This is a genomic window from Paenibacillus taihuensis (genome assembly GCF_003386535.1).
In the GTDB taxonomy this organism is placed as follows: Bacteria; Bacillota; Bacilli; order Paenibacillales; family Paenibacillaceae; genus Paenibacillus_Z; species Paenibacillus_Z taihuensis.
The window spans coordinates 173,015-277,594 of sequence record NZ_QTTN01000002.1; the positions used below are offsets into that span (position 1 = coordinate 173,015).

A 104,580-nucleotide genomic window follows, 5' to 3' on the forward strand; every position below is an offset into this window, starting at 1 on the left:
TTCGGATGGCCTTTGTACATGCTGCCTTCGATGTTCCATGTCTTGCCGGATACGCTGCGAATGTTCGACCCGAACAAGTAACGGATCATATCGATGTGATGAACCGCCATTTCAAGCAGCATGAAATTGTCCATCACCTGCTGATAGTCTTTGCCGAAGTGGTCATAGAAGAACTGCGCCTGCACGAAGAGCGGCTGCCCAACTTCGCCGATTGCGTTCTTGAGCGAGAGCACGTGATTCTGGTACCGGTAGTTCTGGCTGACCATCAGGATCAGCCCTTTCTGCTTTGCTAGCTCGACAAGCTCGCATGCTTCGCTGATCTCGAGCACGAACGGCTTCTCCACTAGGACATGCAAACCTTGCTCAAGAGCCGCTTTGCAGATTGGGTAGTGATAAGGGGATGCGGCTGTAACGAAGACAGCGTCCGCCTCAAGCGCTGCGAAGGCTTCCTTGTAATCGGTGTAGCAGAACTCTTCGGCTACGCCAAGCTCAGCGGCACATTCCTTCAAACGCGCCGGATTAATCTCAACAATCCCTGCGTAACTGAAATCCGGCGAGTGCTTAACGAACGCTTGCGCAACGCCGAAACCGTGCATCCCAAGACCAACTTGAATAAGTTTAAGTGTCATTTTACGTCGTCAACTCCTTTGAATAAGTATCCGACCCGTCCGCCTTCAGGCATAATCCCGTAAATATAAACGGCAACCATTTCTTCTGTTACGACGAGGGAATGCTCATCGCCGCGTTTTGTCAGCACCATATCGCCTGGACCGATTTCATACGTATCTCCTTCCGTGGTGCAGGTGCCTCTACCGCTTATAATAATCCAATATTCATTGGCGTCATGATAGTGTAGTTGAACGATATCGCCGACTTTCAAATGATTGATGCCGTAATGGCTAAGCTCGCTCCATTCGGGATACACCTGCGTGTTATTATAAACATTAACTGGCATTTGCTGCTCCTCCTACAATCGATGTGCCCGCGCACGGAAATTGAAACCCAATGTCTATTTTGCCACAGATGTAAGCGCTTGTATATGTATAAAAAAAAGATGCTCCCTTATGCGGGATACGCATCAGGAAGCATCTATGTGCTTATTGCTTAAGCTAGATAATCGCCATTCCGCCGGTCTGCTCGATCAGGTGAATCGCCCGTTCAACGAGCTCATCGCCAACGGTAGCCGTGAACGAAGCGCCGTCTTCGCCGCCGTCAACCTGCTGTACGCGAAGGTACTGCAGCTTCGCCTGCGCTTCCCGAGCACCGCTTGCGTCCTGAAACGTCGCATGAATCATCGCAGTCATACGTCACGTGAGCCTCCTTAGTGATTCTGGGCTCTCGCGTCCGCTTCGGCCGCACGCTGCTGGGCGACACGGTCTGCTTCGTCAGCCAGCTCCTCGGAGAACTCGACATCCTCGTTCTTTCCGATCGGCAGGTCGGCGAAATTCACTTTCTCTGGGTCTTGATTTTGGTTTTGATTATTCATGGGTTGCGCCTCCATGCTCAGTAAAAGTTAAACACGAAGGTTAGCATAAACCATTGGATTCGTTCTTATGCTTTGGCGATCCGACTAGTCGCCGCGGAATGCTTTCTTCATCTTCTCGAAGATCGACTCGTGGTGCTCATGCTGCACTTCGCCCGCCGGCGCGCCTACGCCTGCGAATTGGCGAAGCAGCTCCTTCTGCTCGTCGCTCATATTCGTTGGCGTTACAACCGTCACCTTTACATGCTGGTCGCCTTGGCCGTAGCCGCGCAGACGCGGTACCCCTTTGCCCTTCAGGCGGAAGTACGTGCCCGTTTGCGTACCTGCAGGGATCTTCAGCTTCACTTTCTCCGTGAGCGTCGGAATTTCGATCTCGTCGCCAAGCGCCGCTTGCGCAAACGTCAGCGGAACCTCGCAATAGATATCGTCGTTATCGCGCTCGAAGAAGTCATGCGGCTTCACGCGGATGACGATATACAGGTCGCCGGATGGACCTCCGCGGGTACCGCCCTCGCCTTCGCCGCTGAGGCGGATTTGTGCGCCTTCGTCAACGCCGGCCGGAATCTTGACGTTGATTTTACGCTGCTTCTTCACTTTGCCCGCGCCATGGCATGTCGTGCATTTTTCTTTGATGATTTTGCCTGTTCCGCTGCATGTCGAACAAGCGCGGCGGTTCACCATACGGCCAAACGGCGTATTCTGAACAACCTCTTGCTGCCCAGTACCGCGGCAAGTCGAACATGTCTCAGGCTTCGTGCCCGGCTTCGCGCCTGAGCCCGAACAAGTGTCGCAGTTCTCGGTACGAGGAATTGTAATTTCCGTCTCTTTGCCGAATACGGCTTCCTTGAATTCAATGGTCATCGTATATTGCAGATCGTTACCGCGTTGTGGCGCGTTCGGATCGCGACGACCGCCGCCGCCGCCGAAGAACATATCGAAGATATCGCCGAATCCGCCGCCGAAGTCAGCACCGCCGCCTCCAAAGCCTTGGTTCGGATCAATATGGCCATATTGATCGTATTGCGAACGTTTCCCCGCGTCACTTAAGACGTCGTACGCTTCTTTTACTTCTTTAAACTTGGTCTCCGCATCCGCCGCTTTGTTGACGTCCGGATGGTATTGGCGCGCCAGCTTTCGGTACGCTTTCTTGATATCATCATCCGAAGCGCCTTTTGCAACTTCCAGCACCTCGTAATAATCACGCTTGTCTGCCAAAACCGTCACCCCTTCTGTATCCGTATAATCGCTGATTTCTCTCTCCCAAAGCTAAACAACTATGTGTAAAACTAATACATTCTGCACGATCAAGCAAGTGCTAATTAATTCTAGACATAGCAAGAAACGGCTGCGCCGTCCAAAATTTTCGGACGGCGCACCGTTTGCACGAAACTGCCTAACTTATTTCTTGTCGTCGACAACTTCGTAATCCGCGTCAACTACATTGTCTCTGCCTTTTGCTTCGCCTGCTTCAGGACCCGCGCCTTCAGCGCCGCCTGCTGCGCCAGCTTGCTCATACAGCTTCATCGAAAGCTGCTGCATAATTTCGGTCAATGCACCTGCCGCAGCATTGATTTGCTCTACATCGTCCGTTGCCAGCGCTGCAGTTACTTTCTCTTTCGCTTCGTTCGCTTTTGCGATTTCGCCTGCGTCTACTTTGTCGCCAAGATCTTTAATCGTCTTGTCAACTGTGTACACGAGCTGGTCAGCGCTGTTCTTCGCTTCTACAAGATCGCGGCGTTTGCGGTCTTCTTCAGCATTCAGCTCAGCGTCTTTCATCATGCGATCGATCTCTTCTTCGGACAGACCGCCGGAGGAAGTGATTGTGATCTTCTGGCTCTTGCCTGTGCCTTTATCAAGGGCCGATACGTTAACGATACCGTTCGCATCGATATCGAAAGTAACTTCGATTTGCGGCACGCCGCGCGGCGCCAGTGGAATGTCACCAAGCGTGAAGCGGCCGAGCGTTTTGTTGCCAGCAGCCATTTGGCGCTCGCCTTGAAGCACGTGAATCTCTACGCTAGGCTGGTTGTCGGCGTATGTGGAGTACACTTGCGATTTGCTTGTTGGGATCGTCGTATTGCGATCGATCATCTTCGTGAACACGCCGCCTGCAGTTTCGATACCGAGGGACAATGGAGTTACGTCGAGCAATACAACGTCCTTCACATCGCCAGTCAGTACGCCTGCTTGAACCGCTGCACCAAGTGCTACAACCTCATCCGGGTTAACGCCTTTGTGCGGGTCTTTGCCGATCAGCTTCTTAACTGCATCTTGAACGGCCGGGATACGAGTCGATCCGCCGACAAGAACAACTTTGTCGATGTCGCTTGGGGACATGCCAGCATCGCTCAATGCTTGGCGAGTTGGTCCAAGTGTGCGCTCAACAAGCGCTGCGGACAGCTCTTCGAACTTCGCGCGAGTCAGGTTCATCTCCAAGTGCTGCGGTACGCCGTCAACCATGGTGATGAACGGCAGGGAGATTGTCGAAGTCACCATACCGGACAGTTCCTTCTTCGCTTTCTCTGCAGCGTCCTTCAGACGTTGTACAGCTGCTTTATCTTTCGAAAGGTCTACGCCTTGTTCTTTCTTGAACTCACTTACGAGGTAGTCGATGATGACTTGGTCGAAGTCGTCGCCGCCCAGACGGTTGTCGCCGCTAGTTGCTTTAACTTCGAAGAAGCCGTCGCCCAGCTCAAGGATCGATACGTCGAACGTACCGCCGCCAAGGTCATATACGAGAATCGTATGATCTTCTGTTTTCTCAAGGCCGTATGCAAGCGCTGCTGCAGTCGGCTCGTTGACGATACGAAGCACTTCAAGGCCTGCGATTTTGCCGGCATCCTTCGTCGCTTGACGTTGGCTGTCGTTGAAGTAAGCCGGAACTGTAATAACCGCTTGCGTTACCGTTTGACCCAGGTATGCTTCAGCGTCCGCTTTCAGCTTTTGCAGGATGATTGCGGAAATTTCTTGTGCCGAGTAGTCTTTGCCATCAATTACTTCTTTATGGTTTGTGCCCATGTGACGCTTGATGGAGCTGATCGTACGGTCTGGATTCGTGATTGCTTGGCGCTTAGCCGCTTCGCCGACGATACGCTCGCCGTCTTTCTTGAAGCCGACAACCGATGGCGTTGTACGGTTACCTTCCGGATTTGGAATTACGACCGCTTCGCCGCCTTCCATTACCGCTACGCAGGAGTTTGTTGTTCCAAGGTCAATACCGATTACTTTACTCATAATTAGAATTCCTCCTTAAGGCTCTTTATTCATTAAATTTAAGTATATATAGGCAGCTGAACGTTATCCGCTCACTTTCACCATAGCGGGACGCAGCACTTTATCTTTCAGCACATAGCCCTTCTGCACTTCTTCCACAACGATGCCTTCTTCGTGCTCATCGGACTCAACCTGCATAATAGCTTGGTGGAAATCCGGGTTGAACGGCTGGCCTACAGATTCCATAGCTCTCAGGCCCTCTGCTTCAAGCACTTGCTCGAATTGGCGGAAAATCATATCTACACCTTTGGAGAAGGATTCAACATCGCCGCCGCTCTTCGCAGCTTCCAGCGCGCGACCGAAGTTGTCGACAACCGGCAGCAGCTGAGTGATCAGCTTCATCGAAGCGTATTGGGCGAGATCTTCTTTCTCCTTCATCGTACGGCGGCGGAAGTTATCGAAGTCCGCTTGCGCGCGCAAGTAACGCTGCTGATTCTCATCCGCAAGCTTCGTCAGCTCGGCAATACGGGAATCCTCTGCGCTGACTTCTGCGCCTTCTTGCGCTGTTTCCTCTGCTGCCACTTCCTGTTCGTCAGCGGTAGCATTGTTCACTTCATTGATATGTTCCTCTTCTGTATGCTGTTCATTCACAGACACGAGCGCTTGCACCTCCTGAAAATAATCCCTGTGTTACACTTCAATGCTCATTTGTACCATCGGCTGAGCAGTACTGCCATATCCTTCGATAAGAGATCGAGCAGGCTAATGACTTTCGCGTAATCCATCCTTGTCGGACCGAGAATGCCTATCGTGCCAAGCTGGTGTCCATGTGCCGAATACGTTGCTGTAATCAAGCTGCAATTGTTAATTGCCTCATGGGTATTCTCCGTCCCAATCCGAACCGCGATACCGCTCGGAAGCGAACTGAACATTTGCATAATGGTTGGCGTCTCATCGAGCAGGTCGAGCACGGTTTTAACCTTGTCGACATCCTTGAACTCCGGCTGCGTCAGCATGTTCGTCGCACCGCTCAAGAACACGCGATGGTCGTCTTCACTCTTCAGCGCTTCATCCAATACCCCGAGCAGCTTCTCGCATTGTTCCGCATAGCGTCCAAGCTCTTGGCCGACTTCGGTGTACAGCTTCGATTTCAGCCTTGCCAGCGGCACGCCGATCAATTTCGTATTCAAAATATTAACAGCCTGCTGCATTTCATCCATGCTCATATCAGCCGGAATGGAAATGGTGCGGTTCTCGACGTGGCCGGTGTTCGTCACAATGATCGCCACCGCCGCGTCTTCGCTGATCGGCACCAATTGGAAATGCTTCAGCGAATTCGTGAACGTCTCAGGTCCCAGCACGATGCTCGTATAGTTCGTCAAGTTGGACAAGATACTTGCCGCATGCTGAATGATCTGCTCCATCTGGTTCATCTTCTCCGTGAAGAAGGAACGAACCTTCTGAACGTCCTGATCGTTAACCTCGCTTAAACGTACGAGGTGATCGACGTAATAACGATAACCTTTAATGGATGGGATTCGTCCAGCTGACGTATGGGGCTGCTCCAGAAACCCAAGCTCCTCCAGATCAGCCATCTCGTTCCGGATTGTCGCCGGGGAGAAGCTGACATCGCTTCGTTTCGAAATACTGCGAGAACCTATTGGCTCCGCCGAGCGGATATAATCATCAATGATGACGTTCAAAATCATTCGCTGCCTTTCAGTTAACATCGCAGTCCCTCCAATTCGTTATCGTTCTTCCGTCGTTAGCACTCGTTATCGATGAGTGCTAATCATTAATACAAAAATACCAAACCGACTTATCGATTGTCAAGTCAGTTCGGCATTTTCGGGACATCTATAAAACGTACAATTTGTGTACGCTAATTGAGCATCTTCAGTACCGCGATCTCATCGCAGCGGTCCTGCTTCGGACAATGAACGCAATCAGTCCATACTTTCTCCGGGAAAATCTCTTTGTTCACGACCGTAAAGCCGTTCTTCTCGAAGAAGCGGACTTCATAGGTCAGCGCCATGATCTTCGGAATGTTCTGCTCTCTCGCTTCAATGATCAGCTGATCGACAAGCTTACTGCCGATACCAAGCCCCTTGTAGCCTTCGGATATACCGAGCGAGCGAATCTCTACAAGATCAGCGCCAAGCTGGGTGAGCGAACCGCAGCCGACGACTTCCCTGCCAACCTCGGCAACGACGAAAGTCTGGATCTGGCGCTTCAGCACTTCGCGTGATCGCGGCAGCATAATCCCTTTCTCGGCGTAACCCGCTATTAAATCCACTAATACATCTACATCGTCTTCGGTCGCCTTTCTGCATACCGCTTGCAACGCTTGCACTCGCACTCGCCTCCAACCTTACTCCGAAATAATATTTCCAGCATTAATATGAATAAATATACATCAATGCACCTGGGTTCACAAGTACTAATTCACGTAACGAAGAACACATTATTCGCCGATGAAAGCGCCGAAAACTTCGTTCCCCAGCGGAATGCCCTTCTCAGACAATCGGTAGCCTCCGCCCCGCTCCTCCGTATGCTCCAGCAGCCCTTGTGCGAGAACCGCTTCGAGCTGCTCGCCGAACTCGCTCTCGATCGTCAGACCGGGGAACTGCCGCGCGAAATCGTCATTGTTGACGCCTTCCAGCATCCGCAGGCCGACCATCATGAAGTCTTCCATCGCTTCGCGCTCAGGCACCGGATTCGTCTCCAGACGAGGCAGCCTATTTAATGAAGCATCGATGAATGGCTGGATGCCCTTAATGTTAATATGGCGCTCGCCTTTGGCGTAGCCGTGCGCACCCGCACCGAGTCCGTAGTACGGCTCGTTGCGCCAGTACGTGATGTTATGCTTGCTCTCGAAGCCGGGCTTGGCAAAATTGCTGATCTCATAATGCTGGAAGCCTGCTCCCTTGAGCGTAGCAATCAGATGCATATACATCGCAAGCTCATCATCTTCTGATGGAAGAGGCAGCTCGTTACGCTCATAGAGCTTATGGAACAATGTGTTCTCTTCGACCTTCAAGCCGTAAAGCGAGTAATGCGGCAATTTCAGCGCAAGCGCGCGAGCAACGCTGTCCGACAGCTGCTCAACCGTTTGGCCTGGAAGACCGAACATGAGGTCGATCGACAGGTTGTTGAAGCCAGCCATTCTCGCATTCTCGATGCTGCGATACACGTCATCCACATTGTGAATGCGTCCGATTCGCTCCAGCAGTCCATTATCGAAGGATTGCACGCCCATGCTGATCCGGTTCACACCGCCAGCTTTCATGGCATGCAGCTTATCGATATCGACCGTGCCCGGGTTCGCTTCCATCGAAAACTCCGCATCAGGATGAATCGGGAAGTACTTCTTCACCGACGCGAGGAACCGCTCCATCTGAGGCGGTGTCAATACAGTCGGTGTCCCTCCGCCGACAAACACCGTACGAATCTCTTCAGGAGGCAGCAGTTGGGCCGTCATTGCCATCTCCCGCTCCAAAGCATCCAGATACTCATCGACCGGCTGCCCCTTCAGCACGTACGAAGTGAAATCACAATAATGGCACTTGTTCGTACAAAAAGGGATATGAATATAAAGCGCCCGAGGCGCATGCGTAAGCATAGTTCTTGTCTTCCCTCCAATGCAGAGCTCCCTTGAAATAAAAACAAGGGAGCTCTTATGCTCCCTTTAAAATGCTTGTGAAGAGTTGGCCGGAGGCCAGTGATGGAATGGAGCAACGATAGTGGTCGCCTAGGCGAAATGATTTGCGTGGTCTTACCACGCTAAATCATTTGCGCCTTTGTAATCTGATTCCAACATATAAATGTCTTATATGATCCAAAAGGAATCAGAATTACAACAGCGAGCGGAATCCATCACTGGCAGCAGGCCTTCCCCTTCACAACTCAACTAGTCTTCGTCAATCTTCAACACAGCCATAAATGCTTCCTGCGGAACCTCTACGCTGCCCACCTGTTTCATGCGTTTCTTGCCTTCCTTCTGCTTATCAAGCAGCTTCCGTTTACGGCTGATGTCACCGCCGTAACACTTGGCAAGAACGTTCTTCCGCATCGCCTTAACCGTCTCACGCGCGATGACTTTGTTGCCGATTGACGCTTGTACAGGCACCTCGAACATTTGACGTGGGATAAGCTCCTTGAGCTTCTCGCAAATGATCCGGCCGCGGTTGTACGCACGATCGCGGTGAACGATAACGGACAGCGCATCGACCATCTCGTTGTTGAGCATGATGTCCATCTTCACGAGCTTCGATTGGCGGTAGCCGGATAGCTCGTAGTCGAACGATGCGTAGCCCTTCGTGCTCGATTTCAGTTGATCGAAGAAGTCGTAGACGATCTCGGACAACGGGATATCGTACGTCAGCGTTACGCGGTTCGTGTCCAGATACTCCATGTTTACGAATTCGCCGCGTTTGCCTTGGCAAAGCTCCATAATCGCGCCGACGAAATCGTTCGGAACGATAACCGCCGCTTTCACATATGGCTCTTCCACGTATTCGATCTTGCCGACTTCCGGATAGTTCGACGGGTTGTCGATCTCCAGCACTTCGCCATTGGTTAACGTAACGCGATAGACTACGCTTGGCGCCGTGGTGATAAGCGGAATGTTGAATTCACGCTCGATCCGTTCTTGAATAATTTCCATATGCAGGAGGCCAAGGAATCCGCAGCGGTAGCCGAAGCCAAGCGCTGTCGAGGATTCAGCCTCGTAACGAAGCGATGCATCATTAAGCTCAAGCTTCTCGAGCGCATCGCGAAGGTCGTTGTAATCTTGCGTTTCAATCGGATACAGACCGCAGAATACCATCGGGTTAATCTTACGGTAGCCCGGCAGCGCTTCAACTGCAGGCTTCTTCGCATCGGTAATCGTATCACCGACACGCGTATCCTTCACGTTCTTGATGCCCGCAACGACGAAACCTACGTCGCCGACAGCCAGTTCGCCTACAATCCCCATGCGCGGCATGAACGCGCCGACTTCGATAACCTCGAACTCTGCGCCTGTCGCCATGAAGCGGATTTTCTTGCCTGCTTTGATGCTGCCGTCCATGACACGCACGTACACGATAACGCCCTTGTACGGGTCGTAGTGCGAGTCGAAGATAAGTGCTTTCAGAGGCTCGTCCGGATCGCCGGTAGGCGCCGGCACTCTCGTAACGACCTGCTCCAAAATCTCTTTAATACCGATGCCGGCCTTCGCCGACGCCAGTACCGCGTCACTTGCATCCAGACCGATAACATCCTCGATTTCCTGCTTCACACGTTCAGGCTCTGCGCTCGGCAGATCGATTTTGTTAAGCACCGGGATAATCTCCAGGTTGTTGTCTAGTGCGAGATACACGTTCGCGAGGGTCTGTGCTTCAATCCCTTGCGCTGCGTCAACAACGAGAAGCGCGCCCTCGCATGCCGCAAGGCTTCGCGAAACTTCGTATGTGAAGTCGACGTGTCCCGGCGTATCGATCAAATTAAGGATATATTCTTCGCCGTCATCGGCTTTATAACCCAGTCGTACAGCTTGCAGCTTTATCGTAATGCCGCGTTCGCGCTCGAGATCCATTTGGTCGAGCACCTGCTCCTGCATTTCACGCGAGGAGAGCGCGCCGGTAAATTCAAGAATCCGGTCTGCCAGTGTTGATTTCCCATGATCAATATGGGCGATAATTGAAAAGTTTCTAATTCTCTTTTGCCGTTCACGTACGTCCGACATGCTTAACCCCCAGAGGAACCTTATTGCTAATCATTCTTGTTATTATATCAGTTTGCCTGAATACCATCAATCCGTTACCGATTCGAAAAATGAAACGACCATCCGGATCCCTTTCGACGAGATCGTTTGCAGCGCTCCAGCCGTGCCGTCTGCTACTTTATTGACCGTGGATTCGCTCTTCAGATCAGGAACTCCAGGCAGCCGCTTGTTCAGCTCCTCTTGCAGCTTAAGCTCGTACGCACGGCGTATCTCTTCATCCGTCCGTCCATGCTGAGCATCTGCAACCGTGCGGCGCTCAGGCACGATATAGATTTGATTTTCAGGCAGCTGCTCCTTCTGCGTCACGGTGCCGGATGAATCTGCAGGCAGCATCGTCGAAGTCATGCCCGCTTGCGGATTGACCGCTTCCGCGCCGCCCGCGCCATTAACCGGTCCATAAATACGCTCGATTCCGCTAGAAGCGAGATCGATACCGAACAGAATTACAAGCGCTGCTGCTCCTCCGACGATTGCCATTTTCAACGAATTCCGGCGCATAATCATTCTCACCTTTCCTAGTAGGGTATTAATTTATTTCGAAGTGGATACTTTCTCAGCATCCCAATAAATGTCCGAGATCACTTTGGCCAAAACGTCAATCGTGCGGTACGACTCCTTCAGCGTGTTGTCCACACCGCCGACTTCGATCAGCACGCTATGCGGGGACAGCGACTGATTATATTCGCCGTTGCCGCTTGCCTTCGTCTTGCCAAGCACGCCGCGCGAGAGGCCTGGATATTTCTTCTCGAGCTCTTCATGAATCTTGTTCGCGAGCGCTTCGTTCTGTTCCCAGTGCGGATTCGCAAGACCGATGACGAGGAACACTTGCGCATACGTAACGCCGTCAATGGTGACTGTCGTATTTTTCCGGCCGAGCGAGTCGCGGTGGATATCGAAGAAGTAGCTAAGGTTCTTGTCTTTCGCCATCGCGCTCACGACCGTTTGTTTCGAATATTTATAGGATAGGAGCCAATTGTAATTTTTAACCGTCGTCGAGTAATCTGTGGAGGATTGCAATGTTCCGATGCCGCCAGCCTTGAGCTGTGATGCGAGCCGTTTGCCTAAGAGTGTCACGTTCTTAGTCGGCGATTCCGCAAGCTTCTTGCTTGTAACTTCCGGGAACCATGATTCCCTATTGTGCGAGGAATAGATAAAGATGACGTTGCGTCCGCCTGTAGTCGGCTTGGCTGGCTCATCTGTCGTTGGCGTCTTGCCAGTGTCTGTCTCCGTCGTGCCTTTGTCAGGTACAGCAGGCGTATCATCTGTACTCGAATTATCTGCCGGTTCATCAGATGGCTTGTCAGCCGAATCATTAGACGAATCATCAGCCGTATCATCTGCCTTCCCGTTCGAACCGCCATCCTCTGTCAAATCTCCCGCCGGGTGATCCGGCCGATCCGAATCGCCGATTAAGCTGCCCGGATCCTCATCGCCTTCCGGCGGAACGATGTCGTGATCCTCTGACGTCGCACCGTTTCCTGTACCTGATCCAGATCGCAGGATGACGCTGCTCTCTCCGCCAAGCCCCGGATACTCGCTTGCCAGCAAACTAAGCGGGTCAGCAGGATTAATGTCTGTGAGCATTCTGAGGAGGAAGGTACTTACCTGCCTACCTGTGATGGACCACTTCTTGTTCTCTTCTCCATTGCCCGGCATCTCCATCGCCAGCATGTCCGAGAACAATCCGCTTGAAACCGAAGAGGTGAAGCCTCTCATCGAGGAGATCGGCGAGCTCGCCGTCTTCTCATGTATAATGACGCCAATTCCAACTACAAGAACAAGGATCATCGATCCGAGTGACAACAGGGCAAAGGTACGGGCCGTTACGAGCAGCTGACGCAAGCGAAGACTGCTCTTTCCAAGGTTAAACGTCATAATCAATCGCTTCATTTTGCTTCCTTACCTCCTAAATCCGTTATGGCGGGGATTCCCTTGAGCACGAGGCTAGTATCACTTTATGTAGGCGAATGATTTAATAGAACCGAAAGTTTAATAGAGTTCGAATGCAATTTACTAGAATTGCGAGTTTAATAGAGTCGCCTCTTCCCCTCGCAGCAAAAAAGCCCCACCCGCCATCTTGGCAGGTGGAGCTTCCATACAGCAGTTAAGCTGTGTCAGTGCGTATAAGCCGCTACGTTGTCCTTGTCGACGGCTTCGTGCAGTGCAGCGTTCAGGCCGCTCGCGACAATATTGGCGATATCCTCGATGAACTGGTCGATCTCCTTCGGGGTCACGAGCAAATCATGCCCGAGCGGGCCAAGCGCTTCGCGTACCAGCTGCAGCCGCTCGTTCTCGTCGATGGAATCGAGCAGTCCGAGGAATTTGCTGTCCGCATTATTGGCATGTTTCTTCAGATGCTCGCGCATCAGATCGATGCTGTTGCTCACAATCGTGGAAGCATAGAGCACCGTCGGAACACCGATCGCAATGACAGGCACGCCTAGTATCTCCTTCGTTAGCCCGCGCCGCTTGTTGCCGATACCCGAACCTGGGTGGATGCCGGTATCCGCTATTTGGATCGTCGTATTGACCCGCTCCAGCGCTTTGGAAGCAAGCGCGTCAATTGCAATTATCAGATCAGGCTTGGACCGGTCCACGATCCCTTGCACGATCTCGCTCGACTCGATGCCCGTAATGCCGAGGACGCCAGGCGCTACAGCACTCACGTTGCGGTAGCCTGGCGCAACCTCGTTCGGCATCAGCTCGAAGAAGTGCCGCGTCACAAGCGCGTTCTCCACGACGATTGGCCCGAGCGCATCGGGCGTCACGTTCCAGTTGCCGAGACCCACGATCAGCACTTTCGCCGTCTTGCTGACTCCGATCCGCTCCAAGAAAGTGGCAAACTCCTGCGCCAGCTTCGTTGCGACGCGATCTTGAAGGCCGGTGTCCTGCTTGCGCAGTTCGGGCACCTCGAAGGTAACGTAATGCCCGATCATTTTGCCCATAATCCGGGAGCCTTCCTCCGTTGTCACTTCCAAACGCGTTATCGTAATGCCGTCATCCTCCGAGACGTCCGACAAGACGCCTGGGACCGGTCCTTTTCCTCCGGATTCGGCTAATTCTTTCGCTTCCAGCGCCAAGTCAATGCCAGGGTTAAATTGCTGCAGATCAAGCTCGCTCATGTAATAAGGGCGCTCCTTCCATCGGTTTGTTATTATTGTGCGATGGGGCAGGATGAATTATTCGGCAATACCGCTTACAAACCGCGTTGGTACACATGGATTCATCGGTAAAGCGCTATTGCTTTTTGTCCTTGCCCATGATACACTATGTCAAGTTGTGTTGTTACAAAGGGTTTGCCCTTTTTACAGGAGGTGAATGCAATGCCAAACATTAAATCCGCTGTCAAACGCGTTAAGACTATCGAGAAGCGCCGCGCTTTGAACGCTTCGCAAAAATCAGCTCTTCGCACGGCCGTTAAAGCTGCTGACCTAGCTGTGGTTGCAACTGATGTAGATGCTGCTAAAGCAGCTCTGATCAATGCTACTAAGAAGCTGGACAAAGCTGTAACTAAAGGCCTGATTCATAAAAATGCAGCTGCTCGCAAGAAGTCGCGCCTGGCTAAAAAGCTGAACGCACTTAGCGCACAAGCATAATCGATCCATGAACAATTGAAAGTCCTGCTCCTCTCACGAGAAGCAGGACTTTTTTATTTGCTCGCCTTTATGCGGCGAGCGATAACAAGAACAGTTCCAAGCCCAGCGTCTTGTCGACGCGGCCGGTCTTCATGCTGTAATCAAGCTCGGCAAGCCGGCTCAGATGCTTGCCGAGCGTCTGCGCATTGAAGCGCTTCGCCTTCTCTGCAGCCAGCTTCACGGCATAGGGATGCAAGCCGAGCTGCCCCGCCATCTGCTGAGGCGAGTAATTGTGCTGCTCCAGCTCCTTCACTTGGAGCATGATGCGGAATTGCCTTGCAATGAGCGCAGCGATCTTGATCGGCTCCTCACGGCGCAGGAGCAGCTCTCCGTACAGCTTCAGCGCCCGCTCAACCTGCAGCGAAGCCATCGCGTCAATGAGCGCGAATACGTCTTCTTCGACCGTTGAAGCGATAAGCTGCTCTACATCCTCGCTGCTGATGCTGCCCCCGCTGCCCGCATGCAAACAGAGCTTGTCCACTTCATGCGCGAGCTGCTGCATGCTGGTGCCCGTTCTGGCGAGCAGAAGCTGCGCTGCGTCGCGGCTCATCGAGCGTCCCTGCTCCTCCGCCCGCTTCACGGTCCATTGCAGCAGCTCGTTCTCCTGCAGCTCCTGGAACGGTATGAGGGCGTCCAGCTCTTTCAGCTGCTTGACGACTTTACGGCGCTCGTCAAGCTTCTCGGCCATCACTTGAAAGACGATGACGCTCGTCTCGCAGGGCTGCTTCAAATAAGCGATGAGCGAATCAGTACTATGCTCAATCTTCGCTTCCTTCCCTTGCGCAGCAGCCAGCACAGAGCTGTCCCGAACAAGGACAAGCTTCCGCGATGCGAAGAACGGCATTGTATCTGCTTCTGCTACGACTTCCTCGACCGGAGTCTCCGATGTATCATATTTCACGATGCCAAGCTCCTGCTCGTCCGGCGGCAGCAGCCTTTCGGTTAATGCAGAAACGAACTGCCTCATCCGGTAACGGTCTTTCCCATATAGCACATAGACGGGGCGAAACTGCCCAGCTTTCCATTCCTTCTGCGCGTCCTTAAGCTCCATCTTGAACTCACTCCCCTTTGAACCAACACACTTACGATAGCGCCAATCGGCCAAAAACGCAACAAAGGGATGAAGACTGTTTCCAGCTTCATCCCTTTGTCCCCGAGCATCTATATAAACACCCGATCACAAACGGCCCATGGTACCGGTGTCGGATGGTCATACGATCGTCTTGGGGAGCGTATTTGACTGACTGCTTCCCTGCTTCTACAACATACGCAAACATCACGTCATGTGTGCATACGCCGGATTAATTTTTACTAGATTGTTCCTGTTCGGATGCGGACTTCACTTCGACGGCGAACATTCTCTTCGTGCCATCCGAGTCCTTCGTTTCATAAGTCAGCTCCTTGCTGTCCTTTGACCATTTCAAGTTCGCAATACCCGCGTGCTTCGTACCTTGGAAGACAAGTACACTATCCTGCACCGTATAGATCTCAATCCGATCCTGCACAATAAATGCTTGATATTGCTGATTCGGTGAGATTGGCGATGCAATGACGGTATTCGCCATATAATTGTTATCTAATTTCTTATCGTCGCTCGAGTTAGCCCCGCCAGCTTGGTTGTTAGATGCTTTACCGGCACCTGTGCTGTTTGTATTGCTGTCATTCGAAGCAATTGAGCTTGAATCGCTTGAACTCGCATTTGATCCCGCCGATGTACCACCATCGGATTTGCTATCCGAATTTGCGGCTGCTGTATCGCCGGATCCGCCGCTCTCTTCAACATTAGGCGCTGCTGCATTCGCAGTCGGCGCGATGTTAGTCGTATCGCTGAGCGCGAGCGGTGGCATCGTCTCCCCGTCCGGATCCACATTGCGCGATTCTTGATGGCTGTTCAGTTTTAACGCTTTTGACGTATTTGTCGTGCTATTCGACGTCGAATCGGTTGCTGCGCTTGTGTCTGCCGAATCGGCAGCACTTTCCGTCGTAACCGTATTCTGATTCGCCGCGCTATCATCTGCTGCTGATGAGTCGCTTGAATCCATACTGGAATTCGTTGATGACGTCGAATCCGCAACCGCTGCATCATCGGAAGCGACGAAGCTCTGATGGTTCGAGTTATTGTTGAACAGGAAGAACACAATAACAACAGCAGCGACCGCAGCAATGGCGCTGACCGAGTACCGGTTGGTCCACTTCCGTTTGTTAGCGCCTCTCTGAACGCCTTCGTCGATACGGTATACTTTTGCCGGTTCAGCCATAGTTGCATCTTCTTCTGCAGCTTCATCATGAAGATCAAGCTCTGCAAGACGAGGCAGTATCGCATCGACCAAGCTGTAGCTTGGCGTTACTTGCGGCAAATTCTCAAGTCCATCGTGAAGCAATTGAAGCCGATCCATCATCGCTGCACACTCTGGGCAATGCCTTGTATGAGTCATCAAGATTTCGGTCTCTTCGCCATTCAAGTCATCATCAAGTTGACGCTGCATATATTCTGTCACCTCTTGACAATTCATCCTCGGACACCCCCTCTCTGATAGTCATGCAAGTACGTTTGCAGCTGTTGTCTTGCCCGGAATAAATATGATTTCACCGTATTAAGCGGCAGATCCAGCGAATCTGCTATCTCGTTGTAGGAAAAATCCTGCAAGTACCGCAATACGACGACCGCCTTATGATGCTCGGGCAGCTTGTCAATCGCCTTGCGAATATCTTGCGCTGCGTAGGTAGAGAGCACCTCTCCCTCGACCGAAGTGTTATCCTGGAACACCATCTCATGCTCATCAATCGAGACAGTCGGCTTGTTCCGCCTGAATTTATCGATACATATATTCGTAACGATACGCTGCACCCAGGTTTTGAACTGTGCCTTCTCTTCATAGGTTCCAATCTTCGTATAAATTCGTATAAGTGCTTCTTGCGCCGCATCCATTGCGTCCTGCTCATTGCCAACAATATAGTAGGCTGTCCGATAGACGTGATTCTCAATCTCACGCAATAGAGTAATCAGAGCGTCGCCATCGCCGGCTTGCGCGGCTTTTATTAGGCCTGGCTCTACCACGGAGGATCCCCCCTCATGCACATTTATAGACGGAAAGGTTCGTTATAAAGTTGCAGTAATCTTTTATAAATTCTTTATAGAAATTTAAGTATACAGAATTTCTCAGAATTTTCTCAGAAATTCTCAGTAAAACTGCGGTTTTGCACCTATTGGCACACTACCTCAAAAGCATAGCAGAAAACAGAACAGCCGTACACCCTGCCAGGAATCTCCCAGTCGATGTACGGCATGCTGCGTTACTGTCTTAAATTCGAATTAATACTGAGCTTCCAAGTCGACGATGTTGCGGGCAGGCGCTCCTTGCTTACTATAATGTGCCAAATTATCCAAAATGATATCAAGAGCCCGATCCATATAAAGCGCTGTATCGCCAGCAATATGCGGCGTCACGATGACCTGCTCCAGCTTCCACAGCGGATGGTCCTGAGGCAGCGGCTCCTGCTCGAATACGTCAAGTCCCGCTCCGGCAATAACGCCGTTATGCAATGCATCGACAAGTGCAGCTGTATCCGTCGTTGCGCCTCTTCCAATATTAATGTAGCAAGCAGTGCGCTTCATCGCAGCGAACTCCGACTTACCGATCAGATGGCGCGTGTCGCTAGTGAGCGGCAAGCAGTTGATGACATAATCGCTTTGAGCCAGAACCTCGTGCAGCTTATCCATCGTATACATATGATCTACGAATTCAGCTGGCTCGCCGGATTTGCGTATCCCTAGCACATTCATGCTGAAGGCTTTGGCAATCTTCGCGGTCTCTAGACCGATCGCCCCAACACCGAGAATCGCAATTGTCTTGTGATGCGCTTCGCCCATTCCAGGCTCGCCCTGCCAAACGCCGGCTTGCTGGTTTCGTACATAAGCATGCACTTGGCGAGTCAAAGATAGGAGCATGGCAAATATCGATTCCGAGATTTGATACGGATGAACGCCAGAAGCGTTCGTTAACGTAACGCCCCGCTCCTTGATTCTATCGAGCGGAATGTGATCGACGCCTGCGCCGAGATTTTGTATCCATTTGAGTGACGAGCCTTCGGAATAGACGATTTTGAGCACATCTCTGTTGAAGCCCAAAATAATTTCGGCCTGCGCGAGCCGCTCTCTTGCCCCAGCCTGTTCCATGCTGCTAACATCTATGTAAGTCAATTCTGGAGCAGCCGCTTCTATTGCTCTAACCTGCGCTTCCTTGAATGGATGTACTGAAACAATCGTAGCCATCTTGTATACCTCCCTCCTTCATCGTGCACAAAGATTACCATTCACTGCCAGACAGTGTCAAACACCTTTTTTGATGTGAAAACATAAAAAACAATTGGACAACCTATTAAACCCGAGTATAATACTAGGTATATCGCCATCGAAAGGGGTTAGGCCATCATGAATCAGAACAGTCAGCAATGGAACCAGCGATGGGTTGACGATCATTTGGATATGTACAATTACGCTGTGCAAATCGGCGATATCGAATGGCAGCAGCAGCTGCTCATCGATATGCGAAACAAGGAACAGCTCCTTCGTGAGGAAGCTCTGAATGTAGCCAAGGAAGAGCTGTGGGAGCAGTTCAACACGGTTAATCATAAAATGATGGAGCTTATCGCCAGGCGCAAAGTTTGCGCAAGCTCTGATGAAGATATTACGATCAAGGAGCTCATCGAGGATCTGAAGCAGCAGCGGATCGAGCTGGCGAAACAGATCAAGAAGATTTGCTCATAGGTTACATAAGATTAAAATGCAGTCCCCGTTCACTAGTGCATGGGGATTTTTTGATGTGCGGATCTGCCTGTTTGCTGAAGATAGCGGTAAAGCTCCATCGTTATAGTTTACGTCTCTCAGACAGGTTGCCGTCAGAGCCGACACGGAATTGGATTTCGCCATCTAAGTCGGTGCGGTTGATATGAATGCCCGCCGCTTCAAGGCGATTAACTACTTGGTCGGCCGGATGGCCGTATATATTGTTGCGGCCGACTGAGATGACAGCTGTATGAGGCTGCCAGAATGCTAGCCATTGATCGGAGGTGGAAGTCTTACTGCCGTGATGCGAGATTTTCATGACGTCGATTGGCGTTGATATGGTGGTGTTAGTAGTGTTGGCAAAGGCTGAGTTCAGCCGCTTAAGCTCTGATAAAATCTGCTGTTCTTCCGCTACGTCTGCATCCCCTGTGAATAGGAACTGGCGGTCGTACAGTCGGAGAAGCAGTCCGACGCTGTGTCCATTCTGCTCGTCTACTTCGGGAATGCTGCTTGTAAGAGCTTCATCAGTGGGCAACGGTGTGTTAAGGATGGAGACGTTCGAATGCGAGTCGAGTCTCCAGCTAAGTCCCGCTTTTGCTTGATAAAGCGGGATGTTCTTATGAAGTGCTGCACGAAGCAGCGTGAGTGCATCAGTGGAGCTTTTGTACGATCCGTTCCAAAGTATCGCTTTTACCGGGATGTTTGTGAGGACAGCCAGCAGCCCTTTGATATGATCGCTGTCCAGATGCGATAGGACGAGCAAATCGATATGATGAACGCCTCTCTGCTGGAGAAGCGGAACGAGCAGCTTCTGCCCGACCTCGTAAGGATCTCTGCGCTGCCGCCATGCCTCGCGATTGCCGAACTGAACAGTCCCTCCGCCATCGATGAGTATGTGCTTGCCGCTAGCGGAACGAATTAGAATAGAGTCGCCTTGCCCGACATCTAGAAACTGAACATAACCGCGACGGTCGAAAAAATCCGGGTTGTATGCCCATAAGAGCAGAGCGGCTAATGATATTGAACCGAACAGGAGCTGCAGCTGGTTTATCCGCCTTCTGAAGCGAGAGCCTGCAGGTTCGAGTTGGATGAATGACGTAGAATGGCTCCCCGCTTCCTCGGTTGAAACGGTTATCTCTCGGTGATGAATTCGGTTCAGTGTCGAGAAAACGAGCAGCAAAGACCCGTAGCAAGATACTACCCACCAAAGCGGGGGCGTCGCCCAGATGAGCCGGAAGCTGCTCCAGCTGCTCAGCTTTGCAACGAATGCAAAGGTGAGCTCATTTCCAATTGCCGCTGTATGTGCCACGAGCATGCCTGCGGGATGCCACATGCTGTCCAGCAGCATGGATGCACCGCCGAGCGGCATGACAATGAAGCTGATAAACGGTACCAGGACGAGGTTCGCTGGCGTGGATAATAGATGCAGCGAATTGAAGTAGTACAAAGTGAGCGGCAGAGATACCGCCTGCGCCACGATCGTGACGGCTAGCAGATCCAGCAGCGCTGCCTGCCATTTGTGTTTGCCGCGAGGTAAGCAGCGGCGGATCGGCGTAACGCCGAAGATGAGACCCGCAGTGACGAGAAACGACAGCTGAAAGCCGACGTTTCCCAGCATATGCGGGTCCCACGCGAGCATCGCGAGCGCGGCGGCTGCAAGGAGATGCAGCCCGTCTTTTAGCTTGTGCATGCGCGCCGCAGCCAGGCCGAGCATCGCCATAATGCCGGAGCGGACCACCGACGGCGAGGCGCCAGCGAGGAGCACGTAGAGCGGCACGGCCGCAATGAGCAGCAGGAGCATGCGCTCTCTTGTCATGCGAAGCATGCGCAGCAGGCCGCCGAGCACATAGAGGAAGACAGCGACGTGCAAGCCCGAGATGGCCAGTATATGCGTAAGCCCCAGCTGCGCGAACTGGCGGTATAAGGCGGGATCGAGATCATCGGTTATGCCGATGACGAGGCCTTTCATGTACCCGGCCTGGATGCCCGGGTACAGGGCGTCCATACGCCTGCCGAGCGCATCGCGCACGGCATCCATGCCCTTCAGCAGCGCCGCGGCGTTATAGCGCGGCCCGGCGCTGGCGGTTAGCGCAGAGGCTCTGTCTGCGCTGAACAGCCAGTGGATGCGCTGGCTGTTCAAGTATCGGCGGTAGTCGAAGCCGCCGAAGTTGGTGGCAGCGGCAGGCGAAGCCAGCTCGCCAGCCGCGGTAACGCGCTGTCCGCGACGCCACTTGGCCGCGATCGCGAGCTCGCTCTCTTCCGCAAGCCGCACCTGCAGCTGCATGCGTTCACCGCCTAGCTCTCGCCGCTGCGCCTCGCTCGCAAGCTTAACCATGTCGACCTTCACCACCAGCTGTACAAGGTCTCCATCCACTTCCGGCGGTGCAGCGATAACGCCTGCTATCTGCGCCGGATAAGTGACAGAGCCCGTCGGGACAGCCTCCACCGCGGAGGCAAGCGCTGCCGGAAGTCCCGTCACATTGCGGGCATCTGCCCACATCCGCTGCCCTGCCGCACAAGCAAAGGCTGCCATGCAAGCGGCAGCCAACTGCCAAGATGCTTGGCGCATCAGCATCAGCGCCAGCAGTGCAGCCCAAACAGCCGCCCCCGCCAAGTAAGTGCCGGGGTTCGTTAAGCCCGCAGCGGCGCTGCTGCCGAGCACCCAGCACACCGTAAACCAAATAAGCGGCCTTCTCGCCATGCTCAGCCCCTCCTCTCTTCTACAAAACCCGACCAATTCACCTCATGTGTGGTAAACCGGTACCACTCTTCACCGGAATTCCGTCTTTTCCACCTCATGTGTGGTATCCAGTACCACTCTTTCCCGGAATTCCGTCTTTTCCACCTCATGTGTGGTATCCAGTACCACTCTTCACCGGAATTCCGTCTTTTCCACCTCATGTGTGGTATCCAGTACCACTCTTAACCGGAATTCCGTCTTTTCCACCTCATGTGCGGTATCCAATCCTAGTCTAACGGATGTCACGGCGCCTAATTGGCTCCTTAAGCCCATCTAAATTTTCTAACGGTTGTCAGCGAGCTTTATTTGGTGATTTCCCGCTGAGAATCGAGTATTTCGCACTAAATAGCCGCAGTCACAACCGTTACCATTTCAAAAGACGCGTTTTTCACGAAATAGCCGCTCAAACAACCGTTAGCGAATATGATGAATACCCCTAGAGGGTATGAGCCATGTTGAAAAATCTGCATCTCTGCCATTCCTGCTTATGCATCTGCTGAGATGTGGATTTCCAACAAAAAAACCTCCAACCTCACCTAACCCTCCCTCACTCGCGGGAAAGTCCAGATGCAGCCAGAGGTTCTTCCTCATTAAAGCTGTTATTGCCTAGGAAATAATGTTCATGCCCGCTTGAGCCGGGGGCTCGTAGGAGGCGAGATTGCGGAATGTAATTCCTTTTAATTGCATAAGTGCATTAACCTTATCACTGTCCTTCGAATACGCGCGGTGATAGACGATCTCGACGACGCCGCTGTTTGCCAGCATGTTCGCGCATGTCCAGCATGGCTGGTCTGTCACGTACACGGTCGAGCCTTCACGGTCGATCCGGTCGGTGAATAGCAGCAAATTCTGCTCCGCATGAATGGTCCGGATGCAGCGCTGCTTTTTGATCATTTTCTCTTTATCGCCATCAACCTGCATTTCGTATTCTTCCACGATCATGCAGCCGTCTTCGGAGCAATCCGAGACTCCCATCGGGGCGCCGTTATACGCGGTACCGAGCAGCTTCTTTCCTTGTACAAGGACAGTCCCGACATGCCTGCGCGGGCATCTGGATCGAGTCGATACCATATAAGCGATGTCCATAAAATAAGTATCCCAGTCTTTTCGCATGTTGTCTTGCATGTTCATAGCCATTTCTACTCGTCTTCCTCCCTGAGAGTTCTGCGCCAGCTTTTGCACATGTACGGGCTCCAAAACGTATGATCATTAGTAAGCTAATTCTTTCTATTGTCGCACAATCATGGCTGCAGAACAATGAAAGACTTCAGCTTCTCAAGCAGCTTCGGGCCAATTCCTTTGACGCGGAGCAAATCATCGGCACTATGATACAATCCGTTTTGTTCCCGATCTGCCATAATCGCCTTCGCTTTCGACGCGCCGATGCCCGGCAGAGCATCCAATTGCTCTACCGTTGCATGATTAATATCGACCTTACCATCAGATGAAACCGTCTCACCACCATCATCTTTCGCACTTGCACCAGTTGCACCAGCACTCACCCTCGCACTTGCACTCGCATTCGCACTCACCTTCGACCTCGTCTGCTGCCTCTTCTTTTCATCATTTTTAGCAGCATCTGCGCTACTATCCGCAACCTTCTCAATCGGCCCAATTGTTTGCTTCACCTGCTCATTCACTGCTGCCCAGCCAGGCTGTCCATCACGCTCCGGCCGATACAAAGCGGTGCACACCAGCGCGACAGCTGCAATGAGCAAACCAATAATCAACAGCTTCTGCGGATCTAGCTTCATCCTTGCTTGAGTTCTCATCGAACTACCTCCCCGGAGCGAACAAAATCTTTTATGCTCAATTCGGTCATGTTGGCCTTGCCGCCATGCATACCGTAGTAAGAGCGATAGATTGATCTACGTATGTTTTGTCTTGGAAACAAACTGTGCTGAATGCCGCGCCAAACGTATCCTACGGATACTACAGCGCCACAGGAGGGATTGCGATGAATGTCGGGTTTATCGGGATTGGGAGCATGGGCAGCTTGCTCATCGATACGTTTATCGGTTCGGGAGCGCTGAAGCCATCGCAAATTACCGCCAGCAACCGCACTTACTCAAAAGCAATGGCACTAGCCGACCGCCATCCCGGCCTGCAGGCTGTCCCTTCGAATCGTGATGCGGTCATCGATCAAGACGTTGTTTTTCTATGCATTAAGCCGATGGAATTTAAGAACGTACTGGACCAGATCCGGGATGTGGTCCTTCCTCACCAGCTAGTGATCTCGATTACAAGCCCCGTGCTGCTCGAGCAGCTTGAAGATGAATTGAATTGCAAAATCGCCAAAGTCATTCCGAGCATCACCAATAACATGTGCAGCGGCGTCACCTTGTGCATGTACGGCAATCGGATGACCGATGCCGACATCATCCGCCTTAATGGCCTGCTCTCCTATATCAGCGAGCCGCTTCAGATTGAAGAACAGCATCAGCGAGTCGTCTCTGACTTATCGAGCTGCGGTCCTGCCATTATGGCGTTCCTGCTGCAGCGATTCATCGATGCAGCCGTTGAGGAAACCGGCATCTCCCGCGATCAGGCAAGAGTCGTCGCCTCCGAGATGCTTCATGGTACCGGTCAGCTGCTCACGACAGGCGGCATGACGCCGGAGGAGCTGCAAGCCCGCGTATGTGTGCCGGGCGGTATCACGGCACAAGCGATTGCCTTGCTAAATCGAGAGCTCGATTGCGTGTTTAATCGACTGATCCGCGTCACCCACGCCAAATACGAAGAGGATCTGGAACGCGTATCCGTCTCACTATACGGCAAAGAGGTGAACGGCCCTTAGCGCATGCTTTGCGCCAAGAGGTCGTTCACCTCTTTTTTCATTCCATTATCTTAGAGCTCGTTAGTTGGCTGGCTCACTAGCCGACAACGATGTTTACGAGCTTGCCTTTTACAACGATGAGTTTGCGAACGGTTTTGCCGGCAATCGCTTCCGCGACTTTCTCCGACTCCTTCGCGATTCGCTCCATCTCAGCTTCGTCTGTATCGGCTGCGATCGAGATGCGATCGATGATCTTACCATTCACTTGCACGACGATTTCAACCTCTTGGTCAACCGTGAACTTCTCTTCATACGTTGGCCAAGCTGCATAAGTGAGCGAGTCGTTATGACCCAGCTTCGACCACAGCTCTTCCGCGATGTGCGGTGCAAGAGGTGCCAGCATCTGTACGAAGCTCTCCATCGCTTCACGCGGCAGCGATTCCGCTTTGTACGCGTCGTTGACGAAGATCATCAATTGGCTGATCGCCGTGTTGAAGCGCAGATTCTCGTAATCGTCCGTCACTTTCTTCACGGTGCGGTGCCATGTGCGCTTGAACGCCTCGGATCCGGCTGCATCTGCTCCGATCTTCTCGACCAACTCGCCATTGTCACCAATAAACAAGCGCCATACGCGGCCGAGGAAGCGGTACATGCCTTCTACGCCGTTCGTATTCCAAGGCTTCGTCGCTTCCAATGGTCCCATGAACATCTCGTACATCCGCAGCGTATCTGCGCCGTAAACGTTCACGATATCATCCGGATTGATGACATTGCCGCGAGACTTACTCATTTTCTCATTGTTCGTGCCAAGGATCATACCTTGGTTCACGAGCTTATAGAACGGCTCTTTCGTATCAACTACGCCGATATCATAGAGCACTTTGTGCCAGAAGCGCGCATACAGCAAGTGAAGAACCGCATGCTCGGCGCCGCCGATGTACAGGTCAACCGGCAGCCATTCCTTCTGCTTCTCTTTGGAGCACAGCTCCTGATCGTTATGCGGATCGATAAAGCGCAGATAGTACCAGCAGCTGCCCGCCCATTGCGGCATCGTGTTCGTCTCGCGGCGAGCTTTCATGCCCGTCTCAGGATCTACTGTTTCTACCCACTCTGTCACGTTCGCAAGTGGCGATTCGCCTGTGCCGGATGGTTTGATTTGATCCACGTCAGGCAAGAGCAGCGGCAATTGATCTACCGGAACCGGCTTCATTGTGCCGTCCTCCAAATGGAGAATCGGGATAGGCTCGCCCCAGTAACGTTGACGGCTGAACAGCCAGTCGCGCAGACGGTACGTCACTTTGCCTTGACCTTTGCCTTCTGCTTCCAGCCATTCGATCATACGTGCGATCGCTTCTTCGTTGCTCAATCCGTTCAAGAAGTCGGAGTTCACGTGTGCGCCGTCGCCGCTGTACGCTGCTTCGTTCACATCGCCGCCCGAAACGACTTCGATAATCGGCAGGTTGAACTGTTTTGCAAATTCCCAGTCGCGCTCGTCATGACCTGGAACCGCCATAATTGCACCAGTTCCATAGCCTGCAAGTACATAATCCGCGATCCAGATCGGCACAAGTGCGCCGTTAACCGGATTCACTGCATAAGCACCTGTGAATACGCCAGTCTTATCTTTGTTCAAGTCTGTACGCTCAAGATCGCTCTTCCGTGCAGCCGTCTCTTGGTAATCCTTAATCGCAGCGCGCTGCGAGTCTGTCGTAATCGCATCAACAAGCTCATGCTCAGGAGCAAGTACGCAGTAGGAAGCACCGAACAGCGTATCCGGACGTGTTGTGAACACAACGAGCGATGCGTCGTGGCCGTCGATTGCGAACGTCACTTCTGCACCCTTCGATTTGCCGATCCAGTTGCGCTGCATGTCTTTGATGCTCTCTGTCCAGTCCAGCTCTTCCAAGTCTTCGAGCAGACGCTCTGCATATTCCGTAATGCGAAGCACCCACTGGCGCATCGGCTTGCGGATAACCGGATGGTTGCCGCGCTCGCTGAGGCCGTTAATAACTTCCTCGTTCGCAAGAACAGTGCCAAGAGCCGGACACCAGTTCACCGGTACCTCAGCTACATAAGCAAGACCCTTATTGAACAGTTGGATAAAAATCCACTGCGTCCACTTGTAGTAATCCGGATCCGTCGTGCTGAACTCGCGGTCCCAATCGTACGAGAAGCCGAGCGACTTGATCTGACGGCGGAAGTTGTTGATGTTCTTGACCGTAATTTCACGCGGGTGCTCGCCTGTGTCCAGAGCGTGCTGCTCTGCCGGGAGGCCGAATGCGTCCCAGCCCATTGGGTGAAGGACGTTGTAGCCGCGCATTCTCTTATAACGCGATACGATATCTGTTGCTGTGTAGCCTTCCGGATGGCCTACGTGCAAGCCTGCGCCGGACGGATACGGGAACATGTCTAGTGCATAAAACTTCGGCTTCCCTGCATCCTCTGTCGTTTTGAACGTTTTGAACTCATCCCAATAACGCTGCCATTTCGGCTCAATAACGAGCGGGTTATAACCCTGCTGCTCTTGGCGCTCCTGTGTCATAACGATTGCCTCCCATTTCTCTATACAGACTTCTTTCTTGCGAGAAAATAAAAAAACTCCCGCCCCCAGCGTAATCGCTAGGGACGAGAGGTTTATGCTCCCGTGGTACCACCCTAGTTAGCAAGCGGTATTCTTTACCGTTGCTCACTCTATGCCCTTAACGCAGGCGAGACGGCACGCTTGATCGTCATGATGACGGTTCACGTGCGGCTCCAAGGCGAGTTCGCTTCACGCTGGTCCGGCTTGCACCTACCGCCGGCTCTCTGATCCAGTCGCTGCCGAAGCTACTGCTCCTCTTCAACACCATTTAGAAATAGATAGCTCGATTATAAATAAGCAGCTTATGCCATGTCAAGGAAAAGCGCCCCGAAACGACAGGTTCATCCTTTTATCGCTGCAAAAAACAGCCTTTCCGACTCATCCGCTGCCGGTTCCAGCTGGAAATCAGCAAAAAGTTCAACCTTGGAGAAGCCTGCACCTAGGAGCAATTCCTTCAGCCAAGCTGCATCGTAAGCACGCTGCACATGCGTTTCCTCGATGCGGGCGAAGCTTCCGCCTCGTCCTTCCTCGCGAGCAAAGATCGTCAATTGATGCTCGATTTCGACTCGTTCCTCATCAAGCTCGCACGTCCATATGTACGCCACGTCCGGCTCATCAAGGACGAATGGCTGCTCGCTCGCGTAACGCTCGATTGTCCTCGGTGAATGAACATCGAAGAGAAACACTCCTCCCGGCTTCAGCGCTTGATAAGTCGCTGAAATTGCCGAGGCAACATCTTCTTCTTCCGTTAAGTAATTCACGCAATCACAGAAGGAAATGACCGAGTCGACTTGCTCGCCAAGTCCCCACTCCGTCATGTCCTGCTGCAGCCACGTAATCGTTCCCTTCGGCTGCCCGCTGCTTCGCAGCGCATCGTCCCATTTGCTCTGGCCGATAGTCAGCATGTCCGATGACAAGTCTATCGCATAAACTTGATAGCCCTGTCTAGCAAGCGGGATTGCGATACTTCCGGTTCCGCAGCCGAGATCAACGACCGTACGCGGTGTCCCGTACCGCTCCCAGCAGCTTTGCGCAAATTGCAGCCACTGCGGATACGGCATATCCGCCATCAGCCGATCATAGACGGTGGCAAACTGCCGATAGGCTTCCATGTTAGTCCTCCTGCTCCTGCTTCTCAGCCGCAGCAGCCTGTTCGGTCAACTTCGTCCAGTTGCCATCCTGCGATATAACTCCATCGCGCATCAGCTTGCCCAGCGCGCGTTTGAAGGCGCTTTTGCTAATGCCGAATTTCTGCTTTATGATATCTGCAGAAGTGGCATCAGAGTAAGGCATCGAGCCGTTCGGACGCTCCTTCAGGAACGCGAGAATCCGGTCGGAATCTTCCACGCGGCCTACTTCCTTGCGCTGCTGCATCGATAGATTGACTCGTCCGTCTTCGCGAACGAAAGTCACTCTCGCTTTCACCCGCTCGCCGAGCCGCAGCAGTCTTGTCCGATCATCTGCGGGAATCAGGCCATATGCACCGAAACCGAGAACGCCCCCGTCGATCATGACGAACGAGCCGATCTTCAGCGTCTTCGTTACCCAGCCTTCCACCCATGTATTCTGCCAAGAGGTCGGAGCGTGAAAAGCAAGCTCAGCCAGCTCTTCCTCGAACGCTACCTTCGCTACGAGGCGGCCGATCTTGTCATGCGCGAGAATGACATGCACCTCGTCGCCGACCTTAGGACGCAGTTCCTTCAGCTCAGGCTGCTCGGACAATGGCAGCAGCAGCTGCCGTCCAAGCCCCATCTCAAGAAACGCTCCAATCTTAGGATGAATATCTGCAACCGCAAGTCTAGCCACTTCTCCTAGTTGGATAAGCGGCTTCTTCATCGTCGCGGCGATGCGGTCTTCCGAATCAAAAAACAGAAATACATCGTAGAATTGCCCGATCTGCGGGCGATGGCCGACGAGCTCGGTATAGTGCATAAGCACCTCTGTCTCGCCGTCTGTCATGAAGTAGCCGTAAGGCGATACTTCACGAGCCAGCTTCAGCTTCTGTGTCGTGCCTGCCACGAGACTCATGCTAATTCCACAACCTTCGCATCGGACCACAGACGTTCGATGTTGTAATATTCACGCTCATCGCGGTGGAATACGTGTACGACAACGTCGCCGATGTCGACAAGCACCCATCTGCATGTATCTGCGCCTTCGATGCCGCGCACGCGCGTGCCGCGTGCTTCCGCCTGCTTGCGAATTTCGGTCGTAATCGCCTGAACCTGCGTATCCGAATTACCATGGCAGATGACAAAATAATCCGCGACCAGCGAGATCCCTTTCAGGTCGAGCGCAACCACATTGTGCGCCTTCTTATCTTCCGCCGCTGCTACAACGGCTTGCAAAAGCTCCTCTGAATTTACTGTCATTACTCAGCCTCCCGTGTTTGTTGTATGAGATCATTCCGTGCTGCAACCGTCAGCGGATAGATCCGCTTTCCCTGCTGAAGCAAATATGAAATTGTGGAATCAAACCCTGCAATTAGTGCCTTCTCCACACTATACTCAGCTATTTCCCTTATTTTATGCACACCTGGAAAATCGCGGCCCGGCTCCATATAATCGGCGAGACAGACGATTTTGTCCATCAGCGTCATGCCTTCGCGGCCCGAGGTGTGATATCGGATTGCGTCCAGCACTTCAATATCATCGACGCCGTAATCGCGTGCTGCGACGAAAGCGCCTACTGGCGCGTGCCACAGCTCCTTGTCGTACTCGAGCAAGTCGCTCGGCAGCCCTTCCTCCCGGATAATCGTCTCCATCCGCGAGGTTGCCCAATACTTCGCCACATCGTGAAGAATCGCCGCCAGCTCTGCGCGAACCGGATCGCAGCCGAACCGCTCCGCAAGCAGCACCGACGTCTCCATAACGCCAAGCGTATGCGTCCATCTGCGCTCAGGCATTTCCGCCTTGACCGATGCCATCAGCTGCTCACGATTAAATTTCATACAGTTCATTCCTTCGAATAAACGAATAGACTTTCTCCGGTACGAGGAATCGAATGGAACGACCCTCTGCGATACGCTCCTTGATCACTGTCGAGGACAGCTCGAAGAGCGGCATTTTCACCACTGTCAGCTTGTCTTTGATGTACTCCGGAAGCTGGTCGACTTCCATGTCTTCACCGCCGCGTGTCACGCCGATGAAGCGCACCAACTTCGCAAGCTCCTCGATGTTGTGCCATTTCGGCAGATCGTTCACACGGTCCGAGCCGATGATGATGCTGAACTCTCGTCCTGGATACTGCTCGTTCAGCTCTTTGATTGTATCGATCGTGAAGCTGGTGCCTTCACGATCCAACTCGACATCCATGGCGCGAAAATGCGGCTGAAAGTCGATCGCCCGGTACACCATCTCAAGACGCGTAGGCCCGTCAGCAAGAGGTCCGTTTTCCTTAAGCGGCGGATGGCCGGCTGGAACAAACCAAACTTCGTCAAGACCGCAAGCTTCACGCGCCGATTCGGCGGCGAGCAGATGGCCATAATGGATCGGGTCGAACGTGCCGCCCATAAAACCGACTTTAATCAACGTAAATTCTCCTCTCGCTGCGAAAACAAATTACATTACAAAAAGCGTGTTTTCTGTGAAAAGTAGTGCTGCTTCGCTCCGTGATGTGCCTTGCGGCACGTAAACTCTCCAGGCACAATCACTGCGCTTGCGCGCTTTTTTTCCGAAAACGAGCATTAATGCTCAACACCAGAAACCTTTACGGCAGTTCAATCGTTTTATGGTCTTTGCTTTCTTTGTAAAGAACAATGGTCTTACCAATGACTTGAACCAGCTCGGAGCCCGATTCCTCAGCAACCCATTCGCCGACTTCTTTCGGGTCCTCGATGCTGTTGTTAAGCACGGAAATCTTGATCAGCTCGCGCACTTCGATGGCTTCCTCGATGTGACGGATCAGATTCTCGTTCTTGCCTTCCTTGCCCACTTGGAAAATCGGGTTCAGATGGTGCGCCAGCGCGCGCAGATGTCTTTTTTGTTTGCCTGTTAGCATGTGAAATTCCTTCTCTCGTCAAATTAGCTTTTGGACTGCTGCAGCGCTTCAAGCACGGTCTCCCGCATCGCTTCAACCGGTGCAGGCTGTCCCGTCCAATATTCAAAGGCGTATGCGCCTTGATAAATAAACATGCCAAGTCCGCCGTGAATCCGGCAGCCTCTGTCCCGTGCTTCCGCGAGGAAACGCGTCGTAAGCGGATTATAGATAAGATCGCTTGCGACCGAATCCGGCTTCAACCACGAGCTGTCGATCGGCGTATCTTCCACGTTCGGGAACATTCCGAGCGACGTTGTATTGATAATAATATCACTATTCCCGCATGCCGCTTGCAGTTCATCCTGACCGATCGCCCGGATGACCGGTACGAGGCCGCGGAATGCTTCTGCCAGCTCCTCAGCGCGGGCAACAGTGCGGTTCGAGATCGTAATGGAAGCGACGCCTTCGCGAGCGAGTGCATAGAAAATGCCTCTTGTTGCTCCGCCGGCGCCGATGATGAGCACATGAGAGCCTGCAAGATCAGACTTCGCTTCTTCCTTTAGCGACCGGACATAGCCGATGCCGTCTGTATTGTAGCCTTTCAAATGACCGTCTGTGTTCACAATCGTGTTGACCGCGCCAATCACTTGCGCGCTTTCGTCGATTTCATCGAGCAAAGGCATAATGTCAAGCTTATGCGGAATGGTCACGTTCACGCCGCGGATTCCCATCGCCCGAACGCCGGCTACGAAATCACTAAGCCGATCGGCTGTTATATGAAAAGCGGTATAGATGCCGTTAATCCCGCGTTCCCGGAACGCTCGATTCATCATTATCGGCGATTTGGAATGTCGGATCGGATCGCCGATAACGCTGTATAGCACCGTATGGCTGTCTACCTTGTTGCCCATCCTTTACGTTCACTCTCCCTTAAACATATGGATGACGTCAAACCAACTCTATCGTCTAGATCAGCGCATCACGCATGAGGACGCGAACGCCCTTCGGCACGTGAATATCAACCAGTGCGCCGCTTGCGCCATTCACGTGAATCCAGCCGAGACCGGAGATGAACAGGTCCGTCTCCGAATTGCGGCGTACGGTCAGGCGATGACGTGTCCATTCCGGCATCTCTTCCAACTGCTCCTTGGTCGGAGGCGCCAGCAGCTCGCCTTTATGATCGGCGTACAGCTCATCAGCCCGTTCCAGCTTCGTCCGGTGAATCTGCAGCGCATTGGAAACATAAAGGGTGAACGATTGACGGTCCCCTTCGATAAAATCAAACCGTGCAAGCGCGCCGACAAACAGCGTTTGTCCGCTGTTCAGCTGATACACGAGCGGTTTGATCCCTTTCTCCGGCAGCAATGCGCCAAGCACATCGCGCGGCACAATCTCCGTCATCCGATGCGAGTAGACGATTCCCGGCGTATCGATGATTTCTTTGCCGTCGTCAAGCGGAATATGAACCGCATCGAGCGTCGTTCCTGGGTAACGCGACGTCGTCAGCTCGCGCTCCAAGTCACTGTAGTCGCGAATAAGGCGGTTGATCAGCGTCGACTTGCCGACGTTAGTCGCGCCGACAACGTACACGTTGCGATTGCCGCGATGCTCGCCGATCGCTTCGATAACACGCTCGAAGCCAATGTTCCGCTTCGCCGAGCAGAGCACGATATCGACGACGCGCAAGCCTTGCGCCTTCGTCTGCTTCTGCACCCAGTTCAGCAGTCTGTTCGGATTGATGCCTTTCGGCAGCAGGTCGATCTTGTTCACAACGAGCAGCACCGGATTGTTACCGACAAAACGCTGCAAGCCGGAGATCAGGCTGCCTTCGAAATCGAACAGGTCGACAATATGGACGACCAAGCTATTCGTCGCCGCAATGCCGCCGAGCAGCTTCAAGAAGTCGTCCTGATCGATCGCGACCGAAGCCGCTTCGTTATAGTTTTTAATACGGAAGCAACGCTGGCATATTGCCGGCTCCTTCGCGAGCGCCGCTTGCGGGATGAAACCCGGCTTGTCCACCGTTTCAGTCTGCAGCTTAACGCCGCAGCCGGCACACGAGGTTCCTTGTTCTAGCTGGTTGGTCATGATTTTCGTTGTTCCTCCTCGGGCCAGAGCCCTTTTTTCCGGAGACTTCTCAGGGCGATTTTCTCCATAATACGGTTAACCTTCGTCATAATGCCTTCTTCCCTCGGTGCAACAGGCGCGACAAGAATGGTGAACAGCCCCATTCGATTGCCTCCCAGCACGTCGGTCATCATCTGATCGCCAATAACGGCGGTCTGCTCTGCTGGCAGTCCAAGCACTTCAAGCGCTCGATGAAAGGCACGGTTCGCGGGTTTACGAGCCGCATGAATAAACTTGATGTTCAGCGGGTCAGCGAATTTGGACACACGTGTCCGGTTATTATTCGATACAATAACGACCTTGAAGCCCATGTCTCGCACATCGTCCAGCCATTTCACGAGCTCTGGCGTGGCAAGCGGCACTCGCGCGCCTACGAGCGTATTATCAAGATCCGTAATAATGCCGCGCATCCCTTGCGCCTTCAACTTCTGCAGATCGATATCATAAATGGTATTGACGCGCATTTGCGGCAACAGCCGTTCAAACATAGTTTCGACTCCCCTGTTATCACTATCACGCAAACTATACCATAATAAGTGAATTTGTTGCAAAAAAAGCCGGCATAGATGCTTGACACACCTATGCCGGCTCTCATCGCCGCGCATTAACCTAAATGTTCACGGATTTTCTTCATCGTCAGCGTCACTTGATCAAGCTCTGCCTGCGACACTTGACTGCTGCTGTACATCGCTTTCTCGAACGCATACTGCACTTCGCGGAATTGCGGCTGCAACGAGGACAGCCGAGCCGACCAGCGTCCCATCGTCTCGCGAACCGTATCCGTCTCGTTGTAATCCAGCCCCTTCTTCCGGCAGAAACGGATGAGGCGGTTCGTCTCTCTTACAATGCGTTCATTGACCGTACCAGACCGGCCATCGAGCCATTGTCTGATACCTTGCACGACGCGGAACCTTAGAATAATGAATAGAAGAATGAGAGCTGCCGCAACGCTGGCTGCAGTCCAGATGATCCAAGGCTGAAGCTGAGAGCCTGCAGGCGCTGCCGTTTCGGTAATCGTGTCCGGCTCAATGACTGGAGCAGGTACTGGCTCCGGCGCTGTTTTGTCCTTCGGCATGGCGTACGGATAAGAAAATCCTGACGTCGCTTCAAAAGGCAGCCAGCCGTAACCGTTAAAATAAATTTCCACCCACGAGTGCGCATCCGCATTTCGTACGGTGTACGTCCCGGAACCGCTCGGGTTCACTTCGATGCTCGTATAGCCTTGCTGCCGCTGTATCTCCGGATCAACTGGCAGCGAGCCAGGCGAGTACCCCTTCACCCAACGGGAAGGAATCCCGATTTCACGGGCCATGACGGCAAGCGCCGTGGAGAAATAATCGCAGTATCCTTCGCGAACCTCGAACAAGAAAGAATCAACGAAATCCTCGCTCACCCGCTTGGAAACATCCGGCGTGTTCGTATACGTGTACGTCTTCTGCAAATAAGCGACGAGCAGCTGCATTTTATCGTAAGGCGTAGCACCTGTCTTCGTAATCTCTTGAGCAAGCGTCTTTACCCGCTCCGGTATGGTCGGAGGCAGCTCCATATACATCGGATCAATATCTGTACTCTTCTGTGAAGCCACCTCGCCGCGCAGCTTCTCCTCATCAAGAACAGGCACGTTGGACTTAATCGTATATTTCTTCGGATAGGTCGCAGAGCCAAACTTCATCAGACGAAGTTCCCATGCTTGCGAGAACCAGCTGAGGCCCGGCAAGTTCGCCTTGCCGTCTACCGATACGACGGAAGCGATCGGCCCTGCGCCGAACAGCACCGGATACTTCGTCTTGCTGACCATTTGCACCGTCTGTTCGACGAGCTCGGTCTCCGTCGTTGCTTCCGTGTACAGCGCTTTGAACTGCTGGCCGCTGGCAACAGGTCCATTGCCTTTCTCCAGCTTCTCGGGCACTGCCTCTAACCAGCCGGAACCGTTATAATACGATCTCGTCTCCCCGCGCCAATAGGCCTTCTGCGAAGTCGTTACCGTCATGACCGGCGAATAGTCGAATTCGAATCCGCCGCCAAGCGAAGCATCACTTCGGCTGTAGCCGGACTGGCTGCCTGCGCTGGTCTTCGACGCTGGTATCGTAATCGCCTTGTCGCCGATAAAGGAAGGCACCGTCTCGTTCCGCGCTTCCTTCCACGCTGTGTATGGGTCGGTTATCACCGGATGGATCGCCGGAACGAACAAGCCTGCGCCCATCACAAGCGTAATAATGATCAGCATCGGCAGGAACAGGCTGAGCGGATATTCCAGCAGCTGCGACCAATTCTCGGGATGCCGCTTCTGAAAGCTCGCGAAGTGGCTCGCAACGAGCCAGCCAAGCCCGATGAATACGCTCCAGGCGATTTCTTGCCACAGATGGATCGGCGTGAACAACGAATCCGCTGTCGCGAGCGTTAGAATGGCTGCGAGTACGACCGCCATAATCAATAGCCGCTTGTGGCGCATCAGCACAATAACATGAAAGGCTGCCCATATGCCAAGGCTGATCCAAATATACGGCTGGAGCTGATCGAGCTGCATCCCCAGCCAATCCATCCAGTCCAAAAGCTTGCGCTTCTCGCCGGCAAAAGGAATCCATTCATATCCCGAATACACGGCGTTTAACAACACGAGAATAAGGAGCTGAATCGTGCCCGACCAGATTTTGGACGGTATGAGCAAGCTGGTCACAACGACTGCGAACAGCACGCCGTTCACGATTGTAAAGGTTTCTTCCCACCAGTAATCTCCGAGGCAGCGTATCCATTCATAGATAAGAAGGGCGGATAACACAGCCGACAGCTTGCGATACACATCTGCGGACAACCATTTGAACGCTGCGCGACTAATTGCTGTCATCCTCGACCACTCTCCAATACGTCAGGCAGCTCTTGCAGCGTGCTGATGGTATGGACCATAATGCCGCTTCTTCGGAGCAGCCGCATCCATTCACCATTGCGAATATCGCTAACTTTGTTCCGCTCCTCGCCGCCTGGCTTCAAATGTATAAGCACAGGCACGACGCCGGTCCGGTTCAGCCATTCCATCGCGCGAACCGTATCTTCGCCTGTCTGCGGGCTGACGACCACGACGAACGAGCCTGCCTGCGTAATCGCGCCGGATTGGCGCAGCGCCCGGTACAACGGCTGGTCACCGTCGGCTTGGACGCGAACCATGTGCTTCATCATCAGCTCGCGCTGATCCGGCGACGACTTCGGCGCGAAGCCGTCCGTTCGCGAGCCGATCGAGACGAGGCCGACCGCCGTCGCCCGGCGGAAGCCGAACTCCAGCATCGACGCCGCTGCCGAGACGGCAAGCTCGAATTGCTCCGAATTCTCGTAAGCGCCGGCGTACCGGTCTAGCACGACAACCGTTCGAGGCAGCGACTCCCGCTCGAACTCCTTGGACTTCCACTGACCGGTCTTGGCGGTCGCATTCCAGTGGATGCGCGACAGCCGATCGCCGTAAATATATTCGCGGACGCCATTGATCTGCGTCGTTTCTTTCGCTGCAAGACGTGAAGCGGACGTCGAGTACGGACCTTTCGCGCCGCGCTTCAGCTGTTTCCACTGCCGAATCGCAATCGTGCGCGGATAGACGCTGAACGGCACGGACGACTCGAAGCTTCCTTTATGCTCGAACAGGCCGAAGATGTCGCGTGTAGAGCATTCCGTCGCTTCAAACCGGTACACCCCGCGCTCAAGCGGCGGCGTCGTGTATGCGATGGCGCCAGACCTGCGGTAGCTTGGCACGAACGATGCTTCGAAAGGCACCATTTTGCCATTCTGCGCAATGAGACGGTCGCGAACGAGCACATACGGGATTGGCCAGACGCCAGGAATTTGGACGGTAATTTGCACATCAAGCCGCGAGCCTGCCGACAGCGACTGCTCAGTTATTGAGCCTACCCCGCTGCTCAGCTTGCGGACGCCGCTCACGCCTGCGATTCCGCTCCATCGGCCGAACACCAAATAGATGAGCAGTACGTTAAAGATACAAAACAGCATGAATGAGGTTTTCCCGCCTTGGAAGAGCAGAAACAGAAGTGAAGAGATATAGATAAGACCGATCAGCCGCCAACGAAATAACGTCGCTTTAGCCGTAAGCATCGCATTTAACGCTCCATTCGAACTGGCACTTGCGTTTCACGGACAACGGCGCGGACAACATCTTCTGTCGTCAATCCGTTCATGCGAGATTCAGTATGCAGAATAATCCGGTGCGCGAGAACAGTAGCTGCCAGCTGCTTCACATCGTCAGGAATAACATAATCACGCTCTTGCAGGAACGCATTCGCTTTCGCCGCTGCCGTCAATGAGATCGCCGCGCGCGGACTTGCGCCGAGCTGTACGCCGCTATGCGCCCGTGTGCCGCGGATAATTCGGATAATATAATCCGCTACCGCCTCATCCAGGTGAACGTGTTTCACGGCCTCCATCATTTGCGCAACCTGCTCAATGGAGATCGCCGGCTCAAGCTTATCTGCCGGCGACGAGGCATTCGGCGAGATAATCATTTGCCGCTCTGTTGCCGCATCCGGATAGCCTAGCGATATTTTCATCATGAACCGGTCTAGCTGAGCTTCAGGCAAAGTATACGTGCCATCGAACTCAATCGGGTTCTGAGTCGCAATTAAGGTAAAAGGAATCGGAAGCTCGTAGGAATCGCCGTCCACGGTGACGTGGCGCTCCTCCATCGCTTCAAGCAGTGCAGATTGGGTCTTCGTCGTTGCTCGGTTAATCTCATCGACAAGAAGCAAATTCGCCATGACCGGACCTGGCCGGAACATGAACGCTTCATTCTTCGGATGATAGATGGCAACGCCTGTAATATCGGTAGGCAGGAGGTCGGGGTTACATTGGATACGGCGGAATTGGCCGCCAATCGTTCGAGCGAGCGCTTTAACCAGCTGCGTCTTGCCAGTGCCAGGGACATCCTCGATCAGGACATGCCCGCCTGCGAACAATGCAGTTAACAGCAATTCGATTTCGGCTTCTTTACCCAGGATGCAGCTGACGAGGTTGCGGCGAATTTCTGTAGATAAGCGATAGTTGGCTGTTCGGTTGTCCATGACATTTCCTCCCGGATGATAGTGGTAGGATCAAGTTTTATATTCTATTATTTTACAAAATATACAACTGCTCGTATAGCCTCATATCCGCCAAAAAAAATTGGAGAATCCCACAGGGACGCTCCAATTTGCGCCTACAGCGGCTTGATATGAAAGGTTGACATGACCGCGGCATGATCTGACGGCCACTCATTCTGTTCATGGCTGCCGAAGCCTAACGGCTTACCAGAAATAACGACCTCGGAAGCTGTTACAACCGCCCCGCTGCCGTGGTAATAAATAAAGTCAATTCGATCTTGAGGCTCATATGGATTGTCGCCCCATGGATGCTCAGGCGTATGCACCGTCGACCATGTGTTGCCTGGCATCGCTGCAGGATCAGGATGGATAACGCGGTATGAATCGTGGAATCCTGCTTCTTCTACCATCCCGCTAACCGGCCATTCAATGCTATAATCGTTATGCGACGCACGAGTTGCTTCGATCCAATCCAGGTGAGACGGGGCGTTGAAATCGCCCATGAGGAAGAGCGGTGTATTGGCGGACACTAGCGGCTCAAGCGCCTGGAGCACAGCTTCTATTTCCTTGCCGCGGACATCTCGTTCCATCGCGATAATTTCTTCAGCCGATTTCCCATCGAACAGTGCCCAATACGGCCCGTACGGATCGTAATATAGATGAGTGCTGACGGCAACGATCCGCTGTCCCGATGGCAGCTCAATGTGCGCACCAACAGTGCTTACTTCATCCAGATAGAACGACTCTGCAATCGGATATTTGCTAATGATGCTGCAATTTCCGCGGCCTTCGTTATTTTGACAGAAATGCCATCCCAGCTGCTTCGCGACCGCCTCCGCAGGGTCCGGCGTCTCCTGGAAGCCGACGATATCGGCGCCGGAGAACGTTACAGCTTGCGCAAGCTTCGATACACCGTCCTGAACAGCCTCGCCGCCAAGCCAAGTGTTAAGCGTCATGATTTTTACCTGATCCATCATCGTCATCCTCGTGCTCCCATCATACGAATGTGCTTGCCCCTAGTATAAGGACAAAGGAATTGATCCGTAAAGGAGATTGAACATGAACGTTGGTACTGGAAAAAAGGCAGCGTCAGAGTGGGTAAGCAATCATGCCAGCAAAGCACCGGGTTTCAAAGGCGCATACTTCAGCGGCTCCACGGTCGGAATGCCGGATGACGCCTTGCTGCCTGTAGGCTCCGACATCGATCTTATCGTAGTCATTGAAGATGCAGAGCCTCCGCTCAAGCTTGGCAAATTCGTCTACCAAGGTGCGCTGCTTGAAGTTACATACCTCTCTTGGCGCCAGCTCGCCTCATATGAGGAAGTTTTGACGAACTATCATCTCGCAGGCAGCTTCCGGATGAACACGATTATCGCCGACCCAACCGGGTACCTGAGCGAGCTTCACAAACAAGTGTCCTCCCGATTCGCGGAGGAATTCTGGGTGCTGCGTCGATGCGAGGATGTGGTGCACAAGATCACGAATGGGCTGCAGCAGCAGCTTCCCCCGTCCGCGCCTTTTCACGATCGCGTGAATGCCTGGTTATTCCCAACCGGAATAATGACGCATCTTCTGCTTGTGGCAGCGATGTGCAATCCGACGGTGCGGCGGAGGTATGCTGCCGTTCGAGAAGTGTTGGCGGCAAATGACCGTTTAAGTGTCCATGAGGAGCTGCTCGCTTTGCTCGGGTGCGAGCAAATGACTGCCGAGCGTGCGAGACAGCATGTTAACGCGCTCGGTGAAGTATTCGATATCGCGGCCTCCGTCGCGAAGACGCCTTTCTTCTTCAGCAGCGACATTACGGCGGACGCTCGCCAAATCGCGATCGACGGCTCCCTTGAGCTGATCGATTCCGGTTTACACCGGGAAGCTGTATTCTGGATCGCGGCTACTTTTGCCCGCTGCCACAATATTCTCTCTGCCGATGCACCGGAGGAAGTGCTGCAGCGATGCTTGCCTGCTTTTGACATGCTGCTCGCTGATCTTGGCGCTCGGACAGATGCAGATCGCCGGGAACGCGCAGATGCGGCAATTCGGTATTTGCCCAAGCTGCAGCAGACGGCGGAGCATATTTTAGCGGCGCAAATGAAAAAGACACTGGGACCGCAGCAATAAGCTCGCTGTAGTTCCAGTGTCTTCTGATTAGCCCTTCGGTCGGATAACAAGCGCCGCCAAGAAGGAGAAAATAATCGCAGCGGATATACCCGCGCTCGTAATGCTGAAGATCCCTGTAATGATCCCGATCCAGCCGTCCTTCTGCAGCTCCGTCAGCGCTCCGTGAAATAACGCATTGCCGAAGCTCGTAATCGGCACGGTAGCTCCTGCTCCGGCAATTTTGATCAGCGGATCATAGACGCCGATGCCGTCCAGAACCGCCCCGGCCACCACTAGCGCTGCCATCGTATGCGCAGGCGTTAGCTTGAACACGTCGAACATAAGCTGTCCAATGACGCAAATTCCACCGCCGACGATAAATGCCCACAAATAAATCATCGCTCTTATGCTCCCTTCCTTCGCTTATCCATGCAATGGGCTTTCCAGTGCGACTGCGTGCGCGATACATGGAATCGACTCGCCTTGCTGGAAAGACAGCGGAGAGAGCAGCGCTCCGGTCGCGCAGACGAGAATCCGCTTCAGCTCCCCTTGCTTCAATCGCTTGAGCAGATGGCCGTATGTAACGACAGCCGAGCAGCCGCAGCCGCTTCCTCCTGCCTGAACCTTCTGGTTCTGTACGTCGTAGATCATTAAGCCGCAATCGCCGAACACCGTATCTTCCATCGGCACGCCGTCCCGGTGCAGCAGATCCTTCGCGATCGCGTGTCCCACTGTCGCCAAGTCCCCGGTCACGATCAGATCGTAATCGCCAGGCGTCCTGCCCGTATCGTTAAAATGCATCGTCAGCGTATCGACCGCCGCCGGCGCCATCGCTGCGCCCATATTGAACGGATCGGTGATGCCGAGGTCGACGATTTTGCCGATTGTCGCGCATTCGACGATCGGCCCGTCGCCATCCTGGGCAACGACAGCCGCGCCGGCTCCGGTAACGGTATATTGCGCCGTCGGCGGCTTCTGCGAGCCATATTCCGTCGGATAGCGGAACTGCTTCTCCGCCGTGCAGTTATGGCTGCATGTGCCTGCAAGCACATAATCGGCGGACTTGGAGTTGACGATCAGCGAAGCGATCGCGAGCGACTCCATCGACGTCGAGCACGCGCCGAATACGCCGAGATAAGGAGCGCCGATCGTGCGGGCCGCGAAGCTGTTGCTGATGATTTGGTTCATCAGATCGCCGCCGACATAGAACTGCAGCTGCTGCTTGTTCACTTTGGCATATTGCAGCGCCATATCCGACGCCTGCTCGAGCAGAAGCCGCTCCGCCTTCTCCCAGCTCTTCTGCTGCATATCCAGCTCAGGATGGACAAGGTCGAAGTCCGCCGCGAGCGGACCTTCCCCTTCGTCAGGACCTACGACTGTCGCAGCGCCGATAATGACCGGACGCTGATCGAACCACCACGTTTGTTTGCCGCGCAGCATATCAGTGTCCTCCCTCGATACCGAGCACGAGATAAACGAGTGCGATTAGGAAAGCGGAGACGACGCCAAACACGATAACCGAGCCCGCGAGCTTGAACATGTTTGCGCCGACGCCAAGCACGAGCCCTTCCGCGCGGTGCTCGAGAGCTGCGGAGCACATCGAGTTGGCGAAGCCGGTTACAGGAACGGCGGTGCCTGCGCCTGCCCACTGCGCGATTTTGTCATAGACGCCGAAGCTCGTCAGAATGACGGAAATCAGGATAAGGACGGCAACCGTCGGATTGCTCGCATCCTGCTTCGACATGTTCAATCCGTACATGAACACTTCCTGTATGGCTTGCCCAAGCACGCAAATCAGCCCGCCAACAAGGAACGCTTTGGCGCAGTTGCCCGGTATGGAACGAGCCGGCTCGCGTGATTTGGCGAAGTTTTGGTATTCTTTAGGTGACATCGTCATCTTCTTGTATTTTGTCTGACCTGCGCTCTTAGTTGCGATGATGTACGCCTCCTCATAAATTCTCTTCAAGGAGTATGCGTCAATCGAGACACAATTATGCCAGTACTGGTCGGGGGCAGGAAGCGGTATCAAATATGCCTTTGGCAAGGGGAGGCGATTGAACTTTTTCCCATGTAGTCCACCAAACCAGCTACTTTCTCCATTTCCGCCGGATTTCCACCGATGTAGTCCACCAAACCAGCTACTTTCACAAGTTTCATCGCTTTTCCGCCAATGTAGATACCTGGAGGCTCTTCTTTGCTAGGATTCATCGCTATAACTATCATTTTGGGCTGTTTTCACGTGAAACGAGTTGGAAAACTGCCAAATAAACTCGCTGGCAACCGGCTTGAAAATAAAAAGGTCATTTCGAGCCAATTAGCCGTGCCACAACCGCCGTTAAATATTCTGAGTGCGTAGGAGCAATGAAAAACAGCCATCCCTGAGGATGGCCGCATTCATAACAGCAACGCAACAATGAGCAGAACGACGAGCAGGATGAAAAGAACGAGCGCCAGCAGCATGAAAATACTGCGGGCCGATTGCGCACTTCGCATAGGATGAAGCTCCTTTCAGCCAAGGATAGGCTCTTGTGCTATCCTATGCGGGCTTGTGCGGAATTGAGATTGTCCGATCGCAGAAGCCCTCCGTCTAACCGGATTCCCGGACGACCAGCTGCGCGCGGAGAATGATTTTCTCAGGGAGGGCTGACGGATGCTTCAGCTTCCGGGCGAACGCCTCAACCGCTCGAATGCCGAGCCATTCCTTCGCGAGGTCGACCGTTGTGAGCGGCACAACCGCGGACAAGCTCGGGGCTGTGTTGTCGATGCCGACGACGCGAACCTGTGACTGCAGCCCATGTTGACTCAGTAACAGCAATAGATGCAGCGCAATATCATCGTTGGCACAAATAAACCCCTCCGGCAGCTCTTGCTGCGAGACTGCTGCGTCCAGCCGCCGTTCCAGGGCGGGCTCCCAGCCTCGCGACATCGGAGCTTCACTGCCGCCGTAAGGGACTGTCCACTTCTTGAGCTGGAAGCTCTCGCTCCGGGCAGCCGCTTTCCCTTCATCCATCGCCAGCCGGCAGCCCCACCACCGTTCCTTGAAGCTGACGGCGAAGCTGTCGCGTCCGATGAACACGAGCGAGCGGCAGCCTTGCGACAGCAGATGATGGCACGCCATCCGACCTGCTTCGGTGTTCGCATGAAGCACCGCATCCGCGCCGATCATCGGCTCTTCATGGTCGACGAGCACGATCGGCAGACCGAAGCGATTGATCGTGAGCAATGTGCCGAGCGGACATTTGCCGGCAATAATAAACCCGGCTGCTCGGGTTGAGAGCCGATCCGGGGCGTCTGCAACCGCAACCGCAGTCGCACCTGTCCATATGGTCAGCTCGTCTTGTCCGAAGGTGAAAAACTCCGGCTGGAAGCCATGCATCCGGCAGCCAGCCTCCACCCCCTCCTTCACGCGCAGCCAGAAGTACGGCTCTTTCTCGTGGCGGATGTCGAGTCCGATGTAGATCACAGGAGGCTGCGACTCATGCACGTCTTCAGTTGCGGATTCACTTTCGACCACAGCTTCCGCTACCGCCTCATCATAGCTTAATGTCTTGCTCGAGTTAGTCCGAACCGTGTAGCCAAGCGCAGCGGCCAGAGCCAATACCTCTCTCCGTGTTGCCTCACTGACGCCCGGCTTCCCCGCAAGTGCCTGGGAGACCGTATATTTGGAGACGCCGAGCCGGTCGGCGAGCTGCTGCATTGATATTTTGCGACCCATAGAACAGTCCGTTCCCCCTTCGTCCTCATGCTGCTGAAATGCTTGACTTTCTTCTATTTTATCTCTAAAGTGTGCCTCGAATAAAGTATCATTGCACCTAACAAACCTAACAAAATGAAAATAACTTTCCTATCGAGAGGCTGTGGCATACTTAATGAGCAATTGGATTCTATTTTATGATGAAAGCTTCCCCTACGCTGGCGTTCGTCCCGACGCTGGCACACTTGCGACTTTGAGCGAAAGCTTCCTTATTGTCGGTGCAGACGAACTAGCTTCGCAGCTGCAAGATGCGGCTGTATATGTGCATTTGCACGGCTCGTTCTTCCCGAAAGACGCATGGCCTGCGATTATGGGTCATGTTAGTGCCGGCAAGGGCTTGATCACAGCTGGCGGCGCTCCATTCAAAACGCCTGTATACAACGATAATAACAACTGGATCGCCGAGCCGAACCAAACGGCATACCACCAGCAGCTGCATATTAATGAAGCGCTTGTCGTTTCCAGTGACGGCGTCAGCAGCTTGCAGCATCTGCGCGACATTCCGCTCTTCGCGGGTTACGAGTCGCTGTTTACGGTTGAACCGACATTCGGTCTCGCGCTGCATGTCACGCGTGCCGACGATCATCCGGGCGAAGGAGGTTCGGCTGGCCCGATCGACGCCCATATTTATCCGCTTCTGCGCGGCATCAGCGGCGACGGACTCGCGCGCGAATTGTCTGCGCCTGCAGTGCTGCTCGAGCATACGAAAGGCCCATTCAGCGGCGGCCGCTGGATGCTGATTAACCAGCCGCTTCGCAGCGCATTTTGGACCGGAGCAGGCGCAAAGGCGCTCGCGAAATGGGCTGCATTCGCAGAGCAAGGCGTAACCGAGCTGTGGCTGAAGCCGAATTACGGCTCCTATGAACTAGGCGAGCGCCCGGTATTTATGCTGCAAGGCCAGCAATTGCTTGCATCTCGCAACGGCGAGAAGAGCGCTTGGACATTCAAGCTGCGTGTCCTTAAATCGATCAAAAGCACGGTTAGCGAGCCTGCACCTAACTTTATCTATAAGGATACCGACTTCACAGAAGTATGGCGTTCCGATGTCGAACTGAACATCAGCCGCGAGCTGACGATTCAACGCTTAACTGCACCGCAGCCGGCTGAAGCTGGCTTCTACATTGTGGAATGTGAAGCAACCGCCGCTTCCGGCGATTACCGCCTGCTCCGCCAAGGCTTCTGGGGCATGGATCAAGAGCTGCTCACTTCGGGCGAGATGATTACGTGCGACCGGGATTATTTCTGGAAGAACGGCCGTCCGCTCCCGATCGTCGGCATGACGTACATGACAAGCGATGTGGCACGTAAATATCTGTTCCTGCCTAACGCAGCAGTATGGGATCGCGACATGGCGCAGATGAAACGCGCTGGCATTAACTCGATCCGTACCGGTATTTGGACCGCATATCGCAATGTTATGTTCGTTGACGGGCATCCGTACGAGGAAGTGCTTCGCGCCATCGACGCGTTCTTCCTCACTGCGAAGCGCCACGATCTCGAAGTGACGTTCAACTTCTTCGCTTTCACGCCGGAAGCTTGGGAAGGCGTCAATCCGTACCTCGATCCGCGCAGCGTAGAAGCACAGAAGCGGTTCATCGCTGCCATCGTCTCCAGACATGCCGCTTCGACGCATGTGCATTGGGACTTGATCAACGAGCCGTCGATGTTCGATCCGAAGCGGATCTTCAGCGGTCCGCGCTCCGCGCAGGACAAGTTCGAGAAAGCGCATTTTGTAAAATGGCTGCAGCAGCGCCATGGCTCGATCCGCGAGCTGCAAGAACGCTGGAATATGACATCCGCTGAGCTGCCGTCCTTCGATGCGGCGAAGCTGCCGGAAGCAGACGAAATCGGCTTCGGCACGACGAACATTGCTGTAAAACGCAGTGCGCCATGGCTCGATTACACGCTGTTCACAATGGACATGCACAACCTTTGGGCTTCGCAGCTCGTCGAAACCATCCGTTCGATCCAGCCGAAGCAGCTCGTTACGGTCGGTCAAGACGAAGGACTTGGCGCACAACGTCCATCGCCGTTCTTCTATGCCGAAGAGGTCGACTATACAACCGTTCACTCGTGGTGGCTGATGGACGATCTTGTATGGGATGGTATCTTCGCCAAAGCACCGAACAAACCGAACCTCATCCAGGAAACAGGCATTATGTACGTTGAAACGCCTGACGGCCGCGCGAAGCGGAGCGAGGAAGAGCTGCGCAACATCCTTGAGCGCAAGTACGCGTATGCCTTCTCGACCGGCGGCGCAGGTGCGGTGCAATGGATTTGGAACATCAACTTCTATATGAACAATATCAATGAATCGCATATCGGCGCACTTCGCGCAGACGGCACCGAGAAGCCGGAAGCGAACGTATCGTATGATTTCGGCTCCTTCATGGGTCAAATCCGCGACCTGTTCGTGGGCCGCAAGCTGGAGGAGGTCGCAGTCATCTTCCCGTACTCCAATGATTTCTCGAACCGCAAGCTCGCTAATGCGGCAACGACTCGCGCGATTCGGACGCTCTCTTACACGATGAACGTTCATGCGTTCGGCCTTGGCGAGTATCAGCTTGAGTCTCTTGCAGAGACCAAGCCGAAGCTCATCATCGTGCCAAGCGCGCATAACTTCAGCAGCGAAGCGCTGGAGAAGCTCACTTCGCATGTGAAGACACATGGCGGAACGCTGCTGTTCACCGGCCCGCTCTGCCTCGACGAGTACTGGCGTCCGGTTAGCGGACGCGTCGCTGAAGTCGGCGAGCACAGCATCAGCAACCTGCTGCGCGAGGAGCTCCTAGAGCTGGACGGCAAGCTGCTGCCGGTATCGTTCGGCGGCTCTCGCATCGCCGACAGCAACAAAGGCGTTCACGCTGCCTCGGGAAGCGACGCTGCGAAGCTTACTGAAGCTGCGCTTGGCGCAGGTCGCTTGCTCTGGTGCCCGCTGCCGCTTGAGCTGAACGAACGACTCGAGCCGCTGCAAGCGATATACGATTCGGCCCTGCAGCGAGCTGGCGTTGCCGCTGAGCTGGAATGGCTGCACGGCGGCGAGCTGCCTGGCGTATACGGGCGCAAGCTTGCATTTGAATCCGGCTCGCTGTACATCTTCGTCTCCGAATTCGGCTGCGATACGGCAATCGAGATTCGCGACCCGGAGACAGGCAAGCAATACGCATTCACGCTGCCGCAGGAGCGTACGGTCATGTTCGCAGCTGATGCACAAGGCGAGCTGCTCGCTGTATACCGTCCGCAGGAAGTCGCAATTGAAGTGAAATAATAAATAAAGAGGCAAGCAATTGGATGCATTACAGCAGCCCATTTGCTTGCCTCTCTTTTTCCTTGCCTTTTCCCTCTCTTTTTCCTTGCCTTTGTCCTTCTCTTTTCCTTACCTTCTTCTCTATTTCCCCTTGTTATGCGTCAATCCAAGTTGTTTTGCTCGCCGCATCCGACCGCTTGCCTTGTGGAAGGGTCATATCCGGTACGCCAAGGTAGATAAAGCCGAGCATTTTGTCCTGCGGACGAAGGCCGAAGCTTTCGTTCATAAGCGAATGGTAGCACGGCTCGCCTGTACGCCATACGGCTCCGAGGCCGAGTGCGTGAGTCGTGAGCAGCATATTTTGAACCGCGGCATGCACGGCTCCGAACTCTTCGATCTCAATAACGTCGTGGCGATCCGATGGAACGGCTGCGACAGCAATAACGACCGGCGAGCGGAACGCTTTCTTCCGCGCAGCTTCCGCTTTCTCGGCGTGCTCCGGCGCATTCGCGTCTTCCACGCCAGCAAGCGCAATACGCGCGAGGGCATCGCCAAGCTTGCCTCGGCCGTCGCCGCCAAGCACGAAGAACCGCCAAGGCTCGGTCAGCCTGTGATTCGGCGCCCATACCGCTGATTCAATAATTTGCTCAATCGTTTCTTTCGCAATCGGCTCCTGAGTCACTTTGCCAATACTTCTTCTCGTTCGAATTGCTTCTTGTATATTCATGATCTGCCTCCACAATGAGAAATATTATCATAGAATTATAGTATCATAATTTGGCCAAAAAAATGATCCGCTAGTGGCCTGTTGGACAACCGTCTATCAGCAGACGCAGCAAAAAACCGCCAATGAAGCTCTCAATAAGCTTCAATGACGGTTCTCTCTTAAACCCCTCGCACTACCCGGAATCCCTGGTCAGGGCCAAAACCATTCGCCTCGAACTTCCCCCGGAAGGCAGGCTCATCATTCGTAATATCCCCGATCCAGCCGCCGCCTTTTACAACCCGATACGATCCGCTTGCATTATCCATGCTGCCATCTCCGTACCAGTTCCAGCACCATTCCCTTACATTGCCTGACATATCATAAAGACCTAGCTCATTCGGTTTCTTGAGCCCGATCAATTTCGTTTGATTGTGATTGTTCTCGATACTCGGCCAGTTCCATGTGCCTGAGAGCCATTTATCGCCAGCGTTCCGCCAATACCAGGCGACATCGTCCGCATTATTGCTTCCGCTATACGTGTAATTACGGCTCTGCTGACCGCCGCCAGCAGCATACTCCCATTCGGCTTCGGTCGGCAAACGGTAACCGTTCGCTCCCGTGCTCGCCGTCACGATCCATTTTACAGTATCATGCTCGCTCTTATTGTTCGGATCTATCGTATTCTTATCGATTTTGTAATAAGGCGTTAGCCCTTCTTTCTCGCTCCGTGCATTGCAGTACTCAATCGCGTCATACCAGCTGACCATCTCGACCGGCTGCTTGTTGCTCTTGAATTCGGAAGGATTGCCCCCCATAAGCTCGATCCACTCTTGCTGCGTAACCTCGTATTTGCCCATATAAAAGTCAGGTATCTTGACGCTCTTTCCATAGTAATTCGAATTCGTATTGAGAAAAGTACCGCCTTTAATAAGCACAAAGCTATCAGTCTCTACACGGCTATCATTCTTCTCCGGCATATCTTGCCCGCATGCGCTGACGACGCCCGTTATCGCTAATAGAAGGCCAATTAATATTAGCTTCCTCATTGATAGCCCTCCTTTGCACGACTTGCTTCTTAAGCTGGAAGGCCGACCGGCAGCATTACCGACCAGCCCCCCCTTGCTTGCGTTGATAGACTCGAAAGTCTTATATGACTTAAGCGATTACCATACCGTTACGTTCGAGCTGCCGCTCGATTGATAGCCTTCTGTTGCGAGAATCTGATAAGCCCAGCTGCTGCCTAGATTCATCCCTTTGCTCTTCCATGCATTGACGTGGTTGCTGAACGTAATCGCGACATTGCTTCCTGTAGGACGCTTGGACTGTCTTACGCTCCAGAACTGGGTGAAGGTTTGCGTGCCGTCGATGGAAGGCGCATTCGTTCTTGTCGTTGTATAAATATCATATGTACCGCCGTCGCTCGACACCGTGCCTTTGAACGTTCCTGTCGGTCTATATGTGCCCCATGTATCGACGACGTAATATTCGATGAGTGAGTTGCGAGTCCAGCCGTAAAGCGACAAGTAACCATTGCCGGATGGCGACCATACGCCTGCGTTGTAGTTGATTGTGCGCGATGCCGAGCCTGTATTCCAGCCTTTACCAACCACGAAGTTGCCGCTGTTCGTCCAGTTTACGCTGTAATTGCCGCCAGATCCGTTCGTGGCGTTGACGGTGCCGCCGCCGTCCGTCCAATTCTGCCAATAGTCAGTTGCTGCTGCATCGGATGTTGCTGCAAACATGCCCAAGCTCATTGAAGCTGCAAGAATCGTTAAACCGATCTTTTTATTCAACTTCATCATTGAATACCTCCAGGAAAGTGGAATTTGGCATTGCTTTTCGGAATCGCATTTCACTTCATACATTTTGTTAATAAATAACATTTTTAATGTGGTTAATCCTGATAACGCGGATAATACGCCCAGATATTCTCGTAATCACCTCCCGATGAAGTGATTGCTGCATGCAAGTCATTGGTTATCTCGCATAAGAAAATTATAGAAAGTAAGCGCATTCATCACAACGGAACAAACTATAGAGGAACCCTAACAATTTTAAGAAAGCGCATTCATTTGAGTCGAAAATAAAAATATCCCGCAGAACCGATTCACATTCGGTCCCACGAGATTGCTGCCAATTATGCCAGCCCTGCGGCTGTATATACTTTGTCGTAGCCTGCTTTGGAACGTGCGAGAAGCTCCTCCGGCGAGCCGGTCGGCGGCTCTGCTGTCAGAATTTCCTGCGTTACCGAGCCTTTGTAGCCGATACGGTTCAGCGCTGCCAAGAAGCCAGCGAGGTCGATCACTCCCTCGCCCGGATACAATCTGCCGTTGTCGCGAGCCTCTTCAGCTGGCACATCCGGCGCGTCATTAATGTGGACATGCACGATTTGCTCCGGCTTTAGCGCTTCAATATCTGCAATCGTATGACCGTTCGTGTACCAGTGGTACGCGTCGAATAGCAGACCTACATTCGGCTCTCCAATGGCCGCGATCCAGTCGAGCGTCTCTTCCATCGTCCAGAGGAACGGATTCGCCCATACAGTGCGGAGGTGATGCGGGCCTACGAATTCAAGCCCGAGGCTAATGCCATATGCACCGAGAATTTGCGCGCAAGTGCGCAGTCTGCGCGTTGCAATTACGGCAAAATGCGCCGCTTTATAGTCCGTCGCCGGCAGCACGTATGTGCAGCAGCTCGTGCAGCCGAGCGCTGCTGCTGCTTTCGCGTCGTCAGCGAGCTTCGCCAGCCCTTCGCGGAATACCTCTTCCGAGCCGCGCCATTCCACCGATAACCCGATCGAGCCGATGCTAACCCCGCCGTTTTTCAGCAGCTCGCGTGCGCCTTCCACCCCATTGCGCTCGATCAATCCGCGCGCATCGATATCTACCGTTTGAAATCCGTATTGAGCTGCGGCCGAGATCAACGCTTCGTCGCTGCCGATACTGCCAAGTCCTGCACGGCTTAATCCTCTTAACATCTATTTGGTCGCCTCCAGAGCAAATATTTTGTTTTCGATTTCGGTTTCGTTTGATTTTATAGATTCCAATCCAGCTTCACTTCATGGCCAGTCCGCGAAGATTCATAGATCGCATCGAGCACGAGATTGTTCGTATAGCCGGTCAGCGCCGACGTAATCGGCTGCTTCCCTTCCTTAATACAGCTGAGGAAATGGCGGCTCAGACGCAGCCGTTCATGCTCGTCGTTCTCAGGCTTCGCAAGCGGAATTTCCATCGGCTTGTTGAACTTCTCCGTCAGCAACTTGCCGTTCGCCCCGCGGTAGCTCGCGCCGCCCTCTGTGCCCATCAGATGCACAAACGGCGTATTGTCCGTGTCCATATGAACCGCCCAGCTCACTTCGAGCGTCAGCGTGCTGCCGTCTTCCATCTTGATGAGCGCCGTTGCGAGATCCTCGACATCGTAGATGCCATCCCAATTCGGCTTGCCCCATGTGCCGATTCCTCTGCGCTTCGGTCCAAACTCGGCATAGGTCGCCCCGAACACGGACACCGGCTTCGGATTGCCCATCAAGTAGAGCGCCAGATCAAGCATATGGACGCCGATATCGATAAGCGGACCGCCGCCGGATTGATCCGAACGGGTAAACCAGGTTCCCCAGCCCGGGATTCCTTTTCGACGGTACCAGCCTGTCTTTGCCGTATAAATTCGGCCTAGCTCGCCGCGGTCGATCTGTTCCTTGATTTGCATCGGAACGGACTCCCAGCGCATCTGATGGCCGATCATGACGACTCGGTCGGATGCGTTCGCCGCCTTCAAAATCTGCTTCGCCGCTGCCGCGTTAATGCCCATCGGCTTCTCCAGCAGCACATGCTTGCCCGCCTCAATCGCCTGCACCGCAAGCTCCGCATGATACTGATTCGGCACGCCGATGATGACGGCGTCCACGTTCTCGCTTCTAATAAGCGCTTCCGGGGACGGCAGCACTTCCTTGATCCCATATTCCGCAGCACGCTGCTCAGCTAGCGGCAAATAAACATCCGTAATCGCTGTCAGTTCGCACAGCTCACCAAGCTGCGAGAACTGCGCCGCGTGAACGCTTCCAATATTACCTGCGCCGATAATTCCGATACGAACAGACATCTCGAAATACGCCTCCCAATCGATCAACTATTGCTCACAGTTCTATGATAAAGTAGTACATAGAAAAATGCCCTTCTCAAATTTCGAGAAACGTCTCATTTCTTCGGAGGCAATGGAACGAACATGACCTATTTTCCGGATTACTTGAAAACGTACCCAAACATGGACTCTGCATTCCCGCTTCATATCGGCATTCATCGACTTGAACACGGCTTCCGGGCGCACCGGCATGATTTTCTCGAGTTCTCGTTCGTCATCGAAGGCGAGGGCTGGGAAATCATCAACAATGTGAAGCATGAAATGCGGCCTGGCACATTCACATTCGTGCAGCCGTACCAGGTGCATGAGCTGTTCACCGAGCCTGGCAGCAAGCTTGTGCTGTACAACTGCATGTTCGGCATGGAGCTGCTTATGGAGCATGGCTCAGGAGATAGTCTTGCAGAGCTGATCGAGCCGAGTCAGCTGGATGCTTTTATGCATTACGACGGAGCTGCTAGGGAGCAAGTCGAGATTCTAATGCGAGATATGCTGCAGGAGTACGAGGGGAACGAACAGTGGCGGCGAACGATGCTCGCTGCAAGGCTCAAAGAGCTGCTCGTGCGCTTTGACCGCGAGCGGCGCAAGTATACTCCGGCGAGACCCGAGGAGGATAGTGCGGTTGTGGCGGTGGCTGCAGCAGCGCCGGTCCAGTCCGCGCGCGGTTCATCCGTCTGGCCGATTATCTACTATATTCACCGAAACTATCAGGACAACCTTACTTTGTCCGATCTGTCACAGCGTTTCGGCATGAGCGTTTCGCGCATAAGCGAAGTCATCAAAGAAACGACCGGGCAGACATTCGTGCATTTCGTCCACGATCTGCGGCTCCGGCATGCGAGCAGCCTGCTCGTGTCCACCGATTACAGCGTCGTCGATGTCGCGCTCGAGGTCGGGTTCGGCTCGTACAAAACGTTTGCGCGAATCTTCCGCGAACGCAAAGGAATGGTGCCGCTGGCGTATCGCAAGGCGAAGCGGACGCAAACGCGTACGGTAAAATAGGCGACCGCGCGATGCGGTCGCCTTTGTTTGCCTTTCTTAGTCTTTCTTGTGTCAGCGCTAAGGACACCAGTGTCGCTATCGGGCGGCCGGTATTGAGCATCTTCGCGACCCGACGGACACCAGCGACGTGTTTGCGGTAGAATTAGCCTCATTTTGTCGGGGAATTTCCAGTCCGTTACATTTTCATAGAATGCGAAAATTGACTCGATAGGGTCAATACGGTCCGTTAGCGCGGAAGCTCGGTGGTGGCTCCCTCAAGCTCCACTTATGTTGGAAAAATCCACTCATTTTTGCGGAAAAGGCCTCTTTTGACGGGCTATTTTGGAAAAATCCACTCATTTAAGCTTAGTTTGGGCGTATTAGCTCATTACTCCGAAAAATGAGTGGATAAATCCAATATAGCCGGCCAACTCGCCTGATATCTGGATATTAGAATGGAAATATCCATTATAGGCCGAGCATGTGAGTCGGGAGGGAGGCCGAGCCGGCTTCCTGGGGCTTCCGTGCTCCCGTGCTTCCGTGCTTCCGTGCTTCCCAGTTTCCGGGCTTCCGACACTACTACTCCCTAACCTACCTCTCCCCAATCCGATCCCGATACTCCTGCGGCGTCAGATCCGAGTACGCCTTGAACAGCTTGATGAAATGCGGCACGCCTTGGTAGCCCACCGCCTGCGCGATTTCGTAGATTCTCTTCTCGCCGCTGCGAAGCATGTAAGCCGCCAGCTCCATCCGGTACCGCTGGATATAATCGCTCAAGTTATTCCCCGTCTCCGCCCGATACACCCGCGACAAGTAAGCCGGATGCAGGCTCACATGCGCCGCAATCGTCTGCAGCGACAGGTTGTCGTTCAGATTCTGCTCGATGAAGGCATGAATCTTATCGACCAGCCCCACCTTCTGCTTCTCCGAGCCCTCCTCCGACTGCTCGCGCAGCGAGCGGAACATGCCGAATGCCCACTTCTCCAGCTGCCGAAGCGACGGCGCAGCCGGCATTAACCCTAGTGTTGCGCCGCCAAGCTCGCTCAGCAGCTTTCCCCTCTTGTGCGCCATGTACTGATACGCATTGGCGATCGAGAAATACGCTTCGTTCGCATGCTCCGGCGGATAATGCGCCTGCTTAAGCTCATCGAATATTTCGACCAGCTTCTTCTCAGCGCCAGCCCAATTGCCGGTATCAAGCAGATGGATCAGCAGCGGCGGCCGGTACAACGACGTCAGCGTTTCAATCCGGTTCTGATCCCGACTTTTATCCTCAATGCGTAATAACGCGCCTCGCTTCCCATCCTCAGCTTGCCTCATCCCTTTGATCGTCGACCTGTACAAGCCAGGCATACCTTCGGGGAAGCTCGCTCCGTTCATAGCAATGGCAACAGATAGATTATCATGCAGAAGCGCCTCCGCCTTCTTCTTGAACACTGCCGCAAGGTTCTCCAGCGCATACAGATCAAGCCCCGCCCCGCTCTCGCCTGCACTCCCTGCAAGAAACACGAGATACTCGTTCGAATCGCGGCACAGCCACAAGTGAAATGCGTCGTTAAACACTTCCTCCGCCATATTCGCAACCGCATATTCAATCAGCTCACGGTCCTTGTTCTCGTACTCTTGCAGCCTACCTTCCAAACGCACGATGAACAGCCCAACCTCCTGCTGCAACCCAAACGGTAAGCCGAGCAAAGTCAGCTTTCGTGCAAGCTCTGCAACCGGAATGCCATTATCCCGCAACAACCGAACCAACAGCTCGCTTCGAAGCGCGGGCAAGTTCTCCCTGAACGCATAAACGTCACGCTGCTGCTGCCGCTGCTGCTTCGTCTCGGAGGCGATTTCCTCTGTCAGCTGGCCTATCTTCTCCCGCAGTTGGTCCGGGTTGACCGGCTTCATCAGATAGCCTGACGTATTGTATGGCACGACGCTCTGCGCGTATTCGAAATCCGCATAGCCGGACAGCACAATGATTTTGACAGTACGATCCATCTCGCGAATATGCTTAATGAGCTCAATCCCGTTCATCTCCGGCATGCGGATATCTGTAATGACAATGTTGATGTTATGCTCACGAAACAGTTCAAGCGCTTCTTCGCCCGAAAATGCTTTGTGGATTGCCGTGATACCAAGCTCCTCCTTCGGCACGGTCGCAGCGATGCTGTCGACTTGCGAAGGAATATCGTCAACAATGAGCAGCTCAAGCATCTCTAGTCGCCTCCTTCCTTAATGACCAGCGTCACCTTCAGACCGCCCATGAAAGAGCGCTCAATAGACAGCCCCGATGCCTCGCCGAAAAAATGCTTCAACCGTTGGTGCACATTCCGCAGTCCCAAACTGCGATTCTCGCTAACCAGCTCATTCAGTCTGATCCTGAGCTGAGCCATTTGTTCGTCCGTCATGCCGATGCCGTTGTCATCAACCGCAATTTCATAGCCATCGTCAGTCTGATAGCCGGAGATAAGAACGTGGAACTCTCCTTTCTTGCTCTCCATGCCATGCACGACGGCGTTCTCGACAAGCGGCTGCAGCAGCAAACGTGGCATAAGAAGCTTCATCAGAGGCTCCTCCATATACTCTTCGTATTGCAGCCGCTCGGACTGCATCCGGTGAATTTCCAAGTAGTTACGAATCAGTTCCATCTCGTCCGCAAGAGAAGTAAGCTGCTGCTCCGTCCGCGTCGTATAGCGATAATATTGGCTCAGATGCTGCGTGAACGCCACGATCGCCTTCGTTCGATCCAGCTGTGCCATACTTTGAATGTAGGCAAAATTGTTATACAGAAAGTGAGGATTAATCTGCGCCTGGAGATGCTTCAGCGACGACTCCTTCGCACGGAGCTGCTCCGTGTACACTTTATCGATCAATGTCTGAATGTCGTTCGACATCAAGTTAAACTGCTCGATTAAATACGAGAATTCATTGTTCGGCCAGCGTTTGATCCGATGACCATACTCGCCTCTGCGAAGCATTCTAACAGCCCCGATCAAATCATAGATCGGCTTCTGCACATTGCGATACAATAGCGCCGCCATTGCAACACCAAGCGCAAGCAAGAGCAGCCCCGCTTCATAAAACTTGCGTTTGCTATGAGCAATAGGCTCGAGCACCTTTTTCATCGGCTGAAAATCAACCATGTACCACCCGAGCGTGGAAGAGAGCACATAATTGACGAGGTAAGGCTCGTTCCGATACGTCAGCTTAACCGAACCGTCCGCAGGCTCGGAATCGCTCGCTTGAATCCGGTTGAACTGCCCCGCCATCGCCTCAACTAACTTGGGATCAGCGCCATGCGGCATTATGGGCTCTGTTCCCGGACGGTACAGAAACGGCTGCCCGACGCTTCCCTGCATGAAACGGTCCAGCATATTGACGAGATTTTCCGATGAGAAGGTCACTTCGACGAACATATTCGGTTCGGTCGTCCGATTCGGCGACTCGAACGGTGTGATCAAATGCCGTACGAAAGCTCGTTCCACACCGCGTTCCGTGAATACGCGACGGTAATCCCAGCGTTCCTGGGACAGATGATCCGTGAAGTAAGTAAGATCGTACTGCTGCTTCGAATTCGTCGAGACTGCAAGATTGGAAAGCGGAGAATAGACGGTAAAATCATTGTCCCATTCGAAGGTCGTAGACTGCATATCGAGCTTCTGCAGCAGAAGCCGCTTCGATTCCAGGATGGAATAAGTAGGCTCGGCGGAAGAGCGGAACTGCAGCTGCACCGCATCCGGGTCCGTAGCAATGACGAAAGCGGCCCGCCATAAGCGGTCCGCCTCAACATTCATTTGCTCGACAAAAAAACGGATACGATTCATGTTCACCTGCAGCAGCTCCTGCTCCACGACGTCGGTGCTCGTCTTGTTGGACGAGTTGTACATCATGAAGATCGGAACGAGCATCAGAACGATGAGGATCATGCTCTTCGAAAATATATTCAGTTTAGCGCCTCTTCGAAATGGAATCACTCGAATCATCCCGTCTTTCTGTCGCACATTCTACTTAGGACTTCACGGAACCTAGCACGATCCCTTTAACGAAATATTTTTGCAGGAACGGATAGACAAGCAGAATCGGCAGCGCGCCGATGAAGATTTGAGCGGTCTTAATCGTTCGGCTGGAGAAATTCGCTATACTATCCGATGTTACACCGATCCGGGATAAATTGTCACTTACAATCATGGAGTGCAAATAACTGGACAATGGATAGCCATCAGGGTTCGACATATAGATAACGCCGTCAAACCACGAGTTCCAATGGAAAACCATCGTGAACAACGACAACGTTGCAATCGACGCCATCGATACGGGCAGATAGACGCTCCACAGCACTCTCAAGTGCCCCGCCCCGTCAATGTAAGCCGCTTCTTCCAGATCGACCGGAATGGTGCGGAAGAAGTTGAGCATCAGAATCATATTCCAGACGCTGACGGCTGTTGGCAATACGAGCGACCAGATCGAGTCGATCAGGTGAAGCTTCGTGATCAGAATGTAGGAAGGGATCAGACCTCCTGAGAAAAGCATCGTGAAGACGAATAACCACATATAAATTTGGCGCCCCGGAAACTTGAGGCTCGTCTTGGACAAGCTGTACGAGGCCATCGTGACAACAGCCATCGATACAATCGTCCCCAGCACGGTCCGCTCCGCGCCGATCCATAAGGAGCGGAGGAATTTCTCATTTCCCAGCGTCTTCACATAAGCATCCGTCGTGAAGCCTACCGGCCAGAAGTTGACGATATTCGCCGTTGCCGCAGCCCGCGAGCTGATGGAGACGGCAAAGATATGAATGAGCGGCAGAATGCAAAGCAAGCCGAGCAGACTCAGAAAGATCGTATTGGCAATCGTGAATACCTGATAGCTTCGAGTGCGGTAAAGCATGGCCTAAGCCTCCTTTAGAAAATCCGGTAATTGGCCCATTTGTAAGCCAATCTGTAGCTGATAATGATCAGAACCAGGCCAACGACGGACTTGAACACGCCAACCGCCGTTCCGAAGCTGAATTGCGCGTTGTTTAAGCCTTCCCGGTAAGCGAACGTATCGATAATATCCCCGTGCGAGTAGACGAGCGGGTTATAGATGTTCAATATTTGGTCGAAGCCTGCATCCAATATCCGGCCTAGCGACAGCGTGGCGACTACGATTACGATCGGCATCATGAGCGGAACCGTGATCGACATCACTTGCTGCCAGCGCGTTGCGCCATCTATTTCAGCAGCTTCATAGAGTGAAGGATCGATGCCGACGAGCGTTGCCAGGAAAATAATCGCGGAGAAGCCGAACTCCTTCCACACGTCGCTCACAATAACTGTAAATCGGAACCACTGACCGTTCCCAAGGAAGAAGATATCGTGAACTCCGAATGACTCCAGCACGCGGTTAACGATACCGCCCTCCGTGGAGAGAATGTCAATCAAGATGCCCCCTAGAATAACCCAGGACAAGAAGTGAGGCAGATAGACGAGCGTTTGGACGACTCTCTTGAAAACAACCTTCCGAACCTCATTTAGCAGCAGCGCGAAAACAATCGGGATGACCAAGTTGAATAGGAGCTTGAAAAAAGCGATGAGCAGCGTGTTCCAAATAATCTGTTTGCCATCTGGATAGGTGAACAGATAATGGAATTGGTCAAAGCCAACCCAAGGCGAATTCTTCATTCCGACCCAAGGCTGATAGTCTTCGAACGCGATAATAATGCCGGTCATTGGAATGTAAGAAAAGATGATGCACAGCACGATTGCCGGCAGCAGAAGCAGATGGAACGGCCACGTTTTTCTCCAGTACGATATCACTTCGCACCCTTCCTTTCATCGGAAAAACAAAAGGAGCAGCTGCAGCTGAAGGCTACCGCCGCCCCTGATGTCTATCATTCATGCGGTCATGCCAGGATAATTACTGGTTCTTCGCATACCAATCGTTAACTTCGTCCGTAATTTTCTGACCGCCGTTCGCGAGCCATTCCTTCACGAACTCGTCGAAATACTCAATCGGCTTCTCGCCGTAGATAATCTTCAGATAGGCTTCTGTCGCTAGCTTCTGGAGCAGCTGACCTTTGGACTTCATCGTCGGCGTTACCGGACCAGTGAAGTAGTTCTTGCCTTCGGTAATGCCTTGGTTAATCCGTACGCCTGCAGCTTCGATCTGCTTGCGCTTCATCGCCTTGACGTCAACTTCTCTCGATGTCAGTGCCTCTGCGTTCGGATCTGCGAGGAACTTCTTAACCGGTTCATCATTGGAGAACGGAACTGTCGTTACGCCGCCAGCAAGAATGTTCGTCGTCATAAAGCGCATATCCATCTTGCTGCCGTCTTTAAGCGGCCATTTGTCTTCCGGTACACCATTTTCCTTGAAATCGGCCTTAACGACCTTGCCGTCAACCGTTACATAGTCATAGCCTTCGAGGAAGCCGTTCTGCCAGCGCGTATCATAGTACGGATCGCCTTCCTGCTCCAAGCCCTTCGCGAACATTTTGTTGAAGTAGGCGAACCATGCTTCGATGTTCTTGAAGTCTTTGTTGAATACGGTGAAGCCTGCCGTAATCGGTTTTTCCGCACGGCCGAATTTGCCGTCTGGACCTGCAGGAAGCGGGAATGGCTCGAAGTCTGCCTTCGGATCCACCTTCGATGCATCGCTAAGCGGCCAGTCTCCCATCCAGAATGGTCCGAAGATGACGCCTGCCTTGCCGCTCGCGACAAGCTCGGATGTTTTCATCGGATCCTTGATGCCGGCTTCTTTATCGATATAACCTTTGCTCATCCAGTCTTTCATCGTCTCCAGATACTTCTTCGCATCCGGGTGGATCGCGCCGTAGCTCAGCTTGCCGTCCGCGCCTTTGTTCCAGAAGCTGCGAACGTCATACGTATTTATCATTTGGTCTGTAAGGGCGCCGACAATTGCGTCTGTCTGGCCCATCCACGTCCAAGGACCTTCTTTGAGCGGTACTGCGAGACCGACCGTGTCGTTCTTGCCGTTCTTGTCCGGATCGTTCTCCGTGAACTGCTTGATCACTTCCTGGAACTCAGCCAGCGTAGTCGGCGCCTTCAAGCCAAGGTTATCGAGCCAGTCCTTGCGCACCCACATGACCGTTCCTTCGTCACCCATGAAGAACGCTGGAATACCGTAGATATGGCCGTCCTTCTTAACCTCGCCCATCGCGTACGAGAACTTCTCCAGCATCTTCTTATATTCCGGATGCGCGTATTTCTCAATCGCATCATCGAGCGGCATCAGCTTATTCGCCGCCAGCATGCTTTGCAGAATATCGCCGGACGTTCCGAATACGTCAGGCAATTTGCCGCCGCTGGAAAGCAGGAGGCGCATCTTCGTATCGTAATCTTCCGACTTTGTAACGATAAAATCATACTTCACGTCAATGCCCATATTGTCTTTCATCCACTTCAGCATGGCGTTGTTTTCCATCGATTCGCCAGGCTTGAACGCATTGCCGCGGGAAGCGCCATCATCCACGACAGCCGATGTAATCGTAATCGGAGGATCGAATTTTTGTTTCCACATCTCAGTTGGCTTCGCACTGTTATTGGCGGCCGGAGCGTTTGAAACCGCAGCTTGGTTGTTGTTGGCTGTTGCCCCATTGTTACTGCTGTTGCTGTTACTGTTGCCGTTGTCTGAACAAGCGGCTAAAGTAGGCAGCATGCTTATAACGAGTGAAAGCGTTGCCAACTTTGTGTACTTTGCGTAACGTTTCATGTTATACCCCTCTTCTATTTGATTGTGGTACAAAACCGATTATAAGGAGCAAAATGGACAGTTGGAATAGTTCGTTTTTTACATTATAGCGTAAATTGTACATTTTGGTTTACGTTTTATTTTACAAACCATATACGAATCGATAAAATGCGCAAAATGTCATCCGTTTTGTCAAAACTACAGTTCGTCTGCCAGCATCCATTTCCACGTTTGTGCACAAAAAAAAGCGCCGCGTAGAACGCGGCACTCGGCTGTCGGATAATTGTACGCTTGAAGGGTATGAGGTGAAGCATAACTGCAAAAACCAATCTCTTCGCGGCTATTTTTGCCGCAATCCCTCCAGGAGGGCTAGATCACAGCCAGGCCGTTCTCTGATTCTAACGGTTATTGGGTGGTAAAGCGGCGAATCCGTGCAAAGAAGAGCCTCCAGGTATCTACATTGGCGGAAATGCGGCGAATCCGACCAAAGAAGAGCCCCCAGGTATCTACATTGGCGAAAATGCGGCGAATCCGTACAAAGAAGAGCATCCAGGTATCTACATTGGCGGAAATGCGGTGGAAATGGCGAAAGTAGCTGGTTTGAGGGACTACATTGACGGAAAAGCGGTGGAAATGGAGAAAGTAGCTGGTTTGATGGACTACATCGGTGGAAATCTGGCGGATATGGTAAAAGTAGCTGGTTTGATGGAGTACATCGGTGGTAAAGCGGCCCATTTTGAGCAGAAAATCACCAAATAGGCGCGCTGACAACCGTTATAGAAAATGGTGATGGCGGTTTGGAGCACTTTAGCCGCTGTCACAACCGTTAGCATCCCAAAAGCCGCACTTTTCACGAAATAGCCGCTCATACAACCGTTAGAGCAAACCGTTGATGCCCGGTAAGGCTAAGTTACGTAAACTTTGGCGCAAGGCGGCTGCTATACCCTGTGCAAGCTCTTGCCCTTCTCTTCTTTCACCTCGCGCCACATGCGTCGCCATTCTGCGCTTTCCGTCAGCACACTGTCCGGCTGCAATCGGCTCCGCACAACGAACGAAGGATGCACATCGCGGCCCGAAGGCGCGCCTGTCTTGTGGTAGCGCAGGTCGACCGACCATCTGACGATGTCCGACCGGTTGGATATGCCGCGGTGCGGCGTATACTTGTTCATGATCACGAGACCGCCCTTCGGGCACTCAGCCAAGATCGGCGCAACCTGCGGGAGCTTCTCTGGCACGATCGTCGTTCCGCCTTCGGCGTGGTGATTGATATACCCCCGTTTGAACACATGGGGCATCACTTCCATGCAGCCTGTCTCCGCAGTCGCATCGACAAGCGGCAGCCAGAACGTAATGATTTCCGACGCTTCGGAGTCAGGTGTAGTAACGGCGCAATCCTGATGCCACGGGACATTTTGAAAATAATCCGGTTCATCGGAGTATACCCGTTTCGCTGGCAGCTTCGTCCGGATATGCTGAATCGGATTGCAGCTCAGCTCGCTGCCAAGGAGACATTCGGCAACATCGAGCAAATTCGGATTGCCTAGAAACCGGAATATCGCTTCGCCGAGATAACCGTTAATGTCGAAGCCCCGGCCGATCTCCCGGCACTGGGCATGCAGCAGCATGTACCGCCGCTCGAACGGTTCGTCCTCGTGGAGATCAGGCAGCTTCCCCCCTGCATGGAGCGCTCGCGCACGCGCGTCAATTTCCGCTGACAATTCATCGATGACTGGCTGTAAATCCTCGTTCGTGAATACATTCGGTACGATTAGATAGCCTTCTGTCTGATAGCTGATGATTTGCTCGATGGATAAACGCATACCGCTAGCTCCCACCTTTTCTCCAGCAAAATATTAGATTTTCGCTACTTGCACGCGTCCAGAGAAGAACGTCGCCCCTCTGCCCATATCCGCCACACGGTCCGGCGTCAGCGCATTGACGAGCGCTTTGCCATCCTTGCCGTCTGCCCATAGTCCTTGCATAACCACAACGCCGGAGAGAACATCGTCGCCGACCGCTGCAGTCAGTTCGCAGTCTCCGCGGTCATTCCACACTTTTATCGCATCGCCGTCCCCAATGCTGAGGCTCGCTGCGTCTTCACGATTCATATGCAGCTTCGGCGTCTTCTCGAGCTTCACATGCTTCTCGTTGTTCGAGAATGTGGAGTTGAGGAAGTTATGATTCGCCGTCGGGATGAACAGGAACGGATACGGACCGTCATCGACAAGCGGCGAATACGTCGGCATCGGTGGATAGCCTTTGCGCTCCATTTGCGCCGAATACAGCTCGATCAGGCCGCTCGGCGTGCGCAGCTTGCCTGACAGCAGCGGCTTCACATTCGCCTTGATGAAGCCGTGCTCCTTCAACCCTTCAAGCGTAATCGCTTCGATATTGCGATTGTTCGGATTGTTCAGCGCCTGCTCGATCATCGCTTCATCCGAATCACGAAGCGCTTCTTCCTCATAACCCATCGCTGCCGCAAGCAGACGGAACACATCGTTGTTCGACTTGCTCTCGCCATATGGCGCAGCAACCGGCTCCTGGAGGTGCACATAATGATGCCAATACGACAGGTACAAGTCCGTATTCTCCAAATTCGACGTCGCCGGCAGCACGATATCCGCATACGTTGCCGTTTCAGTCAGGAACAGATCATGCACGACGGTAAACAAGTCTTCGCGCGCAAGCCCTTCTCTTACTTTCGTTGCGTTCGGAGCGACAACCGCCGGGTTCGCGTTGAACACATAGAGCGACTTGAGGGGCTTGCCTTCAGGTTCCATTAGCGCGCTGCCAAGCAGATTCATATTGATCTCCTGCGCGCCGCTATTCGTGCGCAGATTCGGACGTTCAAGCGCCGGCTTGTTGATCATCAAGTAGCCGCCGTTGCCTTTGATCGCGCCCCCTCCGCGTTTCAGCCACTGGCCAGTCAGCGCTGGCAAGCAGGCGATCGCGCGCGTCGTCATGCCGCCGTTATCGTGATGCTGCGGTCCGTTGCCGATGCGGATAAACGCCGATTCCGCTCTGCCGTACATGCGCGCAAGCTTATAAATATCGTCCACCGGCACACCTGTAATCGACGAGACAAGCTCAGGCGTGTACGATTTCACATGCTCTCGCAGCTGCTCATGACCGACTGTGTATTCCGCCATGAATGCTTCATCCGCGAAGCCTTCCGCGAACAAAACATGCATCACGCCAAGCGCCAGCGCTGCATCCGTACCTGGCAGGATTGGAATGAACCAGTCTGCCCACCGAGCCGTCCGGTTGCGGTGCACGTCAATGACGACGACTTGCGCGCCTTGCTTGCGCGCCTTCTCGGAAATCGTCACTTGGTGCATATTGGTACTCACTGCGTTAATGCCCCACATGATGTGAAGCTTCGCATGAACCGTTTCCTCCGGATCGGTCCCGAAGCTGCCGCCCATGGTGTAGCCGTAGCCTTCCGTACCCGCCGCTTCGCAGATGGAATAGATCAGCTTGCTCGTGCCCATCCGGTTGAACAACCGGCGGCCCATTCCTTCCGTGCCGATCCGGCCCATATTACCATAGAAGCTGTACGGAAGAATGGCTTCCGGTCCTTCTTCCGCAATGATCTGCTTCCAATTAGCAGCGATTGTGCAAATCGCTTCATCCCAGCTGATGCGCTCAAACTGTGCGCTGCCTTTCGGACCTACCCGCTTCAGCGGATATTGCAGCCGCTTCTCGTCATATATACGTTCCGTCATATTGCGGACCTTATTGCAAATTGCCCCTTGCGTTACCGGGTGATCCGGATCGCCTTCAATGCGCACGATGCGGCCGTTCTCCTTGTGAACGAGCAGTCCGCATTGGTCGGGACAATCGAGTGAACATACCGATGGAAAAATGCCATTAAACTCTGTTGTATAAGCCATGAATGAGTACGCTCCTTCCAAAAACAACGCCATACTCACTTATTATACAGGGGCTTACACAATTACGCGATGTCTGCTACGGCGGGCGGCCACTATCGGACTGAGCTGCCTCCATCGACAACGAGCGTCTGTCCGGTAATCTGGCTGCTCATATTCGATGCCATAAAAAGCACCGCGTCCGCGATATCCTCGCCCGTCTGAAGCCGTCCAAGACCGAAACGGCTCATCGTTGCAGCAATATTCGCTTCATCCATGCCCACCGACTTCCAGCGTGCAACTTCGCCTTCCGAAGCGATCCAGCCAGGCTGCACGCAATTGACCCGAATGCGATGCTGGGCCAATGATTTAGCGAGATTGCGGGTCAATGTAACGAGGCCGCCTTTGGAGACGGCATAGGCAAGCGTCGCTGCTTCCCCCGCATTCGCATGGTTAGAACCGATATTAATAATCGCGCCGCTGCTGCGATCGATCATGCCGGGCACAACCGTCTGGCACATCATGAACGTGCCTTTGAGATTGACGTCCAGCACATGATCCCAGAACGCCTCATCCATCTGCAGCATGTCGCTTCTTGGGAAGATGCCGGCATTGTTGACTAGGATGTCGACTGGACCAAAGAGGCGCACCGTCTCCGCAACAAGCGCCTCGACATCGCTTCTTAAGGAAATATCGCACCTGACAAAATAAATCTGCGCCGCGTAGCCTTCCTCGCCCAGCTCCCGCGCTGTCGCAGCGCCGATCTCTTCCACATCAGCGATGACCACCCGTGCGCCGCATTGCAGAAATTTGAGGGCAATTGCTCTGCCGATGCCTCTCGCCCCGCCGGTCACGATGACGGTCTTCTGCTGTATATCGGTGAGCGGCGCGGTCATGACCGGAGCGACTCCTTCCGGGCTGCCGCCTCATACGCGAATGCCGGAATTTGGGTCGCGAACTTGCCGCCGCTGATGTCGATCATCGTGCCCGTGATGTAGCCCGCGAGATCCGATGCCAGGAAGCAGATCAAATTGGCGATATCTTCCTTGTTGCCCCAGCGGCGAAGTGTCAGCGTATCGAGCAACCGGTTCTGGCGCTCCTCGGTTTGTTCAGCGAAGTGGTTCATATCCGTAGGAATCATACCGGGCGAGTAGCAGTTGACGGTGACGTTATAAGGACCGAGCTCCCCGGCGAGTACGCGCGTGAACTGCTTAACCGCCGCCTTCGAGGAGGCGTATGCCGCACTGCCGTAAGCCGGAACAATCGCTGCAAAAGAAGCCGCGTTCAAGATCCGTCCTGAACGCTGCTCCCTCATAATCGGCGCAACAGCTTGACACATGAGAAACGTGCCCTTCAAGTTAATGTCCATGTTGGCATCCCATATCTCTTCCTTCAGCTCCTCGACGATGCCGCCGCTCGCCACGCCTGCGTTGTTGACGAGAATATCGATGCTTCCAAACCGGCTGCGCACCTCTTCCACGACCTCCGCGATCCGCTTCGCATCGCGGACATCGCATACAAACTGCGCGCCGGGAAGCTGCTCCGCGGCGAACGCTTGCCCGAGGTCTTCAAGCTGCTCCGCGCGAATATCCGTGCCGATCGTGATGACGCCTTCCTTCGCCAGGGTCATTGCGATATGCCGCCCGATGCCTCGGCCAGCACCTGTGACGATGGCTACTTTGCCCTTCAAATCGATAATCATGAAACCGCCTCCGATGGATTCGATTGGTTCGATGGAATCGATAGGTTCGTCTGGTTGGCGGTGGACATCAGCTGGTGGACATATGCAATGCTGCTCATGAGCTGAGCTTGTTCATAGGCGATGACAGCGTCGACGGATTCCCCGCGTTCATGCGGCGTTTGCCACTGTGCGCCGGCCGGCTTCGCTTGCTGCTGGACGAATCGCATAACCTGCGCAAGCTGCTGTGCGCTGCGCGGCGGATATTCCGGCCAATAATCGTCTGCGAGCACACGGACATGCCGCGCTTCGAGTGCGCCGATTTCGATGGACATGGTGAGCTGCCCCGATGCAGGGGCGCTCGTGCGGAATACATCCATAAGCGCCGGGAAGTCGACTGCGCCTTGTCCGATCGGGCAGCGGACGAGCCTGTACCCTTCATCGGTCGGGTGGATCCAATAATCCTTGAGATGAACATTCTTCAGATACGGGGCAATTCGCCTAGCAAAATCAACCGGTTCCTCCGCAGTCGCGAGCGGGTTGCCGGTATCAAGCGTAAGGCCGATATGGTGCGAACTGATCGACTCGCACAGCCAGATCAGCTCCTCGGAAGCGAGGTCCTGATGATTCTCGATAGCGATGGTTACTCCTGCCTGCTCTGCAATCGCCGTCGCTTCCGCAAGTCCCTCTCGCACCTTGGCGAGAAATGGCTGCCAGCCGCCAGCCATATGACGGCGGTCGCCGCCGAGCATCGCCCCGCCCGCTACCGTCCGGACGACGCTTGCTCCAACGCTTTTCGCAAGTGCAATCGCTTCGCCAAGACGTTCTGGATCGAAGCCGCCTTCTGCGACAACAAGATAGAGCTCATGCTCTCTCGCAAATCTAATAATCGCCTGCTGATCCGCCTTCGCGAGCAGTCCCGCCGGCAGCTCCGCTCCTTGCAAGCCTGACTGAACGGCTTGGTACAGGACAGCTTCCGCCGTCATCGGCGCAGCTGTCGAGCGCGGATGCAGCCCCATTGCGTAGGTCGTGCCGAACATCGATAAGCCAAAACGCATCGTGCTCTCCCCTTTCGCATCCATGGACTTTCTTGCCTATTTTGCCGTCCAGCCGCCGTCTACGGTTAATGTCGATCCGGTCATAAAGCTCGATGCGTCGGAGGCGAGGAACAGCGTCGGTCCCGCAATCTCCTCCGGGTTCCCCCATCTTCCAAGCGCGATGGAGTCGACGAAGAGCCGGTTCGCCTCCGGATTGTTGATGACGACCGTATTCAGCTCCGTCGCAATCGGGCCTGGACATAGCGCATTGACCGTGATGTTGAAGGGAGCCAGTTCCAGTGCGAGCACGCGGGTCAGCTGAATGACGCCGCCTTTGCTTGCACAGTAGGCGCTTCGCTCCGGCAACCCTACCAACCCTAGCATCGACGCGACGTTGATGATACGCCCCGAACGCTGTTCCTTCATTATTGGCGTCACAGCACGCGCGCATAGGAATGGAGCTTTCAGATTCGTCCCCATCACTTGATCCCAGCTCGACTCGTCGTAGCTCTCGATTGGTTTGCGGATATTGATGCCTGCATTGTTGATGAGAATATCGATTCGTCCATAACGGTCCTTCACCGTTTGAACAACCTGCTCGACCTGAGCCGCATCGGTCAGCTCTGCCTCGAGGCCAATTAGTTCCCGCCCTGTTGCTGCAGAGAGCTGTGCAGCCGTTTCGGCTGCTCGCGCCTCCGAGCGGCTCGTAATGACGACCGCTGCCCCCGCTTCCGCCAGCGTCTGCGCCATCACAATGCCGAGTCCGCCGGTGCCGCCTGTTATAATTGCGACTTTTCCGCTTAATTGAAATAGCTCGTTTGCTGCCATTGTTCGATCAACCGCTCCTCTCCTTATTGTGAGGGAATGCGCTTTCATGTTACCATTCGGGTAACCGGTATGGATTTACATAAAGGAGATTGTTTTTTGGACTTTTCCGAAAAATATTCATAGAGGCGGTGTTCAGACGTTGACCACTTCATTCTCTCCTGCCGTTCGAAAGACGACACTTCGCGAGTTATCCCCTGTCATCCACTGGGCTCAGCAGCATAATCGGACGCCAGCGTTCAAATGGAACCGCCGCATCTATGATTTCCAACTGCTCTACGTGAAGCATGGCGAGCTTCGTGCCACGATCGAAGGAGAACCGGCGATGAAGGTGCGAGCCGGAAGCCTTCTCATTCTGCCGCCATGGCGCCATCACCGAATTGAGATTATGACGGAGCCGTATGCGGAGCTGCTCGGCGTTCATTTTGACTTTTTCGAAATGCCGGAGGTGACGCATTCGATCCTCATTGACGAGCAGGCGCCGAACGTGGCGTTGTTAAGCCATATCCCCTACTTGCAAGACAAACCGATCTTCACCGAGCTTGTATACAACACGGTCTCGCCCAAAATCATCTCTTTGTTCGAGAACATCGTCCAGGAGTGGAGCGAAAGGCAGCAGGGCTACGAGGTGATATGCAAGGGGCTGCTGGTCCACCTGATAACGCTGCTCGTGCGGCATCAGAACGAAGGCCGCAGTCTGGCGCATCCGAAATACGAGGTGCAGCTGCTTCAGCTCGCAGAGGAAATTCGCACGGACTTCAGCCGCCGCTGGACGAGCACCGAGATGGCCAAATATCTGCTCGTACACGAGGATTATATGAGCAGGCAGTTCAAGGCGATGATGGGCATCGGACCAAACAAGTTCGTGCAATCGGTGCGCCATCAGGAGGCGAAGCGGCTGCTGCGGGAGACGGACCAGACGATCGAGTCCATCTCGGCGGCGGTCGGCTATGAGGACTTTCATTATTTCAGTCGCATTTTTAAGCGGTGGGAGGGTATCTCGGCGATGCAGTTTCGGAAGCTCTCGCGATTGATATAAGGTTGGTTGGCTGCTACCGCTGCGCAATCAAATGTTCTTCCGATCGCTGTTGTACTTGGATTTCTTGATCAACATTTATAATGTTGAAATCCAAGTACAAAGGCGACCGCTACCGCACAAACCGTCAACGCGAGGTATTATCGCGTGCGGTTTGGTGCATGACTTCTCCAGAATCATTTGACCGCTCCGCTCTACGCCAACCAAACATACATACAATAATAGAGCTTCCTCCACAAACAAAAATACCGCCCCTCAATAATCAAGGGGCGGTTACCGTTAATGCTTCGGCTCCGCGGCGGGGTAGCCGATTAGTTCTTTGCGCAGCAGCCGCTGTGCTTTGGCGGATAGCTGGTCGTACGTTTCCTGCGGGATTTGGATCGAGCCTGTGCGCGGGCCGTTCGCGGAATAGATGAGGGCGATATTCGGACGATGTTTGTCCGAATGGTTCGGCGTGCCGCGATGCCATACTCTATCATCCCGAATGAGGATTGAGCCTGCCGGCATTAACATTTTGATATGGTGCATATGCTCCGCCAGCTTCGGCTTGCTGAACGCGTTCGGCGCGTACCAGCTGTCCGGATGCAGATGCGTCCCGCCCGGCCACACTTCCATTGGCCCGTTGTTCTCCGTTACATCGACGAGCGGATAGTTGACGACAAGGTTCGCGATCGGCAAGTTCGCATCATAACGATTGCCGTAACGCGAGGACGTGTCCGCATGAACAGGCTGCTTGTTCTTGCCGCCCGGCATCGACGTATTCGTCGCAAAATACGTCATTAAGCAGTCTTCACCAAGAATCTGATCGATGATCTCCGTCACGATCGGGTTCGCAATGACCGCTTCTTGGCAGAACGGCTTGATGAACGGCAGATAGAGCCGCACGTGGTTCGTGCCATCGTTGAAGCCATTGCCCGGATTCAATATCTCTTCGCGATGCTCCTCGAAATACGGATCCAATATGTCCACGTAGCTGTTGAACAGTTCCTCCACCTTTGCCCTCGGCAGCACTTCCTCAAACAGCACGTATCCGTTCACTTTGATCAGCTGTACAGCCAGCTCCAGCGTTTCCGGCGATAAACGCCCGCTTGCCAGCTCTTCGGCGCTAAGTCTCATCGTAAGCTCATCCTCCCTATCCTGTTTCGATTATGGAATAATCTCTTCAAATCGGAACAGCTTCTTCGCTCTCTCACTGAGCGACTCATACGACTCAATCGGCATCCGCACCTTGGATTCGGTATTGAACCAGGAACGGAAATAGACGAGCGCCATGTTCGGGCGCGCGGCATCCGAGCGGTTAGGCGTTCCCCGGTGCCACATCCGGATATCCCGAAGCAGCAGCGAGCCCGCTGGCATAAGCACAGGCTCCGAATGCATCACAGGCGCAAGCGCTTGCAAGTTATCGACCCGATTGGCATTCTCCGGCATCAAGTGCGTGCCCCCTGGCCAAATCTCAAGCGGACCGTTGTCCTCCCGGAAATCGACGAGCGGGATATTCAGCACGATGCCCGTCGCAGGCAATATAACCGACGACTCCGGGTACATCGCTTGGAGATCGGAGTGAACGAGCTGATAATCCGACCCTGGCAGCGGCGTATCGGATGCAAAATATCGGCATGTGCAGTTCGCGCCAAGCAGCGCTTCAACAACAGGCAGCACGAACGGATTCTCAATAATGTCGGCATCATTGAACGGCTGGGCGAAGGGCAAATTCATCTGTGTCCGATTCTTGCCCCGGTTCAGCGGATTGTTCGCAATATGGATCGCGAATACTTCCATAAATCTCTTATGCAGCTCTTGTACCTTTGCATGCCCAAGCACATCTTCGAACACGACATAACCGTTCACTTTAATCTGCTCTACCGCGAACTCTATCGTCTCCGGCTTCAGCGACCGGCTTTCCAATTCTTCGGCACTCAGCTTCAACGCCGCTTCATCTCCCTCACTTAAACGTTTAGGACGTTGTCCATAAGCAAGTGGATTCTAGCTGCCTTTATTTTAAACTTTTCGTACTCTCCCGAATGATCAGCTCATTGTCCAGCACGACATTATGATTGATTTCCTTGCCTTCGAGCATCTCGATAAGCAGCTTCGCCGCCGCCCATCCCATATCGTATTTGTTCTGGTGAATGGTCGTCAGCTTCGGCACGCAGTACGATGACAGAATAATGTCGTCATAGCCGATAACGGATACGGAATCGGGCACCTTTCTGCCCCGCTTCTCCAGCGCTCGCATCGCGCCAAGCGCCATCAAATCACTGGAGCAGAACACCGCCGTTACGCCCGGATGTTCCTCCAATATCCGCAGCATCGCCCGCTCGCCGCCGTCCTCGGAGAACTCCCCGTCCCATATTTTCGACTCATCATATGCAATTCCGTTCTCCGCAAGCGCTTTCTTGAAACCTTTCAATCGCTGCTCGCTCACATGCGCTGCCGGGTATCCGTTAATCATCGCAATATGGGTATGGCCCCAGTCGATCAAATGCTGAACGGCTTTGCGAACCCCCTCGACATTGTCTGTCGTCACGTTGCCCAAATGCTCGTTCGAGAACGGAATATCAATAAGCACGCAAGGGAATTTCGACTTCTCGATAACCTCCTCGAGGTACGGGTCATCCACGCGAAGCCCGAAGATGATCGCTCCATCGACGTTGCGCTCCTGGCACAAATTATAATACGACTTGATCCGCTGCTTGGACGGACTCGTGCTGAAGAGCAGAATGTCATAATTCATTTCATTCGCTCGCTCATTGATCCCAATCAGGATGTCGAATGCAAGGGTATCCTTCCCGCCCGTATATTTCAGCTCTGAGAAAATAACGCCGATCGTGTTCGTCTTGCTGGACACCAGGCTTCGCGCGACCGCATTCGGCCAATAGTCAAGCTCGTCTGCGATCGTCTTGATTTTCTCCTTCGTTTCCTTGCTCACATCGTCATAGCCGTTCAGCGCCCTGGACACCGTTGTCGTCGATACTCCGGCAATCTTCGCAATATCTTTAATCGTCGCCAATACGATCCACCTGCCAAAGTATGTAGTGTTCTTCTAAGGACGAAAGAGCTTAATCAACCTTTGACCCCGCCGCTGACTACGCTTTGCTGCACCTGCTCTTGCGCCACCATATACAAAATGATACTTGGCAGTGTGACAAGCGTCAATGCTGCAAACAGCTGCGTGTAGTTGTAGGAAAACTGCTCCGTGAAGAACTGCAGCGCAACCGGAAGTGTCCGGTTCTGCGCCGAGGACGTCAGCATGAAGCCGTAGAAGAATTCATTCCAGTTGCCAAGGAACATCAGAATGCCCGCTGTCGACAATCCTGCTTTTGCAAGCGGCAGATTGATATAGAAGAACACTTGCCAGAAGTTCGCCGACTCCATATAGGCGGCTTCGTCAAGCTCCCTCGGAATGGATAGGAACGTTGCGCGCAGAATGAACAGCGATACCGCAAGACCAGCAGAGATATACACAACGATGAGCGCAAGTCTCGTATCGTACAGCCCCGTCTCGTTAATGAGCGAGAAGATCGGCTGCGCCGTCGCGTGGCCCGGGATCAGAAGCGTCACCGAGAACAGTACAAACAGAATGTGTTTGCCCTTGAAATCGAACTTCGCGAACGAATAAGCTGCAAGCGCATAGAACAGAAGTGCTACGAGAGTCGAGCTTACGGAGATGACAACCGAGTTCACCGTATTGCTTAAGAAATTGTTCATTTTGAACACCGAGTAGTAGGCATGGAAGTCAATGCCGGTCGGGAGAGCAAACGGCTTGTTCAATATCGCCTTGTTCGACTTAAAGGACGAGATGACAATCCAGAGAAGAGGCACAATCGATATGCAAACGGTAAAGAGAAGCACCAAATAGCTGAACAGTCCGATAATGCCGCGTTTCAAAAAATCTGCCTTTGCCTTCATCAGCAGGATCACCACCTATCAGTTGTATACGCTTTTGTTCATCCGGAACACCTTCGTCGTAATGGCAAGAACGCCGATGCCGAGAATAATCATGATCGTCGCGACCGCATTGGCATAACCGAATTGATAGTTAACAATGCCGTCGTAGAGCATGACCGAGATATTGTACGTCGAGTTGCCCGGTCCGCCCTTCGTCGTCAGGAAGATCGCCTCGAACATCGTAATCCGCGCAATGATGGACAGAATGACGGAAGTTCCTAGAGAGCCGCGGATGAGCGGAAGGTTGATGCGCCAGTGGATCTGGCCTTCTGTCGCGCCGTCGATCTTAGCCGCCTCGTGCAATTCCTTCGGAATCGCCATCAGGTCGGACAAGACGAGCAGCGTCACGATTACCGCATAGAACACCCAAGTTAAGCTGATCGCGGAGAACGCGTATTTCATATCGAAGAACCAGTTCGTATGGAAGTTCGTGAAGCCGAGCTTCCGGATGAAGTTATTCAACAGACCCATCTGATCGTTGAAAATAAACCGGTAAATTATCGCCCATGCCGATACGGCAATAACGTTCGGAATCATAAATACGCCGCGCACGAACCGCCAGCCGAACGGGCGCCTGTAAATAATGAACGCCACGAGCGCGCCGAACGGCACATGGATGAAAGTGGCGATCATCGACCATTTGAACAGGTTGATCAAGGATACCGTCAGCGAGTTATCGTCTGTAAAGATCATCTTATAGTTGTCGAACCCGGTAAACTTCGGCGCATTAAAGCCATTCCACTCGGTAAAGCCGGTCGTAAACACCGTTATGATCGGCACGAGGTAGAACGTAAGAAATACGAGCAAGGTCGGCAATATAAACAGGTACACCCACAATTTGTTGTATTTGAACATGACGGACGAAAGGCCCCCTTTCCGTAAAGAGCGTCAGTTAACTAGCCTGCTCGGTGAAAATAAGAACAAGAAGCGCAGGTAGCGTCAGCTATGCGCTTCTTGCAGTTACTTGCTGTTCATGCGGCTTACTTCTTGAACTTCTCCGCCGTGTCGGTCATTGCTTTACAGAACTGTTCCGGCGTCATGTCATTCGTAGCCAGAAGCGGCAGGTTCTTCGCGAACAGGTCGGCTACGGATTGCGGCACGATGTCGTAGATCAAACGGTTGAGCGTCTTCATTTTCGCGCCGACTTCATCATTCAACTGTCTCATGATCGGGTTCAGCTTCGCCTTGGAATCATCCGGCATTGGCATCTTAGGCGCGAAGCCGCCTTCCGCGACAAGGAATGCATTCAGCTCTTCAGGCGAGTAAATGAATTTGAAGTATTCGATCAAACCATCGATTTGCTCTTGCGGCGTACCTGTCGGAATGGAGTACCAGTAGCCGTCAGCCGAGCCGAGTGCAACGCCGTTCGGGTAGATCGTTGCGCCGACTTTGTCTGCAAAGCCTTCTGCTGCTTTATCCGTGTTGCTGAAATCGCCGACCATCCATGGGCCGTTCGCGATTGCAGCCGTATTCTCACTGAAGAATTCGTTCGCTGCGATCGAGTATGTCGCGCCTAGAGCGGACTTCGTCGTGTAATCCTGAAGCAGCTTCTGAACCTTCGTGAAGGTGTTCACCCAAAGCGGCGAGTTGAAGTTCGTTACGATATCGCCCTTCGTAAGAATTTGCTGGCCTTCCGGATCAGAAGCGATCATGGCGGAAGCAAGCAGCATCGTCGTCCAGCCGTTCTCGCCTGTCATTAAGGAAAGAGGCGTAACGCCGGCAGCCTTCAATTTGTCCAGGTCGCTGAAGAAGCCGTCCCATGTATCGGAGAAACCAGTCAGGCCTGCTTTTTGCATCAGCTCTTTGTTGTAGTACATACCGATTGGACGTTCGAATGCGAGCGGCAGAGAAACGATTTTGCCGTTCTTGTCCGTGTTATATTTCACAGAATCATCGATGAGGACGTTTTTGATTTCTGGACTGTTGTCGATGTAAGGCTTGAGGTCAACAAAGTCGCCGTTGTTGATCATAATGTCGGCAAGCTCTTTGTCGACTTCAATGAGTGGAGGAAGCTTCTTTTGCTGGTAGAGCAGCTTGATCTTCTTCGAGTATTCGTCTTGGACGATTTCTTCGATTTCGATCTTGTACTTGCCAGCGTACTTCTTGTTGAAGCGTTCAATCTGAGGAAGGAAGAAGATTGCACCTACGTTATTGCCTGTTTTATAGCTTGGGAATTTAATAACCACTTCTTTGCCGCTGCCTGCATTGTTCGAACCGCTGTTCGCTGCGTTCGAGCTGCTGTCATCCGTTGCCGTGCCGCTATCGCCGCTGTTACCACTATTGCTGCTATTGCCGTTGCTGCTGGAGTTGCCGCTGCTGTTGTTTCCATTGTTACTGCCGCATGCAGCGAGCGAGAGAACGAGCATCAAAGCGACCAATATGAAACTAATTTTTTTCACAGATAAACCTCCCCCAATGTTTAGCATAGCTCTCCTAGTCTGAACTAAGGTGCGATTGCAATTGTGGTACCGGTTACATACTGATGAACAAAAAAAGTGGAACTTTCGATTCCCCTCCCCTTATGCGTAAATGGTACTGCCCCTTTTCTATCCGAAACGTTTAAGTACGGCTTGCGACTTCATTATAAATCGCCTTGGAAGCGATTACAAGGATTATTTTATTCAACGTTTGAGCAGAGCCTTAAGACCTATTCGATCTGCAAAATGACGTCTTCGTATAAGTTATGATTGTCGTCTTGCCTTATCTTAATAAACTCACTTTTTTCTAATAAAGTGCCGTTGGCCTGTGCACAGGTAGATAGGCTTTCTTCGCGATATCTCCAATACCAATCATTCCAATTTCTCATAAGATCTCCTCTCGCTGCATCATGCATTTGCTCTTCCTGCTCGGCTTTATTAACCAACTCGCAGTTGTCATGGCAAATCCACACCTGGATTTACGTGTTCCCTACTCGTAACCAAATCGGACGGACGGAATAAAATGCGCATATAGGTTCTGGGGAATGAAACGGGCGGCAGAGACCTCCGCGACTAGATCCTGATTGTCCCGTAAAAGGAGCGTATGTCCATGTCCATCTTACTGACCGGAGGAGCAGGCTTTATCGGCAGTCACACCTGTGTGGAACTGCTCGATGAAGGCTACGATATAATCGTAGTCGACAATCTTTCCAACAGCAGCGCGAAATCATTGGAACACGTGCATCAAATTGCTGGCAAACCGCTCAAATTTTATCATGTCGATCTGTTGGACCGTGAAAGGCTTGAGAATGTGTTCGCCGAGAATAAGATTGATGCCGTCATTCATTTTGCAGGCTTTAAGTCGGTGAGCGAATCGGTCAAACATCCTCTCAGCTACTACCATAACAATATAACGGGAACGCTGGTCCTTACTGAGATCATGCAGAACCATCAAGTGAAAAAAATGGTATTCAGTTCATCGGCAACGGTGTACGGTTACTCAGAGCGCATGCCGATCAAGGAGGATGAGCCTCTCAAGGCTACCAATCCCTATGGGCGAACCAAGCTGATGATTGAAGAACTTCTGCGTGACCTTGCAGCTTCAGATCCATCATGGAGCATCACCTTGCTTCGTTACTTCAACCCAACGGGAGCGCATCCAAGCGGGCTCATTGGAGAGGATCCGAAGGGCATACCGACTAATATCATGCCGTACATCACCCAAGTTGCGGTTGGCAAGCTGCAGAAGCTGAGTATCTTTGGCAGCGATTATCCGACGGTAGACGGAACCGGCATCCGCGATTATATTCACGTGGTCGATCTGGCCAAAGGCCATGTGAAGGCCTTGAAAAATGTGCTCGCTTCGCCAGGCATTACAGCCTACAATCTGGGAACGGGAAAAGGATACAGCGTGCTTGAGCTCGTTCGCGCGTTTGAGAAGGCATCCGGCAAGAAGGTGCCCTATCAACTGGTCGGACGGCGGCATGGGGATGTAGCCGTCAGTTATGCTGACCCGCAGAGGGCCATGCAAGAGCTGGACTGGAAGGCAGAGAAAAGCTTAGATGACATTTGCGCGGATGCATGGCGCTGGCAGTCATGCAATCCGAGAGGCTATTCAAATTAATCGTATGTAATTTCAGGCAGCCTCATGGCTGCCTCTTTCCTTTGGGCCCACAGCTATAACGTCTCATTTCTCCGAGACCAAGAAATCGTGTTTGCAAGTCCTTCCTCCAATGAGATTGATGGAGAGTAGCCCAATATGGCACCCGAGCGCGTTAAATCCGGGATCCTGGCCGGCATGTCTTCATACCCTTTCCCGTATGCTTGTTCATAGGACACGAAATGAATAGGGGATTGCGAGTTCGTCATGCTTATGATCATGCGTGCCAATTCGAGCACTGTAGTCGGTCGATTGGATCCGATATTGAATGCGAGTCCGTCCGCTTCCCTGCCAAGAGCGCTAATCGTCCCTTTTACCGTATCCTCTACATAGGTAAAGCAGCGGGATTGAGACCCGTCTCCATGTACTTGGAGAGGTTCTCCCCTAAGCGCGGCACGAATAAAGCGGGGGATTACCATTCCGTACTGCGAATTCGACTGTCTGGGGCCATAAGCGTTAAAGTAACGAAGCACAGTGACCGGCAACCCTCTGTCGGCATAAGCAAAGCATAAATGCTCGTCAACGGATTTAGCCGTTGCATAGCACCACCGATGGATGGAAGGCGCTCCGTACACTCGGTCCGATGTTTCCGAGAACGGGAGAATTGTATTTTTACCATATATTTCGGATGTAGAAGCGAAGATAACCTTGACCCCTCTCCGAAAGGCCAACTCTAAGACATGCCTCGTTCCGTCAATATTTCCTTCGATGACTTTTATGGGATCTTCTACCGTGTTTTTCACGCCAAGGACGGCCGATAAATGGAACACGGCTTCCGCTTGATCCATGCATTGCTTCAGCACGCGGCGGTTTAATACGGATCCGTGTACGAAGGTATGGTTTTCATGGGCGAGCACTTCCTGCAAAAACTCTCTCCGACCGGCTGACAAATCATCTAAGGTGATGACTTTGTGCCCCTGCAGCAGCAGCGCCGACACCAGATGGGATCCGATGAACCCGGCACCTCCGGTTACTAGAATATTCATAGATGCAAATCACCTCCAAGCTCACTCTTCATAGTAAGACAATATTCGATTTGTCCTTCACACAATCAGTCGCATTTCGTAAATCCACAATCAGCTTGGCATGCTGAGCGAGCTCTTCATAATTAATTGTGGAATGGTCCGTAAGAATCAGCAGACAGTCTTTCTCGTTTACGTTTTCAGCGGTAAGAGCACTTCTTTCCAACTTCGTTCCCGCAATAGAAAGTTCGGTTATATAAGGATCGAAGAAACTTACTTGAGCCCCCTGCTGCATCAACCGTTCAATAACTTTCAATGCCATGGACTCACGCACATCGTTGACATCCTTTTTATACGTTACGCCAACCGCCATAATACTGCATTGATCCAGTGAAAGCGGGAACATGCTCTTGGCAGTCCGTGCCACAATATATTCGGGCATTCCTTCGTTCACTTGATGACTAAGCTCTATGAAAGGCATCTTGATGCCGTATTGGTTCGCCTTCCAAAGCAAATACATGGGGTCAACCGGGATGCAGTGTCCGCCTACGCCGGGCCCGGGGTAATAGGCCATGAAGCCGTATGGTTTCGTGCCGGCTGCATTAATGACCTCCCATAGATTAATCTCCATGGTGTCACAGAACTTCACTAAATCGTTCATGAACGAGATATTTATGAAACGCTGACAGTTTTCAACCAGCTTCGTTAACTCCGCCGTTCTTGGATTAGAGACAGGGACCACTTGATCGAATACCGAGGCATAAATGCGCTTTGCTTGTTGTGTGCATTCAGTGGTGACGCCTCCGAGCACCTTAGGAATTGATTTTAGATCGGATGCTTTTTGACCGGGGTTAATTCGTTCAGGAGAATAAGCCAGGTATACATCTTTTCCTACTCGTAAACCACGCTGTTCGATGATAGGCTTCAGTTCTTCCTCCGTCGTTCCCGGATAGGTGGAGCTCTCCAAAACAATCAATTGTCCCTCCCGCAAATAGGGAACCGCCTGTCTCATCGCCTGGAAAACAAAAGTTAAGTCGGGCATAAATTCCTCAGTGGTCGGTGTCGGCACGCATAGAATTACGCAGTCTGCCTCAGGAATAGATTCGTATGAAACGCCAACATGAAATTTACCGCCAGCAAACATTTCTTTCAGGTCCATGCTCGTCATGTCAGATAGGTATGGCTGCATTCTTTGAAGCTTCTGAATTTTACTTTCGCTGGAATCGACACCAAAAACAGTGTGGCCTTTTTCCAGAAAAAGTCGGGCCAGCGGCAGCCCAACATATCCGAGCCCGATGATGGCGATTTTAAAGCTTTCCTTAGGCCGCATCAATTTCCCCTCCTAATCGATCACTCCTAGCAATATCGTACGCATTGATAGATCTGAAAGTCCTAGATAGGTGCCTCTCTTCATTAAAATGGGAGATCGCCCCTGTCCCAATCCGATATTTTTGAATACGGGTAAATGTCCATTTCGGGATACCATGTCGAGACATAAACATGTAAAGACTTGAGACTGAAAGGAGGTTTGTCATGCGCATCCTCATTGCCACCTATTGGGGACTTCCATCATTAGGAGGATTGGATCAATACGTACGGCAGTTAAAGCGAGGATTGGAAGCACGGGGTCATGAAGTAGATATTTTCTGCAAAGCGCCTGATGATTCCGGTTATCAAATGCTCAACAAAGGCTTGTTTTTAAGTAAAAGCAGCGTTCAGCCCATGATCTCCGCCAAAGCGGATACTTGCTTCGCCAAGCACCTCCCTGGACTTGATCAACGAATCAAAGATATGGAGATCGACAAATATTGCTATGAGGCTGCCGCCGCTTATCTCTGCCCGCAGCCTTATGACATTATTCATACGCAGGATGTGGTTTCAGCCCGGGCATTCACCCGTATCGGCCATTCACAGTCAGCACGTGTTTCCACTATACACGGATGCCTCGCAACCGAAAGCCTTGCAAGATTTCGTATGGATGGATGGCTGAACGACAATTATCGCAGCACCCCGCTCTGGCACTACTATGGTCTCATCGAGCATTTCGGTATTATACAGAATCATGAAACCATCATGCCAACGGGATGGCTTAAAGGTATATACAGCCAGGAATATCAAGTCCCGGCGGATCGAATGACGATCGTCCCTTACGGAATGGATATTGAGGAATTCCTGAATGAAATGAACCAACCTTCCGTGACTCCACACGCCGGTGAGAAGAAGATTATTTTATGCTCAGCCCGTTTCGACCCTGTCAAAGGACATGTTCATTTACTTGGCGCGCTATCACAATTAAAGAATGTCAGAGACGATTGGGTTTGCTGGCTTGCGGGGGAAGGAGCGCTGGAAGAAAGACTGCGGGAGCAGGTTGCAGCTTTCGGACTTCAAAACGATGTCGTCTTTCTCGGGAAACGCGGTGACATTCCGGCACTGCTTAAAAAGTCGGATGTTGTCGTACTTCCGAGCCTGCAGGATAACCACCCGTTCGCCATTATGGAAGCCCAGGTCGCCGGCAAACCGCTAATCGCTTCCAATGCGGGAGGCATTCCGGAAATGGTCACCCAAGAGTCGACAGGACTGATCTTCCCTGCCGGGAACGATCATGATCTATTCCGTAATCTGTTAAACCTTCTCAACAATGAATGGCTTCGCAGCTGGCTTAGCGAACAATCCCAGGCTTGGAGCCAGCGTTATTGGTCGCTTCCCGTGATGATCGATAGAATTGCAGCTGTATATGAGCTAGCGCTACAAAAAAGTCGGAGATAAGATCATGGCCTGAAACGCGTGCGGCTTGCTTGGTCGGCTGACCTATGAATGGGACAGCGATAACGAAGCAAGCCGCGCTTTCTTGCCATAGGCGAGGCTTGTCCGTATCATGGTTCGCTCCCAAGCCCTCCTATAGAATTAGGAGGGCTTGGTACTGGATCAACGCCGATCTGCGGCTCTTCGGAGTGATTTGACTATGCGAGCAGCAGTCCTCCTCTTCCCTCTTTTTCGCCGCCCTCTCCTTTTTTTTCGGAAAGGAAACGATGACGGGTGGTCATGATGAATTTCCAACCCCGAAGGATATAAAAAGAGTCTTTGTTCCGAGACGACATGAACAGCAGACCAGCGGAATCCGCATAACTGGAATGCTTTCGGAGAAACGATAGGTCGCTTCGTCCCCCGCTGGATAAAATACACGAGAGGAGTTTTATTCCCCCTATACAGCCGGTTAGGCCTCAAGGGCCTAACATGAGCGGCATTTCTTTGTAATCTGGCCATCGTCGCCAGAGGCCCGAGTTCGCGGAAGAAAGAGGCCAATCTATCCCGGTAGGATTCTATGCCGAATACCTGTCGAACACGTTCGACGTCTACGCCTGCCGTCTCCTGAAGACCCTCCCCTACCTTACTGCACAAACCGCTGATATCTCCCTTTTCTACCAGCATGTTCTCCTGACCTGCCGCCGATAAAACCTCTTGCAATCCCCCCGAACGATAGGCCACGGTCACTTTCCCGAATAACAAGGCTTCGAGCGCGATCATGCCGAACCCTTCATCGACTAAGCTCGGAACCACAACCATATCCACAAGAGAGTACACGGACTCTATGTTTTTTTGAAATCGGACAAACCGGAAGCGGTCACGGAACTCAGACTGCTGGACCAGTGACATGCAGTAACTTTCATAGTCGACATTACCCAAAGGGCTAGCGATGCAAAGGAAACAGAGATCCTGACGTTGAGCACAGAGACTTAAGGACATCAAGAGAAAATGGTCAAGGCCTTTTTCCCACTGCATGCCTGCCGAAATATAACCGATCAGATACCGGTGTGCAGGAAGCCCCCTTGACAGGTCCTCGTTCGCTGGATAATGCTGCTCCCAGCCCCGTTCGCTAACAGGAGCGGTCGGCGGAAGCAGCATCTGTTTCCCGTCGAGCGCGATCCCTCTAAACAAGGCAAGCGAATGGTGGGATATCCCAACAATAAGATCGGAATAGCGATTGATAAAATGAGCGGATTGCAGAGCAGTTTCATGCGGATAAATGATCTCCTGAATGATCCAAACGACCGGTATTCCGAGCTCCTTGGCTGCCATCGCGGGCAGCGCGTTCACACAGCTGTTCACGATGACGATATCGGGTCTGCGCAGCTGGAGCAATTGAATAAGCCCGGCATGCCTAGATTCGGCCAAGATATTGGCTTCCGTGCTTGCAAGCTCGCCATCAGGACGGTAGAGATTCCAAAGTACAGGGAACGGTTCGATTAGAGTCAAAATGCCGTTCGCCTCGGCCTCGCCTTTTAAGAGCCCCTCCTGGGGAACGACCAACGTACAATCCGCATGAAACGAAAGCTCCCTCACCAGCAATGACAAGTATTTTTCCGCTCCTGTAATGAAACCATCTCCGCAGAGATGCGAAAACAGCATAACCTTCAAGCGTGATTCGCCGGTGCCCATCAGTTGAACGTTCATATGATCCTCTCCTGGTCAGACTTGAATGATTCTGCCCGTACCAGCGCTTGCGCTATGCCGCCGGTCTCCTCCGCATATAAATGCCATGCTGCTAGAATATGCACTCTATTCTGATGGCTAGTGGACATATACCTTTCCGCTGCTAAAAATGGCGGATGCCTGCACCAAGAAAGCCGTTACACGCTTCCATTCTGCGATCTTTGTTCCGGGTAGCGTCGGTAATAATATAATACCTCGGGCAGGTTATCCACCGAGTACCCCTGCAGCACGTAACGTCTAATGAAATAGTAATCCTCCGCTACTGTCATCTTCCCGCGGGGGTATCTTTCCAGGCCTCCAAGAAGGTCGAATAGCGTGCCCCGCATCATCAGCGTTCCATGACATACGCAATGCCCGCCCGACATATACTCGCCCGCTATGGTTTGATAGCCGAACTTGATGAATTCAGCATGATAGGGGCTGTCGAAGCTTCCATCATTGAACCACGCCAGCGCGGTGCCGCACAGACAAAAATTCAAATTGTTTTGCAGAAAAGCAACCTGTTTCTCGATACGCTGCGGATGAGAAACGTCATCTGCAGCATGCGTAGCAATAAACTCGCCTCTAGCCAGAAAGTAGCCTGTCGTATAGGCGCCGGAATACCCGATATTATGGGGAAGAACATGATAGACAAATCGGTTGTCCTTGATAACGGGATGGTTTCTGCGTTTTTCCATCCATTTCTTCACGACAATATCCGTCGCATCCGTAGAACCGTCGTTCACAACAATTATTTCAATATGAGGATAGGTTTGATGAATTAGGCTCTCCAAGGCTTCTTCAATATGCCGTGCAGAATTATAGGCGCCTATGACAACGCTGGCGAGTTGGGGGACTCTATGAAATGTCACAAATCATCAGCTCCCTTATCATTCTGGTTGTATTTAACGAGTTGTTCGATTACATACTGCTGTTGTTCATCGGTAATGAAAGGATGCACTGGCAGCGCCAGCGCCCTCCTCGCGACACGCTCGGAGACGGGAAGGTCTCCCTCCTTATAGCCAAGCGAATTCATGGCCTGCTGCAGATGGAGCGGACATGGATAATAACGCGCTGCCGAGATTCCTTTCTGCTCCAAATGGAGCATTAGCCGGGCGGGATCCGCATTCTGTACCACGTACAAATGATAAACGTGTCCGATATCCGCATCGCAATAGGGGAGCGTCAAGTTCCCGAGATGCGACAGCTGGTTCGTATACTGTTCAGCCAGCTGCTGACGCCGGCCGTTCCAAGCTGCCAGCTTCTGCATTTTGATTCGCAGCATTACGGCTTGAATTTCATCAAGCCGACTGTTAAAGCCGACGGCCTCATGATAATATTTGCGTTTCCCCATGCCATGAAAGGCAAGAACCCTAATCCGCTCAGCAATCGCTTCATCGTTAGTCGTAACCATCCCCCCGTCACCGTAGCCGCCGAGATTTTTGGTCGGATAGAAGGAGATGCAAGCCGCATGGCCCAAGCTTCCGACCGGCTTGCCTTTATAAGTCGCCCCTATAGCCTGACAGGCATCCTCGATGATGTAGAGCGAATAGCGAGCGGCTAGCTCTGAGAAAGCATCCATATCAGCCGGCTGCCCAAAAATGTGCACTGGAATGATCGCTTTGGTCCGATTCGTCACTTTTGCCTCCACTTTGGACGGAGACAAATTATACGTTCGTTCATCGATATCTGCAAAGACAGGGGTTGCCCCGACGCGGACGATGGCTTCGGCGGTCGCGAAAAAAGTGAACGGCGACGTTATGACCTCATCCCCCGTTCCCACACCGCACGCCATTAAGGCGAGAATGAGCGAATCCGTTCCATTGGCTGTGGAAACCGCATATCGGGTCTGCACAAGCCGGGCTATCTCATTTTCAAAATTACGAACTTCGGTCCCCCCCACATAAACCCCTTTATCCAGAACATCGGCGATCGATTCTCGGATTCGCTCCGTTAAAGCTCGATACTCTGCCTGCGGGTCGAACAAGGGAATACGATTCATATCGATCGTGCTCCTTCCACGATTACTTTGCCGGCACCCCTTTTACAGTGGCCCCGTCCGGCACATCTTTCGTCACGACGGTTCCTGCACCCACGATCGCCCCCGCGCCGATCACGACACCCGGCAGCAACGTCGCGTTATTGCCGATTCTCGCTCCGGTCTTAATATGAGGACCTTTCAATGCGATCAGCGTCGGCTCCATATATTTGTCGTTCGAGGTAGATACCTCAGGGCCGATAAACACTTGGTCTTCTATGACCATATCCGCCGTTATATAAGCGCCAGTCTGAATAACGCACCTGTTCCCGATTGTTGTCCTACATTCGATCGTGGCACTTCGGCCTATGACGGTTGAATGACCGACCATCGTTCGCTCCCTAATACTGGCCAGATCGCCAACCATTACGTCCTCTCCCAGCCGGCTGCCGGCATAGACGACGGCGTCGTTGCCGATTCTGGATCCGGACCCGATTTCCAAATGTGCCTGTTCCGATACCGAATGAATGACTCGCGAGTTCGTGAATGGCTGACAACCGAGAATTGTACCGCACCCAACGGTGACGCCATCGGCGATTACCGTACCTTTCAATATGACGCTGTTATGGCCGATCCGAACTCCGCTGCCAATCTTAACGCCAGACTCGATTACCACGTGATATCCAAGGACGACCCCCTCACCAAGGACGACATCCTCCGCTATCGCGACCCTAACCCCGTATTCACGATCCATTATCAGTTTCCTTTCGTTCTCAATATGACATCTGTAATCTGACCGGTAACTTCCATTGCAAGAAGACCGTCTTCACCAGTGACGCGAGGAACGGTATTACTAGCGATGCTATCCAGAAAATCAATCAACTGCATCCTGAGCGGCTCCTGAATCGGCAAGACGAATTTTTCGATCATATTTTGCTGCATATAATTCGAATTGGCAATTGGCTGAGAAAAATGGGTCGAACGAGTGACAATTATTTTTTTATCCAGCAGGTCCGCTTGAATGAACGCGCTTCTGGTGACGATCCGGACCATTCGCACCTTCTCTTCGGTAATATAGCTAGCCGTGACTTGGGCCATAAGTCCATTCTCCATACGCAGCAGCGCTGCGGCATGGCGGATGGTATTCTGTTCGAGATATCCCATTGCTTGAACGGCTGATGTTCTAGACCGCAGCAAATAATGGAGGATATAAATATCGTGGATCATCAAATCCTCCACGACATTGACATGTTTCCATCTCAGCTCGTACGGACTCATGCGATGGATGTCGAGCGCAATGACCTCCTCCCCTTCCAGTATTTTGCAAAGCGCTTTTATAGTGGAATTGTACAGCTCGATATGTCCGACCTGTAGTTTGATCCCGGCTTCTGACGATCGCCGTATAAGCTCACGGCCTTCTGCCAAAGACGATGCAAGCGGCTTTTCCATCAGCATATGGACACCTTTTGCCAGACAAGCCAGGCCGATTTCGTAATGAACCGGTGTCGGAACCGCAATCGACACCGCGTCAACCACATCGAGCAGTTCGTATAAACTGCCGTAAGCTGTCGTCTGGTATTTGCCGGCGATGCTTTGAGCCCGCTTCATATCGGCATCATAGATACCGGACAACGTGCAGTACCCAGGTATTGAAGCGTACACCCGTACATGATTCTCCCCCATGGCGCCTGCCCCGATCACGCCTACCCTCACGAATGATGCCCCTCTCTCTCGAAGTCGCGGCAGAAATACATAAATTCAAACCACTTCTTTGAAATCGCCTCGGGTGTAAATCGTTTGCTTGCTTTGAGCGCCAATTTAGAAAGCGTCTGCCTATAGGCTTCGTTAGTCAGCAGTTCCTGCAAGGCAACGGCGTATTTGTCTAATGCGTCCGGAAGCCACCAGTAAGGAGGCGAGCCCCAGTTTACGTCATAGAGAAGCCGCTGGCTGGAAGCAATTTCATAAATGCCGCCTACGGCAGACGCGATAACCGGCACGCCGCAAGTCATCGCTTCGAGGATTTGATTCGGGCAATTCTCGTCCTTGCTGCCGCAAACCATGATATGCCATTTACTTATAATCTCCGCCATATGCGGATGAGGGACGCCTGTCTTGATCGTCAGATTGGGAGGGTGATCGTTCAACCATCCATGCTGATTGCTCGACGCATTTGAGAGTACCATCTCAAACCGAATAGCAGGAAACTTCCGTGCCAGGAATGGCATGACCTCTGGCCCCTTCAGCAAACCATTTAAATCATGTCCGATCCATCCGACCACGATTTCGTTTGCTTTGGTCCGAGGGTAGAAGAGTTCGCTGTCGACCATACCGGGAATCACGTGAATCAGATGTGCTGGATAGCCGTGCTGCTTGATAACGATCTGCCGATGGTATTCCGAGCAAACAACCATCGGCACGTAACCTCTTAACGGCAGATTCTGGTCGAAGTTAGGTCCCGTGCTCCATCTCGTTCCTTGGCTAAGCTGGAAATCCGGCGTATAGTTCTGGACAAAGTGATTCCACCAGCCGGGAGCCTGCTTCTCGACAATCTGCACGGTGCTTGGATAGATCGGCACTTGTCCAGGATTAGGAGCAAACGCCACCATCAAATCAGAGGGACAAAACCGCGGCAGCCACTTGGCTCGCATATTGGCATCCGTACTCGGGCCTGACATCGAAGGTACGAAATTATCTATGAGAATTTTAAAGCGAAACATATAGAACCCCCTTATCAATTTTGCGCTCGACAAGATCATTACCGAATACGGAATGCCCTTCTTCAAGAAACCAACTTTGCTAGGGCAATCCTGCGTATCCAAGGCAGATAATGGCGATTGAGTCTTTCTCATCTTATGGCTGATAGTATTAAAGAGTTCTAGTCTGCTGCCTGAAGTCTCAAGAAATCGTATAGATTCATAGCGAAACTGAAAAAACGATTGCAAACGGGCTTTTGTCCCTTTCGGAATGCCAAGATGACACATACACTTGTAAGGACATGAGACTAGAAAGGCAGGTTACCTATGCGCATTCTGCTTGCCACCTATTGGGGGCTTCCTTCTGTTGGTGGATTGGAGAAATATGTGCTGCAGCTGAAGAGGGGATTGGAAGCACGGGGACATGAAGTGGATATTTTCTGCAGAATGCCTGATGAGTCCGGTTTTCAACTTCTGAACAAGGGCTGGGTATTGGCTAAAAGCTTCATTCAGCCCCTGATATCGGCCAAAGCGGATACTTACTTCGCCAATCATCTCCCCGGGCTTGATCATGAAGTCAAATCCATGGAAATCGATAAATATTGCTATGAGGCTGCCGCAGCTTATTTCATGCCGGCAAACTATGACGTTATCCATACGCAGGACGTAATTTCCGCCAGGGCATTTGCTCGGATCCGCAGCGCTCATACGGCACTCGTATCTACGATCCACGGATGCCTCTCGACCGAAAGTCTTGCCAGGCATCAAGCGGATGGTATCACTCACGACGCTTTTAGTAAAACTCCGCTCTGGTACTACTACGGTCTAATCGAGCACATCGGTGTTATGCAGAACCATGAAACCATTACGCCGACAGAGTGGCTTAAAGCGATCATGAGCCGGGATTTTCGCGTCCCGGACGATCGGATGACAACAGTCCCGAACGGAATGGATATCGGGGATTTCTTGCTTAAAATGAACGAACCGATCCTTACGCCCGACGCCGGCGGAAAGAAGGTCATTCTATGCTCGGCCCGTTTCGATCCGGTCAAGGGGCATTTCCACTTACTTCGGGCTCTAGTCCGCTTAAAGCAGGCCCGAAACGATTGGGTGTGCTGGCTGGCGGGAAATGGACAATTGGAAGGAAGGATGAGGGAGCAGGCTGCAGCTTACGGGCTTCAGAACGAAGTCGTGTTCTTGGGAAACCGCCAGGACATTCCGGCTCTACTAAACAAGTCGGATATATTCGTGCTTCCGAGCTTACAGGATAATCACCCTTACGCCATTATGGAAGCTCAAGTTGCCGGGAAAGCATTGGTTGTGTCGGGCGCTGGCGGCATCCCGGAAATGGTGGAACATGAGAAGACCGGCTTGATCTTCCCTGCAGGGAACGAACAGGATCTATACGGTCATCTGCTTTCCGTTCTCAGCGAGGACGACCTTAGACGGCGGCTTGGGGAACAGTCTAAAGCGTTTGGCTTTCAGCGGTGGTCTCTTCCCGCGATGACCGAGAGAATCTTAGCGATTTACGAAAGAGCACTTCAAAAGAGATGGAGGTAACCTTCATGGCCGCGCGAAAAAAAAGTAAACCCGGAAAATCGAAGAGAAGGATATCCCGGGGGCGACGACGCAAGAGCAAGAGCACGAACAGAAAAACAAGGCGTCCCCTGCGTCTCGGAAGGAAGAGGCTGAGGAGGAGGCTGAGGAGGAATCGCCGCTTCGCTTCCTACGTCTCCGCTAACAGATATAACCGCTTCTTTCTTTCGCCCCAACGAACGATTCGTTTAAATGTGGAGCGCCGGATATGGGACCGCATCGCTGCCGGACTCCCCCCGTCCTACCTGGCGCCTGATATTGATTTCGTGCAGCATATGAAACTGTTTTCTCCCAATCTTTAATTCTCCCTGACCGGTTTCGGATACGATCTTCTCAAGCCATTCGGAGCCGGTCAACCAATATTCCGCAGACTTGTCCATCCTTCATCATCATCCGCCTTGGCGCCCCCTAGCAAATAGGAGGGTGCAAGATTAGACGGATTTTTTCAGCAGCCTTTTGCGCGTTTTATATCTTTGTGCCGGTTTTCCTTTGTAAACCTGTTTTCCTTTGCGATTCTTTCTACCCTTTCTCTTCCCGTTCCCCTTCCTTATTACTCGGCCCAAAGGAGGATAGGATAGATGGTCGTTCCGGATTGCCGACCCGACAGGGTATGCGAAGAGCCTTGGCTCCGACACAACAACTACATCGGACAAACTGAAGCCGCAGAGCCTGAAGGCTTCAGGCGAAGCGAATGGCCGTTTCGTACCCAGTTCCAGAAGATACGCGGACGGAGTTAGATGCCCCCTATATAACCGGCCTGGCTTTAAAGGCCTAATACGGTCGGCAGTTTTGTGCATAACGGCCTTTGCCGCCAAAAGACGGAGCATGCTCATAAAAGAGCCTAATCTGACCCGATAGGCTTCCGTTCCGAAGCTCTGCTTTACCCGATCGACATCCACGGCTGCGGACTCCGAATGAAGCCCTTCTATTACTTTGCTGGCTAACCCGCCGATATCGCCCTTATCCACCAGCATGCTCTCCTGGCCTACCGCCGTTAAAACTTCTGCCAATCCTCCCGAACGATAGGCAACCGTTTTTTTCCCGAATAACAAAGCCTCAAGAGCGATCATGCCGAACCCCTCATCGATTAAACTCGGAACCACAAGTACATCTATGAGGGGGTAAATGCTCTCGATGTCGGGCTGAAAGCCCAGCATCCGGAAGCGGTCTCGGTATTCCGACTGTTCGACCAGTTTCCGGCAGTATTGTTCATAATCGGCATCACCGGCAGGACTTGCGATACAAAGAAAACAAAGATCCCGCTGCTCCGCGCAAAGCTTGAAGGCCATGAGCAGAAAATGTTCCAAGCCCTTCTCCTTCTGCATGCCGGCTGAGATATAGCCGATCAAATGCTTGTGATCGGGGAATCCGAATCTCTTCTTTAACTCCTCATTCGTTCGGACCCACGGCAGCGAGTTTTCCTCGCAAACCGGATTGGACGGAGGATGAAGCAGGAGCTTCTCATCCGGCACGATTCCTCGGAACATGAAGAGTGAATGATTGGAGACGCCTACGATAAAGTCGGCATACCGATTGATAAAATGAACGGATTGCGGGGCTGCCGCATGATCTTGTATGATCTCGTTGATCAACCAAACAACCGGAATCCCTAGCGCTTTAGCCGCCATGGCGGGCAGCGCGTTCACGCAGGTATTCACAATGACGATGTCGGGTCTGTATTGCTGAAGCAATTGAATAAGCATGGCATGCTTTCCTTCGGCTAAGATGGAAGCTTCCGTCCGCTCCAGCTCACCATCAGGATGATAGATGGACCATAGTAAAGAGAACGGTTCGATCACGGTTCGAATGCCGTCTGCCATGGCTTCCCTCTTCAACATACCGTCCTCGGGCACAACCAAGGTGCATTCCGCCTGGGGAGAGATCTCCTTCGCCAGCATTGACAAATATTTTTCCGCACCGGTAATGAACCGCCCGCCGCAGATGTGCGAGAACAGCATCACCTTTAAGCGGGTTTCACCGGCTTCTTTTCCTGGGGAATCAAGGACGGAGAAACGTTTCTTGTCTGATAATTTCTTTCTACGCTTACGCCTTCCGATTCTTTTCGCAGGAGCCGTTTTACTCATGAGTTCCACTCCTTATGCCGCATCCAGCGACCGTTTCGGGTATGCCTCCTGCATCGGACACCATGACTGCTTTTTGTCTCCCTTTCCGGTACGGATTCTATAATCTCATCTGTTGGCAAAGATGCTTAAGGTCAGGTATCGAAACGCAGATGTTGTCAAGACCCGCCCAATACCACGGAAGCCCTTCATAACGGGGAGGCCGGGAGCCGATTCCTGTGTAGGCAACATGCTGCAGCCCTCCGTAATCGCATATACGCTTAATATCATGGACAATGAAATTGGGAGAGAAAAATTCAAGCACCTTGGTCTGTGGGCTGCAGAAGGTCAGATTCGTCAACGCGCTTCCGGTAGGCGAAATCACATAGGCGGCTTCCGAGAACAGCTTGATTTGTTCTTTGACCGGCAAGCGCTCCGGATAGATGATCTCAAACCCAAACGATTGCAGGACCCCGATGACCTCCTCTTCATTCGTTAAGGTTCTTCCGACCGAGTGCCCGCGGCTTATATACAATCTTCTTGAAGGTCTTGGCTCCTGAGAAAGAAACTGGCTTCTTAAGAAATGATAGATCCATTCCTGCCCGAATCCGATTGATGGCGCGATTAGCCGTTCAGCCTCGATATGAGTTTGCTTGTTGCTGTAAATCAAACGATCAGCTGTGATGCCAAGCATCTCCAGCGTCTCATACTGAAAGGGCTGCAACTGTTCACTCAAGATGTATTTATCTACAGGTATCCCGGTGCACGAAAGCAGATAGATACGTGGAAGGACGTCATACATCCAATGATAGTAGTTGGATGAGCCGATTTTCGTCAGGACGGCAATATTTCCAGGCACATACTCGACTGGCGGTAACGTTTGAGTGAGAAAAATCGGATGTTTGTGAGGATCATTGCTCCAATCATACGAGACTTCCCAAATCAACACATTGTTAGGAGAAATCACGGTTCCGCTATCACCGTACACCCTGCCCCGGGGAATCGTAGCTACAAAGGTTGGACACTTGGCATTCACGGCAACCTCGCAGTATACATCCGATAATGCGTAACCCGAGCTGACGGCCCAATCTTTCATCCAATAATAATAATCCGTTGGCCTGTTAATCAGACGGAATCCCACCTCTCAGATTTAGACTTGGATGTTGGTAGGTTCCATACTGTTCCGTCGTGATTAACCGTTCGATGCATTCCGCTAAATCAAGCGTACTCATAGGGGAGTCGACTTGATCGCTGGCCAACTTGATCGTCTCCTGATTCTCGGCGAGCGAGCGTACAATGAAATGCCGGGGACAAACCGCCTTCACGAACTGCTCCCCCAGCAGCTTCGATTGGCCGTAGATATTGAGCTTGGTTCGATCCAATTCGCTATAATCTGTACTGAAATGAACCAGCTTTGCACCGGCTGACTCCGCGGCAATTGCCAAATGGCTGACTCCGAGCGCATTGATCCGGTAAGCTTCCTCAGCAGCCTCCTCGGCGAAACCTACCTTGGAATAGGCCTCCGCATTAATAACAACGTCTGGCTTCATAGCGCCAATACGCTTCTGCACAGCTCGCAAGTCACAAATATCGAGCTCCTGCCGGGTATAAACCGTGCATGCATACGATGGTCCGAGAACACGGAGCAAGTCTCGTCCGAGCTGTCCATCGGCACCTGTGATTATGATATTCATGCGTTTCCTTCCTCCTAATCTCGGAAGCTCCCTGACAGCCGAAGTCCGGCATCGAGCAGCAACTGCTGCGTTCCAGCGTCTGTCCACCATCCCGATAGAATTCGATATCCCAGCCTCACGAACGGTTCCGCAAGCTTCCTGTGCCGCCGGCTAAGATGATTCCTCTCAACTGCGCAACTCCTTCTCTCTCGAGATATAAATCTGAGATAATACCATGCTGCTATGATATGCATCCCTGTCGGATGACTAATGGACGATTACCTCCACCGTTCAAAATTGGCTCTTGCCCAACCCAAAAGCGCAAGGATTCGAATGAAAGAAGCGGCTGCCCGTAGGCAGCCGCTTCTTAGGACAGGGATCTTGATCCCGAAAGATATTAGATTAGGGATGTATTACCATAGAGTGCAATCAGAGCTTGGCCCATTCTCTAGTAAATAGGCATGAAACGATAACATCTGATAGATTCGCTACATAGAATATATAGATTCTACAAGAAAAGAGGTTGAGATAATATGTCAGATTCAAGAGGCAGCAATGGTTCGCGCGGCTCCAACGGTTCCCGCGGTTCGAATGGTTCCCGGGGCTCCAACGGTTCCCGCGGCTCCAACGGTTCCCAGGGCTCCAACGGTTCCCGCGGCTCCAACGGTTCCCGCGGCTCCAACGGTTCCCACGGCTCCAATGGTTCCCGCGGTTCCAACGGTTCCCACGGCTCCAATGGTTCCCGCGGTTCCAACGGCTCGCGTGGTTCCAATGGTTCCCGCGGCTCCAATGGCTCCCGCGGAAACTAACGATTGCAGTTACCTGATCACCTTTTCGAGCACAAAAAATAAAAGCTGCCGGTGTTTTTGCAGCTTTTTTTGCATACCGATATTCCAACCTGATCGCACCAGAAGGCACTTCAATTTCGAGCTTGCAGTACGCTGCCGCGATTCACTCGGAGGCATTACCATTTTTAATACTTTCGCTAATTACAGACACAACCAGCTGTGCCAGCGGAATGATTAAACCGAATGTGATCGCATAGAATGGCCAGATTTCAGCTGCGAACACTCTAAAGTAAACGATATTGGGATAAACGACGATGGATAACACAACTAATAAAATGGCTAATGGAATGATTAGAGGACGAGAGGTTCTCAATCGAAACAGCTGTGCCATGCCATGCACGGAAGCATAGAAGCAGATGGCCAGCTTATAGAATATAGTCACAAACCAAATAATGGCCACAAGGACCTCGATGCGCTGGAGAAACTCCCCGACTTGAATTTTTTTGGCTAGCGTATAGCTTGGGAAGGTATGTCTGGCCGTGAAATCCCAACCAAGGACGAACACGCACAGCACGGTCACAATAATGATGACGAAGCCTCCGAGCAAGGAGCCTTTGACAAAAGCCGATCCATACCCCTTGGGCTGGTTAACGGAAGGGAATATCATGAGGAAAACGACAAGCTCCATATAAGGAATGCTGAGAACGGATAAGCTTCCATGAATAATGCCTTTCACACCTGATTCGAACGTAGGCTGAATCCGGTCGAATTCAATTTGCGGGAGCAGGAACACGATTAGCACGGTAATCAGCAGCGCAACCCATGGCAGGAAGACCTCCGCCGAACGAGCGATAACTTCAAGCCCTAAGCTTATGCCCATCACGACAGCGACCACGAATAGGGTATGCACGACTTGGATCGGCGTCTTAGTATGGATAATTGTCGCAGATTTATCTTCCCGTTCTGTATCATCAGCCCCGACTTCCTTTCCAACCATTAATTGAAAACCGACAGAATGGCATTGCTCATCGGCTTGTACACCGCGGTAATCCAATCCAGCGGGTTAGGGATGGGCCAATGCCGTTTCTGGGCAACGCAGAGCATCAGGCTGAATGCAAGAAGCAACGAGAACATCCATAACTCCTTGAACTGTCTCGCGCGCCTCAGTTTCGGATATTCATAATAAGCAGCTCCCGCCGCTGCGATAATCGCTATCCAGAGCAACTCAATCCCCCTCCATTCGTTCGAGGAACGATTCCACAACCGAACCTGTACGGCGGATTTTCGCATAGACCTTCACATGCACGGGCATGCGGACGAACTCGTCGTCCCAGTGATCCTTAAGACGGTTCCATGCTCTATAATCCGCGCGATGAATCGCCGCACCGAAGCCGAACACATCCGACTTGTAGAACTTCGCCCGCTTCACGGAAGATACGATCGTCGACTTGATTTCATCTCTTAATTCTTTCTCAAGCAAGGCAATTGCCTTATTCTCGCCGAGCGGCATGCCGCATTCTACTTCCCCGATATTCCCTTCCACACGGACGCTAACTTGCACCTCAGGATGTCCGTTTACGAACTTCCCTTTCAGTTTATGAGTCGTATGGATAAGCTCAATATTCAGCGAACCGCCAGTCTGACAAGGTAGCCGAACAATCGTGCTTTGTATGTTGCCAAGAATGTAGTTGTAGCCTTTGCTCTGTTCGCCATTGAACCAGCCCACGAGCCGATCCTTATGGAATACGGCAAGACCTTCATATCTCAATACGGTCTGCGGACTTACCAGGCGCACGTTGGCCTGGGACTGGCCATGCTCTGGATTGCCGATAATATGAATCCCGGCCAGCACGGGGTCCTTGCCTTTGTCAACCAAATCATAAATCAATTCATGCAAATCGATCTTGGCAGTGACGCCCCAATTGCGCTCCGCAGCTTCAAGAGAAGAAAACAATTTATCAGCCGGGATTTTGGCCAACGGGGTTAACACTCGCAGTACATCTTTTGCCGTTGCTTTTTTTGCGACGATGATATAGAAGTCTGTTCGTAATTCATGGTCTCTGGACAGGCCATCCAGCACTTTAGCAATTCCTTCGCGCGCCAAGTCTTCTCCAATAACAAGAATGCGCAGATGGGAAGCGTATATTTTTCTTGGGGTCGTCGTGGTCATTTGGCGAATGGATTCGAAGATCGTACGTCCTCTTGATTCCTGTACGGTGATGACGGGCGAACGTCCGCTTCCTTTTGCAGCTGCGATTTCCGACGGATTAATGAGTTGAACCGAGACACTATATTGCTTCTCGTTCTTGTCAAATCCAAAAGCCGTTGCAATGGAAAGCTCATTGAGTTCTTTACGGTTCCAGCAGCCCGTTAACATCAAGCTCGCTGCCAGGACAAGTGCGCATAACAACCCTTTACGCATCAACATGGTTTACACTTCCTCGTACGGTTTGCTATGGCTGCGGAGGTTGCTTTTGCTGCCGTTTACGATCCTGATGACTAACTATGTGCGGACGGGTAAGAAGCATCCATTGGGGCAATCGAATCATATTGTCCTTCTGGTCTTCCTTGATGAAAGGCGCGAACGGCGCCAAATAAGGAACCCCGAACGATTGCAGACTGCTTAAATGCAGCACGAGAATAATTGTGCCTACCAGAATGCCGAATAAGCCAAAGGAAGCGGCAAGCATCATGAAGAAGAAACGGATCATGCGAATCGAGATCCCCATGTTGTACGAAGGTATGACGAAATTCGAAATCGCCGTAATCGAGACGACGATGACCATCGCCGGACCTACTAACCCCGCATCAACTGCCGCTTGGCCGATGACCAGTGCTCCTACGATCGACACCGCTTGTCCAACCGTCCTCGGCATCCGCACCCCGGCCTCTCTTAATATCTCGAAGGTTACTTCCATCAGGAGCGCTTCGATAAATGCGGGAAAGGGAATGCCTTCCCGCTGTGCCACAATGTTGATCAGCAGTTGGGTCGGTATCATCTCTTGATGGAACGTTGTAATCGCAATGTACGCGCCTGGTCCGAACATGGCGATAAATAAGCAAACATACCGAAGCAGCCGAAGAAGCGTACCGATATCCGCACGTTGATAATAGTCCTCCGCCGTCTGAATGAAGTGGGTAAACAACGCAGGTACAACGAGCACGAATGGCGTGCCGTCGACGAGAATGGCGACACGTCCCTCCAGAAGACCGCCGGCAACCGTATCCGGGCGCTCCGTGTTATAGATCGTCGGAAACGGCGACATCGCCTTATCTTGAATAAATTCCTCGATATAACCGCTCTCCAGAATCGCGTCCGTATCAATCCGGTCCAGCCGGGAACGAACCTCTTCCACAACCTTCTCGTCTGCTATCCCTTGAATGTACATGATGGCCACATCCGTGTGTGTCACAGTGCCCACCTGTCTTGTTTCCAACCATAGACTAGGATCCTTGATTTTGCGACGGATCAGTGCGGTATTCGTTCGCAGCGTTTCGGAGAACCCTTCCCGCGGTCCTCTTACGACAGATTGAGAATTAGGCTCGGTTACGCCCCTATCCTTCCACTCATTGGTCGCGGCTGCGATCCCCTCCGCGTAGCCGTCCACAAGAACGATGGTTTCGCCGGATAGAATGGCTTGGCAGAGTTCTTCGAAATCGTAGAGGCTGGAAATGTCCCCGCTCCTGAGCATAAACGATCGAATCCAATGCAAAGGAGAGGTCTCTGACGAGAGCTGCGGAAGCGTCTGGGTATCACTGAAGTTAACAAGCAGCGATTCCAACAATTCTTTCACATTCGCAAGCCCGTCTATATATACGATCGCAGCTGGGTGAGCCTGCAGCGGAGTGATCACTGTAAAACTGCGAATAACAAGATCCGTGCTGTTGCCTAGTTTCGATCGAATAAGGCCCAATGTTGCTTCAAGCTCGGGATGCAAAGCTTCCGTTGTCACAGAGTTTCCGTTATGCTGCAAATTCATCACCTGGTCCAATTACTTTTTACCATCATTTCCATAAAGCGGAGGTTTCAGAATCACGACCGCAGGAAAAAGCCGCACGGTCCATGACATGGACCGGTGCGGCTTTTCGATTTAAACCGATTATACGATTATGGAGCAGGATCGCCGCCAAGCAGTCTTCTCAGATAATGATAGCGGTCTACCTTGATAAAGCTGCAGCCGGGAATCAATGTATGTTTGCGCAGCTGGATAGATAAATCATTGAGCATGCGATTTAATGTCTGTTTTGCCAAGCTCAATATTCTTCTCGTTAATCTCAATGACAGTCATTGAAGCTAATAAAGGAAAGTGAAGATCGACTCGGAAATAGCTTCGTTTATTCTCATACGGGTATTGCTCCTGCTCATTTTCATTCATTAACGGCACTAGAGTACCTTTTTCCAGCAAGCTTGCAAATTGTGCGGCAGGAATAGGTTTACTAAATAAATAGCCTTGAACCAGATCGCACTTTAATCGTTTGAGAATATGAAGCTGTTCCGCGGTTTCAACCCCTTCCGCAACGACAGACATATTCATATGCTGAGCGAGTTGAATAATCGTTTGGATAATCACATTATCGTCATTGTCCCGATGCAAATCTTGTATGAAAGACTTATCGATCTTCAGAATGTTAATTGTACGTTTAAACCGTTTCAAGTAGGAAAGGGAAGAGTAGCCTGTCCCGAAGTCATCGAGCGAAATTTTAATGCCAAGCTTGCTTAAGATATGGAGTATTGTCATAACGGAATCTGCATTTTCTAATAGGGAGCCTTCCGTAATTTCAATCTCCAAGTACTGCGGATCTAATTCGCTATCGGATAAAGCTTGCTGAATATCATGAATGATAACTCTGGATAGAAACTCTTTGGCAGAGACGTTAATCAAAATCGGAATTGGCCTGAGACCGGATTGCTGCCATTTCTTATTCTGCTGGCATACGGTTTGCTTAACCCACTGACCAAGAGGAATAATTAAGCCAGTCTCCTCCGATATCGGCAGAAACTCATCTGGCGGGACAAGCCCCCATTCATTGAAAAGCTTATAGGTCTGTATATTCATGGACGCCGTATAGATTTGATAGTTGTTCTTTCCCAGCTCTTTAGCGCGGTAAAGAGCGGAGTCCGCATTTTTCATCAGCGTAGAGGAATCCTCACCATCATTAGGATGAATGCTGATCCCAGCGCTGGTTGTAATAAACAGCTCATACTGTTCAATAATAAAGGGTTCTTGGAACTTCTCAATAATTCGTTTGGCAACCTCAGTCGCACAGTTAAGATCTCGTATACTCGGGAGAATAACGGTAAATTCATCTCCGCCCATTCTGGCCACAAGATCCGTTTCCCTGATCTGCTCCTGCAAGCGCTTGGCAATGGAGATCAGCAGTTGGTCTCCTACTGCATGACCTAATGAATCATTGATGGATTTGAAACGGTCCATGTCCAAATAAACGAGAGCGAACGATTGTCCGGAAGACTTCGATTTCTCCAACGTTTGCGTGAGAAACCTTTCAAACATTCTTCGATTAGGAAGCTCAGTCAAGGAGTCGTGGTAGGCTAGAAAAGCATTCATTCGCTCCGCTCGTTTTCACTCGGTTACATCAAGAATAGAACCAATGACGGCAGGCGTACCTTGATAGATGATCATCTACGATGCGGCGAAGTCGGTTGATCCGGATATCACGATCATCTATTACGGCATTCATTCGCTCATGCGCAGCGTGTCCGATCTGGTCAATCTCGATGATCTTGGCGATGCGGGAGACAGCGCCGAGCACGAAGCGGCAGGTCACAATCAGCGCTGTTTAATCGCTGGCCGCAAGGCATGGCATGGCGGTCAACACGTCGACCGGGTACTATTGGGATACCCTCGGCGACATCCTGCTCCATACGGCCGTCGTCGGCGTGAACGGACTTACGCTCGGCGAAACCGATAACGACGGGAAGCGCATCACGCAGCCGGACATCAACCGCTGGGCGGCCCTGCAAGCTTGGCGCAGACGCACCTGCGGCTGGAAGCCGCTCTGGCTCGAAGCCGAACTCGGAAGCAGCAAAAGCGAGCCGAAGCTGGTGTCATGGGGACGTTTGGAGGCGTTAAGCGAAGGCCAGCCACAACAGTTGACCGCGCTCGCTCTGCAAAATAACCGATCGGAACCGATTCAATATGACGACATTGCCATTCCCGTTGCATTCACGGGCAGCTGGGCGTTAATAGCTCAGGATGATGCCGATTTAGCGGTATCGTCCTCCTTCGCCTGCATTCCGTTCGCCGCCGGCGAGCTGCGATTGGAACGTGCTTATCGGCAGGTGCATGCGTATGGCGTCGTAGACGGCAAGCTTACTTGCCTTCGCACGATGAAACCGGACGAATTGCCGGATGGGAAGTTCGTTGTGACGGCAAGCGATTTGTCTTCGATTGCCGGGTATTTGTTCGAATAAATGATTCAAGCCGTGTCATCCGCCAACTGCGGACACACGGTTTTTTTGTCTGACTTGCGCAGCCTGCATTCATTATTGTTTCGGCCACTTTGGTCTCCAATATGGCGGTCGGCATGATCCCGTCTATTTGATCGATTTGGCCTGTTGTTCTAGAATTGAATCATGTATTCAATGAACGGGTAAGGAGGATACAAATGATCCATCTTGATCAGCATACCTATCAGGCTGCTTTTGCAGGGGAAAGCATTCAACTTTTGCCCAAGGAATTTGCGCTGTTTCGTTTTCTCTATGAGAATGCAGGACGGTCATTTTCACGGGATGAGTTATTGGAAGCCGTCTGGCCGCTTGAAGCGCCCAGCGACCGGACCGTAGATGATCACATTTACCGCGTACGCAAAAAAATGGCCAAATGGTCGCATCTGCTCCGCGTGGAGACAATTCGGGGACAAGGCTATAAACTAATACGCCATGCCAAGAAGCAGCAAGATAGTCCGCTCCTCGAGGATGAACAATTCGCTGTTGACATTAACCGGATACTCTCCAAATATCATGGACTCGGAATGGGCGCAGCGATGCAACTGCTGGCGACACACCGAGACATCCTAAGCTTGCCGGGCGATCCTTATTACGATACCTATCTTCACTTTGTACGTGGCGATTTCGAATGGATACTCACGACGGACAGCATCAATTATTGGCAGAAGCTTTCCTATGCGGCATTTATCCATGCGACCATCCAGTTGCAACCGCAAGCATCTCTGCGCTACTTTGAAAGATTAATCACCGAAGGCGACATGCTATCGCGGGAATGGCAGTATGATCTGCGAATAAATGTTATTTTCCATTTATTGAAATCCGGCATGCTTGTGAAGGCACAACAAGAGTTAGACGCCATCAGACAGAACATCGCCGATCTGAATTCTCCCAGCTTCACCGCGAACTTTCTGATAAAGGAGATTCATCTACAGTTGCAGGAAGGTCAAATGGATGCTGCGGCTTTCACGATACAGGAGTGTGAAAATCTGCTTGCCCAACATCCGATTCAACGAGAACGGGGGGCGCTTCTTGTGGTAAAAGCGCTCTTCCTGTATCAGCAAGGCAGCATCGCCTCTGCGAGACAAACGCTTGATGAAGGGATGGAAACAACGCGACATACCCAATTTATCCCACATCTGCTCACCAACTTGAACACGGCCCTTCTGTATCTTAGAACGCACGTGCGCGACGAGACCTATCGTTTAAAATATGAGCGGCAATGGGACTTGCTGGCGATACAGTACCGCTTCGACGAGCTATTGGTTAAAGCGGAGCATTTGCTTGTAAACCTGCTCTGATCATCCTCTGACATTCCCCTGATACGATACTTGCAATGATTCGTAACAGGAGGCCTTCATATGTTAAAGAACAATCGTTCGTTCGCAAAGATGTTCATCGCCTACGGTCTGTCAGCACTCGGCGACTATTTTGATTTCATGGCCGTCGCTATTCTCTTGGGATTAATCTGGAAGGCAGACGCAATGACCGTCGCTCTAATGCCGCTCTCTTTCGCTGTGCCAAGCATTCTATTCAGCCAACTGGCCGGGATTCTGGCGGACAGGTGGAACAAGCGGAATCTGATGATTGCCACCGATCTGATTCGTGCCTGTATTACAGTCATGCTGATCTTCGCGCCGAATGCAGCGGTGCTGATCGGTCTGATCGCGCTTCGATCCACCGCTCGCGTTTTCCACTATCCGGCTCAACAGGCGATGACGCGGGGCGTAGTCGAACCCGACCAACTCTTGCAGGCGACCTCGCTCAACGGAGCCGTCTTTCAACTCTCTAAAGTGCTAGGTCCTCTGCTTGGCGTAACCGTGGCCACTGTCTTCTCTCCATCTAGCTGCATGGCGGTTAATGCGGCCAGCTTCGTGCTTTCCGCCTGTTTGCTCCTGCTCATCCCCTCTAAGCATGGACGCATTGCCGCAGCTGAAGCGATATCTAAGGAACCCTTTCAGCTTCGCACGGCGTGGCGGCATGGCTGGCGGATTCTCTTGCAAAGCAGCACCTTGCGGGTAAGCCTCATTTTCTGCTTAATCGGGCTATCCGGCATCCAAATGATCGATGCCCAGATTTCTGTTCTATTGCGGGATGTAGCCCCGCACCGACCCGAATTGATCGGTTGGCTCGTGACCGCGATCGGAGCGGGCGGTCTTGCGAGCGTCACCTGGCTGCGCCGGTTCAAACAGCTTTCGGCGTATGGCTGGCTGCTGGGAGGCGGGGTGACGCTCATCGGTATTATGTTTGCCGTTGCGGGGATGTTTCGGCAGGATACCCCGCTCTGCTTCATCCTGTTCACATCCTTCATCGGAGGCATCGGCACCGGCTTTACCTCGGCAGGCATGAACTATATCCTGCAGAAAGAAACGCCTTCCGAGGCAATCGGCAGGGTCAGCGGTATTTATGATTCCTTGAGCAGCGTCATCTTCGTGATCGCACCGCTCATTGGCGGAGCCTTAATCGAACAATGGGGCGCTTCTTTTACTTTCTTGTTTGTAGGGATCATTGTCGGGAGCGTTGGTATGATTGGCGTCGTTCTGCAGCGTTTGTTATGGAGAACGACAACGTCTGATGAGAGTACCTCTTCTTATGTGGCCTAATTCTTCTTGGCTTCACAGGGTAGGTTGTAAATCTCGTCGGTAATTATGAATAACTGGAGATACCCAGTTATTCAATTGCGATTGCGGCATTTTGAGGCTGTCCCAAAAGCCATAACGCTTTTGGGCAGCCCCTCATTGTTTTCAAATCTGTAAAAAACAAAGAAACCTATCCTTGGTAAAATGGAGGTACCACCCAACCATCTTCGAAAGGAAGGTTTCTATGTACATTCAATATACCATGGACCAACTAACACTGCCAATGGATCTAACTGAGGACATTCCCCCAAACCACCTCGTTCGTGTCGTCAACGACGCCGTTAACCGTTTAAGCGATCACATTTTTGCTAGCGCTTATCCCGGCGGCGGTCGAGATAGTTATCACCCTAAGATGCTGACCAAAGTCATCGTTTACGCATACTCGCAGCGCATCTACTCCTCTCGCCAAATTGCCAAAGCCGTACGTCCAGTTGGAGCATTACTTTGTGGACGGGACGAAGATTGAGGCTAATGCCAATCGCTACACTTTTGTTTGGGGAAAGGCCGTTGTGAAGCAGAAGGCGAAGCTGCAGGAGAACGTACAGACCTTGTTCGCCTCCATTGAAGAGTTGGAACGTCAGGAAGAGCAGAAGCATCGCGGTCGAGATCTTCCCGAACTGGGCGAGGCCGCGCAAATCTCCAGCGAGAAGCTCGAAGAAGCCGTCAAACGGTTGGAGGCTGAACTGCAAGAGAAACCCAAGGACAAGCCGCTCAAAAAAGCGGTACGTACCATTCGCAAAGACTTCCTTCCCCGTCTGCAAAAATATGAAGCCCAGCAGGAGATTTTAGGAAATCGGAATAGCTTCAGTAAGACAGACCCCGATGCGACGTTCATGCGGATGAAAGAAGATCATATGCGCAATGGTCAGCTTAAGCCAGGCTACAATGTGCAAATCGGTACGGAAAACCAGTTCATCGTGGGATATAGCCTGCATCAACGCCCGACGGATACGCGCTGCTTGAAGCCCCACTTGGAGAAGCTAAAAACCTCCCTTGGCAAGCTGCCGGCAACGGTCATCGCGGATGCGGGGTATGGCGGGGAAGAGAACTACGCGTATTTAGAAACCGAGCAAATCGAAGCGTTGGTAAAATACAACACGTATCATAAGGAAAAATTAAAGCAGTGGCAGAAGGATATCAGTAAAATCGACAATTGGCGGTACGACGAGACCGAGGACACGTGGACGTGCGCAGCCAAGCAGAAGCTCTACTTCGTGCGAGAGAGCAAAGAAACCACAGAAACCGGCTATGAGATCATCCACCGCCACTACCGCAGCGCCAATTGCGAAGGGTGTCCGCTTGTACGAAGGCGAACGGAAATCGAGAGATAACAATCAGTCCGGAGTACCTTCGTTATAAAAACCAAGCGCGCGAGAAACTTCGAAGCGAAGAAGGCTATGCGCTGTCGGTTCGGAGAATGATTGAACCGGAGAGCGTATTTGGACAACTAAAGAACAACCGGGGAGTCCGGCGATTTCTGCTTCGTGGCTTGCCAAAGGTAAGCCTGGAGGTCGGGTGGCTTTCGCTTGCCCATAATCTGCTCAAGAAAACAGCTTTGGACCAAAAACGGAAAATGGCGGCGCAGGGATAACCTCCCAAACGCCGCCATTTGTTTATTTTATACAATTTTTGCACTGCAGGACCGCTCTACAACGTGAGTTGACTTACTTTTGGGACAGCCTCTTAACGTTACGCCTTGAAAACTGGATACGAACCTTTGCGAAGTTCTTGCTTGATTAACTTGTTTAGGATAAGCCCTCGACCGATTAGTATTCGTCAGCTCCACACATTGCTGCGCTTCCACCTCGAACCTATCAACCTGATCGTCTTTCAGGGGTCTTACTAATTGGGAAATCTCATCTTGAGGGGGGCTTCACGCTTAGATGCTTTCAGCGCTTATCCCGTCCGCACTTGGCTACCCAGCTATGCTCCTGGCGGAACAACTGGTACACCAGCGGTGCGTCCATCCCGGTCCTCTCGTACTAAGGACAGCTCCTCTCAAATTTCCTGCGCCCACGACAGATA

95 protein-coding genes, 1 rRNA gene, 1 pseudogene and 1 other annotated feature (1 of these 98 running past the window's edge) are annotated in these 104,580 nt (G+C 52.4%); of the genes and pseudogenes, 16 read left to right on the forward strand and 81 right to left on the reverse strand.

What is annotated here, in order from left to right:
- The 14 genes from A8990_RS02950 to gpr form a co-directional block, all read right to left on the reverse strand.
- Positions 1–629 carry the 5' portion of a Gfo/Idh/MocA family protein gene (locus A8990_RS02950; protein ID WP_116187526.1) on the reverse strand. 397 nt of this gene lie to the left of the window's left edge, so only the first 629 of its 1,026 coding nucleotides appear in the window; its start codon is at positions 627–629; its stop codon lies off the left edge, out of view.
- Entirely contained in the window at positions 626–955 is a 330-nt protein-coding gene (locus A8990_RS02955; RefSeq protein ID WP_116187527.1) for a cupin domain-containing protein, read from the reverse strand. Before A8990_RS02955 ends, A8990_RS02950 begins: the two co-directional genes overlap by 4 nt.
- Before the next feature lie 154 nt (positions 956–1,109).
- The gene (locus tag A8990_RS02960) at positions 1,110–1,304 is read right to left on the reverse strand and encodes a hypothetical protein (protein WP_116187528.1); all 195 of its coding nucleotides are present in this window, start codon (positions 1,302–1,304) and stop codon (positions 1,110–1,112) included.
- Between the two features lie 17 nt (positions 1,305–1,321).
- Positions 1,322–1,486 (reverse strand): YfhD family protein, encoded by a 165-nt coding sequence (locus A8990_RS02965; protein WP_116187529.1) that lies wholly within the window; start codon positions 1,484–1,486, stop codon positions 1,322–1,324.
- 84 nt (positions 1,487–1,570) lie between these two features.
- Positions 1,571–2,698, reverse strand: a complete 1,128-nt coding sequence (dnaJ, locus tag A8990_RS02970; protein WP_116187530.1) for a molecular chaperone DnaJ — start codon at positions 2,696–2,698, stop codon at positions 1,571–1,573.
- Positions 2,699–2,881: 183 nt separating this feature from the next.
- A complete protein-coding gene (dnaK, locus tag A8990_RS02975) occupies positions 2,882–4,717 on the reverse strand; it encodes a molecular chaperone DnaK (RefSeq protein WP_116187531.1) in 1,836 nt (611 codons plus the stop codon).
- A gap of 63 nt (positions 4,718–4,780) precedes the next feature.
- Positions 4,781–5,353 carry a nucleotide exchange factor GrpE gene (grpE, locus tag A8990_RS02980; protein ID WP_425463876.1) on the reverse strand — a complete coding sequence of 191 codons (573 nt, stop codon included), beginning with the start codon at positions 5,351–5,353 and terminating at the stop codon, positions 4,781–4,783.
- A 47-nt stretch (positions 5,354–5,400) separates the two neighbouring features.
- The gene (gene hrcA / locus A8990_RS02985; RefSeq protein WP_116187532.1) at positions 5,401–6,426 is read right to left on the reverse strand and encodes a heat-inducible transcriptional repressor HrcA; all 1,026 of its coding nucleotides are present in this window, start codon (positions 6,424–6,426) and stop codon (positions 5,401–5,403) included.
- Between the two features lie 152 nt (positions 6,427–6,578).
- Entirely contained in the window at positions 6,579–7,040 is a 462-nt protein-coding gene (locus A8990_RS02990; protein ID WP_116187626.1) for an N-acetyltransferase, read from the reverse strand.
- Positions 7,041–7,160: 120 nt separating this feature from the next.
- Positions 7,161–8,318 (reverse strand): radical SAM family heme chaperone HemW, encoded by a 1,158-nt coding sequence (gene hemW / locus A8990_RS02995; RefSeq protein ID WP_116187533.1) that lies wholly within the window; start codon positions 8,316–8,318, stop codon positions 7,161–7,163.
- A 288-nt stretch (positions 8,319–8,606) separates the two neighbouring features.
- The gene (gene lepA / locus A8990_RS03000) at positions 8,607–10,424 is read right to left on the reverse strand and encodes a translation elongation factor 4 (protein WP_116187534.1); all 1,818 of its coding nucleotides are present in this window, start codon (positions 10,422–10,424) and stop codon (positions 8,607–8,609) included.
- 66 nt (positions 10,425–10,490) lie between these two features.
- Entirely contained in the window at positions 10,491–10,961 is a 471-nt protein-coding gene (locus A8990_RS03005; protein WP_147306758.1) for a hypothetical protein, read from the reverse strand.
- Between the two features lie 33 nt (positions 10,962–10,994).
- The gene (gene spoIIP, locus A8990_RS03010) at positions 10,995–12,353 is read right to left on the reverse strand and encodes a stage II sporulation protein P (RefSeq protein ID WP_116187536.1); all 1,359 of its coding nucleotides are present in this window, start codon (positions 12,351–12,353) and stop codon (positions 10,995–10,997) included.
- A 224-nt stretch (positions 12,354–12,577) separates the two neighbouring features.
- On the reverse strand, positions 12,578–13,585 hold the full coding sequence (gene gpr, locus A8990_RS03015) for a GPR endopeptidase (RefSeq protein WP_116187537.1): 1,008 nt from the start codon (positions 13,583–13,585) through the stop codon (positions 12,578–12,580).
- A 201-nt stretch (positions 13,586–13,786) separates the two neighbouring features.
- Here gpr and rpsT point away from each other — a divergent pair, with 201 nt between their 5' ends.
- Positions 13,787–14,059 carry a 30S ribosomal protein S20 gene (gene rpsT / locus A8990_RS03020; protein WP_090573642.1) on the forward strand — a complete coding sequence of 91 codons (273 nt, stop codon included), beginning with the start codon at positions 13,787–13,789 and terminating at the stop codon, positions 14,057–14,059.
- A 67-nt stretch (positions 14,060–14,126) separates the two neighbouring features.
- Here rpsT and holA read toward each other — a convergent pair whose 3' ends face one another.
- The 4 genes from holA to A8990_RS03040 all read right to left on the reverse strand — a co-directional run bounded on the left by holA (position 14,127) and on the right by A8990_RS03040 (position 18,371).
- Positions 14,127–15,149, reverse strand: coding sequence for a DNA polymerase III subunit delta (gene holA / locus A8990_RS03025; protein ID WP_116187538.1), 1,023 nt, complete (start codon positions 15,147–15,149; stop codon positions 14,127–14,129).
- Positions 15,150–15,399: 250 nt separating this feature from the next.
- Positions 15,400–16,611, reverse strand: coding sequence for an anti-sigma factor family protein (locus tag A8990_RS03030; RefSeq protein WP_116187539.1), 1,212 nt, complete (start codon positions 16,609–16,611; stop codon positions 15,400–15,402).
- Positions 16,608–17,156, reverse strand: a complete 549-nt coding sequence (locus tag A8990_RS03035; protein ID WP_116187540.1) for an RNA polymerase sigma factor — start codon at positions 17,154–17,156, stop codon at positions 16,608–16,610. Before A8990_RS03035 ends, A8990_RS03030 begins: the two co-directional genes overlap by 4 nt.
- A 255-nt stretch (positions 17,157–17,411) precedes the next feature.
- Positions 17,412–18,371 (reverse strand): D-2-hydroxyacid dehydrogenase, encoded by a 960-nt coding sequence (locus A8990_RS03040; protein ID WP_116187541.1) that lies wholly within the window; start codon positions 18,369–18,371, stop codon positions 17,412–17,414.
- A 159-nt stretch (positions 18,372–18,530) separates the two neighbouring features.
- Here A8990_RS03040 and A8990_RS03045 point away from each other — a divergent pair, with 159 nt between their 5' ends.
- Positions 18,531–18,866 carry a hypothetical protein gene (locus A8990_RS03045; protein ID WP_116187542.1) on the forward strand — a complete coding sequence of 112 codons (336 nt, stop codon included), beginning with the start codon at positions 18,531–18,533 and terminating at the stop codon, positions 18,864–18,866.
- A 100-nt stretch (positions 18,867–18,966) separates the two neighbouring features.
- On the opposite strand, the gene A8990_RS03050 is transcribed toward A8990_RS03045, so the two are convergent.
- The 3 genes from A8990_RS03050 to A8990_RS03060 all read right to left on the reverse strand — a co-directional run bounded on the left by A8990_RS03050 (position 18,967) and on the right by A8990_RS03060 (position 23,396).
- Entirely contained in the window at positions 18,967–21,585 is a 2,619-nt protein-coding gene (locus A8990_RS03050; RefSeq protein ID WP_116187543.1) for a DNA internalization-related competence protein ComEC/Rec2, read from the reverse strand.
- A gap of 645 nt (positions 21,586–22,230) precedes the next feature.
- Positions 22,231–22,749: a deoxycytidylate deaminase gene (locus A8990_RS03055; protein WP_116187627.1), complete on the reverse strand. Its 519-nt coding sequence runs from the start codon at positions 22,747–22,749 to the stop codon at positions 22,231–22,233.
- 116 nt (positions 22,750–22,865) lie between these two features.
- Entirely contained in the window at positions 22,866–23,396 is a 531-nt protein-coding gene (locus A8990_RS03060; protein WP_116187544.1) for a ComEA family DNA-binding protein, read from the reverse strand.
- A 185-nt stretch (positions 23,397–23,581) separates the two neighbouring features.
- On the opposite strand from A8990_RS03060, the gene comER reads away from it, so the two are divergent.
- Positions 23,582–24,421, forward strand: a complete 840-nt coding sequence (comER, locus tag A8990_RS03065; protein WP_116187545.1) for a late competence protein ComER — start codon at positions 23,582–23,584, stop codon at positions 24,419–24,421.
- A gap of 76 nt (positions 24,422–24,497) precedes the next feature.
- On the opposite strand, the gene leuS is transcribed toward comER, so the two are convergent.
- The 14 genes from leuS to A8990_RS03135 all read right to left on the reverse strand — a co-directional run bounded on the left by leuS (position 24,498) and on the right by A8990_RS03135 (position 39,138).
- Positions 24,498–26,942, reverse strand: coding sequence for a leucine--tRNA ligase (gene leuS, locus A8990_RS03070; protein ID WP_116187546.1), 2,445 nt, complete (start codon positions 26,940–26,942; stop codon positions 24,498–24,500).
- Positions 26,943–27,018: 76 nt separating this feature from the next.
- Positions 27,019–27,252: a binding site (T-box leader), on the reverse strand.
- A 70-nt stretch (positions 27,253–27,322) separates the two neighbouring features.
- A complete protein-coding gene (locus tag A8990_RS03075; RefSeq protein ID WP_116187547.1) occupies positions 27,323–28,093 on the reverse strand; it encodes a class I SAM-dependent DNA methyltransferase in 771 nt (256 codons plus the stop codon).
- Position 28,094: 1 nt separating this feature from the next.
- Positions 28,095–29,009 (reverse strand): CvfB family protein, encoded by a 915-nt coding sequence (locus A8990_RS03080; protein WP_116187548.1) that lies wholly within the window; start codon positions 29,007–29,009, stop codon positions 28,095–28,097.
- On the reverse strand, positions 29,006–29,353 hold the full coding sequence (rsfS, locus tag A8990_RS03085) for a ribosome silencing factor (protein WP_116187549.1): 348 nt from the start codon (positions 29,351–29,353) through the stop codon (positions 29,006–29,008). Before rsfS ends, A8990_RS03080 begins: the two co-directional genes overlap by 4 nt.
- The gene (gene yqeK / locus A8990_RS03090) at positions 29,353–29,931 is read right to left on the reverse strand and encodes a bis(5'-nucleosyl)-tetraphosphatase (symmetrical) YqeK (protein ID WP_116187550.1); all 579 of its coding nucleotides are present in this window, start codon (positions 29,929–29,931) and stop codon (positions 29,353–29,355) included. Before yqeK ends, rsfS begins: the two co-directional genes overlap by 1 nt.
- Positions 29,921–30,508, reverse strand: a complete 588-nt coding sequence (gene nadD / locus A8990_RS03095) for a nicotinate-nucleotide adenylyltransferase (RefSeq protein ID WP_116187628.1) — start codon at positions 30,506–30,508, stop codon at positions 29,921–29,923. The genes yqeK and nadD overlap by 11 nt, the downstream gene beginning before the upstream one ends.
- A 181-nt stretch (positions 30,509–30,689) precedes the next feature.
- Positions 30,690–30,980 carry a ribosome assembly RNA-binding protein YhbY gene (yhbY, locus tag A8990_RS03100; protein ID WP_116187551.1) on the reverse strand — a complete coding sequence of 97 codons (291 nt, stop codon included), beginning with the start codon at positions 30,978–30,980 and terminating at the stop codon, positions 30,690–30,692.
- 23 nt (positions 30,981–31,003) lie between these two features.
- Complete coding sequence (gene aroE / locus A8990_RS03105) at positions 31,004–31,870, reverse strand: shikimate dehydrogenase (protein ID WP_116187552.1); 867 nt, start codon at positions 31,868–31,870, stop codon at positions 31,004–31,006.
- 55 nt (positions 31,871–31,925) lie between these two features.
- Positions 31,926–33,047, reverse strand: a complete 1,122-nt coding sequence (gene yqeH / locus A8990_RS03110; RefSeq protein WP_181909370.1) for a ribosome biogenesis GTPase YqeH — start codon at positions 33,045–33,047, stop codon at positions 31,926–31,928.
- Entirely contained in the window at positions 33,044–33,691 is a 648-nt protein-coding gene (locus tag A8990_RS03115; RefSeq protein ID WP_342772784.1) for a YqeG family HAD IIIA-type phosphatase, read from the reverse strand. The genes yqeH and A8990_RS03115 overlap by 4 nt, the downstream gene beginning before the upstream one ends.
- A complete protein-coding gene (locus A8990_RS03120) occupies positions 33,691–35,931 on the reverse strand; it encodes a transglutaminase-like domain-containing protein (RefSeq protein WP_116187555.1) in 2,241 nt (746 codons plus the stop codon). The genes A8990_RS03115 and A8990_RS03120 overlap by 1 nt, the downstream gene beginning before the upstream one ends.
- Positions 35,928–37,181 carry a DUF58 domain-containing protein gene (locus A8990_RS03125; protein WP_116187556.1) on the reverse strand — a complete coding sequence of 418 codons (1,254 nt, stop codon included), beginning with the start codon at positions 37,179–37,181 and terminating at the stop codon, positions 35,928–35,930. The genes A8990_RS03120 and A8990_RS03125 overlap by 4 nt, the downstream gene beginning before the upstream one ends.
- Before the next feature lie 5 nt (positions 37,182–37,186).
- The gene (locus tag A8990_RS03130) at positions 37,187–38,143 is read right to left on the reverse strand and encodes an AAA family ATPase (protein ID WP_116187557.1); all 957 of its coding nucleotides are present in this window, start codon (positions 38,141–38,143) and stop codon (positions 37,187–37,189) included.
- 134 nt (positions 38,144–38,277) lie between these two features.
- On the reverse strand, positions 38,278–39,138 hold the full coding sequence (locus A8990_RS03135; RefSeq protein WP_181909371.1) for an endonuclease/exonuclease/phosphatase family protein: 861 nt from the start codon (positions 39,136–39,138) through the stop codon (positions 38,278–38,280).
- Positions 39,139–39,220: 82 nt separating this feature from the next.
- Between A8990_RS03135 and A8990_RS03140 the strand changes: the two genes are divergently transcribed.
- The gene (locus A8990_RS03140; RefSeq protein WP_116187559.1) at positions 39,221–40,276 is read left to right on the forward strand and encodes a hypothetical protein; all 1,056 of its coding nucleotides are present in this window, start codon (positions 39,221–39,223) and stop codon (positions 40,274–40,276) included.
- Positions 40,277–40,303: 27 nt separating this feature from the next.
- On the opposite strand, the gene spoVAE is transcribed toward A8990_RS03140, so the two are convergent.
- From spoVAE to A8990_RS03165, 5 genes are all read right to left on the reverse strand, one after another.
- The gene (gene spoVAE, locus A8990_RS03145; protein WP_116187560.1) at positions 40,304–40,654 is read right to left on the reverse strand and encodes a stage V sporulation protein AE; all 351 of its coding nucleotides are present in this window, start codon (positions 40,652–40,654) and stop codon (positions 40,304–40,306) included.
- 24 nt (positions 40,655–40,678) lie between these two features.
- The gene (spoVAD, locus tag A8990_RS03150; protein WP_116187561.1) at positions 40,679–41,695 is read right to left on the reverse strand and encodes a stage V sporulation protein AD; all 1,017 of its coding nucleotides are present in this window, start codon (positions 41,693–41,695) and stop codon (positions 40,679–40,681) included.
- Position 41,696: 1 nt separating this feature from the next.
- Positions 41,697–42,152 carry a stage V sporulation protein AC gene (spoVAC, locus tag A8990_RS03155; RefSeq protein WP_116187629.1) on the reverse strand — a complete coding sequence of 152 codons (456 nt, stop codon included), beginning with the start codon at positions 42,150–42,152 and terminating at the stop codon, positions 41,697–41,699.
- Between the two features lie 128 nt (positions 42,153–42,280).
- Positions 42,281–42,463, reverse strand: a complete 183-nt coding sequence (locus tag A8990_RS03160; protein WP_147306759.1) for a hypothetical protein — start codon at positions 42,461–42,463, stop codon at positions 42,281–42,283.
- Between the two features lie 379 nt (positions 42,464–42,842).
- Positions 42,843–43,970, reverse strand: coding sequence for a LacI family DNA-binding transcriptional regulator (locus tag A8990_RS03165; RefSeq protein ID WP_116187563.1), 1,128 nt, complete (start codon positions 43,968–43,970; stop codon positions 42,843–42,845).
- Between the two features lie 154 nt (positions 43,971–44,124).
- On the opposite strand from A8990_RS03165, the gene A8990_RS03170 reads away from it, so the two are divergent.
- Positions 44,125–47,274 (forward strand): beta-galactosidase, encoded by a 3,150-nt coding sequence (locus A8990_RS03170; protein WP_116187564.1) that lies wholly within the window; start codon positions 44,125–44,127, stop codon positions 47,272–47,274.
- A 133-nt stretch (positions 47,275–47,407) separates the two neighbouring features.
- Here the strand turns inward: A8990_RS03170 and A8990_RS03175 are convergent, their stop codons facing one another.
- From A8990_RS03175 to A8990_RS03195, 5 genes are all read right to left on the reverse strand, one after another.
- Positions 47,408–47,980, reverse strand: coding sequence for a nitroreductase family protein (locus tag A8990_RS03175; protein WP_116187565.1), 573 nt, complete (start codon positions 47,978–47,980; stop codon positions 47,408–47,410).
- Between the two features lie 158 nt (positions 47,981–48,138).
- Complete coding sequence (locus A8990_RS03180) at positions 48,139–49,005, reverse strand: formylglycine-generating enzyme family protein (RefSeq protein ID WP_116187566.1); 867 nt, start codon at positions 49,003–49,005, stop codon at positions 48,139–48,141.
- Between the two features lie 117 nt (positions 49,006–49,122).
- Positions 49,123–49,761, reverse strand: coding sequence for a glycoside hydrolase family 11 protein (locus tag A8990_RS03185; RefSeq protein ID WP_116187567.1), 639 nt, complete (start codon positions 49,759–49,761; stop codon positions 49,123–49,125).
- Positions 49,762–50,096: 335 nt separating this feature from the next.
- The gene (locus A8990_RS03190) at positions 50,097–50,936 is read right to left on the reverse strand and encodes a sugar phosphate isomerase/epimerase family protein (protein ID WP_116187568.1); all 840 of its coding nucleotides are present in this window, start codon (positions 50,934–50,936) and stop codon (positions 50,097–50,099) included.
- Positions 50,937–50,992: 56 nt separating this feature from the next.
- On the reverse strand, positions 50,993–52,057 hold the full coding sequence (locus tag A8990_RS03195; RefSeq protein ID WP_116187569.1) for a Gfo/Idh/MocA family protein: 1,065 nt from the start codon (positions 52,055–52,057) through the stop codon (positions 50,993–50,995).
- 123 nt (positions 52,058–52,180) lie between these two features.
- On the opposite strand from A8990_RS03195, the gene A8990_RS03200 reads away from it, so the two are divergent.
- Entirely contained in the window at positions 52,181–53,095 is a 915-nt protein-coding gene (locus A8990_RS03200; protein ID WP_116187570.1) for an AraC family transcriptional regulator, read from the forward strand.
- A 570-nt stretch (positions 53,096–53,665) separates the two neighbouring features.
- On the opposite strand, the gene A8990_RS03205 is transcribed toward A8990_RS03200, so the two are convergent.
- The 5 genes from A8990_RS03205 to A8990_RS03225 form a co-directional block, all read right to left on the reverse strand.
- Complete coding sequence (locus A8990_RS03205; protein WP_116187571.1) at positions 53,666–55,282, reverse strand: response regulator; 1,617 nt, start codon at positions 55,280–55,282, stop codon at positions 53,666–53,668.
- A 2-nt stretch (positions 55,283–55,284) separates the two neighbouring features.
- Positions 55,285–57,042 (reverse strand): sensor histidine kinase, encoded by a 1,758-nt coding sequence (locus A8990_RS03210; RefSeq protein ID WP_181909372.1) that lies wholly within the window; start codon positions 57,040–57,042, stop codon positions 55,285–55,287.
- Positions 57,043–57,076: 34 nt separating this feature from the next.
- Positions 57,077–57,955 carry a carbohydrate ABC transporter permease gene (locus A8990_RS03215; RefSeq protein WP_116187573.1) on the reverse strand — a complete coding sequence of 293 codons (879 nt, stop codon included), beginning with the start codon at positions 57,953–57,955 and terminating at the stop codon, positions 57,077–57,079.
- 14 nt (positions 57,956–57,969) lie between these two features.
- A complete protein-coding gene (locus A8990_RS03220; RefSeq protein WP_116187630.1) occupies positions 57,970–58,863 on the reverse strand; it encodes an ABC transporter permease in 894 nt (297 codons plus the stop codon).
- Between the two features lie 103 nt (positions 58,864–58,966).
- Entirely contained in the window at positions 58,967–60,781 is a 1,815-nt protein-coding gene (locus A8990_RS03225) for an extracellular solute-binding protein (protein WP_116187574.1), read from the reverse strand.
- 387 nt (positions 60,782–61,168) lie between these two features.
- Here A8990_RS03225 and A8990_RS03230 point away from each other — a divergent pair, with 387 nt between their 5' ends.
- Positions 61,169–61,519, forward strand: a complete 351-nt coding sequence (locus A8990_RS03230) for a hypothetical protein (RefSeq protein WP_116187575.1) — start codon at positions 61,169–61,171, stop codon at positions 61,517–61,519.
- A gap of 179 nt (positions 61,520–61,698) precedes the next feature.
- Here A8990_RS03230 and A8990_RS03235 read toward each other — a convergent pair whose 3' ends face one another.
- The 6 genes from A8990_RS03235 to A8990_RS03260 form a co-directional block, all read right to left on the reverse strand.
- Positions 61,699–62,580: a phytanoyl-CoA dioxygenase family protein gene (locus A8990_RS03235; RefSeq protein WP_116187576.1), complete on the reverse strand. Its 882-nt coding sequence runs from the start codon at positions 62,578–62,580 to the stop codon at positions 61,699–61,701.
- Positions 62,581–62,613: 33 nt separating this feature from the next.
- The gene (locus A8990_RS03240; protein WP_116187577.1) at positions 62,614–64,653 is read right to left on the reverse strand and encodes a molybdopterin-containing oxidoreductase family protein; all 2,040 of its coding nucleotides are present in this window, start codon (positions 64,651–64,653) and stop codon (positions 62,614–62,616) included.
- A 92-nt stretch (positions 64,654–64,745) separates the two neighbouring features.
- Positions 64,746–65,525 carry an SDR family NAD(P)-dependent oxidoreductase gene (locus A8990_RS03245; RefSeq protein WP_116187578.1) on the reverse strand — a complete coding sequence of 260 codons (780 nt, stop codon included), beginning with the start codon at positions 65,523–65,525 and terminating at the stop codon, positions 64,746–64,748.
- On the reverse strand, positions 65,522–66,331 hold the full coding sequence (locus tag A8990_RS03250; protein ID WP_116187579.1) for an SDR family NAD(P)-dependent oxidoreductase: 810 nt from the start codon (positions 66,329–66,331) through the stop codon (positions 65,522–65,524). The genes A8990_RS03245 and A8990_RS03250 overlap by 4 nt, the downstream gene beginning before the upstream one ends.
- Positions 66,328–67,365, reverse strand: a complete 1,038-nt coding sequence (locus A8990_RS03255; RefSeq protein WP_116187580.1) for a sugar phosphate isomerase/epimerase family protein — start codon at positions 67,363–67,365, stop codon at positions 66,328–66,330. Before A8990_RS03255 ends, A8990_RS03250 begins: the two co-directional genes overlap by 4 nt.
- 36 nt (positions 67,366–67,401) lie before the next feature.
- A complete protein-coding gene (locus tag A8990_RS03260) occupies positions 67,402–68,172 on the reverse strand; it encodes an SDR family NAD(P)-dependent oxidoreductase (RefSeq protein WP_116187581.1) in 771 nt (256 codons plus the stop codon).
- A 139-nt stretch (positions 68,173–68,311) separates the two neighbouring features.
- Here A8990_RS03260 and A8990_RS03265 point away from each other — a divergent pair, with 139 nt between their 5' ends.
- Positions 68,312–69,208 (forward strand): AraC family transcriptional regulator, encoded by an 897-nt coding sequence (locus A8990_RS03265; protein WP_116187582.1) that lies wholly within the window; start codon positions 68,312–68,314, stop codon positions 69,206–69,208.
- 276 nt (positions 69,209–69,484) lie between these two features.
- Here the strand turns inward: A8990_RS03265 and A8990_RS03270 are convergent, their stop codons facing one another.
- From A8990_RS03270 to A8990_RS03300, 7 genes are all read right to left on the reverse strand, one after another.
- Complete coding sequence (locus A8990_RS03270) at positions 69,485–70,321, reverse strand: phytanoyl-CoA dioxygenase family protein (RefSeq protein WP_116187583.1); 837 nt, start codon at positions 70,319–70,321, stop codon at positions 69,485–69,487.
- Positions 70,322–70,351: 30 nt separating this feature from the next.
- On the reverse strand, positions 70,352–71,131 hold the full coding sequence (locus A8990_RS03275; protein ID WP_116187584.1) for a phytanoyl-CoA dioxygenase family protein: 780 nt from the start codon (positions 71,129–71,131) through the stop codon (positions 70,352–70,354).
- Between the two features lie 67 nt (positions 71,132–71,198).
- Positions 71,199–72,215, reverse strand: a complete 1,017-nt coding sequence (locus A8990_RS03280; protein ID WP_116187585.1) for a LacI family DNA-binding transcriptional regulator — start codon at positions 72,213–72,215, stop codon at positions 71,199–71,201.
- 53 nt (positions 72,216–72,268) lie between these two features.
- A complete protein-coding gene (locus tag A8990_RS03285; RefSeq protein ID WP_116187586.1) occupies positions 72,269–73,114 on the reverse strand; it encodes a carbohydrate ABC transporter permease in 846 nt (281 codons plus the stop codon).
- A gap of 18 nt (positions 73,115–73,132) precedes the next feature.
- Positions 73,133–74,008 (reverse strand): carbohydrate ABC transporter permease, encoded by an 876-nt coding sequence (locus tag A8990_RS03290; protein WP_116187587.1) that lies wholly within the window; start codon positions 74,006–74,008, stop codon positions 73,133–73,135.
- Positions 74,009–74,133: 125 nt separating this feature from the next.
- A complete protein-coding gene (locus A8990_RS03295) occupies positions 74,134–75,552 on the reverse strand; it encodes an ABC transporter substrate-binding protein (RefSeq protein WP_181909373.1) in 1,419 nt (472 codons plus the stop codon).
- A 248-nt stretch (positions 75,553–75,800) separates the two neighbouring features.
- Positions 75,801–75,986 carry a hypothetical protein gene (locus A8990_RS03300; protein WP_116187589.1) on the reverse strand — a complete coding sequence of 62 codons (186 nt, stop codon included), beginning with the start codon at positions 75,984–75,986 and terminating at the stop codon, positions 75,801–75,803.
- Positions 75,987–76,180: 194 nt separating this feature from the next.
- Between A8990_RS03300 and galE the strand changes: the two genes are divergently transcribed.
- A complete protein-coding gene (gene galE, locus A8990_RS03305) occupies positions 76,181–77,194 on the forward strand; it encodes a UDP-glucose 4-epimerase GalE (protein ID WP_116187590.1) in 1,014 nt (337 codons plus the stop codon).
- Positions 77,195–77,247: 53 nt separating this feature from the next.
- On the opposite strand, the gene A8990_RS03310 is transcribed toward galE, so the two are convergent.
- Together A8990_RS03310 and A8990_RS03315 are read right to left on the reverse strand one after the other, a co-directional pair.
- Complete coding sequence (locus tag A8990_RS03310; RefSeq protein WP_116187591.1) at positions 77,248–78,216, reverse strand: NAD-dependent epimerase/dehydratase family protein; 969 nt, start codon at positions 78,214–78,216, stop codon at positions 77,248–77,250.
- A gap of 28 nt (positions 78,217–78,244) precedes the next feature.
- Positions 78,245–79,522 carry a nucleotide sugar dehydrogenase gene (locus tag A8990_RS03315; RefSeq protein ID WP_116187592.1) on the reverse strand — a complete coding sequence of 426 codons (1,278 nt, stop codon included), beginning with the start codon at positions 79,520–79,522 and terminating at the stop codon, positions 78,245–78,247.
- 203 nt (positions 79,523–79,725) lie between these two features.
- Here A8990_RS03315 and A8990_RS03325 point away from each other — a divergent pair, with 203 nt between their 5' ends.
- A complete protein-coding gene (locus A8990_RS03325) occupies positions 79,726–80,958 on the forward strand; it encodes a glycosyltransferase family 4 protein (protein ID WP_116187594.1) in 1,233 nt (410 codons plus the stop codon).
- A 159-nt stretch (positions 80,959–81,117) separates the two neighbouring features.
- On the opposite strand, the gene A8990_RS03330 is transcribed toward A8990_RS03325, so the two are convergent.
- The 6 genes from A8990_RS03330 to A8990_RS03355 form a co-directional block, all read right to left on the reverse strand.
- Entirely contained in the window at positions 81,118–82,644 is a 1,527-nt protein-coding gene (locus A8990_RS03330) for a glycosyltransferase (RefSeq protein ID WP_116187595.1), read from the reverse strand.
- 176 nt (positions 82,645–82,820) lie between these two features.
- Entirely contained in the window at positions 82,821–83,534 is a 714-nt protein-coding gene (locus tag A8990_RS03335; RefSeq protein WP_116187596.1) for a glycosyltransferase family 2 protein, read from the reverse strand.
- On the reverse strand, positions 83,531–84,664 hold the full coding sequence (locus A8990_RS03340; RefSeq protein ID WP_116187597.1) for a DegT/DnrJ/EryC1/StrS family aminotransferase: 1,134 nt from the start codon (positions 84,662–84,664) through the stop codon (positions 83,531–83,533). Before A8990_RS03340 ends, A8990_RS03335 begins: the two co-directional genes overlap by 4 nt.
- A gap of 22 nt (positions 84,665–84,686) precedes the next feature.
- The gene (locus A8990_RS03345; protein WP_116187598.1) at positions 84,687–85,394 is read right to left on the reverse strand and encodes an N-acetyltransferase; all 708 of its coding nucleotides are present in this window, start codon (positions 85,392–85,394) and stop codon (positions 84,687–84,689) included.
- A 2-nt stretch (positions 85,395–85,396) separates the two neighbouring features.
- On the reverse strand, positions 85,397–86,353 hold the full coding sequence (locus A8990_RS03350; RefSeq protein WP_116187599.1) for a Gfo/Idh/MocA family protein: 957 nt from the start codon (positions 86,351–86,353) through the stop codon (positions 85,397–85,399).
- Positions 86,350–87,357, reverse strand: coding sequence for a glycosyltransferase family 4 protein (locus A8990_RS03355; RefSeq protein ID WP_181909374.1), 1,008 nt, complete (start codon positions 87,355–87,357; stop codon positions 86,350–86,352). The genes A8990_RS03350 and A8990_RS03355 overlap by 4 nt, the downstream gene beginning before the upstream one ends.
- Before the next feature lie 303 nt (positions 87,358–87,660).
- Between A8990_RS03355 and A8990_RS03360 the strand changes: the two genes are divergently transcribed.
- Positions 87,661–88,893: a glycosyltransferase family 4 protein gene (locus A8990_RS03360; RefSeq protein ID WP_116187601.1), complete on the forward strand. Its 1,233-nt coding sequence runs from the start codon at positions 87,661–87,663 to the stop codon at positions 88,891–88,893.
- Between the two features lie 224 nt (positions 88,894–89,117).
- Here A8990_RS03360 and A8990_RS03365 read toward each other — a convergent pair whose 3' ends face one another.
- The 9 genes from A8990_RS03365 to A8990_RS03410 form a co-directional block, all read right to left on the reverse strand.
- A complete protein-coding gene (locus tag A8990_RS03365; protein WP_116187602.1) occupies positions 89,118–89,309 on the reverse strand; it encodes a hypothetical protein in 192 nt (63 codons plus the stop codon).
- A gap of 51 nt (positions 89,310–89,360) precedes the next feature.
- Positions 89,361–91,013 carry a glycosyltransferase gene (locus A8990_RS03370; RefSeq protein WP_116187603.1) on the reverse strand — a complete coding sequence of 551 codons (1,653 nt, stop codon included), beginning with the start codon at positions 91,011–91,013 and terminating at the stop codon, positions 89,361–89,363.
- 97 nt (positions 91,014–91,110) lie between these two features.
- Positions 91,111–92,085: a glycosyltransferase family 61 protein gene (locus tag A8990_RS03375; protein ID WP_147306760.1), complete on the reverse strand. Its 975-nt coding sequence runs from the start codon at positions 92,083–92,085 to the stop codon at positions 91,111–91,113.
- Between the two features lie 25 nt (positions 92,086–92,110).
- A complete protein-coding gene (locus tag A8990_RS31365) occupies positions 92,111–92,683 on the reverse strand; it encodes an SDR family oxidoreductase (RefSeq protein ID WP_181909375.1) in 573 nt (190 codons plus the stop codon).
- A 930-nt stretch (positions 92,684–93,613) separates the two neighbouring features.
- Positions 93,614–94,447 (reverse strand): GerAB/ArcD/ProY family transporter, encoded by an 834-nt coding sequence (locus A8990_RS03390; protein WP_116187606.1) that lies wholly within the window; start codon positions 94,445–94,447, stop codon positions 93,614–93,616.
- Positions 94,447–94,674, reverse strand: coding sequence for a hypothetical protein (locus A8990_RS03395; RefSeq protein ID WP_116187607.1), 228 nt, complete (start codon positions 94,672–94,674; stop codon positions 94,447–94,449). The genes A8990_RS03390 and A8990_RS03395 overlap by 1 nt, the downstream gene beginning before the upstream one ends.
- 1 nt (position 94,675) lies before the next feature.
- On the reverse strand, positions 94,676–95,878 hold the full coding sequence (locus A8990_RS03400) for a Ger(x)C family spore germination protein (protein WP_245995822.1): 1,203 nt from the start codon (positions 95,876–95,878) through the stop codon (positions 94,676–94,678).
- 25 nt (positions 95,879–95,903) lie between these two features.
- Positions 95,904–97,424, reverse strand: a complete 1,521-nt coding sequence (locus A8990_RS03405) for a spore germination protein (protein ID WP_425463877.1) — start codon at positions 97,422–97,424, stop codon at positions 95,904–95,906.
- A gap of 243 nt (positions 97,425–97,667) precedes the next feature.
- On the reverse strand, positions 97,668–99,017 hold the full coding sequence (locus tag A8990_RS03410) for a putative bifunctional diguanylate cyclase/phosphodiesterase (protein WP_116187608.1): 1,350 nt from the start codon (positions 99,015–99,017) through the stop codon (positions 97,668–97,670).
- Between the two features lie 67 nt (positions 99,018–99,084).
- Between A8990_RS03410 and A8990_RS31215 the strand changes: the two genes are divergently transcribed.
- The 5 genes and pseudogenes from A8990_RS31215 to A8990_RS03430 all read left to right on the forward strand — a co-directional run bounded on the left by A8990_RS31215 (position 99,085) and on the right by A8990_RS03430 (position 104,146).
- Positions 99,085–99,381, forward strand: a complete 297-nt coding sequence (locus tag A8990_RS31215) for a hypothetical protein (RefSeq protein ID WP_147306761.1) — start codon at positions 99,085–99,087, stop codon at positions 99,379–99,381.
- Entirely contained in the window at positions 99,275–99,883 is a 609-nt protein-coding gene (locus tag A8990_RS03415; RefSeq protein WP_116187609.1) for a hypothetical protein, read from the forward strand. Before A8990_RS31215 ends, A8990_RS03415 begins: the two co-directional genes overlap by 107 nt.
- A gap of 194 nt (positions 99,884–100,077) precedes the next feature.
- The gene (locus A8990_RS03420; RefSeq protein WP_116187610.1) at positions 100,078–101,217 is read left to right on the forward strand and encodes a winged helix-turn-helix domain-containing protein; all 1,140 of its coding nucleotides are present in this window, start codon (positions 100,078–100,080) and stop codon (positions 101,215–101,217) included.
- A 60-nt stretch (positions 101,218–101,277) separates the two neighbouring features.
- On the forward strand, positions 101,278–102,519 hold the full coding sequence (locus A8990_RS03425) for an MFS transporter (protein ID WP_116187611.1): 1,242 nt from the start codon (positions 101,278–101,280) through the stop codon (positions 102,517–102,519).
- Between the two features lie 220 nt (positions 102,520–102,739).
- Positions 102,740–104,146: pseudogene (locus A8990_RS03430) on the forward strand (IS1182 family transposase).
- A gap of 155 nt (positions 104,147–104,301) precedes the next feature.
- Here A8990_RS03430 and A8990_RS03435 read toward each other — a convergent pair.
- A 23S ribosomal RNA gene (locus tag A8990_RS03435) occupies positions 104,302–104,580 on the reverse strand; the annotation flags it as partial.

Bases quoted from the DNA above. Each gene is read 5' to 3' on its own strand.
- A8990_RS02955 (WP_116187527.1), bottom strand. From the start codon at position 955: ATGCCAGTTAATGTTTATAATAACACGCAGGTGTATCCCGAATGGAGC.
- A8990_RS02960 (WP_116187528.1), bottom strand. From the start codon at position 1,304: ATGACTGCGATGATTCATGCGACGTTTCAGGACGCAAGCGGTGCTCGG.
- A8990_RS02965 (WP_116187529.1), bottom strand. From the start codon at position 1,486: ATGAATAATCAAAACCAAAATCAAGACCCAGAGAAAGTGAATTTCGCC.
- dnaK (WP_116187531.1), bottom strand. From the start codon at position 4,717: ATGAGTAAAGTAATCGGTATTGACCTTGGAACAACAAACTCCTGCGTA.
- hrcA (WP_116187532.1), bottom strand. From the start codon at position 6,426: ATGTTAACTGAAAGGCAGCGAATGATTTTGAACGTCATCATTGATGAT.
- hemW (WP_116187533.1), bottom strand. From the start codon at position 8,318: ATGCTTACGCATGCGCCTCGGGCGCTTTATATTCATATCCCTTTTTGT.
- lepA (WP_116187534.1), bottom strand. From the start codon at position 10,424: ATGTCGGACGTACGTGAACGGCAAAAGAGAATTAGAAACTTTTCAATT.
- A8990_RS03005 (WP_147306758.1), bottom strand. From the start codon at position 10,961: ATGCGCCGGAATTCGTTGAAAATGGCAATCGTCGGAGGAGCAGCAGCG.
- spoIIP (WP_116187536.1), bottom strand. From the start codon at position 12,353: ATGAAGCGATTGATTATGACGTTTAACCTTGGAAAGAGCAGTCTTCGC.
- gpr (WP_116187537.1), bottom strand. From the start codon at position 13,585: ATGAGCGAGCTTGATCTGCAGCAATTTAACCCTGGCATTGACTTGGCG.
- rpsT (WP_090573642.1), top strand. From the start codon at position 13,787: ATGCCAAACATTAAATCCGCTGTCAAACGCGTTAAGACTATCGAGAAG.
- holA (WP_116187538.1), bottom strand. From the start codon at position 15,149: ATGGAGCTTAAGGACGCGCAGAAGGAATGGAAAGCTGGGCAGTTTCGC.
- A8990_RS03030 (WP_116187539.1), bottom strand. From the start codon at position 16,611: ATGAATTGTCAAGAGGTGACAGAATATATGCAGCGTCAACTTGATGAT.
- A8990_RS03040 (WP_116187541.1), bottom strand. From the start codon at position 18,371: ATGGCTACGATTGTTTCAGTACATCCATTCAAGGAAGCGCAGGTTAGA.
- A8990_RS03045 (WP_116187542.1), top strand. From the start codon at position 18,531: ATGAATCAGAACAGTCAGCAATGGAACCAGCGATGGGTTGACGATCAT.
- A8990_RS03050 (WP_116187543.1), bottom strand. From the start codon at position 21,585: ATGGCGAGAAGGCCGCTTATTTGGTTTACGGTGTGCTGGGTGCTCGGC.
- A8990_RS03055 (WP_116187627.1), bottom strand. From the start codon at position 22,749: ATGCAAGACAACATGCGAAAAGACTGGGATACTTATTTTATGGACATC.
- A8990_RS03060 (WP_116187544.1), bottom strand. From the start codon at position 23,396: ATGAGAACTCAAGCAAGGATGAAGCTAGATCCGCAGAAGCTGTTGATT.
- comER (WP_116187545.1), top strand. From the start codon at position 23,582: ATGAATGTCGGGTTTATCGGGATTGGGAGCATGGGCAGCTTGCTCATC.
- leuS (WP_116187546.1), bottom strand. From the start codon at position 26,942: ATGACACAGGAGCGCCAAGAGCAGCAGGGTTATAACCCGCTCGTTATT.
- A8990_RS03075 (WP_116187547.1), bottom strand. From the start codon at position 28,093: ATGGAAGCCTATCGGCAGTTTGCCACCGTCTATGATCGGCTGATGGCG.
- A8990_RS03080 (WP_116187548.1), bottom strand. From the start codon at position 29,009: ATGAGTCTCGTGGCAGGCACGACACAGAAGCTGAAGCTGGCTCGTGAA.
- rsfS (WP_116187549.1), bottom strand. From the start codon at position 29,353: ATGACAGTAAATTCAGAGGAGCTTTTGCAAGCCGTTGTAGCAGCGGCG.
- yqeK (WP_116187550.1), bottom strand. From the start codon at position 29,931: ATGAAATTTAATCGTGAGCAGCTGATGGCATCGGTCAAGGCGGAAATG.
- yhbY (WP_116187551.1), bottom strand. From the start codon at position 30,980: ATGCTAACAGGCAAACAAAAAAGACATCTGCGCGCGCTGGCGCACCAT.
- aroE (WP_116187552.1), bottom strand. From the start codon at position 31,870: ATGGGCAACAAGGTAGACAGCCATACGGTGCTATACAGCGTTATCGGC.
- yqeH (WP_181909370.1), bottom strand. From the start codon at position 33,047: ATGACCAACCAGCTAGAACAAGGAACCTCGTGTGCCGGCTGCGGCGTT.
- A8990_RS03115 (WP_342772784.1), bottom strand. From the start codon at position 33,691: ATGCGCGGCGATGAGAGCCGGCATAGGTGTGTCAAGCATCTATGCCGG.
- A8990_RS03120 (WP_116187555.1), bottom strand. From the start codon at position 35,931: ATGACAGCAATTAGTCGCGCAGCGTTCAAATGGTTGTCCGCAGATGTG.
- A8990_RS03125 (WP_116187556.1), bottom strand. From the start codon at position 37,181: ATGCTTACGGCTAAAGCGACGTTATTTCGTTGGCGGCTGATCGGTCTT.
- A8990_RS03130 (WP_116187557.1), bottom strand. From the start codon at position 38,143: ATGGACAACCGAACAGCCAACTATCGCTTATCTACAGAAATTCGCCGC.
- A8990_RS03135 (WP_181909371.1), bottom strand. From the start codon at position 39,138: ATGATGGATCAGGTAAAAATCATGACGCTTAACACTTGGCTTGGCGGC.
- A8990_RS03140 (WP_116187559.1), top strand. From the start codon at position 39,221: ATGAACGTTGGTACTGGAAAAAAGGCAGCGTCAGAGTGGGTAAGCAAT.
- spoVAE (WP_116187560.1), bottom strand. From the start codon at position 40,654: ATGATTTATTTGTGGGCATTTATCGTCGGCGGTGGAATTTGCGTCATT.
- spoVAD (WP_116187561.1), bottom strand. From the start codon at position 41,695: ATGCTGCGCGGCAAACAAACGTGGTGGTTCGATCAGCGTCCGGTCATT.
- spoVAC (WP_116187629.1), bottom strand. From the start codon at position 42,152: ATGACGATGTCACCTAAAGAATACCAAAACTTCGCCAAATCACGCGAG.
- A8990_RS03160 (WP_147306759.1), bottom strand. From the start codon at position 42,463: ATGAATCCTAGCAAAGAAGAGCCTCCAGGTATCTACATTGGCGGAAAA.
- A8990_RS03165 (WP_116187563.1), bottom strand. From the start codon at position 43,970: ATGGGTCGCAAAATATCAATGCAGCAGCTCGCCGACCGGCTCGGCGTC.
- A8990_RS03170 (WP_116187564.1), top strand. From the start codon at position 44,125: ATGAGCAATTGGATTCTATTTTATGATGAAAGCTTCCCCTACGCTGGC.
- A8990_RS03175 (WP_116187565.1), bottom strand. From the start codon at position 47,980: ATGAATATACAAGAAGCAATTCGAACGAGAAGAAGTATTGGCAAAGTG.
- A8990_RS03180 (WP_116187566.1), bottom strand. From the start codon at position 49,005: ATGAGGAAGCTAATATTAATTGGCCTTCTATTAGCGATAACGGGCGTC.
- A8990_RS03185 (WP_116187567.1), bottom strand. From the start codon at position 49,761: ATGATGAAGTTGAATAAAAAGATCGGTTTAACGATTCTTGCAGCTTCA.
- A8990_RS03190 (WP_116187568.1), bottom strand. From the start codon at position 50,936: ATGTTAAGAGGATTAAGCCGTGCAGGACTTGGCAGTATCGGCAGCGAC.
- A8990_RS03195 (WP_116187569.1), bottom strand. From the start codon at position 52,057: ATGTCTGTTCGTATCGGAATTATCGGCGCAGGTAATATTGGAAGCGTT.
- A8990_RS03200 (WP_116187570.1), top strand. From the start codon at position 52,181: ATGACCTATTTTCCGGATTACTTGAAAACGTACCCAAACATGGACTCT.
- A8990_RS03205 (WP_116187571.1), bottom strand. From the start codon at position 55,282: ATGCTTGAGCTGCTCATTGTTGACGATATTCCTTCGCAAGTCGACAGC.
- A8990_RS03215 (WP_116187573.1), bottom strand. From the start codon at position 57,955: ATGCTTTACCGCACTCGAAGCTATCAGGTATTCACGATTGCCAATACG.
- A8990_RS03225 (WP_116187574.1), bottom strand. From the start codon at position 60,781: ATGAAACGTTACGCAAAGTACACAAAGTTGGCAACGCTTTCACTCGTT.
- A8990_RS03235 (WP_116187576.1), bottom strand. From the start codon at position 62,580: ATGCGTTTATCCATCGAGCAAATCATCAGCTATCAGACAGAAGGCTAT.
- A8990_RS03240 (WP_116187577.1), bottom strand. From the start codon at position 64,653: ATGGCTTATACAACAGAGTTTAATGGCATTTTTCCATCGGTATGTTCA.
- A8990_RS03245 (WP_116187578.1), bottom strand. From the start codon at position 65,525: ATGACCGCGCCGCTCACCGATATACAGCAGAAGACCGTCATCGTGACC.
- A8990_RS03250 (WP_116187579.1), bottom strand. From the start codon at position 66,331: ATGATTATCGATTTGAAGGGCAAAGTAGCCATCGTCACAGGTGCTGGC.
- A8990_RS03255 (WP_116187580.1), bottom strand. From the start codon at position 67,365: ATGCGTTTTGGCTTATCGATGTTCGGCACGACCTACGCAATGGGGCTG.
- A8990_RS03260 (WP_116187581.1), bottom strand. From the start codon at position 68,172: ATGGCAGCAAACGAGCTATTTCAATTAAGCGGAAAAGTCGCAATTATA.
- A8990_RS03270 (WP_116187583.1), bottom strand. From the start codon at position 70,321: ATGAGACTTAGCGCCGAAGAGCTGGCAAGCGGGCGTTTATCGCCGGAA.
- A8990_RS03285 (WP_116187586.1), bottom strand. From the start codon at position 73,114: ATGAAGGCAAAGGCAGATTTTTTGAAACGCGGCATTATCGGACTGTTC.
- A8990_RS03290 (WP_116187587.1), bottom strand. From the start codon at position 74,008: ATGTTCAAATACAACAAATTGTGGGTGTACCTGTTTATATTGCCGACC.
- A8990_RS03300 (WP_116187589.1), bottom strand. From the start codon at position 75,986: ATGCATGATGCAGCGAGAGGAGATCTTATGAGAAATTGGAATGATTGG.
- galE (WP_116187590.1), top strand. From the start codon at position 76,181: ATGTCCATCTTACTGACCGGAGGAGCAGGCTTTATCGGCAGTCACACC.
- A8990_RS03310 (WP_116187591.1), bottom strand. From the start codon at position 78,216: ATGAATATTCTAGTAACCGGAGGTGCCGGGTTCATCGGATCCCATCTG.
- A8990_RS03315 (WP_116187592.1), bottom strand. From the start codon at position 79,522: ATGCGGCCTAAGGAAAGCTTTAAAATCGCCATCATCGGGCTCGGATAT.
- A8990_RS03325 (WP_116187594.1), top strand. From the start codon at position 79,726: ATGCGCATCCTCATTGCCACCTATTGGGGACTTCCATCATTAGGAGGA.
- A8990_RS03330 (WP_116187595.1), bottom strand. From the start codon at position 82,644: ATGAACGTTCAACTGATGGGCACCGGCGAATCACGCTTGAAGGTTATG.
- A8990_RS03340 (WP_116187597.1), bottom strand. From the start codon at position 84,664: ATGAATCGTATTCCCTTGTTCGACCCGCAGGCAGAGTATCGAGCTTTA.
- A8990_RS03345 (WP_116187598.1), bottom strand. From the start codon at position 85,394: ATGGATCGTGAATACGGGGTTAGGGTCGCGATAGCGGAGGATGTCGTC.
- A8990_RS03355 (WP_181909374.1), bottom strand. From the start codon at position 87,357: ATGTTTCGCTTTAAAATTCTCATAGATAATTTCGTACCTTCGATGTCA.
- A8990_RS03360 (WP_116187601.1), top strand. From the start codon at position 87,661: ATGCGCATTCTGCTTGCCACCTATTGGGGGCTTCCTTCTGTTGGTGGA.
- A8990_RS03365 (WP_116187602.1), bottom strand. From the start codon at position 89,309: ATGGACAAGTCTGCGGAATATTGGTTGACCGGCTCCGAATGGCTTGAG.
- A8990_RS03370 (WP_116187603.1), bottom strand. From the start codon at position 91,013: ATGAGTAAAACGGCTCCTGCGAAAAGAATCGGAAGGCGTAAGCGTAGA.
- A8990_RS03375 (WP_147306760.1), bottom strand. From the start codon at position 92,085: ATGAAAGATTGGGCCGTCAGCTCGGGTTACGCATTATCGGATGTATAC.
- A8990_RS31365 (WP_181909375.1), bottom strand. From the start codon at position 92,683: ATGAATATCATAATCACAGGTGCCGATGGACAGCTCGGACGAGACTTG.
- A8990_RS03390 (WP_116187606.1), bottom strand. From the start codon at position 94,447: ATGGTTGGAAAGGAAGTCGGGGCTGATGATACAGAACGGGAAGATAAA.
- A8990_RS03400 (WP_245995822.1), bottom strand. From the start codon at position 95,878: ATGTTGATGCGTAAAGGGTTGTTATGCGCACTTGTCCTGGCAGCGAGC.
- A8990_RS03410 (WP_116187608.1), bottom strand. From the start codon at position 99,017: ATGAATGCTTTTCTAGCCTACCACGACTCCTTGACTGAGCTTCCTAAT.
- A8990_RS31215 (WP_147306761.1), top strand. From the start codon at position 99,085: ATGATCATCTACGATGCGGCGAAGTCGGTTGATCCGGATATCACGATC.
- A8990_RS03415 (WP_116187609.1), top strand. From the start codon at position 99,275: ATGGCGGTCAACACGTCGACCGGGTACTATTGGGATACCCTCGGCGAC.
- A8990_RS03420 (WP_116187610.1), top strand. From the start codon at position 100,078: ATGATCCATCTTGATCAGCATACCTATCAGGCTGCTTTTGCAGGGGAA.
- A8990_RS03425 (WP_116187611.1), top strand. From the start codon at position 101,278: ATGTTAAAGAACAATCGTTCGTTCGCAAAGATGTTCATCGCCTACGGT.